Source organism: Chitinophaga sp. 180180018-3 (assembly GCF_037893185.1).
Classification (GTDB): domain Bacteria; phylum Bacteroidota; class Bacteroidia; order Chitinophagales; family Chitinophagaceae; genus Chitinophaga.
The window spans coordinates 5189496-5304838 of record NZ_CP140772.1; the positions used below are offsets into that span (position 1 = coordinate 5189496).

Genomic DNA, 115343 nt, shown 5'->3' on the forward strand with positions numbered 1-115343 from the left:
CTGGGAAGAGTGTTGGATGCTGTAATAGTGCTATTACCACTGGTAGCGCTGCCATTAATTTGCAAGGTTGTCTCTGCTCCATCACTGGTAACAAAACCATCCACCATGTCAACAGTATTGGTAGCCTCGTAGAGAGGCTTGCCATCGTAGTTATCCAGGATCAGGTTTGCCTGTGCAGGAAAGTCATAGCTTACACTCTGGGTACTACCGCCGGTGGCATTGTTAATGGCTGCCTGTAACGACTCCCTGGTGGCGCTCGAATTTTTATACAATGCAGTCATAACCGGCCTGTTCAGCCCATCATAAAAAGTTGCCAGCCAGTTTTTCCCTTTTATATTACCGTCCTGAACAAACGCGAGTCTGTTCCTCGCGTCATATATCATCATTGTAGAATCAGCCCCCGGAACTTTCTTTACAATCATCCGGTTACGGCCATCGTAACGATACATAAAGCATAATTCTGCAGCAATAGATGGGCTGATGATCCAGCCAGCACCAAGAGCGACTTCCACCGCTTTGGGTGACATTACAAAACGAAGATTCCCTAAATCATCATAGGCATAATAAGTACAGAGCCATCCCATATGAGCAGTACCGGGTACTGCTAACAACTGAACTTTCTTCAGAAGAATACGATCTTCTTTATCCTTATATTCTACTACCTGATTACCCATCTCATCAATGCTAATCTTTTTATACAACTGACCCGCTGCATATATCCGCCCCACACCACTGGTAGGTATCGCCTGTTCCCCTGTGAATTCCCATATCCTTACAGAATCATTTACAGTGTTGGTCAAATACTGGACTTCTAACGGCCGATTACCACCTCTTTCTGCTCCCGAAAGATCATTCTTAGCCCAGTTAGCTCCAGGCGCATAAGTTCTTAATACCCTGTTCAATGGAGACGCTTCGTAATCAATTCTGCTATAGTACACATTTTCACCTGGGTTGGATAATTGGTAAAAGGTTTTCTGTTCGTAAAAGGGGTCGGTCTTAAAGGCCCCATCACTGACTGAGGCCGTATAAGGCAGGTATTTAGTTTCTTCCCTTCCAAAAGCATCATATATCACTGGCGTTACCAAATCCTTGCCGCCTGGACTAATTGTCTTCACCACTGTTTGAAGGAGCCGCCCCAACCCATCAAAATATTGTGTTGTTTGTCTGACCTGATCTGCCGTACGGGCAGCAGCGGCCACATAAGCCGTGTCTGTCGTTGCTACTGCTGGCTCCCAAGTGCGAACATAATTGACGGGCATTGTCATTGTATATGTACCTGGAATTGATATCGAATTTGCAGTTGGCCGAATTGTAGCTGATGGGGTCTGGGCTTTTAAGAGAGATCCGGTAACTAAAAAAAGAAAAGTACTAACCACCTGTCGGGATAAAAGCAAACTACTGATATATTTCAAGTTCATAATCATATATTATTGAGTAATAGGGTTCATACATACCTGGGGAAATATGCTACTTTGTATGCTTGTTCTCTCAGGGCTCTAAATCGCTATGAAATAAGCCTGCTCGTTAGTATTCGATAATTCCTGAAAAGAGAAAATACAAATAGCCGTAGATTCACTGATAGGAAAGATGCAATGATTAAAATCGATATAGAGATCATCTATTTGAAATGATTTCACACACTATTACATGATAATTTAAAAACAGAATATAGCATATCATACAGGGCCTTTAGCTAAAACTAAGGTTAACTACAGCGTAAAAGTAACAAAATTATTTAACAACTTGCTGTTATGTATATTCCAAAATAGTTAACTACTACGCATGCTATATACGCACAAAAAAATAAACAATTCAGTGTTTTTCCCAGCTTTCGTATTGCTGCCTACAACACCTATTTAAGTGTTGCTACGGAATGAGGAGTATAAATTCACCTGATAAATAACTATAGTTTTTAAACACTAACTTCTGGTGATACTTATGTTTGATACGCCTGCAGCGCTTGCCGTTGCTGTCACATCCTGCTTCTTTTCAAGCTCCTCTAAAACTACCGCCGGAGTAAACAGGGTATCACGCTGCACTCTTTCTTCCTGCAGATGTGCATACCCCCATAACAGGATCTTTTCTACAACAGGCAACAAAGTTTGTCCTTCCTGCGTGAGCGTGTACTCTACCCTGGGTGGCACAGCAGCATAGACCTGTTTTGTTACTATTCTTTTCTGTTCAAAAAATCTAAGATTATCGGTCAACACCTTTTCGCTAAGACCTGGCAACGCTTCTTTAATCGCATTAAACCGGATGGGGCCTGCCCGGAGATGCCACAGAATGCCAATCTGCCATTTACCGCCGATATATTGAAGTGCATGCTGCACCGGGCAACCGGCTAACATTTCTTTGGGGGCCATGGTAAATCGCTTTAGTTACTCTAAGGTAAGCTAATTACGTGAACATAACTGTATCTTTTGAGAACGGTATTAAACTTATCTTTGCCACATACAAAAGTTCCCTAAAACCAAACCTACCCCAATGAAAAAGATACTATCTGTTATTATTTTCTTCGGCATGACACATTTTTCCCTGTCTGCCCAGTCGAAAACGGAAACAACCATCAGGCAACTGGAACAACGCGAATTAGAAGCTATACACAAAGCTGATACTGCAGCATTATCAAAGATCTGGTCCAAAGATTTCGTTGTAAACAATCCATATGGACAAATTGTAACCGTTCCGGAAATATTTGCCTTCATACGGGAAGGTAAAATTGACTATGCAACAGTAGAAAGAATAGTAGAAAGGGTGACAGTAGTTGAGAATATCGCAATTTCGATGGGAAGAGAAATCGTGACGCCGGAAAAAGCCACTGAAAATGCGGGAAAGAAGGTAACCAGGCAGTATACGAATATCTGGATAAAGGACAAGAGTTCCTGGCGGATGGTGGCGAGGCAGGCGACTATTACCAAAATTGAATAACAGCACCAGGATTTAGTGATTTTTCTGTAGCTGCTTTAATTCCAGCCCGTTTTAACTAAGAAAAGTACTTCAACTTGCCTCTGCCAATTTATGGCAGGGGCAATATTTGCAGGGCTTGACAAGTTACCCGCCTGTATAAATGAAAAAATAACTTTCCGGCCAATGCGTAATGCTTTGCCGTGTATGGCTGAAACAGGTATATCAAAACTTTATCGTCTTTTCAACATCGAAGAACGAGTCTGATAATAAAAAATTATTTCTACATTGAGCATACTGTAGCATACCGATCGTTAAATACCTCGTATCAGCCTATACAAATATGACAAGTTATCTCATTAAATTTCTGCCAATAGTATTGCTAACAACTATTACTATTGAGGCCATTGCGCAAACGAACGACTTTGAGCAGCTCGCAAAAGTCCCCAGGGATACGACCACTAATTTTCCGCTGGACTACAAAATCTCAAGGCCCAGGCTCACCGTCCCGTCCTGGGACGAGGATTTCGACGCTTATTATGCTTTCCTGACGCCGGCGATAAAAAAAACACAGGCGCATATGAGTTATGCCCAAAATGGCGTTACTACTGTGCTGACGCCAAACTCAATTATGCCTCATGCACAACTCGACACTGCTACGATGGTAGATGATCCGGGTAAATTAATCGGCACCTGGAGAATGTTGAAATTCCGCGCCATCAGGTATAATGATTCAGTTTATTTACCTACTAAAAAGTATTACAGGCTTGCAGATACCATTTTAGCCGACAAAAGCCAGGACGAAGCATTTGCAGTTATAACAGACGACAATTTTAAAATATATGCAAGGGAAGTTGGCAAGCGGGACTTTAAGAAAAAGATGTCTGCCAAATATAAGATCGAGAATAAGCGATTTATGATGATGTATAAATTAATTAAATCGAATGGCGGTGTATCACAGTTTGGCATTGATGAAAAGGGGTATTTGATTGTTAATTATCCGAGGGTAGTGGAATATATAAAGAAGGGGGAGTATTTTTCTTATTATGCAGTGGTGGAGCAGTATATATATGAGCGGGTGAAGGAGAAATGATTGCTGGCGATACCAGCTTTAGAGATCTTAATTAAAGTATTGCGCTTTTATTGTTTATATTTAAACAGCAACCAAATACCAGTTTTAAACAATAAGTGCAACAATGAAAAAAAGTCTATTGACTGTCTTCGCTATTTTTATAACGGCAGCAGGATTCTGTCAAACTACACTTACCAATCCCCGAACAGATAAAAAACTATTAAAAAACTTCCAGGACGCCAGGCTGGGTCTATTTGTACATTGGATGGCCTGTTTCACTCCCGCTACCGGCGACTCCTGGGAAATAGGCCGCAAAACCTCCAAAGCTACCGCAGATTCTATCTCCTTCGCCTGGAACCCCGAGAAATTTGATGCAAAGGCCATCGTCGATTTTGCCGTAAAAGCAGGATGTAAATACATCACCGTCATTGCCAAGCATCACGACGGGTTTTGTATCTGGGATAGCAAGTACACAGACTTCGATGTAACAAAAACAGCATTCAAAAAGGATATCCTTGCTGAATTAGGTGCAGAAGCACGCAGACGAGGATTGCTCTACGGCATTTATTACTCCATTGGAGACATTCATGAATGCGAATGGACCAAAATTCCTTATGGCGGCGAAATCATGCCGGAACCTAAAGGTGGTAAGAGCCATTTTGTATCCTTTGTACATTCACAGGTAAAGGAACTGATTAAAAAGTACAATCCGGATATGTTGTGGTTCGATGGTTTTTGGCTGGGGCCTTACTGGACCCAACAGGATGGAAGGGATTTATACGCAGATATCAGGCAAACTAAATCTGCTACGCTCTCCAGAGGGCTATCTTCTACCCGTGATGCGGAAGATAAGCACGACATATTTATCCCTGACGGAGCTTCAGGCGACTATCTTTGTATGGAGGCTAAAACTTCCGAAGGACCTGATTATCCGTGGGAAGCATGTACCAGCGTAAGTTACCCTGTATATGCCTACGATCCCAATGCACAACTATTGTCAAAAAAAGAGCTGATCACTATGTTTAGTAAAGTGATTTGCGGCAACGGTAATCTTCTCCTGAACATAGGCCCTGATCGTGATGGAAGCCTGCCCTCAAAACTAACAAACAGGTTTATGGAGATGTCGGAATGGATATTAAAAAATAAGGAGGCGGTGTATAATACGGCCGGCGGGCCTTTCAAACAAGGTGATTGGGGAGGAAGTACCTATAAAGCCAATAAGATCTTTCTTCATCTTCGGGGAAACCAGCAACAGGTGAGCATAAACAAATTGAAAGGATATAAGGTGCTATCAGCAACCGAGATTACCTCAGGAAAGAAATTGAATATTACTGAATCGGGTAAAGGCTACAACATCGAAATACCTAAAAACTTTGAAGGGGTGGATATACCGGTGATTGCGCTAACGCTGAACAAACAATTTGTATTTACACATTGGTTATCGATTCAATAGGTTCAATGTATAATGATAATAGCCGCAAGCTGATTTCCTGCGGCTATTGTCATCTTCATATTTTCTCAAAAAACAGTCGCCTACCTCGCTCTCTTCTCCAACACCTCCCTCGGCGCAATTAAAAGCTTCCCTACTGCTGCACTCCCCTTAAACGCCTGTGCTCTCAACTGATAAATCCCCTTAGGAATCACGATAGACGTTCCGGTATAGTGCGCAGATGATGTATCAGGATTCGTATCATCCAGGGTATAGTAAATATCCAGTCCATCGATATCAGTACTAAGATTAACCAGTAATTGCTTCTCCGGATCGTGTTTTGCTGTTGCAAGCACATCAAAAGCGGCCCTGGAGTAATTGATCTGTGCAACATCCAGTATTTTAAACTGAGGCGTTAATTTCTGTTGGAAATATCCCCAGTCCTGTTTTGCTGATGGCGACCAAAACACTTCAGATAATGCAAGCGACCGTGGCCATGTCATGTATTCTGCATGCCTGCCTCCTGGCACGGATTCAGTCCATAAGTTGCCCTGTCCTCCCAAAACCAGTGTGCTATCCACTCCTGCCGGAATGGGGTTCCATTGGTAGCTTGTATGTAACCGAAGCATACTGTAAGTATCCGGCTCTAACAAGGGATCACCCTGGTATAAATCCAGGTAGGTATTACTATTGGGTGTAAAAATCACCTGATGCCCTTGTTTGGCTGCGTCCATTCCACCCTGTATGCCACGCCAGCTCATTACGGTAGCATCTGGCGCCAGTCCTCCTTCCAGGATTTCATCCCAGCCAATCATCTTCTTCTTTTTAGTCTTCAGGATCTTCTCCACTCTTTTAATAAAGTAGCTTTGCAGCTCATGCTCGGTTGGTATCCCCTGCTTTTTCATAAAATCCTGTACAACAGCGGAGTGCTGCCAGAAATGTTTCGTGCATTCATCTCCACCGATATGGATATACTCTCCCGGAAACAATGCTGCTATTTCTGTAAAAACCTTATCCAGAAAGGCATATACACGTTCATCTGCCGGGTTTAATGTATTATCCTCCTTATTATAAAATTCACTGCCGGGATTTACCGGGTAAATATATCCTGTTGCAGACAAGTAAGGATAGGCTGCAATAGCAGCCAGTGAATGACCGGGAACATCAATTTCAGGAACGATGGTGATATGTCTTTCGGCGGCATAGGCAATAATTTCTTTAATGTCTTCCTGTGTATAATAGCCCCCATAAGTGGCCTTTTCATTCTTTTGAGGCGGATCGAACGACCACCACTTACCTGTTCTTGGCACCCGCCAGGCACCTATTGCTGTTAAACGGGGAAACGATTTTATTTCTATTCGCCATCCCTGATCATCTGTTAAATGCCAATGGAAGATATTGAATTTGTAACGGGCCATATCATCTATATACTTCTTCACAAATTCTTTAGAAAAAAAGTGCCTGCTTACATCCAACATCAGGCCCCGCCATTTGAAACGGGGATAGTCTGTAATTTCCAATACCGGCAAACGGAAAGGCTGTTTACCCTCGTCGGCTGCAAACTGAAGAAGCTGCCGGAGCGTTTGCAATCCATAAAATATACCTGCTGTTTTACGTGCCTGTATTTTTATGCCCTGTTGTGTAACAGATAACGTGTAGCCTTCATCGTTATCCGGGCTGTTTAATCCGGGATTCAGCAATAGCTGGATAGATCCATCCGGGGAGGTTGTTTTACTGGTCAATGGTAATGTAAAGCCCGTCAGCACGCTGATCCAACCATTCACCTGATTACCCATTGCGGCAAGCTCGGGGTTGTCGGAGGATATGATCAGGGGGGTATGGTCATTAATTACAAATGTTCCTTCTCCCTGCCTCAATGATACCGGTTCAGGGATAATAGCCGGCCTGGTTTGCGCTGTACTTATATGACAGAGAAGCACCCACAACAAGATAAATAGAGCAAAAGAATTGCTAAAAGCTGACAGCTTGCGCATATGCTGATTTGTTTATTGCCATTAATGTAATAACAAATTAACAGAAATACAATTGCAAGCACTTGGGTAAGCTAAAAGGTTTAATTAAAACAGGTTAAAACAAAAAACAGGGTTTTATATTTTAAAATAAACAGCTTGCCTGATAACTATTATTCTACTAATTTAGTAGGGTAATAATCATCAAACAAAAAATGCCGATGCCTGACAAAGCTGTTAAAATAACCTGTTGGTTTGCCATCTTCGCTATCCTGCCCCTGTTAATAGTTTCAGTGGTATGTCATGCACAGGCAAAGCCGAAGAAGAAACCAAATATTATTATTATACTGGCCGACGACATGGGGTTTTCTGATCTGGGCAGTTTTGGTTCGGAGATCCATACACCACACCTGGATAGCCTTGCAAAGAACGGCCTCGTCATGAACCAGTTTTATAATGCAGGCAGATGCTGCCCATCAAGGGCTTCTTTACTGACAGGGCTGTACCCCCACCAGGCGGGTGTTGGCGACATGATACAGGACAGGGGCTATCCCGCCTATCAGGGCTATCTGAACGATAGTTGTGCTACGATTGCAGCACTATTGAAAACAGCAGGTTATACCACCATCATTTCGGGCAAATGGCATGTTGGTGCTGTGCCTTCGGCATGGGCCTGTAACCGGGGTTTCGATATATCCTTTACGCTGCAGAATAACGGAAGTTCCTACTTCAATTCGAAGCCACTGTATAATGACGGTCGTAAAGTGACTTTCCTCCTGGGCAATAAGGAAGTGATCCGGGAAGATACCTCTCTTTATCTGACACAGGCCATTACCAATTTTGCTATAGATGCGCTGGAAGCGCAGAAAAAAAACAACCGTCCCCTTTTTCTGTATCTGGCTTACAACGCACCCCACTGGCCCCTGCAGGCATTGCCGGAAGATATTGCCCGCTACAAGGGAAAATATACCAGCGGCTGGGATACACTACGGCAACGACGGTACGAAAAACTAAGGGCAGCAGGACTGATCAAAAAAACATGGCCATTGTCTTCCCGGTTCGAAAAAGTACCCGCCTGGAATATACTGTCGGCCGCAGAAAAGGAAATCCAGGACACCCGCATGGCAATATATGCGGCTATGATAGACCGTATGGACACCGAAATAGGCAGGCTATTGGCTAAACTGCATTCCTTAAAGCAGGATAAAAACACACTCATCATTTTTCTTTCTGATAATGGAGGCAGTGCCGATGACGTTAAACACTGGGATTATGTTATTCAACGCTCCGGCACTCCCGGATCTGTGGCCTCCATAGACAGTTATGAAAGCCCCTGGGGCAATGTCAGCAATACCCCTTTCCGTCTTTTCAAAAAGAATATGCATGAAGGTGGCATCTCTACGCCTTTCATTGCCTGGTACCCTGGCGTCATTAAAGCCGGGAGCGTTAATTCACAGGTGGCTCACGTGATGGATATTATGCCTACCTGCCTAGACTTCGCAGGCGTTCATTATCCGGCTGTTTTCAACACACATGCACTGAAGCCGCTGGAAGGCATCTCGCTCCGCAATGCCTTCCATAATAAGCCCTTTAAAAATCATCGGGCCATATGTTGGGAACATGAAGGCAACCGCGCTGTCAGAAAAGGTAAATGGAAACTGGTAGCTGAAAAAGGTACTCCCTGGGAATTGTATGATATGGAAAAAGACAGAAGTGAAACCAACAATTTAGCACAGCAATACACCGGCAAAGTGCAGGAACTGCAACGTGAATATGATACATGGGCTGCCCGCGTAGGCGTGAAAGATTCCTTATAATCAACGGGTTATGCTTTGTTGTTTATTTTTTTTCAAAAATCCCGACCGTTTTGCCGGCCTGGATCGTCAAAAAATAAACTTAAACAAAATGCAAAACCTAAAAAACAAAGTAGCCGTTGTGTTTGCCGCATCCGGAAACATTGCCGCAGCAGTAGCCAAAGCGCTTTCTCAACATGGGGCAAAGGTATACGTTACCGCCCGGAACCTGGACGCTGTAAAAGCCTTAGCTCAGGAAATCAAAGCCAATGGCGGGCTCGCGGAAGCCGCTAAAGTAGACGCCATGAACGAACCCGAAATAGACGCTTTCCTGAAAAAGGTTGTTTCCGACAACAGCCAACTCGACATCGTATTTAACGGTATCGGAGTGGATTATAGCGAGATGGGTGGCCGTCTGCCTACGACCACGGTAACTTTCGAACAATTCACGGCGCCGATAACAAAGATCTGCGGTTCGCAATTTCTTACTTCAAGGGTAGCGGCAAAATATATGATCGCCACCCAATCCGGGGGAACCATCTTAACACTCACCGCTGCGCTATCCAGGTCCAAGATTGCTAACTGGGCAGGGATCACTACCGCCAGCGCAGGCATTGAAGGATTAACAAGAGTAATGGCTGCTGAATGGGGAGAACATAACATCAAGGTGATCGGTATTTGCCCCGGTGCATTACTGGAAACAAGAAGAATCTCCGGAATAATTAATGGCACCGCCAAACAACTTGGCATCCCTCCTGAGCAGCTGGCGGCACAATACAAAGCCTTCGACATTCTGAAAACAAGCCCTACATTGAAACAACTCGGTGAAACAGCAGCGTTCCTCGCTTCTGAAACAGGCGTAGCTTTTAACAGCCATATTGTAGATGTGGACTGTGGCAAGCTAAACATATTATAGTACATTTGAGGAGCAGTCTTCAGGCAGGAAGGCTGCTCCCTTATTTTCACCTGCTAATGAATAAATGAATGGAAAAAGCAGCCATCCTTCAATCGGCTATAGCCGGAGATATCAACGCTTTCCAAACACTATTTGCCGAATTTCAGAACCAGCTGAAGTCTTATCTCTACCGGTTGCTTACCGACCGCGACTATGTAGATGACCTGACGCATGATACCTTTATCAAGGCATTTACGAAGATATCCACCTTTAACCAGGAGTCGTCTCTAAAAACCTGGGTATTCAAAATAGCCACCAACCTCGCTTACGACCATTTACGAAAATTAAAAAGATGGAAAGCAGATGCACAGGACCGGGGAGCAGATCTGGCCATAGGCTCGGAGGAAGTCAGGCGTACCTTCTGGATGGTGCATGATACCTCCCCCCACGGCGTTTATGAAATGAAAGAGCATATCGATTTCTGCTTCACCTGTATTTCAAAAACCTTACCCATAGAAAACCAGGTAGCGCTTATTTTAAAGGATATTTATGATTTCCCTGTGAGAGAAATTTCCCTTATCCTCGACAAAACGGAAGGCGTGATAAAGCACTTGTTGAATGATGCGAGAAATATCATGACAGACATTTTTGAGGACAGATGTGCCCTGGTTAACAAGAATGGCGTTTGCCATCAATGCAGCCATATCAATGCCATTTTCAATCCCAAACAGGATCAGCAGGCAGAGTTGATGAAGCTGGAACTGGTAAAGGCTTCAAAGAAATATAACAGAGAACAACTTTTTGCTTTGAGAACGATATTGGTAAAAGCTATTGATCCGCTGCACAGCGCAGGTACTGATTTGCAGGATACCATTATGAAGTGCACGCGAACGGCAATCGGAGACAGTGATTTTTTTGCGGGGGAATTGCGGAAAATAGAGTAATGGGGGGTACCAACCAGCATGCTTTAAAATATTCAGCAGGTCTCAAGATAAGGAGATCTGCCCCACCAGGCTTGATTAGAAAAAAAATATAAATAGCAGGATAGCGGCATTCAGGCATTGCTCTTAAAAAATGATAAAATTATTTTTCGCGTATAACCATTATGAAGTAAATTTTATAAAGACACACCTTAACTCAGTTAAATGATACTTGTGTATGTTAACGGTTTGGGGGATGATAAGATGAGTTAATGTTAAGGAAATTTTCCGCCAGCTAATTTTTAACCCATATAAACTACCCTGTTACATGACACAAGTACAACTCCGAAAGTTTGTTGGCCCGACGGCCATCTTATTCTCATTATGCGCCTGTTCCAGGCATAATAGTCAGCTATCTCCGATGGCCCATGCAGAATCATATGCTATTCAGGCAGATGGCACATCTGCAGGCAGTGGTTTCGACTGTTTCAATCAGTTCTTTAAATCTCTCAAACCAACTCCTGTTAATGCCTGAGAATAACAGCGCCCTATCCAACATCCTAACGATGTACGATACTTAGTAAATACATCACCTTTAATTACCCAAATCAACTCGTCATCTATGAAACAATCCATCCTATTTCGCCTGCCGCTGGCATTGGCTCTTGCTGCAATTTTATCAACCAGTTGTAAAAAAGAAACCACCACTTCCAACCCGCCCCCCCAGCCTCATGCCGGCGATTCGGTAGTGCTCCGGGCCCGACCGGAAGGCGCGATGCCTTTTGATGTGATGCTCGTGTACTGTGGCTATGTTTCTCCCGATGGCGCCGACGACGACAGGTCCGCTCCCGGCACATCGGAGATTATGGCAGGATACTGGACCATTAACGGGCACTGGTATCATTTCAGAAGCCTTTATACGTTTCCGTATATCTCAAACCCTTCTGCCATCAAATCGGCCTACTTAACGCTGTATTCAGATCCACATCCCTGGAATGGCGATAAAGTACATGCAAATGCCGGTAACAACAATGCCTTTTATATAAAACGGGTTATTTCAGACTGGGATGTGTATAGCCCCGTCAATGAAAAATACCCTGGGCCATATACCGCCTCTGTCGATCAGGTATTGGTGCCACATACCAGCCAGCCCTATCTGGATGTAACGGTTGATGTTACGCAAATGCTGCAAAACATGCAAACAGTAACCAACAGCGCCTACTCCATGGGATTGATGGTTCAACTGGCTAATGAAAATCCTGGTATGCTAACGTCAAGAATATTCTGTTCGGCAGAACATCCTGATATGAGCAAGTGGCCAAAGCTTGTTATCAATTATTAGATTTGAAATACCGGCCATGCGAAGATATGTATGGGCGAAAAAAAATGATCCGGGGCCGGCAACCAGGCCGACCCCGAATCATTGCTATTTGATTGTTCTTAGTTAAAAACTATATCTCAGGCCCATCTGCATCTGCCAGCGCGATTGCAGAAAGTCCACTGAATAGGGCTTCCCGGGATCCTGGAAGTTATACAGCGGATACCCCTGTGAAGCACGGCCAGGGATAAACGGTACCAACCCGACACTGGCAGTAGAATTATAAGTATTGGGAGAAAAATAAACCCATCCCCATTGTGAATTCAGGAGGTTGGTCAGGTTCAGGATGTCCCAGGTAAATGTGATCATATGAGCATGTTTACCGCCTTTACGGGCAATCATGAAGTCCTGCATAAAGCGGAAATCCACATTATTATTCCACGGCGTACGGCCGCCATTCCTTTCTGTAAATGATCCACGGCGATGGCTCAGGTACGAATCCTTATCGATGAAGGCATTAAAGGCGTTTGCCTGCTCAGCCGCTGTTACTGTTTTCCTGCCCGCTTCCGTGTACGGAGCAAAGAAATTAACCGCTTCCGCAGCATAAGGTATGTAAGCCAGGCTCACCTGCTGCGGCGTGTTCTGCGCCGTATAATTTACAAATCCATAGGTATATGGACTACCCGACTGGAAACTGCCGAAAAGCGAAAATGTACTTCTCAGGTGTTGCTGCCACGTAACGCTATAAGACACGGTGGCGACTATACGATGACGGATATCAAAATTGGAGAAAGCCAACTTCGGTGCATTGGGATTCAGCGCCTGGTTCAGCTGCCAGTTAGATTCCATGGAATTGCGCACACCATTGGATACATCTTTAGACATGCCATAGGTATAGGCAACAGACGCATTCAGTCCGCCCGGGAATTTCCTGCTCACCTGACCGGTGAGGCTGTAACGATAACCCATGGTAGTATTAGATAACAGGTACGCATTGGCAAACGCAGGATTGATGCCACCAGACGGGAACACCGGCTGCAGCCTGCGGTCGGCCGCCGTATCATAAGTGTTGTAGGCAGGATTGTCTTTCAGATTCACCTGCTGGAACATCACATCTTTTATCACCTGCGTATAAATGCCTTCAATACTGTAGCGGAAGCCACTGCGACTGGTATAGTCTACTCCCACACTACCCCGGAATACCTGTGGCATCATGAAATTATTATCGATCAGGTCTACCTGGGTTTTGCCGGCATTAGGGTTGCTTACCGGCTGTCCGTTCTGCCGGGCAAAGTCTGCAATACCGTTATTACCCGGCCGTAACGGATCGGTGCCGGGAATGAAAACGCCGGAGCCATTGTCTGTACGCTGATCGTATGCACCGTAAGTATCGCCGGTATTATAGTATGCATAACCGATCCAGGCAAAAGGTATACGCCCGGTAAACAGTCCTGCACCGCCGCGCAGCACCAGGCTTTTGTCTTCAAGCAGGTCATAACTGAAACCTAACCTCGGCGACACCTGCACCTTTCCCAGGTAACCATTATCCAGCTGATTCAATGGCCGGTAATCGAAGGTGGTACCTTTGTACTTATCGCTGACAGCGCTGCTTACTTTTTCACTGAGATCCGGCTTGTTGGGGATATGCGCCATATCAAAGCGGATACCGGGTGTAATACGGAACCTGTCGTTGATCTGAATTTCATCCTGTGCATACAGGCTGTAAAAATTGATATTAAATACCGCTCCCGGATGTTGCAGGATATATCCGCGGTCGTTGTTGAAGTAATTGTAACTGCCCCTCACCCTGCTGGGGTTATTATTCAGAAAATCGTTCACACTGGGGTAATCTACCCTCCCATTCCATGCGTTTACAAATCCATAAGTGATCTTATACAGCTCGTTGTGGGTACCGAACAACAGGTGGTGCTTACCGAGGTCCCAACGGAAATTGTCTGTTAGTTCCAGCGTACGTTGTTTCATATTGAAGATGCTGGCTTCGCGGTCTGTTCCCAGGAAGATGGTGCTGCCAGGTGTTCTTCCTACAATCTGCACCTGTGGGAAAGCAGGATTGCTGGTCGGATCCCTGTAGTCATGAATGGTGGAAAATCCGGCTATAACGTTGTTGGATAAACGACTATTGATACGGGTATTCAGTTCAGCTACCGTAGATTGCTGGTTATTGGTTTGTTTGAAAGCGATGCCTGCGAAACGGAAGTTCTGCTGATCACGTTCCAGCTGTACGGCGTCGGAGAAAATGGTGTTGTTGCGCACCGCCAGGTGATTGTTGTCATTGATATTCCAGTCTACCCGGTTGAAGAACTTCAGCGAACGGCCGGTGGCATTATACTGGCCATAAGTACCCGGATCGATGCCATAACGCGCGCGAAGAGCTTCCTGTATCTGTTGGGCATCTGTTTCAGACAATACACCGGAAGAAGTTTTACTGCCGGCTTCCTGTTGTACGGGGTCCTGCCGGCCCGTCACTTCTGTATTGGTAAAAAAGAAAAGTTTGTTTTTGATGATGGGAAAACCGAGCCGCAGCCCTGCCTGATAGTCATAAAACGCAGCCGGCATCTTTCTGCCGTCGCCGGCGCGATCCGCGCCGGTAAGTGTGGCATTCCGCCCGTATACATATACGGAGCCTTCCAGCTGGTTGGTACCGGAACGGGTTACCGCGTTAATGCTGCCACCCGTGAAGTTACCGATCTTCACATCATAAGGTGCGAGGTACACCTGCATATCCTGGATGGCATCCATGGAAACCGGATTGGTACGGGTGCTGGAACCCGGCATACCAGAGGTACCGGTAGCTCCGCCCAGCGAGGGGGAAAAGCCGATGGCATCGTTGTTTACAGCGCCGTCGATGGTCACGTTGTTGTAACGGAAATTGCTTCCCATGAAAGTATTATCTTTCGAGCCCTGCGGCACCAGCCGGGTAACATCCTGTATACTTCTGGAAATGGTGGGCATGTTGCGCAGTTCTTCCCGGTTGATGTTCCTGCCCGCACCATTGGTACGCGGTCCGGTTTTAGTGGCAGTAACCTGCAACTCGTTCAGCTTTCTGGCGCCGGTTTTTAAGGCAATATTCACCTGTTGTACCTGTCCGAGCATGACCTGTATATTATCTTCCCGTTGCGTTTCCATCCCAATAAAACTGGCTTCCAGCCGGTAAGGGCCGCCCACCCGGAGCCCCGACAGGTTATAACGCCCGTCGGGAGTAGTAGCAGTACCGTAGCGGGTGCCTGATGGTGTATGTACTGCCTGTACAGTTACGCCCGGCAATGGTTGCCCGCCTGCATCTGTAATACGGCCGCGCAGCGAGCCGGTAGTCTCCTGGGCGTATACCCGGAATAGGGTCAACAGTATGCCTGTCAGCAGGATCAGCATCCTGCCGGAAAAGTAAAAGTTTTGTTTCATCGCTATGACTTTTGACTATATCAACATCTTTATGAAAAGCTATTTGTAGTACACATAATCTCCCTGTGGTGCGAACAGCTGATCCAGCACATGTATCACACCATTAGTGGCAACAATATCCGGGCGTATAATGTGTGGAGGTGTAATCACTCCGGCACCATAAAAACTAACGCCGTCTTTCCCTATTTCAAAAGTGGCATCCTTCCCGATATCGTAGCTCCGGAAAACAATGGTAACCCCACTGCCGCTCATACCAAAGCCATTCAGTGCCACGGTACCAGGTTTCATCGGCACACCAGCACCGCCTGCCCATCTCCCGCCTATAAAATCGCAGGTGAAGTTGGTGCCATAAATACAGCCATACCTAACCAGTTTGATGAGGGTAAGAGTATCTACACCAGCGAGGTCCGATGGTACATTGTAACCGATCGTTTTAAACGCCGCATCTGTGGGCATTACCAGCGTGGCGGTTGTATAGGTGTTCCCATATAGCATTTTATAAATAGCCACCGGGTTGCTGGCGTACAGCTCCAGCATTTTTACACGGTGAAAAATATAGGACACCATCTTCAGGTCAGGTGCGGCATCCATTGTTTCCATCAATGTTCCCGCAGGAGGCAGTGGTAAGCGCCCTGTTTTGTGCACGACGCCGTCGGCCAGGCTGATATTTCCTTCTGTTACCTTCACCCCATTGAAGAAAGCACCGTAATAATTCTGCGTAACTACAGGCTTATACCGCGGATGCAAACTGGTAAGGGTATCAGACATAAATCCAACCTGGCTGGATTTGCCAATACGCCCGGGAAGGATCAGGTACCCGATCATGCCGCCCAGTGTTTTTTTATCCAGCGAACGCAATTTTTCTGCTGTAAATCCGGCGTTAATAAAGGCACTGTCGGCCGGCACGAATAACGTATACGGCCCTCCGGAGGAAAAGACAGTATCAAGACCCGACAGTTGCAAGGCGGTGCTGAACAACTGTGCATCCTTCTCGCCCTTCAGATAAGTGGCCAGTGTACGTACTTCTATTTTATCTGTATGCTCCGTTTTTTTACAGGCCACAGTGCCAACCATCATCAACAGCAGGCCGCAGAGGAGTGTTTTCATATTTTCTATGCTCATGACATTATGGTTTTAGCAAACCGGCTATTATGTGAAGCACACCATTGGGCGCAGGCCGGTTGATGATATAATTCTGATATCCCATTTCATACATTACGACGGCAGTTTTATTTCCTTTACCCAGTACTAGAGGATTCTGTAAAACCCTCCCCCAGCGGTCTTTAAAAGAAATACGTACCACTTCCCGTTGAAGATTCTGTACCCGCAGGGTATCCAGCGTAGCGGACTGCAGGCTCATGTCCAGCAGAAAATTACGCGTGGGCAAGATGTGGCGGCGCACCAATGCTGCTAATACCGCCGTATCAGCTTTCTCCAACGCCTGCATGGAATTCAGCTTTGGATCTCCCGAATTCAGAAAGGCATCATTAGATGGCGCCCATACGGTGTAAGTACCCTGGTTAGTCAACAGGTTCTGCAGGCCACTACGTTGTACGGCCAACGCAAAAAAGGTAAGCGGCGGCGTATTCACAATCAGGTCTGTCAGCGAGGGATATATTTCAGTCGTCAATATACCGGACAATACCTGTATCTGTCCGTTAGACGTATTGATATCAGTATCTTTCACTCTCACACCATTGACTGTCACCACGGTATCGGCGCCTGTACGGTATTTGCTGACGTATACATTTTTTCCGTCGAGGTTAGGGAGTGGCTGGTTCAATGCAAGCGGAAGTGACCGGAAGCTATAGTTACCACGCAATATGTGGTTGGCAAATAAGCGCCTGGCATCAGTGGGCAACGCAAGCCAGGAGATATCGCCCCCATCTTTCACTGCGCCTATCCTGGCGCTTTGAATGGCTGCGTTATCGGGAATCAGTGTAGTAAATGGGCCTGGCTGAGTCAGTGTATCCTGCAGACTAACTGCTTTCAGGCAGGTATCGAACAGGATAAAGTTGTAATTGGTAGATATAAGGAAGCGCTGCCGGCTGAAGTAGTCCGCGCCCTTGTCGGGAGTAACTTCCTGCTTGTCTTTTTTACAACCTGTACCCGTCAACATCCCCGCCAGCACCACTGGTATCAGCATCCGGCGAATATTGTATATGGAGATTTTCATATTGTATTTTTTGTAGCTCGTGTTTATGTTTATTTATTTAGATGGATGATAAAACAGCTGATCTGTTTCATAAATCACGCCGCTGCGGGTCATCATGTGCCGCTGCGGATCTGCATATAGCGTAGCCATTGGTATCGCCGGATCATTCGTCCACTTCACTTTTACCGTTCCGTCTGCCGGCTGGAATTGCGGGAAGAACGCCCGTTCCATGATCATATTACCCGTGCCGATGTAGTTATTAAACTGCCCGTTGTTGATGTATGGATTATACAACAGGTCATTATAAAAACTGATATTGGTGAAGATGTTCCGGAAATTCAACAACGCATGTTGTTTCAACACACTGTCGATTGGCAGGAACACTGTTGGATACTGTGAAGGAGTTACCTTAGTAGCAAATGCGCGGATATCATTCACTGTTTTAAAACCAGCTGCCTTAAATGCGTCGTTAACAGGCGCCATAATCATAGGTAACGCAAACTGCGTGATACCAAATTCTGCCTTTTTATTGGCGTAATACAAAGAATTATACCGCAGCGAATCCGCTACAATAGCCGGATTACCAGGAAACATCAGCCTGTTGGCAGCGTACATGCTGTCGGCCAGGCGAATGGAAGCCACGAACATGCTCAGCTCCGGCCTCGACAGCAACGTTTCCCAGGCCGTTAGCATAGGGCGTTGCAGCACTTTATCAACAGGCCATACATACCCATTTCCGGCCGTCAGGGCGGTATCGCTTTCCTTATTCACCGGTTCACCATTTACAAACAACAGCTTCGTACGTTTCAGGTAAAGTCGTTGCTGATAGATCAGGTTGGCAGCATTGGATTTGTCTGGTATAATTTCCTGCAACAGCGTGCTGGTTTCAATGCTCGTGATAGCCGAATTCAGCGCCAATGCACCGTAAGAACCGGTCACCACATGAAAGCGAACAATCTTCTGCAACGAGTCTTCCGGCAGCGTATTGATCACATCGGCGGTTAAACCGGCATTTTGCATGGCTGCATCCGTCGGCGCCAGGATAGTGAAATAACCGGCAGGTGCCAATAGCTGGTCCAGTTTAACACGGCGCGCAGCTTGTTTGAACAGCGTAAACCGGCTCGCTGCAAACACAGCACGGATATCATGCGTAGTGTCCGGAACGGCATGTGAAAAGGCTGCGCTATCATCCAACCCAATTTTTTCGCAGGCCGTGAAACCCAATGTCAGACCAGTCAGCAGCACCAGTATTGGCAGTATTTTTTTATTGATCAATTCTCTCTTAATAATCATAATCATACCTGTTAATGTTTTATGGATGGCTGATGTGTATACTGTCAGGATAAACAAGTATGTCTGAAATACCGTGTATCACTCCGTTTCCGGCTATTGCATCTTTAAAAGTGTATTGCAGGCTTTGAGGACCGATACGATAAAAATAGCCCGGGAACATTTCAAACCACGAACAGGCAACCGGTACGGGATTTACAGCGTTGAATAAAACAAAACCTTCTTTGGAATATACTTTTACGTCAACTGGAGAAGGTGCTCCCTGTGGCACAACAGGCGCATCACGGAAATCGGTAATAAAAATTCGGTTCGGGAGTATACCAGCACGGAACAGGTAATCGCTGTAATGTTTGGTATCGAAAGTATCGCTGGCGATGGCAGCGCTGGTAAGGCCACGCCTTTCCATTTTCGCATTTTCCGGCACGAAGAGCGTGAATGGCCCGTCGCCGCTGAGCTGTGCATACAGCCCCATCTTTTTCAGTGCCGCCACATACAGGCTATATTGCGGTCGTTGCTCCAGCCAATCCTTTACGGTAGGCGCAGGCACGGATAATGGCGCTGTCAGCACCTGGATGATACCGTTGGAAGCGCGTACATCGGCGTTGCCTACTGTTCTGCCATTGATGTGCAGTATTTTCGGCGAAGGAGGTACCTGATCGTTGATACCTTTGATGATAAGTGGTTTGGAGAAATAGATCAGCTTCCCGGAAAGGCTTTCATATTCGTTGCCGATCTGCCGGGGGATGTCGGCCGCAGGATAGATGCCACGCAGAATATGATAGCTGATCAGTTCTGTCAGCTGTGCCACACTCATTTTTTGTAACAGTGAATCTTGCGTATATCCTGCTTTATTGAAAGCGTCGTTGTCTGGTACCAGCAACGTCAGGTTAGCATCTTTTTTTGCCACCAGCGAGTCAAGCCCACAACGTTTCAACGATGCATTAAAAAGACTGAACGCGTAGTTACTGGTGAGGATAGTCTGCAGGGGCTGTACATCCGGCTGCCGTTCCGCCGGTACCGTGATCTCCTTGTTGCATGCTGAAGCCATTCCCAGCAGCCATAGCAGCAGCACCATCATGCCATTTCCTCTATTGTAGTGCAATTGTTTCATGTGATATCTTTTTTTGCAGATCAGCCACGGGGCAACTTTTCAAATGCCTGCTGTACCTGCATCATATAAACATGGTTATCGATCAGTTCAAAAATATTGACGGTGGGAAAGACGCGTATCTGTCCGCCGATCTGTGTAAAGAGATTCAGCTGCCCCTGCAGAATGCCTGTTTCAGCCGGCAACCGCGACAGGTTAATATTATTAATAGCAGCCTGACTAACGGAACAGTTCATCCGCGATACGCGGCTCTGGCCATGTGCAGAAGAGGCATCGCTGGTTTCCACAAAATCAAAGGCGAAAAAAGGCATAGTACCCGTTCTGTAGGCAGTAGCTTTATCCTCCCTGAAAAAAGTGCGGAGCATGCCTTTCTCATCAAAGAAATAATCACGGGGCAGGAAAGGCAATGCCAGGAAAGGCGACTGCTCCGGCGCTGTTTGGCGGTATAACGTTGTCAGATATACGTTGTTTGACTGTGGCAGTGGTTTATAGATATTGCCTTTCAGGTCTTCAAAATTATCATTAAAAATATAGTAGGTGTATTTTATAGCGATGGTATCTTTAAAAAAACTATAGTCGGGATACTTGCTGTCAGATGCCAGGAAAGGCCTTTTACCAGAGAGATTATAGAAGGTAACATATAGCTGGCCCGGATCGAACGACCGCTTCACAAACTGCTCCTGCCGCAGAGATACGCCATATTGATTTTTATCCCGGTCGGTGGTGAGTACGTTCAGCGTTTGTATTTCCCCGCTCTTCAGTTCCAGTACTGTATCTACCAGCACCCGCTTTCTTTTGAGCGCCGGCAGCTGCCGGAAAGCGGTATTATCTTCCGGCCGTACCACAAAAACAATCCTGTGTTTACCCGCTGGCACCTGCGCCCAGGCCGACAAATCAAACCCGTTCATAGACGGCGCTGTACGCACCCGCAATTTGCCCGGATATTCCGGATTGCTGTTGGTAACCCGGTTGGTAAGTCCGCCTCGCCCGTCTGTGCCGGCGTAACCGCCGTTACCCGCATCAAGACCTGTACCTGCGTTCATGGAATAAGAAGCGCTGAAAGGATCGCGGGTAGCCAGGAAGTCACCTTCAATAGCTCCACCGGAAGGAATACCCTGCTCATCAAACTCCGGATCTATCAACATACATAAAAAGGGCGGCGCCTGTCCTGCATGCAACACATCCACTGAATACGGGATGGAATTGAATACACGCAAATATGCTGCATCCTGCACATCGGGGAGGCGCTCATACTTATAACACCCTGTCAGCAGCAGGAGTAAAATACCCGTTGACCACCTTAATAATATTCGTTTATTCATTGCCGTTATTTTCATTTAGGAAGATACTTACCTGGTATGTTTTATCTTAATCAACCTCAATCCTGCCGGATCACCTGCGGGCTTGCCGGCCTTGCCAATCAGCGCTATACTATACATGCCCACCTCGGGGCGTACATTACCATCCGTGTAGAGATCCGGGTTAGCCACAAAAGAATTGGATAACAACGGAGGCACATCAGTCAGTAACTGTCCGGGGATCCTGTCGAGAGCCGATGCATATACCCTCACCTGCGCGGGCATACCAACGGGAGCGCCCATGTCTGCACCACTTGGGTTTCCGCGGATACCAGGGTCCCACATATATGCCACAAACGGGTTCTGATCAGGCAATATCCGCGGGCGGAGATTTACCTGCGCACCGGTGTTGATAGCGGGCTCGGTTATGTTGCCCAGTGGCTGCCCGTTGCCATCTGTAAACGTAACGTAAGGCACATTGCTGAGATTGAGGAAGCGGGTCTGCCAGGCATAATAACGTCTTACTAAAAAAAGCGAGCCATCCAGCCCATAATCAATCGGAGCAGGGCTTCCAGAGGGTTGCGTTGGATAATAGGCAGAAGCGGTCATATCGGTGTTGGAGCACACAATCTCCGGTTTTCCTTCATTGTCTGTCAGCCATGCGGTGATATTATCGTTGGCGTATAACTCAAATTTTTTCTCAGCCAGCAGCTGTCCGCCTGCATCGAAAGCCTGTATCTGATGCGTGCCTTTTACTACTGACGTATATTCGCCGGCGTTACCATAATCTATTTCACTGCCCATTGCTACGCCATCAACGCGGAAAGTAATTTTGCGGGCCTGCCAGGCATTTACGCCCTGCATGCGGGCATAAAAGGCGTTCACAGATGGCACCTGTTCGGTGATCACCCGATAGGCGTTGATCTTATAAAAGTTGGTGACATCGGTAGTGATATCCAGTTTATATCCAAATATAGCGGGCGTGATCACCATCGTGTAACTACCACCGGGTTTGAAGCTTCTGACCATCGTGGTAATACCAGCCTGTGGTGCATTCCCGCTGGTATTCATGATGGGGGTCATGGGCAGCTCTGCCAGTTGTTTGTTGAAATCGGGCTGACCATTATTACCGACAAACAAGCGGAAAGCAAAGGTGCCGTAAGGAATTTCCACACTTCCGGAAAGCTGGCCGGTGCCCACGTTGCTCAGTTTAGTATGTACCGGCGTACCATCTGCCCAGGTAAGCGTTACCGGGCCATTCAGTCCGAGGGTATCTTTGCTGACACCCAGATTCAATATCCGGATGTTGAAATAATCGGGCCGGGCAGGTGCGGTGATGTTCCGTATTACGCTGCGGATAGAGCCATCTGCCAACACATAATAATCGTGTGGCTGCAATGGATCATTTTGCAATACCGTATCTATCTGCAGGCGCACACCGGGCAAGCCGGGATACTGGATAATAGTGCGCGGCTGCAGCTGTATATGTATCATTCCATTTTTGTCGGGCAGCGTTACCGGTATATTCACCGGGCTTCCATTGGCCTCATTTTTCCATACGCCTGTTGGGAAAAGGCTCTGGCCCAGTTGGCTGCCACGCGTGGCGTCAGCACCGTAGGTAGTCAGTGGGATATTATTGATGCGCATGTCGAGCGGCATATTACAGAAGTTCAACAGCCGTATACCTGAAGCCGGAGTATTGATTACCTGTGAACCATCGGGCACAATTCCATTGTTCAGTTTATCTTTCTTACAGGCAGTCAACAGCATTCCGCACAATAGCACCTGGTAAAATATATATTTATGCATATCCATTCTTTTAATTATAACAGACGATAAGTGAGTCCCAGTGAGTATTCCGTACCACGATAGAACTCATGCCGTATGTAACGCACACCATGATACAGGCCGTTGGTACGAGGTGTGGAATACACTTCCCGGAAAGCGGGATTGAGAATATTTTTAACGAAGCCTTTCAGCGTGAAGCGTTTCATCAGGCGCTGGCTAAACACAACATCCAGCATTGGTGCAGGCCGGCTGTAGAGGTCGGGCGTACCATCCAGCTGCACCTGTATCAGGCGTTCACCTACCATATTAAAGCTCGTCATGAAACTGGTACCGGTGCGCGGATTATCATAATCGAGGTAGGCGTTGATGGAATAAGGCGCCTGTTCGAACAGCGGACTTTTATCAGAAGCGTTGCGGTCAATGGCGCGGGAAGCATTTACACGTTCCGCATTTTTGGTGATACTGCTGGAAGCAAACATCACGTTGGCGCCAACGAACAGTCTGCGGAGGGCAGGCGTGAACACGCCGAGGTTCTTACGTATTTCCAGTTCCACTCCTACCAGCTGGCCACGATTAGGATCATTCCGGTAAGCCACCACCGGGAACTCCGGGGCCAGGGCTTTGCTGCCCTGCGGATTATAACTGAATACTTTTGTGAGCTGCGATTCGATCTGTTTGCCAAAAACGGAGGCCGCAATCACTTCCCCCGGCTGCAGAAACCATTCCCATCTGAAGTCCACACTACGTGTCAGCTGATTTTTCAGATCGGGATTACCTACTACTACCGCAAACTGAAAAGGATCGAACTCATAGATGTTAGTCAGCTCCCGTAATTCCGGCCGGGCCAGCGTGGTGCTGTAACCCAGGCGGAAGTTCATGTTGCTGCGGTATGCATAGGTCAGGTTAGCAGAATAATATGGTTTGAAAGATGTTTTTAGTCCGGTATTAGGGCGGGCGGTACTAACGCCGGTGTTGACACTGCCACCGGCCAGCGGGCCGTTCACCAGCGGATTAAAGACGTTGCTGGTATCTACCTTTGCACGGATATCGGTGGATTCGAAACGCACACCTCCGGTGAGTCGCAGGCGGTCGTTGATATGAGCATCGATCATGCCATAGAAGGCCTGCGTTTCATAAGTACCAATATAATTATTCGGCGATTTTCTGATCTGGTAAAGGAAGCCCCCCACCCTGGGTTGTCCTTCATCATCATAACCACCCGGATCTTTCAGGCCAATGTTGCCATAAGATATCAGTTCATCCAGGCGGCCCTGCACACGATCCAGCTGCCCGTTATCTCCACCGAGGTTACTGCCCGGGAGGCCCATGACGTTTTCGGTGAAATCGCGTTCCCTGCGGAGGTAGTTATATCCTGCCTTGAAGAGTTGCTGACGGCCGCTGATATTGAAAGGTTGTGTAACGTCGACCTTCGCATTGTAGTTGTGCTCATCCAGTTTGCGGAATTTACGGCCGTTGGGATCGGCAAGGATCATTCCATCCGGACCGAGGCCATGCACGCTGCCGGATACGAAAGAATACAGGTCGCTCACTACACCGGTACCGGCAGGGTCTTGCAGACGGGTGGCGCGAGACATCGCCACATCCGTGAACCGGAAGTCGGGTTCATTCTGCGACGACAAAGAAGCGCTGAGATTATATCCCACACGCGGCGACCAGTTTCTCTTTATCAGTTGATGTTCGCCCTGGAAGTTGAACGTATTAAATTTCCGGTACGACTGCTTCAGCTGGTTCACGTAGTTGTACACGGGGTATTGCAATCCGGTGTTTTCCCAGGCGCCGTTGAGGTTGGCGGCCGATGCTTCTGCTCCGCTGCTGCCAATATACTGTGCCTGTATCTGGTGACGGGCATTAAAACGGTAAGTTAACCCCGTGAGGATACCATAACTCAAACTGGTGATGCCGGAGTTTTCCCGGTAGCCGAGGTATTTACCTAAGCGTGGGTTATCGGGTGTTACGAAAGGGGGTACATTCAGCGGATTATACAACCGTGGCACCGATTCATACCCATTTTCCCGTTTATCCGATCCCGTTAGTATGCCCTGGTAGATGCTGTATTGATTCAACGTAGCATTATAGCGGTCTTCCGTACGACGGTAGTAGTTAGCGCTGACGATTACACCCAGCTTATGCTTTTTGAACACGCGATAGCTGTTACCAAAAGAAACGGTATAGATCTGGTTCAGCACCGCCGGTTGTTGTGAGGTAGTGAGTACCGGATCAAATTTCTGCATAATGCTGTTGATACGATAAGATTCAGCTGCCAATGCCGGATTGTTGCGGCTCTGGCGGAAGAGATTTTGTATCTCCGGTAAACCTCCGGGGTATAAGTCTTTCAGCTGGTTAAATTCCGGAGAAAGATTATGAGATTTCACTTTTTGTCCTAAGAAACCCAGGTCATTGTTACGGAAGCCAGTATAGCTACCACCCAGACCCACACTTGAATTAACGCCGATCTGGGACGTAAATTCAAGCAACATGGAATCCGGAACAGATCGTGTTTTCAGCTCAATGATACCAGCAGCGGCATCGGCTGGTTTATCTGGCGTCATGGTTTTATATACCGTAGCATTGTCGAGCAGCGCTGCCGGAATGAGGTCCAGTGGTACCGTACTGCGATCGGGATCAGCCGACGACAGGCGGGCGCCATTCAGTTGTGCAATCACACTTCTATCACCCAGGCCACGTACGGCTACATATTTATCGTCTGTGATAGTAACGCCGGTCACCCGTTGCAGTGCCTGCGTGGTAGTGATGCTGGCGCTCTTGGCTATCTGTGCAGCAGAAATAGCATCCTGTACAATGGCCGCGTTCTTTCTTTCATTCAGCGTGGCCATTTCGGTGTTGGTCTTCTTACTGGCCGTTACTTCTACTTCACCGAGCTGTGTATGGTCTTCCTTCAATGTTATTTGCAAAACATCAGCGGGATTACCTACTTTAATTTCCTTTGACTGATAACCGATATAGGAAACCTGCAATACGATTTTGTCGCCATTGATGCGTATAAGGAACTCGCCATTGCCATCTGTTACCACGCCGATGCCGCCACCTTTTACTTTGATGGTAACACCAGGAAGCGGTGTGCCGTTGCGGGCATCTGTTACTTTACCTCTGAGTGGAACAGGTTGTACTGCTGGTTCCGGCGGAGCGGGCTGTAGTACCACGTATCGTCCGTTCACATTGTATTGCAAACCGGTAGCTTTTTTTACCGCGTCCAGTGCGGTTTTCAGGGTAACTGTGCGGTTCTGCAACGTTACAGGTTTGCCGAGCAGCGCAGCGGCGGCTTCTCCGTATGTAAACCGGAGTTTATGGCTTTTTTCTATTTCGCCAACCACTTCGCCAGCTTTCAATTGCTGCCGGCTGAATGTAAATATTTCGTCCAGCTCCTGTAAAGTGGCGCCCGTAGCCTGCAATGTGATGCAGCAACATAGGCACCAGCCATACAGGTAAGCCTTCGGCAAGAAAAAAAGTATACTGACAATGCGGTGTAACCATTTCTTCATATTATCTGATTTACAAAATGCGTTTAGTGTTATTGCCATTCCCGGAAAGACATAGCCATCCCCTGCCGCCTCCGCTGATGCGGTAGCAGCTGTTGAAGGTGGATACGTTTTTTAATAAATAGAGATCTGTTGGTTTGTTATACGGTATCTGAATTTCAGCGTCTGCGATAATAACTGCAATACTTTATCCAGCGGCTGATTAGTAAAGTCGGCGGTCACTTTTTCCTGCAGCAGGCCATGTCGGCCGGCAGCTGTTATTTTTACATCATACCATTCTTCCAGCGTCTGGCAGACTTCCTGCAAGGGCGTTTGCCGGAAAATCAAACGGCCTGATATCCAGCTTCCTGTATTTTCCGTGTCCAGCTTTTCCGTTTCATATATGGCTGTGACCGTGTCGTACGTCAGCCTGTTTCCGGCGGATAAATCGGAAAGGACTTTTTCGCCATATTGTACCCTTACCTTTCCGGATTTAACGGTAACGGCAGCACGCTGGCTATGTTTTGCTTCTCTTATTTCGAAAGATGTACCCAATACACGGGTGATCATATTACCGGCCTTTACGCGGAAGATGCGCTGCGGATCATCGGCCACCTCTACAAAAGCGCGTCCCTGTATGGTAAGAAAGCGATCAGTATCTCCATAATTCGGTGGCACCCGTAAAATAGTCTTCGGGAAAAGATAAATCCTGGAACCATCCGTCAGCGTGATTTTCCGCAGTCCCTGAGCGGGCGCTTCAAATACCTGGTCTGCAATAAGCTGTTGCGGCTTTTCTACATAACGGCCACGCTGGCCAAAGAACATCCATGTAACAGCAATAACAGGGATCAATATAGCAGCCCATCGCCACCACAGCAGTCTGCGATGTTGCTTCAGTTGCCTGATATTATTTTCTTCGCGGGAGATATATTGTTCTATCGCCACCAGCATTTCCGCTGCCAGCTGTTGTTTCTTGTCCTTATCCAATACCATAGCGGGCTCCCCTTCGCTGGTAAACCATCGGTCGATCAGGTCCTGTTCTATTTCGCTGGATTCCTTGCGCAGGTAGCGATCTATCATTCTTTGCAAATGATGGATATTCATTTTTCCGGTCTTTTACACAGTAAGAGTAAAAATGAAAACGGGATAACTATCGTGGTATGTTACCAAATTATTAACAAGTGGTTTTCAGGAAATATTCTTTAGAAAAATGGCCAGCAGCATCACTTCCCGGAGCCCCACCCTTATTTTTTTCAGTGCAGTATTCAGCTGATTGCGGACAGTTTGTTCGGAAAGGCCCAGTTGTCCGGCGATTTCCTGTACAGAAAGGTGTTGTTCGCGACTCATGCGATATACCTGTTGCATACGATCGGGCAAAAGTTCGACTTGTTTATCGAGGAGTTGCAGTAATTCTTTTTTATAAAGCGGGTCAATGAGTTGTTCAAATTCGGGCAGGATGTTCCTGGCTATTTCCTCCTGCCGCTGCCGGTCGCGGAGCATGCGGGAGATGCTGCGTAATATTTCATTGCGCAGGCTGCCAAACAGGTAGGCCTCCGGGGAATCCGGCAGGGTCATACCATGACGATACAGCCACAGGTTAGCGAATACATGCTGCACCACGTCTTTGGCTTCTTCCCGGTCCTTCAATTTCCGGAAGGCAATCAGGTATAGCGGTTCCCAGAAGCGATGGTACAGTTCATTAAACGCCTGTTTATCGTCATTTTTAATGAATTGCAGTAGCTCCAGGCTGTTGGCTGCTGAGTATTGCATCTGTTAGTAGAAGATTGAAGCAGGGTGCAAATTAGCCAAATGGCGGGTTATGGAGGTTTATGTTTACGTTAAATTCTCGCGATAGTCCTATTCCAGACTAACATATTCGCCCTCTACATAACCTCCATTAACATAACGTGTTTTGTCGTTTGTGTGCCAGGCATAAACGCCGGCTACCATAATTCCGAGGTCTTCTACATAATTATTAACAGTATGCTGCAGGTCGCCAAATGGAGGAAGGTTCTCCTGTAATAGCCGAAATTCTTTTAAATAACTGTCGTGGAGCGCTAATGCCATCATGTACGCCTCTTTTAACGGTATCTTATATTCATGTTGCATTACCTTAACAACATTCATCGTATCTCCTTCCCTGTGTATTTCCTTTGGAAGAGAAATAAAATCGTTGTGCATGCCTATCATCCATGCGCAGAGACTATGCAGCCGTAATATAAACGGATGTTCGAGTACCGTGTCTGGCAGGTCGCGATAATTTTTCTGCATTGCTACATATTTGCAAAATGGGAGTCCTCCGCTCGTGTCCAGTCTTATGATCAGATAAACAGGAAGCGGAGGAGGTACATTTGCCCTGTAGTATACTCGTTCTTCCGTATAACCTACCAGTAATTGGTATATAGAGGTAATATATTTTTCATACAGGCGATCAGGCATATTGCATGTAATAGCGTCCTGTCGCAAAACCCAGAATTGATGAAATATTCCATTATCGGTGGGTTCCTGCAAATCTTCTCCTATTAACAATGCTGTTATTCGTTTAGTCACTTCATTCATTTCGTTTCGGGTGCAACGATCCCAGTAATCGTCCATCATTGCGCCGTTTGCTGTGAAGTTTGCAAGCGGGCGGAGTTCTTCAATGCCGTTTAAAAACGGGCATCCGCGGGCGGCAATGTCAGTGAGATTATGTAACTTATGTTTCTCACGGGCAGCATCGCTATGAAAAGTGTATTCCTTGTCAATCCAGGCATAGTATTCCTCCCGCTGCTGTTGGAAGTCAGGATGGATAAAGTCGGGAAATGGGTAATGAGGCCTGGGCAAGTGCTGTAATCCGGCATAAAATTGTTCATCTGTGATTTTTCTGGACATGGTAAATAGTATTAATGGCTATTAAAGAGGGTGAATGGTTAGATAAATTTAAGTTTTTTGTTGGAATTATGTAGTGGTATAGTTATATACTCTGTTAGGCAATTTAGCAGAGGTACGCCTGGAAGTATTACTATTTGGATACAGTGGGTTATCTGGTCACTGCCAGAACAATTAAGTGACCAGTATTTCCGAGAACTAAGTTTACAGGTATATAATAATGCAGGCAGGCAGCTTTCACTAAGCTGTCCTGCCTGTTTTTGTATGCTATTTTTTCTTTATCTGCCTTATTGCATCAACCAAACTTACAATACTTTCATCTACCAGGTGCTTTTCTTCCGGAAATTGAAACACACGAATATAGCGGGCTCTTTCCGGATCATATATAAGACCGTGGTTAGATGGCATCAATTTTAATATCCCCTGAATTGGGTCATTCACCGGAGAGAGATATCCCTGTCGCTCGAATAAGCTTACTTCCAATGCATTTGCATTAGGTAAGACAGTTACATCAACAGTAAAATTGAAATTTTCGGCTATCATACAATCCTGCAAAACCGTAGCCAGGGCGTCAGATTTGTTGTAAACCCATATTTGGGGAAATACATCTGTTGCAAACTGATATTCTCCCTCCATTTTATGTGCAAGAAATAATGGGAAATCATCAAGCATCTGCCTCATCGCCTGGGCCGTTTTGAAATGCTGATTATTTTCCGTAATAATATCGTAAAAATTAGAAAGGGTTAAATTGTCCATAGTATGCTTGTTCAGTATCTGTAACAAATGTCCGTATTGTCTTATTGTGCTAAGAAGGTCAATATCCGTTATACCAGCCATTGAGGGCAATATCCAATGATGATAGAGGTCCGGCCAGTTAACACGATACGCCGACAAGTAAATGATCGTCTTAAAAACCTTCTCATACTCATTAAGTGTCCAACCCGGACTTGACAGTGGTTTCTTTCTGCCATCGAGCGTCAGGTACACCGTGCCAAGTACCTCGAAGCCCATATTATCGAAATAGTTGTAGTACTTCAATAGTTGCTTTGGCTGATCTACTGCGCCGTTTATTTTGTTCTCAATGATGATAGCCTGCTTGTTATTCGTATCTACAAGTGAAATATCAACCCATCCCCTTTCTTTATAAATCTCAACTTTCGCATCTTCTTTAAAGGTGCAGTTTACGCGTTGTTGCGCAAGCACTGTCAAAAAGTTTTTAAGCAAAAGCGGATCTTGAAGCAGATGATGCAAAATAGCTGTATGAAGATTTTCCTTGTGGTACTGATCTGAAATAAGTAAAAAAATATTCGGCCGCGAGGCAACTGGTGCATTCTTGCGCAGGATGTAGTTCTCGCCAATCCCGGATAACTTATCCAGGAGATGGAGTGTATTGTTCATATGTTATTACTAATAATAGTAAATATATATTTTTTAACCTGTTAAATTTATAATGAAATAAAAACCTCTATGGATGATAAGTTATAATCGTGAAATTGGAAGTAATTCTCTTCCCATTATCCACTCAGTAAGTCTCCGCCTCTCTCGGTATATAGTACTGAAAAATTGTCCGTTCCCTATAATCAACAAATCCCTCTGTTGCGTGTGTAGTCAGATCTACGCACTCAATAAAGCAATCTTTCTTCCGTAGTATATTCCGTACATTTTTTTCTGCTTTTCGTATTCCCTTGCCAATGCAGGCGAATCCATATACCATAACATAGAAATTGTTATCTGTACTCTTAAATAACTCGGTATTAAAATAACCCAGGTTCTTTAGTGTATCTCTCAGCGCCTTTGCATATTCAGTAATCATTTCCGATTTATATACTTTTATAGCATAGTAATCGGTGCTGTCATTATTGATAATCTTAACTCTTCTGGCTATATTGACTATTACCGGATTATCCGGATACTCCTCCTGTACTTTGAGTTTTCTACTTAGCAGATCATATTCCGACTTTCGTACCCAATCGTCGTCCAGTTTTGAATTCAATGTATAGGCCCCTATTTCCACTAAATCATGATTCTTCAGCAACATTTCATAATGCCAGCCCACTACTATACTGGTTAAGGTAACCGTGGTGATGGCTATACTTATCAAATACGCAAATGGATGCCTCTCAATGCTTTCCTTTATAGTCATAAGTTTTTTCTTTTATTCCATTAGATTTAAAAATGGGTACTTCTCTACGAAAATGATATTAGCAATACCACTTTACGTAAGCAATCAATCTGTTATTGGAAAATGGGTTACCGGGGAAAAGGTCAACACCGAATATTCGGTTTATTATGCCGCGTTCTAACCAAATATCTAATTTGATCGCACGAATATTTGCGATTATCGCTGTGATACTTCTAGCTGTTATTTCTAAAAGTATTTAAAAAGATGTTCGCTCATTTTCAAAAATGTAGATTTACAATCTCATATATTCTTTTAATTTTAAATTGTGAAAAAATTCTATTTTATTCCTTTAATAGTATTCAGATACATCATCCAGTATCTATATAATAGGAACCAAATAATCTAAAAGGTACCTACGCTTATTATGAATATTTTAAAATTGATATGATAACATTATTTCTTCCCTTATAATACACTAGCGCAATCAATTGGTACTATTCTATTTAAAAGGAGCCGATGCAAGAAGATGAATTAAAAAGGCCGACAGATATCCGGAAATAATGCCTTAAATTCCTAATATGCACCATCATCCACGGTCTCTAAAATCTTATTATGATGAAACTGAATGAACGGATCAGCAATGCCCGAAAAGAAAAGGGACTTACCCAGGAAGAACTGGCCGACCTGGCCAACGTGACTACGCGTACCATTCAGCGGATTGAATACGGCGAAAGCATTCCGAGGAGCTATACTTTGAAGGCAATCGCAAGGGCATTAGATCTGACTTATGAAGAGCTGGTTACTGCCAAAGCAACGCAGCAGCCGGAAGATATAGCACAGCAGCCGGAAGAAGCAGCACATTTTATAAAGATGCTGAATTTATCTTGTTTCTCTTACCTGGTGATTCCCTGGATACATTTTCTAATCCCCATCTATTTACTAAAAAAACAGCGGAACATAGGTGGCGATGCACTTACCATCAGCAGGAAAATAATCAGGCAGCAGATGTATTGGGTGGCCGCCTTACAATTGCTCATGCTCCTTACATTTGCTTATAACTACATCCAGGTGACGGGCAACGGTCACTATATCGCACACTATTTATGGCCTTTTTTATTCATGTATTTGCTGAATGCGGGATTGATTCTATACAACAACCAGCTTATTCAAACGCAATTAAAACTCATTGATCCTCAATCATTGTCGTGTAATTGACGTGGAAATGTCGTTTCCGGGGCGCATTTACCGGTTTACTTTTGTGGCAACAAAACAAATCAGATGCACCCATTTATTTCGTTCACGTTAAGGAGAACAGCTATATTGATCATCTCTTTATTTCATGTTGGTTATTTTTGTCAGGCGCAGGATTCCCCCGCTAATCAATTGGTACTTCCGGAAGGGAGAGTTCCGTTTACCTGGATGAATTATAAAGATAACCCATATAGCGCCATGCTCATACCGGTGAGGCTAAAAGGCTGCCCTAAGGTATTTTATATGCAATTCGATACCGGCTCCCCTTATTCCCTGCTGTATCGCAATAAGCTGAAAGCAATTCAAAAACGGTATGCGCAATCGGTACAAGTATCAGATACCACCGGAAAATTACAGCAGTTCAGGTTCAATATTGGAAACATAGCCATACTGGCTAAGGAAATTGCTGTACAACAATTCGATAGCGTTAATGTGAACTGGAGCAAAGATGCGGTAGAGATCATCGGTACGCTGGGGACGGATCTCATTGATAATAAGGTGGCCTTCATTAACTATCCTGAAAAGTATATGCTGATCACCAATCATAAGAAGCAAGAGGACACGGTAGCATGGTCAGGATTTATATATGAACACCGAAGAATACTTCTGCCCTTCTCCATCAGGGGGGAGAAAAAAATTGTTTATTTTGATACCGGTTCAAGTGCCTTTGAATTATTGACAGACAAAGCAACCGCTATGCTACTGGCCTCTCCTGATGCCATACCAGGTAGCCAGGAAGTACAGTCCTGGGGAAGATTGCTTAAAGCTACCAGCGTTCAAACAGCCGATAGTATAGAAATAGCATCCCAAAAGCTTCCTTTACGTACTGTTACTTATATGGAGGGAGTAACTGATGCTCAAATAAACGCTATGAAAAAAATGGGCATTGGTGGCATGACAGGGAACAGGCTTTTTGTGAATAATATACTGGTGATTGATACACGGAATAAAAAATTTTGTGTAATGAGATAGTGTCTTCACTATGACTCAGTTTCTATGACGAAAGCCGTTAATTCGGCCATCTTACCATCGCGAAACCGCCAGACATCACAGTAGGTGTAATGAACCTTTACGCCGTTTTCATTTTTCATACTGATTTTACCAAGTGCTGTAACAAAATCGCCTTCAGCGATTAAGTTTTCGACTATGAATGCCGGAGGTTCCGCGTATGCCGTTGTCATGTATTGCCGAACGGCTTCCTTGCCTTGTAGTATTCTATCACCTACGAATGTCCATACTACATCGTCAGTGCAGAAAGACAGAAATCCTTCGTTATTCCCTTCGGTGATAGCTGCATTAGCTTTTTCGAGTATAGCTTTATTATTCGGATTCATATGTAGCAAGTCAGGAGCAAGCCCGCACGATGACGGGCTTGTATTGATCTATAAAGTAACAACTTTTCCAGTACGCACAGACTCATCGCAGGCAAAGGCGATGCGCAGGCTATCAACCGCATCCTGCATATGATCTGTCAGATTGATGTTTTCGCGGATGGCTTTCAGGAAATAACGCTGTTCACGATTGCACAGTTCCTGGTGGTCTGGCTCATCCTCCATATTGATCCAGATATCTTCTTTCGCAAATTCCGCTTTATCATTTAACGCAGCATGATGTAGCCGGAGCGATTCCGTTTTCGTATGTGCTTCTATGTTATCAGACTTGCCGGCGGCACCGGATTCTTTAGCCACAATGGACACACAGCCTTGCGGACCGATGACATCTTTTACAAAGAAGGCGGTTTCACTGATCATAGGTCCCCATCCTGCTTCGTACCAGCCCACCGAGCCGTCTTCGAAGCGAATCTGCAGCTGGCCATAGTTATAGTTATCCGCAGGAATATCGTTAGATAACCGGGCGCCAATAGCACTTACCTGCACCGGTTTAGATCGGGTCATCTGGCACATCACATCAATGTAATGCACGCCACAATCTACAATAGGGCTCAGGCTTTGCAACAGGTTACGATGTACCCCCCATTTGCTGCCGGAGCTTTGCTGGTTGAGATTCATTCGCATTACCAGCGGTTTTCCCAGCTGATGGGCAATTTCCACGAAACGTTCCCAGGACGGATGATGCCGCAGGATATATCCTACCACGAGTTTTTTGCCGGCTTTATGTGCCGCAGCAGCTACCCGTTCAGCACCCGCTACCGAGTCTGCCAGTGGCTTCTCGATAAATACATGACAACCGCTTTCCAGTGCTTTAATGGCGTAACTTTCATGCGTATCGGGGTAAGTGGAGATACATACGGCATCCGGCTTAGTGGCAGCCAGTGCTTCTTCATAGTTACTGTAGAGCGGGTAGCCGCCGCCCAGCTTATCATTTAATACCTGCTTGCTGGAACCGGTAGATACAATACCACATATGTCAAAGCCATCCAAGGTATGGTAAGCTACCGCATGGGAGGTGCCCATATTGCCACAGCCCACTACCAGTACCCGCAAAGGTTGTACGTTCTCTGCCATGAGTAAATTTGCTGTTTAGTTTTTCATCAATCCTGGTAAGATACAGTGAAAACGTTAAACGATACTCTTTTTATTTCAGCTGCTGCTGTATTTCAATATACTCAAGGCGCAAACCCAATTCTCTATTTCTCCTGTAATAAAGAGGGAGGATAGTTTAATCAGGATTTTGGGTTCTCCTGCAGATACACTTTTAGCCCACATGGCTGCTGGTACTGTAGATCAAAGCATGGTATATGGTCACCAATGCAGCAATTATGAATACAATATAAAAAGCAGCTTATGAAAAATATGTAATATTGCAGGTATGGAATTACCCATAGTACAATATAGACGGCACCGCCTCGCTTATTCTGTAGCGGCGGTCTTAGGTTTCCTTGCCGCGGCCCAGGGCTATTACTGGTTAGCAAGTGGAAGTGTTGCTTCGTTCTTTGGCTGGGTGTTTTCGATTGTTGGCCTGATTGCATTCTGCGGTTGTTGCTGGATTGCTATTCGAAATTCCCTGGTGCTGGAACTGAATCACGAAGGTATCATGTACAAAAAAGATACTTATGACTGGAATACCTTGCGCAGTTATGCCATAAGGAAGGAGATCGGTGAAAGCAGTTTGTTCGTTTATCTCATATTGTACTTTAACAATAACAGAGATCCATTAGAAATCCAATTAGATTGGCTGAACAATAGCGAGTCTGTGCCAGAACAAATGGAAAGTTACGCGAAATTTTTCCACATCAGGTTCGACGGGGTAGTAACGAAGAAAGTATGAATCGACTTATCCCCCGGGGCTTCCTGGCCTCGCTCTATGATCCCATTTCTAAAAAAGATCGATAAACCTGAACGATGGTATTCGTAATCTCCGCTGAAACAGATGATCTAAAAGGTTAAGCTAGCAATTTTATCAGGTCACGGCAGACCTATTCACCGCAAATCCAATTCAAAATAGAAAGCTATGTGGTCGCACCTTTATTGGTATTACGAGATACGAGGGAACGAAATTTATAGCCAAAAACTACCAACTAATGATGTACTTAACGTTCTGGAGAATACAGGGAAGTTACAACGTATAGACAATCAGCAATTCTGTAACACAGAAAATTTTCCATGGAAAATTACTGTAGTCCACCAAAATAAAATTAAGCAGTCTCTAAACGTAATCTTTATAGTATAAAAAGCAAGACCCGCGCTACATGCAGGTTTTGTCAAACTCCAGTGGCCTCGCTGAGAAAACTGTGTTAAGGGCTTTGCTCTTCCGCCTTTTACACAGCCTATTCGTTATTCAGGCTTGTTTAAGAAAGGTTTCAGCAGATCTATTGGCACTGGGAAAATCGTAGTGGAATTTTTCTCTGTCGCGATTTCCCTAAGTGTTTGCAGATAACGTAACGTGAGCGCACTGGGTTGTTCGCTCAATACTTTTGCTGCGTCGGCAAGACGCTGGGAAGCCTGGAATTCACCTTCGGCAGCTATGATCTTGGAACGGCGTTCTCTTTCTGCTTCCGCCTGCTTGGCCATGGCTCGCTGCATCTCCTGCGGGAGATCTATCTGCTTTACTTCTACAGTAGAAACTTTTACCCCCCATGGCTCTGTGTGTTTGTCAATGATCTGCTGCAATTTAATGTTAATCTTTTCTCTTTGTGAAAGCAGATCATCCAGGTCTGATTGCCCCAGAACACTACGCAGCGTAGTTTGCGAAAGCTGAGAGGTGGCTATCAGGTGATTTTCCACCTGTATAACGGCCTTGCCGGGTTCGACTACCCGGAAGTACACCACCGCATTTACCTTGACGGATACGTTATCCTGAGTGATAATATCCTGGGAAGGTACATCCATGACTACCGTACGCAGGCTTATCTTCACCATTTTATCAATGATGGGGATGAGCAGTATTAATCCCGGCCCACGTACACCATCAGGAGCCACCAGTCGTCCCAGGCGGAATACAACGCCACGCTCATATTCCCGCAGGATGCGGATGGCATTTGCAAGCAGGATGACGGCAAAAAAGATAATGACGATCATCCAGGCGGAATAATATGGTATCATAGCATTTACTGTTTTATATCATGTAATTAAGTGTCCAACAATTAATTTGAAGTGCTTCACTGCGATAATCCGTATCTTTTCTCCTTTTCCTATCTGCCCCTCGACAGATTCTGCCTGCCATATTTCTCCATGTACCATGATATTCCCTGATGGATTCAGTATATCCAGCACTTCACCGGTTTCACCTACCATTGTTTCAATACCAGTAGCCGGCTTTGCCCGCTGGGCCCTCAGTCCGGCGCCTATGATAAACAGAAAGAAAAGTGTGGTAACCGTTACCGCAGCAATGATCACACTAAGTGATATCTTTACGGATTCCAATGCAGAATCTGAATGAATCAGCATGAGAGAACCCAGCAGCAGAGAAACAATACCACCAATTGTCAACATACCATGACTAATGATCTTTATCTCCAGCACAAAAAGTACAATGGCGAATATGATCAGCGCCAGCCCGGCGTAGTTGACAGGAAGGGCCTGCATGGAGTAGAAAGCGACCACCAGCGATATTATGCCTACAATGCCGGGTAGTATCGCGCCCGGATTATACAGCTCGAACAGTATGCCGTAGAAGCCCAGCAATAACAATATGTAGATAATATTAGGATCGGTAAGCATCGACAATATTTCTTCTGTCACGCTCATCTGCAGCGTTTCTGTTTGCGCAAATTTTGTATGTAATACCTTAATGCCTGCTGATGTATTTACGCTTTTGCCATCGATACGGTTTAACAATTCCTGCTGATTGGCCGCCACGAGGTCTATCACTTTTTTTTCCAATGCTTCATTTTCTGTAATGGAAAGGCTCTTTCGGACTGATTGCTCCGCCCATTCCAGATTCCGGCTCCGTTGGCTGGCTATGGATCGAATGAAAGCCGCAGCATCATTCGTCACTTTTTCACTCATCACCGTATCCATGCTCTGCAAGCCCACCGGATGCGCCGCCCCGATATTGGTGCCGGGTGCCATCGCTGCTATATGTGCCGCCATGGTCACAAAAACGCCTGCAGAGCCGGCATGTGCGCCTCCAGGGGCAACATATACCACAATGGGTAGTGGGGCTTCCAGCAAATCATGTACAATGTTGCGGGTAGATTGCAGTAATCCACCGGGGGTGTTAAGGTAAATAATCAGACAAATGGCCTTTTCAGCACTGGCCTTGTTAATACTGTGATGAATAAAATCTGCGGATACAGGATTGATGCTTCCATCAATCCTTATAATAAATACCTTTTGTGCTATAAGTATCGATGGGATCAGGAAAAGCAAGGCCAAAAATGTAATAACCCGCTTCATAAAGTAAGGTATAACATCAATGATATTACTTATGTAAGTTACGTAATTTCAGGCTCATTTCCCCGAAATTTCCAATTTATGTCGCTGCAGTTTTTTCGGGAAGAGGTCAATTTTCGTTTTTTTTTCCTAATATCGCAAGGACATAAGAAATCAATCCTATTATTTTGGCTATGATTACCTAAATTGATATTCAAAAAATCAGTCCGCTTAATAAATATAAGCAGGAAACTTCCCTAAAATCCACAGACAAAGTTTTTTTACATTCTTTTGGAATCATTCAGACCCAATTAATATATCCCAAACATCTAAATGAAATAAATATAAATGAATATATTTAAGCTTGGTACTAGATGGGGAAAAGGTAACCCTGACTTTTATGACTTAATTAAGGAATTAAGCATTTCGCTAAGTCATAAAAATGATTGTTCTCCTCAAAAGGGTGATGTTATTCTGATAGCAAAAGGATTTAAAGTATTTGCAATAACTATACTTAAAGAAAATACCCATCCAGTTATCAATCGTTCCGATCTGGAACTTCTTTTCGGTCGATATCAAATAGACTTTGACGAATTAACAACATTTGCAGATTCTCAATGGCTTGAATTAAATGAAACAGATCGATTCGATTATCAAACTCAAGATGGTATTTGTCAAGTTCAAAAACCTGAAATAATCACTCTTACAAAACAACTATTGAAAAAGTATATGGATGCAGAGGCGTTAAATGAAATAATTAAGGTTCTGGAATATAAAAAACAAATCATCCTGCAGGGTCCTCCCGGAACCGGCAAAACAAAACTGGCCAAAGAAATTGCTAAAAAATTAATCAGTATTAATAGTTCGAGAATTTTAACAAGGGAGGATATAGTTAGATTATGTAGTGATCAAACAACAATCACAACAGCAAAAACCAGCCTTAATTTCAAGATCCTGGGCATAAGCGAAAAAGGGGTTCGCGTAGAGAACTCAGAAGGCACAGAACATTCGGCACCTTTTAACGAGATAGTCAAAATGTTTCAAAATAAGGCCTGGGAAAAAGAAGGGGTGATCACTAATGGAACAGATTCATATTCTGCAGCTATTGCAAAGTTTATAGATAGCAGACAACACACATTTTTGTCGAAAAATGATTCCGAATATTGCAAGATTATACAATTTCATCCCAGTTACAGTTATGAGGATTTTGTAAGAGGAATTGTTGCTGAGTCTAAAGGGGAAAAAATAGAATATAACAGTATCAACAAAATATTGGGGCATTTCGCAGAGCAGGCTCTAAGAAATCATAATTTGAGTAACGCTGATAATTCCGGAGCTTCCATAGACAGTTGGGTCGCGCAAAACTTCGAAGAATTTAAAAATGAAATTGAAGTAGGCCTCCAGGAAACAGAATTAAAGCTTTCGGCGAATATTACCATTTTCGAGGTGGCTGATAAGTCTTTCAAATATGGCAAAAATTGGAAGAACCCGTCACATTTAAATTTCAGCCAATTAAAGGGACTGATCAAGGCTATTGTTAGTGGTGAATACCAACTTTCAGACTTACAAATAGACAAAACCAGATTCGCACATGCATTCTACCGGGAAACTTATTATAAACCTTTGTTGGAATTATTTTTCAAGAACCACAACTACACAAATAAACCTATTTCCGTAGTTCCCAGAAACTATGTGCTTCTTATCGACGAAATTAATCGTGCCGACTTATCCTCTGCTTTAGGCGAACTGATTTATGCTTTGGAATATCGCGGGGAAGCCGTAGAAAGCATGTATGAGGTAGATGGAGAAAAACAACTGATACTCCCTCCCAATCTCTACATTATTGGTACCATGAATACCGCCGACCGAAGTGTTGGACATATCAATTATGCTATTAGAAGGAGATTTGCTTTCGTGGATATTCTGCCCGAGCCCCTGAAGGAAGACGATGAAATTTACTTCAATACAGATGGGTTCGAAAAAGTAGCAAGGTTGTTTAATGATAATAATGTGAGTAGCGAATTTGACTCAAAAGATGTGCAGATTGGGCACAGCTATTTCATTATTAAAAAGAGAGGTGCGATATCACAAGTGGAAAGAGACAACATGTTCAAACTGAAAATGAATTATGAAGTTATTCCTATATTAAACGAATATGTCAAGGATGGTATACTTGTGGGTAAAATTGACGGTAAGGACGTCAGGCAGTACATTAATGAACTGAAATCAGCCCTATAATGAAGATACTGCTCACAGAACACGCATATGTCGAAATTTCTCGTTGTATTGACGAGGATCCAACAGATCCATTATTGATCAACGAAAACTTATTCACAGAGATAAAGGAAGAAAACATACGTCTTTTCAAACGAGAAAGAGGAGTAAACGTATATCCCTTTCTGCTAGAGCAAAAAAACGAGAATATTTTTCAACTTAAAGCAGACTACTACGTAGGAATAGACTGGCTGATAAAGGATAAAAAATTCATTCAGGTTGAGCCTAAAATCAACACAAAGATCACAGCGACATTTGAAGCCATTTCTAATGCCCCAGAGTCAGATGAACAACAAACCGAACCGAAACAATGGGCGCCCAACAAACTGCCCGATGTAGAATATGTGGAAGTAGACTATCTCAAAATGCTACTAGATATAATGTCTGCTGGTTTACCCAAGCAGTATACCGACAATCTTGTCTCAATAGACTGGTATTCTTCACAGATCCCTATTACACAAAAAGAAGACCACCTAACCCCCTTTATCGTAGTACAGTTTCTCCAGTTACTGAAAATAATTGTGCAGAAAGGTTTAAAAAAAACATATTATAAAGTGCGGAAAAATGTAACCAACAAAGTAAAAGGGAAAATCCTAGTTGGTGCACATATAAAAAAAAATGTCTTCAAAAATTACCTCACGCAAACCTATTGCGAGTATCAGGCATTTGGTCAAAACAATATCGAAAACAGATTCCTAAAAAAGGTACTTACTTTTGCGGAAAGCTATATCGAAAATAATATTTTATGCTTTGCAGGTAATATGAATGCTGTAAAAAACCTGATCAATTACTGCCGCCCGGCATTTGAGCATATTGACAATGATATCGACGGAGATCACATAAAACAGGTACGTTACAATCCTTTCTTTAAGGAATATAAAGAGGCTATTAATACTGGCAGACATATCTTGAAAAGATTTGCCTATAATATCACACAGACCTCAAGCGAATGTAAAACCACGCCCCCTTTTTGGATTGATATGCCACGATTATTTGAGCTCTACTTTTATATGCATATACTAAATGCAAATAGTGCAGATAAAAATCATATCCATTATCAATTCAGCACTCATGGAAATTCACTTGACCTATTAATTTCCAAACCAGGCTACCAAATGGTAATTGATATAAAATATAAATTACATTATCTACATGGACAAGTACACCAGGATATTCGCCAGGTTGCTGGATATGCAAGGCTAAAGAAAGTGCGGAGACAATTAGATTTGGAGGACGATCAAAATATTGATTGCCTTATTATCTATCCGGATATAAAGGCATCAGCAAGTTTTGATTACTCATTATCTCAGCTTCAAAATAAAATGCGGTTGAATCCCGTTGCTGCATACTACAAAGTGTACAAACTAGGTTTCTCTCTGCCAACTATATAATAAGAGTGCCTTTTGACAGCTGGAAATCTATTACCTTATACTAGCCCTTCTTTGATTTTCAATCCAACGAATCCACGTTGATAGGTTGTAATATTTAGTGCAAGCCTAATGAATTAATAGTTCGCTAAAGATAATAGATAACATCCACGCAATCCCTACAATCCCCCCACAACCAAATCAAATGCCGTAAAAAACTGGTAAATCCTCTTCTCCACCTCCACCCTCGACTGCACCTGATACTCCACATCAAAAAACAATGGTTCAAGATAGTACTTACGAATATCAATAATCGGCTGAAAGTTAATTCCCAGACAGGAAATATCTTTTCTAACCTGCTCCTGTACAGAGAATTCAAGCTGCCTGTTAGGTACAAACACATGATGCACCCGCTCATATTCCAGATAAACCCGCGGGTTATAATCCGGCATATCCGGCTTTAGCAAACCTGAAGGAACATTCGCCCTTTTCAATTTAACATTGATATCTGCATCAATAACAAAGAAATTATCCCAACTCCATCCGTATTGTTCTTTTAAAGTTGCATCGTAGTGGTCCAGCTGACCTGCAAACTGAAATTTCGGGAACACGCCGTTAGTCCAGTTCTCTGGATCAAATCTGGCAGGCTCCTGTAATAGCCGCTCAGAATAGGCACACAGCCCCGCTTGTACCCACATCAAATTTGCTACAATATCATAATAGTATTTCCCTTTAGAGGAATTGTAAATAGTATGCTTTTTATTTTTTGTCTTCAGGGTATCCAGCCACTTTTTATACTTTGTGGCTAGTATCAAACTTTTATCAATTTTTCGCATGTATTGATCATTCAGTTTTCCATGCCAGCTTTTGCGCCAACATCTTATAACGTGTAACTATTTCTTTTGCTTTTGGTGTTTTTAACTGTCCTTTTTCTTTTAATGTATCAATCTGGTTTTTCAACATGGTTAACTCAACAATAGCCTCTGTACGCATATCCGTACTTGTATCATCTAAATCAAATATCTTTTTAAGAATAAGGTCGTAATCCAAATAACGGGGATCCACAAAATAATTATCAACGTGATTCTCACCTTCATAATACAGATCACGATAGATATTCCAATTCTTATCAAATTTCAATTCCACTATCTCCCAGGGTTCAAAAGAAGATGCAATGATAGGTGAGTGTGTAGAAAAGAAAAACTGGCAATCGATAGTAAGACCTAAATAATAATCAATGATTGTCCTTTGAAGATCTGGATATAATGATCTTTCCGGTTCATCATATAGTATCTGGCATTTATTAGGTTGCAATAAATACAATGGCAGCGCTGATAACATCACCTGCTTAGTCCCTGTGCTTAATAAGCCGTTGGGCACCTCATTACCCGCAAAATCTTCTATTTTCAGAAATCCTATATCATCTTTTCCCTGAAAATCCAATTTCGTTTTAACACGCAGGCCAAAATTCTTTAACAGGGGATCAAGGCATTTATCTGCGATATTCTGCACAGGGCTTGGGGTTTCGTTACGCCACTTTTCAAGTTTTTTAACGGCTTTTTGAATTGCCTTAATATCTGTTGCCTTTTCAGCAATGTGAGAAATTTCCTGCCTGATCTTTATCTCTTCTTCCTGATATTTCTGAATTTCATTTAATATAATTGTCCATGTATTAGCCGCGGAATAAGAAGAAAAATCTATGTGCCTCCGGTCTTGTAAGTCTAATAAATCACCATGCTCTACCTCTAGTCTATAGTCTAAATCAGCCGGGAAATATATGGTCGCTGGTTTTACTGACCCGCTATAAATCCCCCATTGGGGTAAAACGTTCTTAAATTCAACTTCTGCACCATTTTGGTAAATCTTGCTCCAATAGTTGGAAACTTTTTCTCCCCCCTGCTCAGTCTCATCTTTGTCGAAATTAATCTTCTTGGAGCTAACAAAATCTTCAAATTCAAAATCGAGAGATACTTGCTTTATTTGGTCCATTAATCCAATCTCACTATACGAATAAGACTTGTAGGAAATCACAGATATCAACTTCAACAAAGTCGTCTTTCCCGTTCCACTCTGCCCTATGAAACAAACCTTATCCAAAGCCCGCCCTGCCTTCGGATGTCCTGCAGGGTAAGTAAGGTCTAAATGGAAATCTTTAAAATGATGCAGATCAGGAATTGTAATGCCTCTTACTTTCATTACATCGGATTTATTCGGGAATTTAAATAAGATTACGTAAGATAAAATTACTTTAGTTATCTGTGGTCAAACAATATAGCGATTTTTGTCCAGCTTTAAATGAAGAAGGCCTGCACTTGTTGTGCAGGCCTTCTTCATTTTCCTGTGATCCCGCTGGGACTCGAACCCAGGGCCCATACATTAAAAGTGTATTGCTCTACCAACTGAGCTACGGAATCAATCACCGTTTTTGTTTAACGGAGTGCAAAGATATGAAAATCCCCTTCCCTACCAAATTTTTCTCAAAACTTTTTTTCTCACTTCCCCGTAAACTCAAGCTTGTACCGTATTACAGGGTCATCCTTCTCCTCCGCACTGAATATATGCAGTATATAATACTTCCCATTCACCCAGTCATTTACACTGTTGTCATAAAACGGACTTCCCGGATTTCCACTCTGCCCACCCGGATATATACCATACGCTTCCGTTTTATCAGACAACTGCACCACCATGCGCCACGACGGCCCATGCGTTGCTTTCGTCGCATTCACAATATGCTGCCCGCCTCCGGTGTACAAATGCTGCGCACTAAACGCCGGTATCCCCCGCGATAAATGATTGATATCCGTTCCACGCGCCTTGCCCAACTCCAGCTTCCCCGCTTTATTCAACTCCGCCATCTCCAGCACGGTAGTAGCAAATGCACCCTGCACCAATCCTGATAAATTCTCCTTCTGAGGCGTGTTAATGTTGTCAATAAAATGAAACGATGTATCACGCAATAACAACTCCAATGTGGTGATCGCCTGCGGATACGCTAACACAGAACTATCGCTCGGATGCAGCTCATCCCGCCAGATTGTATCTTCCAAATGCCCCCATAAAGCATTGAAAATAGTTGCTGCCTTGCTATCCGGCGTAGCCATAAAATCCCACGAGGAGAGCAGCTGCCAGTACGGTTGCTGCTGCGCCGTGAGCGAAGCTGTATCTAAATGTTTCCTGATCATCGGCAACGCCGCCGCTGCAAATAAATTCCTGGTATCCTTCTGCAACAGCTGCATATCAACCGGCGTAATAGCGCTCATCGCGGCGAGGCGCTCGTTGATCCGCGCACCACGGTACAGATCATACTGCCCATACAGCGCATACGGATACGTGCTATCGGTAGCGCGCTGATTCGCGGAGCTCACGAAACCGCGCGCCGGGTTCTTAATATGCGGCACCTCCTCATGCGGGATATACCCCTGCCAGGCGAAGCTGCTGTCACTGCCCGGCATAATCCATTTGCCCTGGTTTTTCCAGCGGAGCGGATACTGTCCGTTATGCCAGATGGCAATATCGCCCTGTTTATCGGCGAATACGAAGTTCTGCGCGGGGCAGGTGAATAAAGTAATCGCACTCACGTAGTCGTCGTAATTACGGGCTTTATTAAGGCGATTAAACGTGGCCAGTTCATTGGAAGGATCATGTGCTTTCCAGCGCATTGCCAGAAACGTTTGTCCCGCGGTTTTATCAGGGAACGTGTTATCAAACATCACAGGGCCGAATACGGTGTAGGCAACGGTGTCGTGCACGGTAACGCCGCCACGCACTTTGATATCTTCCACGCGGAGGTCTGCTTTGCGATAACTGCCGTTGAACAAATATTCAGCGAGGCCGTTACGAAACTGCATCCGGTAATAATCTTTCACATCTTCTTCGCCGTTGGTAACGCCCCAGGCAATGTGATCGTTGAAACCGATGATCACACCGGGTGCGCCGGGCAAAGAAGCGCCGTATACATTCATATCAGGCGTATGAATCTGTACTTCATACCACAGCGAGGGGAGCGACAAACTCAGGTGCGGATCGCTGCACAGAATCGGTGCGCCCGACCGGGTTTTACTGCCTGCTACAGCCCAGTTGTTACTGCCATTGGCCGGATCTGGTTTATCCATTCTGAATTTCATGAAGGCGGCATCAGCTGCTACAATGCTGTCCGCCGGCGCCACCGTTTTTTCAGAGGCTGCCGGATAGGCCGTTCCTCGCGGGATGATAGGATCTGTAGCAGGGTGATAATCCGGGTACATCATATCGAAATCGGTCATGGAAAATAGCCTGCGGGCATTGGTAAATTCCAGGTCGTTGCAGAATCCTGCAAGGTCGTAAGCCATGTATTTGAGCAGCAGAGCCGATTTGATGATATCCCAGTGCTCAGGGGCGTAGTCGAGTATTTTGTATTCCACCGGGTAAGTTGCCGGCGTAAGTGTGGATATATACGCATTCACTCCGGCTGCATAGGAGGTCACAGCGGTTTTGGTAACCGGGTCGGCCAGCATCTCCTTCACAGCATTTTCTGCGGCCGATACCATGCCCATACGGCGTTGGCGCCGGTCGTACTGAATCAGCTTAGGCCCCAGGATCTCCGACAGCCGCCCTCCTGCTGCATAGGTTTGCAACTCCATTTGCCAGAGGCGGTCGCGGGCCGTAATATACCCCTGCACATAGAACGCATCTGCTTCGTTATCGGCGAAGATATGCGGCACCATGCGGTCGTCGTACCATACTTCTGTTTTTCCGGAAAGCCCCGGCAATACGAAATGTTCACGCGGGAATTCCCCGATGGGCTCTGCGTTGCGCCAGAAGCCCGTCTGTGGACTCAATAACTTTCCCAGGGGCGGGATCTGCCCCATCTTGGTGTTAAGCACATAGGTGAGCGATAAGGTAATTGCTGCTGTAATGGCTGCCGGAATGATTCTCATAGTGCAAATTCAGATGTACTATGAAAATACACCAAATTTGTATTACGACCCTAATACTTTTAGAAGACGGTTTACTTCATCGGCTGTATTATAGCTATGTAACACAATGCGAAGGCGTTCTGCCCCTTTCGGTACCGTCGGATGCAGAATGGGCCTTACATCCAGCCCTGCTGCCTGCAGCTGTGCGGCTACTTTCCGGGCATGCTCATTTCCTCTCGTAAGCAGCGCCTGTATGGGTGTATTGCCTGGCAGCAACTCTGCTCCCGGCAGTCCTTCCCGCAGCTGCGAAATGAGGTCAGCTAAATGTTGCCGCGCATTTTGCATGTACGGGAATGCGGCATATCCTGCTTCTATCGCTGCCAGTGAGGCCGGAGGAAGTGCTGTTGTATAGATAAAAGATCGGGAGAAGTTAATAAGATATTCTTTCAGCTCACCGGAACCCAATACCACTGCACCGTGGCAGCCTACTGCTTTCCCGAAGGTATGCACCCGCGCAAAGCACGCTGCCGCTAATCCCAGCTCCTGCACCAGTCCCTCGCCTCTTTCCCCGACAACTCCGGTTGCGTGTGCTTCGTCTACAATCAGGTGCGCGCCATACTGCGCACAAAGTTGCGCAATTGCCGCCAGTGGCGCCAGATCCCCGTCCATCGAGTACACCGATTCCACCGCCACGAAAATATTCCCCGCCGCATTCCGCAGCTTCTTTTCAAGATCTTCCGGATCGTTGTGCAGAAAGGAAAACGACTGCGCCATCGATAACCGCACGCCATCCCTGACAGACGCATGTATCAGCTGATCGTAGATGATCGTATCTCCTCTCCTGCCAATGCAGGAAAACAGCCCCAGGTTAGCGTCGTAGCCGGAGTTATACAACAGCCCTGCAGCTGCGTCGTGAAACAATGCCAGGTCTTTTTCTACCGACATCATCCACTCATAATTCCCTGCCAGCAGCCGCGATCCGGTGCTCCCATGCGCCGGATGCCGCTCCTCCATCAGTGTACGGATGGTGGTACGCACGTCCGCACTCCGGGCCAGTCCCAGGTAATCGTTGGAGCAAAAATCCACCAGCCCGCTGGTAAGCCGCAGCTCGCGGTACAACTGCTGTTCCTTGCGCTCCTCCAGCAGTTTCGTCAGAAAAGAAGTACTCATAGTTCTGCTTTTGCGACGCACAATTTAAACTTTGCCTTTATCTTCGCAAAAAAGCCGCAAGGCCAGCTATTATTTTCATTATGAGCAAAGTATCTATTCTCGGATTAAAACTGCCTACAGATCCGCGCTGGGTGAACCTGGCAGCTATTTCTTTACACGATATTCTTACCGATCACGCCTATTGCGAACAAAAAGCAGCCTCCTCTGCTATTTCGCTGATTCAGCGTTATCCCTCCAGAATAAAGCTCGTGGAAGAACTGGCGCCCATCGTTACGGAGGAATGGGGGCATTTCCGGCAGGTACTGGCTGAAATGAAAAAACGCGGTCTTTCCCTGGGTAAGCAACGAAAAGATGATTACGTGAATGCGCTGATGGAGCGCCGCTCCAAAGGAGGCCATCCCGATGATGCTTTTTTAGATGCACTGCTCATCTTTGCCCTCATAGAAGCCCGCAGCGCCGAGCGTTTCCGCCTGCTGAGTGAAGGACTGGAAGATGAATACCTGCGCGAATTTTATCGCAAATTCATGATATCAGAGGCCGGCCATTACCGGCTCTTTATAGATCTGGCCAACGAATATTTCCCCGAAGAAAAAGTACGTACCCGCTGGCAGGAATGGCTTAAAATGGAAGCCGACATCCTGAAAAATATCGAAGTGCGGGGCGATCGTATGCACTGATCAGAAGCTAAAGCCCATGTTCACATAAAACTTTAGCTGACCGGATTGATCGCTGTACATCATAGTAGCTTCCAATGGCCCCAGCCGGGTGTTATAGCCCGCGCCCAGCCCGTAGCCACTGAGATATTTGTAGCGGTTACCGCCTGAAATTTCTCCATCGTATACAGCGCCGCCTATCCGTGGAATAGCGTAGAAGTTTTTGTAGAATTCATACTGCCAGGCTAACTGCACAGCGCCGATCCGGGGAGTAACTACCTCTCCTTCATACAAACCAATAAATGGCACCTGGTTACGCATGATATTAGTAACACCTCCTACAACAAAACCATTCACCATCGATTCGCTGTAGTTAAGGTTATAGCTGATATTACCATTCAGTTCCAGGGCCGATTTACGACCCACCGGAATATAGTATTTGGCATTCAGCACAAACCGCTCATAGTCGCCGAATTTTACGCCCATACTATCAAGGTCTAATTCTTCCCCATTGTTACGCACCTTAATACCGGGATGCTGGTTATAGATGTACCCCGATTCAAAATTGAGCAGCAAACCTTTGGTAGGATAGTTCTTCTGGTTAAGTGAGTTAACGCCATAGGTGATATAGGTATTCAGCTGGTTGGTACTGCCACGCACTTCCAGGAAAGGCGAAAACTGCGGTTTAAATTTAATATACTCCCAGCGGGTACCTCCTCCTATCGCCATATCCTTGCCGAACATATACTGCACATCCATATTCACGTTGAAGTACTTATTGCGATAGGGCTGCAGCTTGTCAAAATTATCATCGTAGATAGTGAGACTGTTATTTTCGTAGTAAGTACTCAGCCCGAATCCAAATGTTCTGCTACGCCCCAGGTATTTAAAGTATTCCGCTTCCAGCCGCGGATTTTCACTGATAGCCGCTCTCACAAAGGAACGGGAATTGGGCACAATGAAATTACGCTGCGTGAGGTTGATGATGGCATTGGCGCCGGTAAACGTATTATAGTTGAGTGCCACCTTCACATAGGTCAGCGGGTTTTCTTCTACCTGTATTTCCATTCTGCTTCTGCCATACCCTTCCGGAGCAAGGTTATAGGTAATGAGCTTGAAGAAGCGGGTACCGTATACTTTCAGGATAGCCGCTCTTAGCTGTGCCTGTGAATAACATTCATTTGGTTTGAGATGTAAACGCTGCAGGAAAAACTTCTTATCTACATGTACCAGCCCGCTTACTTCAATACTACTCAGCTCCACGTCGGTCGCAAATGGCAGCCGGTCGGCCACAAACGGATGCTCCGGATACAATGCATTTAACGAATCGGCCAGGTGTTTGAATACCGGGTACATTTCCTGTCCCTTTTTCCGGCCGATTTCAATAATGGAATCCACACTCCCGAAACTGGCTGCAGAATAGTTTTCCAGCTCGTTTTTCATCGGCACATAAATATCCGTTTGCTTAATAGCCTTGTTAAAATCTTCTGCATCTTTATAAAATCCCAGCTGGTAAAGGATATCAAAAGGCGTTTGCAAATGCTCCGCTTTGCGCAATCCTCCGGAAACATTGGAACCGATCACGATGTCTGCGCCCATTTCTTTGGCAGTGATCACCGGGAAATTGCGTACCACACCGCCATCCACCAGTTTACGGTTACCTATTTTTACTGCGGTGAAGATAGATGGGATGGCCATACTGGCACGGATACTCGTCACTATTTCGCCGGTATCGAGTGTCACGATCTGCCCCGTAGCTACGTCGGTGGCTATACATTTAAAAGGAATATTGAAGTCCTGGAAATTTTTCACATCCTTCACCGGCCAGCAGAGCTTGGCCAGCTCCATCCACAGCGCTTCGCCGGAAATTACGCCGGATGCGAGTTTAGGCTTACCATATTCAAATGGTATCTCAATAATATACCTGTTATACTCTTTCTTTTCTTCATAGGAAATGGCGGTAAGCACCGGCTGATTGGTAAAGAGGCTGTTCCACCCGAGCTTACGGGCCTCTGCTTCAATCATTTTACCGGAGTACCCCATGGCATACAACGAACCTACGATACTGCCCATGCTGGTACCTGTCAGCAAATCAATCTTCAAACCTGCACTGTCTATTGCTTCCAGTATGCCGATGTGCGCAAGCCCCCTTGCCCCGCCACCACTTAAAGTGAGCGCAACCCTGGGCCTTCCGTTGACGGTACGTTGTGCCGACACGATTTGATTGCCCGCAAAAAAAACTAGCAACAGTACGCTGATTATCCGGTTAAATTGAGCTATTGATCCCTGCTTCATTGTAATTGATTGGCCCCTATTAAAGATAATGCTTTATAAGATTCAGTGGCATAGCATGGCTTTTTTTTACGGCCGGCTTGCACCCATTGTAAATATTTATTATCTTATTCCCTGCTTAAAACCAAAGGCTACTACTCCACAAATATGAAAAACACGCTTACTTCTCCTTCGAAAAACATCTGGCAGGTTATCCTGGCATCGTCTGCCGGAACATTGATAGAATGGTACGATTTCTACATCTTTGGCTCTTTGTCTGCTATCATTGCCGAAAAGTTCTTTCCACCCAGCAACCCGCAGCTGGCCTACATTGCCACGCTGGCTACCTTTGCGGTGGGCTTCATTGTTCGCCCGTTCGGCGCCATCGTATTCGGCCGACTCGGCGATCTGACCGGCCGTAAATATACCTTCCTGCTTACCCTGCTGATCATGGGCGGCTCTACTTTCGCCATCGGCCTGATTCCCAGCTACCACAGCATCGGGGTGCTGGCGCCCATGCTGGTACTGTTACTCCGGCTCCTGCAGGGCCTGGCGCTCGGCGGTGAATATGGCGGTGCAGCTACCTATGTGGCGGAACATTCGCCGGATAACCGCAGAGGTTATTATACCAGCTTTATCCAAACTACGGCTACCCTGGGCCTGTTTGTATCGCTGGGCGTAATCCTGCTCACCCGTAGCCTCATGACCCCAGCCGATTTCAACAACTTCGGCTGGCGTATTCCTTTCCTCTTATCGGTGCTGCTGGTGATCATGTCATATTACATACGTATACGCCTGCAGGAATCGCCCATGTTCGTGCAAATGAAAAAGGAAGGAAAAACCTCCACCAATCCCATCAAAGAAAGCTTTGCCAATAAAGAAAACCTGAAACTGGTACTGATTGCGTTGTTCGGCGCGGCCATGGGCCAGGGCGTGATCTGGTATACCGGGCAGTTTTATGCACTGTCGTTTCTCCAGAAAACCATGAACATCGAGTTCGTACAATCGAACATCATCATCGCAGTGGCACTGCTGCTGGGCACACCGTTCTTTATTTATTTCGGCTCTCTATCCGACCGTATCGGCCGCAAAAAAATCATGCTCACCGGTATGCTACTCGCCGCCCTGGCCTATTATCCTATCTATAAAGCGATGGATACCATCGGCGATATCAAACAAAAAACGGAACAAAAAGAACTGTACAAAATAGAAAGCAACACGTCAAAAAACGATGCCGGCCTGCTGGTTACTGAAACCACCCGCGTATACAGCTACACCGATGGCAGCACCCTGAAAGCTACTGATAATAAGAAAGAACTCACCGTTAGCTCGCTGAACGCCGCATGGCTGGTGTTGCTCATCTTTGTACAGGTTCTCTTCGTAACAATGGTTTATGCACCCATTGCGGCTTTCCTGGTGGAGCTGTTCCCCACGCGCATACGGTACACTTCCATGTCGCTGCCTTATCATATCGGTAATGGTGTTTTCGGGGGCTTGCTGCCCACCATATCCACCATACTGGTTACCAATACGGGCAATCACCTGGCCGGACTTATCTACCCGATCGGTATTGCGCTGATCTGTTTTGTAGTAGGTTTGTTTACGTTGAAAGACAGGAAAACAATTTTGCCTTAGGCAAACACCTTCAGCAGATCCTGCAGATCCACTTCGGGATGTTGGCTAATCAACTGCTGCACTTTTCCCGCATAGGTATGCAGGAACTGCTGATGCTGCTGACTTTCCGGGCTAAACGGGCGATGCCCCGCGGCCCGGTTCAGTTCTGCTATCTGGTGAAGCAACTCCTGGCTGGCCGGACTGATACAGGCTTTCACCACCTGTTCCCATACGTAGTTAATGGCTAACTCGTTCGGATGTACGAGATCTTCCTTATAAAAGCGGTAATCACGCAGATCATCTATCACCAGTTCATAAGCAGGGAAATAATACAGGCGGTTAAATTTATTAACAAGATGATGAACCGCCTGCAGCAGTATTGCTTTGCTGAGATTATTTTCCACTACTCCATCGCGGATGTAACGGACCGGACTAACGGTGAAGAGTATATTAATTTTTTTGTTCCGGAAGAATAACCGGTGAAGCGTGTTATCGAGTGCGGTCACCACCTCATCTACCGTGAGCAGGCGCTTGTAGAAATTACCGCCCGGTACCTTGTGACAGTTGCCCACCATCCGGTTGTTTTCTTTCAGCACATAGGCATGCGCCGATCCGAGGGTGAGTATCAGCCAGTCGGCCTGTTCAATGGCCTGGGTAGCAGCTGTTTGCTGTTGTGTAATATTCTCCAGCGCGGCTTCCGGCGTCAGCGCCGAAAACCGGCTATGATGATCCCAGCTGTTCCAGCTATCGTTGTGCTGGAAAAGATCTTCTTTTGTATAGATTTTTCCGTCAAGGTAACTGTTCAGTGCTTTGGTGATGCTCAGCGGGTTATAGAGGATACCATGAGGATTGATGAGGGTATTGAAGCGATGTTCCCTTAACTTACCACCGATCTCTTCTGCGAAGCAGGAGCCCATCAGCAGCAGCTGCTGGCCATACTTCATATCGGCCTGCAATGGTGTAACCGGGAAACTCAAATGAAACTGCATGTATATTACTTGATCTATATAAAAACGGAATTAGCCAGTTGCTGCGCTCCGCGCAGGGCCGGCATGTTGAGGGAAAGCGGCTCACGGTGCTCTTCACAAAAGGCAATCAGGTTTTCTGTGGCGAGGTTCCCTACCAGCTCATCTTCCGCCATCGGGCAACCGCCGATGCCGCGGATGGAGCTGTCGAAACGCGTGCAGCCATGCTCGTAGGCAGCCAGCACTTTTTCTTTCCAGTTATTCGGCCCAGCGTGCAGATGCGCACCTATTTCCACGCCGGGGTAAGCCGGCACGAGGTGACTAAACAGCTGCTTCACCGTTTCCGGCGCAGCCAGGCCCACCGTGTCAGCCAGGGAAATGATCCCTATCTCCAGCTTCACCATCTCTTCTACCCATCTCAATACAATTTCCGGACTGTAAGGATCTCCATAAGGATTACCAAATCCCATGGAGATGTATACCACCAGCTCTTTCCGGTTTTTGATACACAGCTCCTGGATGGTATTTACCTGCTCCAGCGATTCTGCGATGGTTTTATTGGTATTTCTTAACTGAAAAGTTTCGGAAACAGAAAAAGGATATCCGAGATAGCTGATTTCATCAAATGCCACTGCATCTTCAGCCCCCCGCACATTGGCCACAATGGCCAGCAGCTTGCTCGACGAGCCGGTCAGCTGCAGGCGGGGCAGTACCTCCCGGGTGTCCGCCATTTGGGGAATGAATTTGGGAGATACAAAACTGCCAAAGTCGATGGTATCAAAACCGACCCTGAGTAATGCATTCAGGTACGCTACCTTTTCATCTGTACTAATCATCCGGTGCCATCCCTGCATGGCATCGCGCGGGCATTCGACTAATTTTAGCATAACAGATCCTTTTTCGCCTGGGCCCGGAGGCCCGGTGTATTAAACCGTTCTCTGTTTCAGCGCCTCATACAGGATGATACCCGCTGCCACAGATACATTGAATGATTCGAAATTACCTGCCATAGGAATACGGAACAATATGTCGGAAGCCTTGAGCAGCGATGGATACACGCCTTTATCTTCCGAGCCCATGATCACTGCCACCGGTTCTTTCAGATCACAGTCGTACAGCTTTAACTCCGTTTCCATCTCGCTGGCCATCACCTTAATACCGTTCAGGTGCAGGGTATCAATCGCCTTATTCAGGCTGTTTACCCGGCAGATGGCTATTTTCTCCAACGCTCCGGCGGATGATTTCATGGCCTCTTCGTTCAGCGCTGCAATCCCTTTATCCGGTATAATAATCGCCTGCGCCCCGCAACAAACGGCACTTCTGGCAATAGCGCCTATATTGCGTACATCCGTAATGCCGTCCAGTACCAGGAACAATGGCACCTCTCCTTTTTCGGTCACATGGGAAATCACATCCTGCAAATCCAGGTAGGTCACGTTCCCCGCAATAGCTACCACGCCCTGGTGATTGGCCTGGGTCAGCGCATTCAGCTTTTCCGCCGGCACATAGTTAACGGGGATATTACCCGCCTGCGCCAGCTCCCGGATCTGCGGAATGATATCGCCGGTAGCGGTACGCAGCATATAAATGCGCTCGATGGACTTGCCGGTATTCAGCGCCTCCAGTAACGGCTGGCGGCCAATGATCATACTGGACTGCTTCGGCCGTTGCACCGCATATTTACGGGGGCCTTTCTGCCCCTCTCTTCTTTCTCCTTTGAAAGCGTTGTGTTTTCTTTCCATTACGGCAAAGGTAAGAAACAGCTACTAGCTTCCGGCCGTTAGCTGCCTTATTTTCACTTTCTGAATAGCTGCTACTGATAAAGAATCCCGGATTTCGAAGGTATCCACCATGCGGCAGGCTTCTTCGAAAGGCACCTTTTTTACAATGAGTTCTTCTGTTTCTTCCGGCTCGGCCTCCCGTTGTTCAAGGCCGGTAGCGAGGTAAATGATGCATTCTTCATCTGATACGGAATTGGAAATATCCATTTTCACAATCACTTCCCAGTGCCTGGCAACCAGCCCGGTTTCTTCCAGTAATTCTCTCTGGGCAGCATCCAGCGGGGCTTCGTGAAGCGGGCCACCTCCCTCAGGGATTTCCCAGCTGTAACGGTTCAGCGGGAAACGGTACTGCCCTACGAGATAGATATTGTTATCATCATCGAGTGCCACTATGCCGATGGCGACGTTCTTGAAATGTACAACGCCGTATATACCGGGCGTTCCGGCAGGCGTCAATACATCATGGTGCCAGATGCTGATCCAGTTATTGTCATATTTTATCTCCCTGGACTTGATGGTCCAGGGATTCCTTGTTGTGTCCATAGTAAAAACTCAGAGGGATTTGTAGTAGTAATAAGAGTGATCATCGCGTTCGAATCCCTCTCTTTCATACAGCGCCTGTGCGCCGGTATTACTGGTATATGTTTGCAGCATCATCCAGCTGGAATCTGTTTCCCTGCCAAGCGCGGCGGCTGCATCCAGCAGCAATTTACCGGCGCCTTTACCACGATGCGCTTCCAGCACATACAGGTCATTCAACAACCAACTCCGCTTCATGCCCAGGGACGTAAAGATCGGGTACAACTGTGTGAAACCGATGATCTCTTCACCTTCCATGGCTACAAATATCACACTGTCTTTCTTCTCCATCCGCTCAGCAATGAATAGCCGTGCACCGCTGTAATCCGGCGCCTGCTCATAATAGACGCGGTAAGCATCAAACAGCACCGCTACTTCGTTGGTATGTAGTTCCGTTGCGCGAATAACTTCCATAAGACTTGATTTTAAAACCCCGTCCAATTTAACGCATTTCCCTATACAAAAGAAAAGATGCTCCGTCCGGTAAACACCGGGGTGAGCATCCTGTTATTAACTTCTACCTTAAAAATATAGCTATTACTATTTTGACACGGTGGCCATGCTTTTCTTACTCTTGTTAACAGCATTGTTCACAAGATATACGCCACCTACTGTGATCAGAGAACATATACCGGTAAGCCAGGTGAGCTGCTCATGCAAGATGAGCCATCCGAGCAGCACCGCTACCACCGGGTTGATGTAGGCATAAATGGATACCTGCGCCGGGGGGAGATTATTCAGCGCAAATACGTACGCGGAATAAGAAAATACCGATCCTACCAATACGAGGTACAAAAGGCTTTCCCACAACTCGGCGGTAAAGTTGCTCGCATCTACCCGCTGCCCCATAAATAATACGGCTACTATCAGCATGATGATACCGCTGAAAAACATCTGGAATCCGGCGCCATACAGGTAGTTCACTTCGAGCGCCCACTTGGCGGTAAGCACAGAGCCCAGCGCCCAGAACAAACAGGAAGTAAAACCAATCACGATCCCAAACTGGAAATCCGGATTCATCAAGCTGGATAAATAATTATAAAAGATCCCTGCCACTCCGCCGAAACCCAATATCATACCCAGTATCAGCTGTGTACTAATCCGCGTGCGCTGTACTAAAAAATAACTGGTGATAGTGATCCAGATAGGAATGGTAGCGGCGATAATAGCACCCAGGCCACTGGGTATATATTTCAGCGCCCAGGTGAGCATCCCGTTCCCACCGCAAAGCATCAGCGTTCCAATCACAAACAACTTCGACATTACCGCTTTCTGCGGCAGCTTATATCCCTTCAGTAAAAAGAATCCGGTGATCAGCAATCCCGCTGCCGCCTGCCTGATGCCGGCCAGCAACACCCCATGAATGTGACGTACGCCCACCCTGGATGCCAGGTAAGTTGTACCCCAGAAAATACTTACGATAGCCAGTGCGATGTAAGCATTTGTAGTTGATTTACGCATAACTGTATTTATTCACGATCTCTTCAGAGAGTTTTTTCATTGCTTCGTAAGCCAGCTGCACATCTTTCGCCGTGGTGCGCCAGTTCACCAGCGCCGCGCGCATGGCGCTCCGGCCTTTGTATACGGTTGGTGTTATACAAACGATACCACCATCGTTGAGGCGCTGCACAAACTCGCTCACCGCAGTTGCTTCTTCGGCCTCCGCTACGTTGAGGGTGAAACACACCACGCATAACCGCACCGGCGCCAGCAATACAAAGCCGGCATCTGCTGCCAGTAAATGCCCCAATTCACGCGCCAGCATCACATCATTTTCCACCATCCAGCGGTAGCCGCTTTTACCATACGCCATCAGCGAAAACCAGGCAGGCAAAGCACGCAAACGGCGCGAATTCTCCGGCACATGATTGATGAAATTGAACTGCGCCGCCGGGTCGCCGAGGTAGGCAGCGCCGGCATTCTGAAACACCTCGGATTGTAACTGCGGATGCCTGCAAAAAATCATGGCCGAATCGTACGGCACATTCAACCACTTGTGTGCATCGATGGTGATACTATCTGCCTGCTCCCATCCGCTCAGTAAATGCTTCCACTGATCGCTGCAGGCGGCGAAACCACCGAATGCCGCATCTACATGCAACCAGAAATTATATTTCTTCCGCAATGCCACGAGCGCGGCGATATCATCGAAATCAACGGTATTCACCGTGCCGGCATTGGCTACATAAATAAATGGTTCGTTGGGATGCGCTTCCAGGTAAGTGGTGAGCGCATCGATGTCCACACATTCCCGGTCGGGCTGCACGGACATACGTATCAGCTGATTCCTGCCCAGCCCCAGCATGGCCATTGCTTTGCTAATGCTGGAATGCGGCGTACCGGATATCACTTTCAGCCCGGATAAAGCCGCCATTCCATCGGCGGCTATATCCACGCCAAGCTGAGCTCCCAGCCACTGCCGGCCTGCGGCCAGCCCGGTGAAGTTAGACATCGTAGCGCCGGATACAAAACAACCCAAAAATGCTTCCGGCAACCCGAACATTTCCTTTAATAAAGCAATGGTTTCCGTTTCTATATGAAAAGCTGCAGCGCCTTTATCAGATGAATTAAGATCCAGGGACGACGTGAGCCAGTCGCCCATCAGCGCTGCCGGCGTTACACCTCCGGTCACAAATCCCCAGTACCGTGGGCCTGCAGCTGCCGTGATGCTGTTGCCATATTGCTGCCGGAAAGCTTCCAGCGCTGCTGCTCCTCCTAACCCGTTCTCAGGCATAGCTGTTCTGGCGCTGAGCGACACCTGTTTGTCGGCCGCCAGCGTGTTGATAGCTGATAAAAACCTGCTGCTGAAATCTTTGGTTAACTGTAAAAGCTGATCTGTACGCCTGAGATCATCCTGCAATTTTATCTCCATGGTTTACAATGTAATTCAGGGTCAAAATTGAGAATATTCCCGTTGTTAAAACAGATCCAGTTTTGGAAATTTTGAGGATATCAGATGTATGGTTCCCCTCACATTAATCCTGTAAAGAGATCTGTACGTTCGTGCTCCAACAGCCATCGCTTGCGCCACAACCCGCCACCATAGCCCACCATCGTACCATCGGCTCCGATCACACGATGACAGGGAACGATGATCACCAGTTTGTTTTTTCCATTGGTGGTACCCACGGCGCGAATGCTTTTCGGGTTGTGGATACGGCGCGCCAGCTGCTGATAAGAAATCGTATGCCCGAAAGGGATATACAACAACTGCTGCCACACCAACTGCTGAAACTCGGTGCCCTCCTGCGCAATCGGTAAGTCAAATATTTTACGCTCTCCGCTGAAATATTCAAACAACTGCTGGGCACAATCCAGCAACAACCGCGGCGGCTGCGGAAAATCGACCGGCTGATCTTCGGTAAACAATACAGCATTAATAATTTTATCGGTACCACTGATCTGAATGGGTCCAACGGGGCTGTCTATACGTAAATGATACAATCCTTCTTCCATAAAAATGCTACCGGGGTAATAATGATCTCCATAAATAAAAAATAGCATAAGCTGCATGGTCCTTCCAGGGTTGGGCATATGCCTGTAATGCTGCCATTGAAGGTTTCGCATCCAAATTTAATCTATTTTTTATTGCATTCTGCAATCCTACATCCTCCAGTAACACCGACTGTGGAAAACGACGGTATTTCATCAACGTATAATTGGCCGACCAGTTGCCTATTCCTTTAATGGCTACCAGCGCGGCTCTCGCGTCGTCGTAACTCATGGCATCCAGCTTTTCGCTGGTAAGTGCGCCGCTGGCCATCTGCCGGGCTACTTCCACGAGGTACTGTGCCTTGCTGCGCGAAAACTGGAGCGGCGCCAGCTGCTCAGGGCTGATAGCCGCTATCACCGCCGGGTGCGGATACAAATAAAAATCCGTTCCGTTCACCACGGTATGATACCCGAACTGTTGTATAAGCCGTTGCCGCAGCGTGTAAGCAAACGGCAGGTTGATCTGCTGGCCTATTATCGGCCAGCTGATCGCTTCAAACAGATCGGGCATACCAATGAGCCGAAGCCCGTTATAGTCTTCCGCCAGCCCTTTCAACAAAGGGTCTGTACGGGTGTAATCATAAAATGGCTGCAGATCTGCATCCAGGTGCAGCCAATGTGTGATAAACTGCTTTACCGGCGTTTCGTTTATGTGGTTGCCTGCAGGCGCCAGCACGGTTACTTCCAGATGATCCGGCTCGTTACCCGGACCAATTTCTATGGCCACCGGCTCTCCGTCCGACAGCAACATCCGTTGTACTTTTCCATTCCTGATGTAGTGCAGGCACTCTCTGTCGGACCGCCCCAGGAACTTCAGACATTCATCGAACGAGAAATGCCGGTGATCGTTGATGGGCACTAATATCTTTTGTAAATCCATTTAAACAAGTAATACGCTAAATTACGAAGCCCGTCAGCTTTATTATTACGTTTTCTTGCGGATTTTATCAGATCAGTCAGGTTGTTTGCGTGCGGTCACAGCCAGACGGTTCCAGGCATTAATCACCACGATGGCCATCAGTATCTGCGCTACTTCCTGTTGTGTAAATACTTTCAACGCTTCATTATACACCTCATCAGGCACATGTGTGCTGGATAACAGCGTTACTGATTCTGTCAGTGCCAGTGCTGCCCGTTCCTTGTCCGTATAATACGGTGCTTCGTGACAGGCCGATAAAGCATAAATGCGTTGTTCTGTTTCGCCCAGTTTACGCGCATCGCGGGTATGCATATTCAAACAATACACACAACCGTTGATCTGTGAAGCCCTGATCTTTATCAGTTCTCCCAGATGCTTGTCGAGGCCGCAATTATCGACCACTGCCTGTAAATCCAACATTGCTTTTAATGATCCGGGAACGAGTTTGTAAGGATCCATTCTTGCTTCCATCATGATGTGTTTGATTTTAGATAGATGATTATTTGTAAAAAAATTGTTCTGTAATGATCTTTCCGTCACGCACCTGGTAAACGCACAGCTCATTTCTGGTACGTCTTCCCAAACCTGTAATGGTTACGTCCATCCATAACTGGATGGCAAAAAAATCATCCGCCACAATGGGGTCAGATATTTCCAGCAGATGCCGCTCCTGGATATTATTGAGAAAAGTCTGTTCTTTCGCCATGATGGCTGCAAGCCCGTTGGTAACAAGCCCGTCCGGTTCTGTATTGGTAGCCGATTCATCGAAGAGCAGCGCCTGCGCTTCGGGGAATTTCCAGTCGCGGCACAATGCCACCAGGGTATCCGCCATTTGTTTTGTACTTGTCATTGTCAATAGGTTTGTTGTACAAAATAAGCTGAAAAAACCGCACCAAAACAGATACAGAATACCTGGCCATTAACCATAACAGATTATCTTTAGGGAGATGAAAAAGCGCAACGGATTCTTATATCTGCAACTGGCGGAGCAGTTGCAACAGATGATCAGCAGCGGCGTTTATGCGGTGGGCGATAAACTCCCTTCTGTACGCACGCTGCAACAGGAGCATGGCATCAGCATCAGTACAGCTTTGCAGGTATACAGCCATCTGGAAAGAAAAGGCTGGATTACATCCAAAGAAAAATCGGGCTACTTTGTGCACTACTCCCGCAGCGGGCGGGCGCCGCTGCCGCACCGCTACCGAAACTGCATCCGGCTCACCAATGCCAATCCCTGGAATGAGGACCAGGAATGGGCAATACAGATGTTAGGTACATTGATTCGGAAACAATATTGATTTTCTTCCGCAGAACAGACGTTATTTTCGTAATTTCGATCATATCAGATTCAAAAAGCCATGATTAAAACCGCCGATCACCTGTATTTGCAGGTAGCTGACAATATTGAGCAGCTGATAGAAAAAGAAGTGATGAAAATCGGGGAAAAGCTGCCATCCGTAAGGATGCTGAGCAAGCAGCAGGGTATTAGTCTGAGTACGGCTTTTCAGGCATATTATCACCTGGAGGCGAAAGGATTGATAGAATCGCGCCCTAAATCGGGCTATTATATACGTTTTAATACGAAACGCATGCCTGCCATGCCGGGGATCTGTTTGCCGGTGAAGAAAGCCAGTGAAGTAACGGTAAGCGAGATGGTGATGGAAGTATTCAGTCAGAACTGGAATACGGGGCTATTGAACCTTTCAGTGGCTACCCCTCCGCCGGATCTGTTGCCGGCGGCGAAGATGGCTAAGGCCGTGGTACATGCCATGCGGGAGCTGCCACATAATGGCATCGGCTACGAGCCACCACAGGGCAATGCGCTGCTGCGGAGCCAGATAGCCCGCACTTCGCTTTCCTGGGGCGGCGCGGTAAGTGCCGACGATGTGGTGATCACCAGCGGCTGCATGGATGCGCTCACGCTGTGTTTAACGGCTATCACCCGCCCGGGCGATACCATTGCGTTGGAAAGCCCGGCATATTATGGTTCTATGCAACTGGCTGAAAGCCTGGGGCTGAAAGTGCTGGAAGTGCCCACCCATCCGATAACCGGCGTGGATCTGGATTACCTCGATAAAGCGATTCCGCGGCATAAAATAAAAGCCTGCCTGTTTGTAACCAACTTCAACAACCCGCTGGGCGCCTGTATGCCGGATAAAAATAAAAAGGCATTGGTGGATATGATGGTCAGACATGATATTGCGCTGATAGAAGATGATATTTACGGCGATCTCTACTTTGGCAAACAACGCCCGGTTACCTGTAAAACATTCGATAAGTACGGGCATGTGCTGCTTTGCAACTCGTTTTCCAAGTCGCTCGCACCGGGTTACCGCGTAGGCTGGGCCATTCCGGGCCGTTACAAGGAAAAAGTACTGATGACCAAGCACAACCACTCCATCGCGTCGGCATCATTGCCCCAGGCCGCTATCGGTCATTTCCTGGAAATAGGCCGTTACGAATTTCATTTGCGGAATTTGCGCAAGATGTTGCACACCCAGTGTTTACGCTACTCTCAGGCCATCAGCGAATATTTTCCTGAAAGCGCGCGCATCTCAAGGCCACAGGGCGGTTGTGTATTATGGATAGAACTGGAAGATCATATCAATACGTTTGAATTATTCCAGCAGGCGCTTAAACATAAGGTCAGCTTTTGCCCGGGCCGTATCTTCTCCCTGCAAAACCGCTACAGCAATTGTATGCGCATCAGCTTCGGTCCGCATTGGAGCAAAGCAGTGGATGATGGTCTTAAAACATTGGGGAAATTAATTCGCAAAATGGGTTAATAAATACATTGGCCGGGATAAGAATATCCCGGCCACTATTACATCTACAGCTATTAAATCTTCAATAGAGTTGCTGCCAGACGCCATTATAGCAAGCAGGCATCCGGCAGGCAACCAATGGGATATACAAACTAATCCTAAACAATCGTTAACTGTAAATCAACAAAGAAAAAAAGTTTTGCTGGTCCTGCTGCGTGTGCAGCAGGATGTAAATGCTGCACACTACAACTCCAGGATCATTTATCAACCGATCAACGGATGAACCATGAGGCCACCGTCTACATTGTATTCTGCCCCGGTAATAAAGGAAGCTTCGTCCGATGCGAGGAAAGTAACCAGGTGGGCGATATCTTCCGGCTTACCCAGTCGGCCCAGGGGAGTAATGCTGCCAAGATATGCTTTGGCTGCATCCGGCATTCCTACCTTTTGCAGGAGCGGTGTATCCACGATACCCGGATTAACGGTATTGACCCTGATTTTCCTGGCAGCCAGTTCCCGGGAAAGTACTCTGCCGGTGGAGTTGAGGGCCGCCTTAGCGGCCGACATTACTGAACCTTCCGGCATGCCTGCATAGGCGTTCAATGCCGACAGCAGTATGATAGAACCGCCATCATTGATGAGTGGCAGCAGTTGTTGTATAGTGAAAAAAGCGCCTTTGAAGTTAATGTTCATTAATTCATCGTATAGTTCCTCTGTTACCGTTTCAAACGGCGCTGTTTTCGCCCTGCCTGCGTTAACAAACAGGGTATCAATTTTTCCGAACCGGCCCTGCAGGTAATCGTAGAGCCGGCGGGTATCATTTAAATCAGCCTGATCTGCCTTAAATCCTTCTGCGGGATGACCGAGTGCGTATACTGCCTTTTGCACCGCCTCGGGGTCTCTGCCCGTTATCAAAACCTTTGCCCCTTTTGCCAGAAAAGAAGCTGCTGTAGCGTATCCTATGCCGCTGTTACCGCCCGTGATAACAACGATTTTATCTTTTAGTGATGCTGACATTAATGAAATATTTTTATGCAATGAGAGGATGAACACCAATACCGCCATCAACATTATACTCTGCACCAGTGATAAACGACGCGTCGTCGGAAGCCAGGAACGACACCAGTTTTGCGACTTCTGCCGGTTGTCCTATCCTTCCTGTGGGCACCTTTTCACCGATGAGGTCAAAGTTGATTTCCTCTTTCGCAATGCCTGATTTCTCCAGGATCGGGGTTTCCACCGGACCCGGATTCACAATATTCACGCGGATCTTCTTTGCTGCCAGTTCCCGTGAAAGCGTGCGGCCCAGGGAGTTCAGGCCGGCCTTGCTGGCACTGTATACGGCTGTTCCCGGCATACCTGCGAAGGCGTTTACGGAAGACAGGAGAATGATAGCACCTCCTTCATTTACGTACGGCAACAGGTGTTGCACTGTGAAGAAAGCACCTTTCAGATTAATGTTCATGACATCATCGAATGCCTGTTCCGTGATAAGTCCTACCGGTGCAAAACTGCCAATACCGGCATTCACGAAAAGTATATCCACTTTGCCATAACGGTCGCGTACATACGCCGCCAGCTTGGCGGAGTCTGAAATCTTACCCTGGTCGGCAATGAAGCTGTCGACATTATTTCCGAGCGATTTCACCGCCTGTTCTACCGCTTCCGGTTTACGGCCGGTGATCAGTACTCTGGCACCTTTGGCCAGAAAATCTGCTGCCGTTGCATATCCAATCCCACTGTTTCCTCCCGTGATAACGGCTATTTTACCTTTTAGCAATTCCATATATAGTATCGATTTATTTAAGTTTATCAATATAATACTTTCAAAAAAAAGAGATAAAATCTCTCAACTAATTCATTAATTTAAAAATTTCAATGTTTAAACTTATAAAAAAAAGCTGCTGGTAACCGGCCCGTTGGCACCTCAGCTTAATTGTAAAAAGAACATGGACAATTGCTTCATCATTTCCTTATTGATGGTGAGTTCCACTATTCTGCCGTTTTTAGTGGAATTCAGCACGCCGCTGTCAACGAGGATCTTTACATGGTGCGACACAGTGGGCTGCGACAAACATGTAAATTCACAAACATCACCACAGATCAACTTATCCTTCCTGACCACCTGCATTATAATGGCTAATCGGTGTTTGTCGGCGATGGCGTTGGCTGCTTTTTCTATAACTGCTAAATCCATAGAACAAAAGTAATACTATTTTCCAAATATCGAAATATTTCGATGAATATTTTTTTCAGGTTCGCTTTTCCGGTCTTTTTGCTGTGCTTTCCGGTAGGCCGCCGGCGTCAGCTCATAATACTTCTTAAACAGCCTGCTCAGGTGACTTTCGTCTGTAAAACCCAGTTCGTCTGCTATCTCCCCAACACTTAAATCACTATGGCAAAGCCGTAGCTGTACCAGCTTTAGTTTATGATTGATGATAAACTGCTGCAGACTTTCATTAGTCTGTTTCTTGAAATACTCCCCTATATAATTGACGGAGAGATTGAATTTCGCAGCCAGCTGCTCCAGTTTAAGCGTTTCCGGCGAATAGATATGCTGGCGGATATACGTCATGATACGGTGAATGAGTGGAATACTGTTTTCCCGTTCATCTGCATTGATATCCTCCGTTACATTTCTTGCTACAATATTCAACAACAGGGTAATATAATGTTGCAGGTTCTCCTGGTAATACGGTGGTTTGCAGGTATACTCGGCTGTCATATTGCTGATCAGGGAACCAATCATCTTACAATCGTTCGTTTGCCGGATGAGCAGCTGTTCCTGGCGGTTATGATAAAAGAATAAGTATTCCAGTTTCTGTAACCACTCCTGCAAACGCTGCCTTTCCTGCGCGGTACGCGACTGCCCAACGAACATCTCCGAAAAGCGGATCGATACGAAACGGGTAGGCGTAGTTTCATCAAACCCGCGGCAATCGCGGGGCGTAAACAGGAATATACTGCCTTTGCTATACGGGAAGCGATTTTGGTTTACCGTACGGAACCCGCTTCCTTCCTGGATCTGTATGATCTCAAAAAAGAAATAAACCTGCGGGCGGAAATTCCATTCCGACATATCTGCCTCTATTAATTCGAAAGGCGTATATAAATTCCGTTCTCCCATAACCTGTAAAATTACAACAATCCCCCCGGATTCTACCTGTTCCGGGCACAGCAGCGGGGGTAACTTTGCCTCATCAGGAAAATATACAACGATGAAATTACTGGAATCTATAGCAGCAGCATCGCTGCAGCTGAATAACAGAGTGGTGATGGCTCCGATGAGCCGCAGAAGAGCGATCAATGGCGTACCGGAAGATATGGTAGCTACTTATTATGAACAACGCGCCGGCGCAGGACTGATCATTGCCGAAAACGCCGCGGTAAGTCCTTCCGGACTGGGCTATGCCAATCTGCCGGGTATTTATAATGATGCACAAATTACCGCGTGGAAAAAAGTAACCCGCGCCGTACACAACAAAGGCGGTAAGATATTTATACAGCTGATGCATACCGGCCGGGTAGGTCATCCGCTGAATCTCCCCGGTGGCGGGCCTTTGCCAGCACCATCTGCCATAGGCGCCGGCCTGGAAATAGGCACGCCGGAAGGACATCTGACAACGCCGGAACCTCAGGCGATGACCACGGCGGAAGTAAAAGAAATGGTACAACTATTTATTCAGGCGGCTCGCAACTCGCTCGAAGCCGGCTTTGATGGTATTGAAATACATGCCGCACATGGCCTGCTGATAGAGCAGTTTCTGAATCCGCTCACCAACCTGCGCACCGATGAATACGGCGGCAGTATTGAAAACAGAAGCCGCTTTCTGCTGGAAATCACCAGCGGTATTGCAGCCATAGCCGGGGCCAACAGAACAGGCGTACGCCTTTCTCCCCTGGCTGCTCTCAGTAGCATGCCACTCTACCCCGAAGAACTGGCAACACATCTTTATCTTGTGCCACAGCTGAACCGGCTGAATATAAGATACCTCCACCTGTCGGACCAATCCATCAACGGGAGCCTCCCTATCCCGAAAGCCTTCATCCGGCTGATACGTCAGCTGTTCAGCAACTGGCTGATACTGGCTGGTGGCTTTACGCCCGCCACGGCAGAAGAAATGCTCCGGCAAAATGAGGCGGATCTTATTGCTTTCGGTCGCCCTTTCATCGCCAATCCGGATCTTGTAGAACGGATCAGACACCGGTTTCCGCTCACCATCGCTGATAAGGCCACTTTCTATGAAGGAGGCGAAACCGGGCTCATAGACTACCCATTCATGGATCAGGCGCCAGTTACTGCGTAATACTTGCAGCAGGCATATTTTTACCTTACCTTTAAGGCATGCATACACGACGTGTATGCATGCCTGATATGCCAAACAAATCATTTTCATGAGATACCTATTACTGCCTGTAGTATTGCTGGCTGCCTGCCAGGAAGCAAAGCCTATTGAAGAAAAGAAGCACGAAGCCACTGAAGCAGCACCTGTAGCGGACCATTCAGCAACTACACACATTACTACGCCTTGCGCCATCCTTTACTCGCCCGATAGTATTCAGCTGGAACGACTGAAAAAAGAAGCGGGAGAAGAAGCGTTTTTTACGATTTCTGAGGATTATCAGAATTATATCTCTGATGCTAAAATTTTTCTGGAAGATAAAGGTGTGAAGATTATCGAGGCCACAAGTGGGAAGCTCAGTTTTGAGGGCAAAGGGAAAGAACCGGTGGTTTTAAATTTGAGTGATACGAAGTATAATTGGAATGCGTGGTATTTTAATGGTAAGGAGCTGAAGAAGATTGATTTGACGGATATTGAGGAGGAGTATAGGAGGGTGATGAATTGAGGATGGGGTTAGGATTAGGGGGAAGACCTTAGCAGGAAAAGAAGGGAGTAGATCCAGGTAGATATCCCTCCCTCCTTCCATTAATGTTTTGATATAGGTATTAATTCAGCTTTACCATATTTATAGATGCCTTAACATAAGCACCATCTTCCAGGCTTTGGTTTCCTATATTAAATTCAACACGATAGCCATTGGTACAACTAAGGTTTCCCTTTAGTCATGAGAATTTTGCCGGGTGTAATCAAGCTATGTTGCCGTATGTATTGAATTTTGTGCGGATTATAGTAGAATGAATCCACGTGGGTTTGTCCGTCTTGTGTGGTAAATACTATTGAATCGGCCGAAAGCGCCACTCTATACTCCAGCATCTCTAAACCTCGTTTAATATCTCTCCTACTTTTGGAAGATCGGTTGATGTCCGAGTTTATGATTGCCTGATAATTTGTTGCTATTCTACGAATCTCCTTCTGTTCATAATTCTTTGTAGACTTACAAGAAAATAAAAGAAGTGTAGCCACAAGGGTTAATACAATGTTTTTCACTTACTGAACAATTTAAACGGTAGATTTAATGATTCATTTTTTTGATCAATACCTTGAAACAGTGGTATCCAGCAAAAGATCTCTATATCTATACACCGTTAATTCAGGAATTATCCCTTCCTTCTGTTAATATTTATATATATATTTACATATATAATATTCAAACTTTTTAAAATCAACTATTCACTAGTTTCATAAATATGTTTTGGGGCTGCTAAATTTCATGGCGAAGTGCCAAAAACACCTGTACAACACCCTCCTCTCTTCTCAATAACTCAACTGCTTCAACTCCTCCGTAATCTTCCCCCCATACTTCAACACATGCTCCGGCATCTCCACATCCACCAACGTCTTGCCCTTCAAAATATACGCCCGTCCTTTGAATTCAGGCCGGCCTATCCCTTCTCCCGGCTCTATGACAAGACGATTCGTTCCTGCAGGAATTACATAATCGAAAAACGTTTTGTCGAATAACTGATGTTGTATAAGCAGATGTGCACCCACTGGCTGATCGATCGTCACTACTACACCCTGTTCAGTATCCTTGCCTTTAGGCGTCATTAGCTGCATTGTATCCAACCCGGAAGAGTCTGTAGTAAATCCGTATACTATCGACGGAATGAACCGGTCGTTGAAGGCAAACAACAGCTGTAACTTTCCTGCGGGAACCTCCTTATCAACACTGTTCCTGATCTTGAATTTCGGTCCCATATTATCGGAAGTAATGAAAACGGTATCCTTATGCTGGATCCAGGTGCCTTTCCCCAGCTGGTCTACTGCCCCGTAACTGCGTGCATAAAGAAAGCGGTGCTTTTCAAAAAGGCAAAGGCTCTCCCGCACATCTGTTCCATTGGCGCCATAGCATCCGGCTATGGTGCTGTGTGGTGTCTTGCCCGTTGCCGGCTTTTTCTTTTGTGCCGATAAATGCAGCGCCGGGATTAGCAATAGTAATCCCAGCCCTGCGTATGTCACTAACCCCTTAGTGTTGTTGTTGCCCACCTTCCTTTATCATTTCGTTATACTCACGGGTGAAATCATCCGGACGGAATATTTTGGTTACACGAGCTGAGGCAGAATTGCTTGGTACCTCCACTGATTTAGGGAACGGCGTTACCACATCGTACCACCAGTTGTTGATCATGTAAATGGAGCTATCGATCGTGAAAGGTCCCTGGATCTTCTGGCCGTTCCATTCAATCGTAAAATTAGGCGCAGTGGAAGGCGCTCCTTTTGCAGTGTAGGACTCTGCCCAAACCACATATTTCGCGCCCAGCGGATTGATCATTCCTCCTTTACCAAATTCGTTTTCTCCAATGGTGAACGAGCGCTGCGGGCCTCCGGCCACCGATACCTGGTGCGCCCCGGGCTTGATCTGTACCCTTTTGTATTCCTTGGGAGCCACGTCAATATTGGCGCCATCCAGCACCACTTTCAGCGGCGCATTGGTGGGGTTGTCGATGTAGTATTTCTTTCCGGTATCGCATGCGTAGAGCGATACAACGATAGAAACTGCAAGTAATGCTTTCTTCATAAATTATTGTTGTTGCTGATGTTCACGTTTAAATTTCATGCGCCGGTTAAACTCGCGGAATCCCATTGCAACTACCATGATTGCTACTGCGGCTACCAGGGCTGAAAACAACCAGGGACCAGCCATATCGTAGCAGAGCTTTTCCAGGCTGTTCATGCGCATGTTACCTCCTTTCTGTTCCCAGGCTACCAGTTCCCGGTACCTGATAACAGCAAAAACCATAAAGGCGGCGCCGATAATGATCATGGCTATGAGCGATGGCCAGGGGTTGCCCGACAGCTTGTTGGTGTATTCGTAATCCCCGTCGGTATGCGGGTTGGTCCAGCGGACTTTCTTTCCGGGTTGTTGTTCTTGTTCCATTGTCAATTATTATTAATTATGGCGTAACACCTTAGATACTCTTCCGGGAGATTCTTTAGGATTACGCGGCAGGGTTAAAAAATTATTATACTGAAGAATACTGTGATGAGATACGATGATGGGCACAGTACTGTAACTGCTGGTTTCATCTTCCAGTTTATTCCAAAAACCGGATTCATATTCATTTATATAGTGGTCAGGTGTACTCACACGCCGCGCATTACCCTGCAGCAGAAAAATACTGTCGCCATCCACCTTTTGCACTTTGAATAGGGCGAATACCTGCCCGCTTTGCTGTGCGCTGTTGCCGTCAATGACCAGCGTACCTCCGGTAGATGCGTAAAAGATGTCGCCCGCTTGCGGATGCGCCAGATATTCGGCCGATACCTGTTCATTTTTCTTTCTGAAATGGGTGGCGATCACCCCCCAGATGATCCCTACCGCAATGATGGAAAGCAATACAATCATCCCCCTCCAAAGACGAAGCGGTGTTCTGGTACCGGCTTTCAGCGCTTTGTACTGCTGTCTGATCTCCGGCGTCCATTTCGAACTGGGAATCTTCTCCCCGTCGTCGCAGAAAGCAATGCCGTACTTGGCTGAAGGCATCATGGGGCCTATCCATGCCACATAACGCTGCATGACTACAATCGTTACCCCTCCCTGCTTTCCAAGAGGACAGGCCAGGTCCGGGAAATGCTGCGTTACATGTTCTATACTCCGTATCTGATAAACTATGAACATCTTCTGTTAATTATTATGTTTATTCAAATTCCTGAACTCCTGCGGATTGCGCTTGAAGGCCTTTTGCAGGTCGTATGAAAAGCCTACTACCGCATGAGGAAAGGTTTCTACCAATGCATCCATCATCGGATCATTCTGGCCTTTCACGCGGCGGATGGGCAACCGGTAAATCTTTCCGGTATCATCCCCCAGCGTCATATTTTCCTGTGGTACTCCATTCACTTTCACAATCTGATGGTAAATCCATACGATCTTCTCCGGCTGGGATTGTGCATAGGTCAATATCCTGCCATCGTTCCGGGTTTTCAGCGCGGAAAAGAGTATCCCAATTCCGGAAAAAACCAGGATCATGACCAGCACCATACCCCAATTGGTACCGGAAGAAGCGGGATTATTCTGACTGTTGGCTATCACCCAGGCCCCCAGTGCTGCTCCTGCTATCAGGCAGCCAGGTGCTATATATTTAAGCGAGATGGCATTCATTTTTAGTTTTCCCTCAATGCGGGCAATGACCAGACTTTTACTGTCCATATATATTTTATTTTAAAATACGACGTATGCCTTCAATGATTACAATTAATAACAATATCTGTATCCAGATGCCGTATCGCTGCCAGAGCGACAGCTTCACCTGTTTGCGTTCCTGTTCCGCCAGCATTATAACCTGCTGAGGCCAGTTCTTTTTCCTGATAAACATGCCACAGGATGCGCAGCTTAATTCCGCTTTACAGGAGCTGCTTTTCAGTAAGGGCATCCCCAGGAATTCCGTTCCGTTGGAGGCTACCAGGATGTCTAAATCTCCCTTCATACTCCCGCAATGTGAGCAACCACTGATACCAACTACTATTCTTTTTACAGGTGCTGTTCTGGTGAAGTGCATGATCATTCCCATGAGTCCAAGGCGTTAAATCGGTTGTAAAATTCTGATTTATGCGGCGGAAAATCCAATCCGGGACTACTACATGATGTCTACAAGCAATTAAAAACAGCCATTACAAAGCATCTACAAAAATCACATCAAACTGATTATCAATTAGTTTAGTATCCACTTCGAAGGTATCACTTCAGATATACAGGTTGGGTTACTGCTATTTCACATAGGCGTTCCATACTGCCCGGGCTATTTCAGCGATCGTTCGCTCACGGTCCTCTTCGCTTGCCTTTGCATCCGAAACGAATACGGTGATGGCTACATGCTTTCCGTTGGGCAGGGTAATAATTCCGGCGTCGTTGGTGGCGGCGGTCAATCCGTTTTGGGTCCAGGAGGTACCGGTTTTATGTGCCACTTCCGTTCCTGCCGGCAGAAGCCCTTTCAGCCGCTTTTTCCCTGGTCCGGATGTTATCATCAGGTGGAGCAGGTAACGTTTGCTGGAATCTGATAACACCGGCTCGCGGTAAAATTTTTCTAACAGGCGGGTCATGGCAGCGGGTGTGCACCAGTTTTTATATTGGGTAGCAACATCATCCGGATTTACCTGGGCCTGTTCTTTAGTAGCAATGCTGATGTCCTTTATTCCCAGCTGATGTACATATTGGTTGGCGCCAGCCGGCCCCCCTATCAGATTCAGCAGGATATCGCAGGCACTGCCATCGCTGGCCCGGATGTTATAGTCCAGCAGCTCGTCGATGGTCAGGTTTACACCGCCGTTCGGGTATTTCTCCCTGAGCGGACTGACGCCGGCTGTGGTCAGATCTGCTTTTTCGATCTTTACCGGCTGATTGAGTTTCAGGCGCCCTTTATCCACTTCGTGCAATACTGCCATAGCAATGGGGAATTTATACACGCTTTGCATCGGGAGATGTGTGTCGCGGTGCAGGGAAACAGTGTCGCCGGTTTCCAGTACCTTAACATATACGCCAACTTTAGCGGGGATTTTTCCAGCGATAGCCATAATTTCTTTTCGTAGGGATTGCTGGCCAGCCGCTGTAAATGAAACTTGGGTCAAAGTGGCTACCAGCACTAATATGAATGCGGTTCTTCGTTTTTTCATATGGTTTACCATAAACAATGTGGCGGCTAAGATATAGCATTCTCCGCTATATGCCGAAATTTTGCATTTAGAATTTCAACATCAGAATATTAATTTTAGGCGCCAAATAAGGAAAGAAATTGAGCAAACCGATACTTGTCATCAAATTTGGGACGGCGTCTATCACGCATCCCAACGGCGACCTGGACGAAACCATTATTGCGGGGATCGCCCGTCAGGTTGCAGAACTGCACAGCCACTATCATATTGTGCTGGTATCTTCCGGTGCGGTAGCTGCCGGCAAACAGTTCCTGCGTCAGTACAATGGCACCATCAGCGAGCGGAAGGCCGCTGCCGCCATCGGCAACCCATTGCTGCTGAACAAATACAGCCGCTACTTCGCGCCTTATAATATTGCCGTGGCACAGAGCCTCTGCGAACGCCAGCACTTCTCGGACCGGAACCAGTTCCTCCAACTGAAACGCACCTACGAAGAGCTATGGGCCAGCAACATCATCCCCATTGCCAACGAAAATGACGTGGTGAGCAGCCTGGAGCTGAAGTTTTCGGATAACGACGAACTGGCCACCCTCATTGCTGTAGGCTTCGGTGCATCATTGCTGTTATTCAGCACCTCTGTAGCGGGGGTATTGGACCGGGAAGGAAAAGTGGTACCGCAGATAGATGTGATCGACAAAGCCGCCCTGGGACTGGCCGATAAAGAGAAATCCGCCCTGGGACTGGGTGGCATGGTTTCCAAGCTCACCTTCGCGCGACTAGCCACCAGAATGGGAATCCGGGTAGTGATTTTCGGCATCCGCACGGAAGATGGTATCCTCAATGCCATCGCAGGAAAAACCGGTACCTTATGTTTGCCTCAGCCCTGCAGTATGCCTGCCCGCAGAAAGTGGCTCGCCAGTGGCAGCCTGGTGACCGGCAGGATACAGGTAGATGCCGGCGCCCAGAATGCGCTGGAAAAACGTCATAGCCTGCTCGCCGTAGGCGTTCAGGCCGTACTGGAAAAGTTTGAATGCGGCGAAGTGATAGAAATCGTCAATGAAGAAAATACCGTGATCGCAGTAGGCCGGGCAAAGATTGCCTCCGACGCACTCGACACCAGACATAAAGCACAAAACACCGAGGTAGCACACGCCGACGATATAGTGCTGTTATAATACAACTGATCATGCAAACGATACAACCCTTACTGGAAAAAGCACAGCAGGCCGGCGTATCCATCCGGGCACTGCCCGATGCGCAGAAGCAGTCGCTGTTACGCCGACTAGCCGCCGTTATCCTGATACAGACCGACAATATCATCGCGGAAAACAAAAAGGACCTGGACCGGATGCCGGATGAAGATCCTAAAAAAGACCGCCTGCTCTTAAACGAGGGCCGTATCCGCGACCTGGCCTCCAGCCTGGAAGATATTGCGCTGCTCCCCGATCCGGCGAATGTGCTGCTACTGGAGCGCAAACTGGCTAACGGTTTGCTCGTGCAGAAAAAGACCGTTCCGTTAGGTGTTGTAGGCGTGATCTATGAATCCCGGCCCAACGTAACGGTTGACGTGGCCGCCCTCTGCATCCGTTCCGGTAATGTATGCGTATTGCGAGGCGGTACCGACGCCTTCCATACCAACACCATCCTTGTAACACTGATACAAACCGTATTAAAGGAGTTTCAGGTAGATGAACATACTGTACAGCTGCTTCCTACCGACCGGAGCCTGGTAACGGAGATGCTCTCCGCTGTTAAGTATATCGATATCATCATTCCCAGGGGCTCCGAGCAACTGATCGAATATGTAAGAACCAACTCCCGCGTGCCCGTCATCGAAACCGGCGCCGGCGTATGCCATACCTACGTGGAAAAAACAGCGGACCTCGCACAGGCCGCCGCTGTGGTGACCAATGCCAAGGTATCCCGCCCTTCCGTATGTAATTCGCTCGACACCGTGCTCGTAGACGAAGCGGTAGCTGCCGATTTCCTGGCACTGCTTGCCCCCAGTCTGCTGCCCTACGGCGTTGGCGTATATGCGGATACGTTAGCTTACGACATCCTGAAAAAAAATAATTACCCCCACCTCTTTGTCGCCCAACCCGACGATTTCGGACGGGAGTTCCTCTCTTTAAACTGCTCGGTAAGAGTTGTACCCGACACTGATGCTGCGCTGGCGCATATCCAGCACTACTCCTCCCGGCACTCAGAAGCCATCATGTCTAAAGATGCAGCAGTGAGTGAACGCTTCCTCAACGAAGTAGATGCCGCTGCTGTTTATGTGAACGCCTCTACCCGTTTCACTGATGGAGGAGTATTCGGTCTTGGTGCAGAAATAGGTATCTCCACCCAGAAGCTACACGCCCGTGGACCGTTTGCACTGGAGAAGCTGGTGACGGAGAAATGGCTGGTGCGGGGAGAGGGACAGGTGAGATGAGAAAGCAATAAATAATTGATTCACCCGATTTTGATTTATACTAAGGTTCGTAAGCCTACGAGCCTTAGTATAAATCAGAATTGTTAATCAATCGAGTTTTGCCTTTGAAAAAAGTATTTTTATCAATTTGTCATTTTCACAAGCCTCTTTAAACCTGATAATAAAATCTCTCAAAGCATTCTCATTGGAAGAATAAGCGCAAAACATACTGGATTCAGGATCAAAACGAACATCTTTTTTAAGTGCTGGCATTTGTTCGTTCAAAAAAACAGTTGCCAGCGACGCCCAGTCATATCCGCTACCTTCAAAGCCTTCATCTGCACGGGTTTCAAACAGATCATTTTTATATACACCAGCATTCAAACAAACTGAAACGGAAGTTGCATGTTGAACCCAGAAAAAAGGTTTTATCTGTTCATTGATATTCTCAGTAATCATAATTTCTCTAGTTGAGCAAACAGCTCGTCTGCTGTAGTTCTGGTTACTGCCCGATATTCTTCCGGTATTTTCTTATTTACCCGCTCATACCACTCATCAAAAACGGCTTTCCATTCCGGCACGGTTATTTTTCGTCTTATATATCCTTTCTCAGAGGGAAATTTAGCAGGAAACATCAAAAGTATTTCAATAAATACCAACAAAGGTTGTGCTGCTTCTTTAGAACTTTTCATCCACTCTATAGTTTTATTTATTTCATCAACTGCTCTGTTGATAAAAATGGATGGAGCCAGATCTGCTGCTTCATTTTCGATCGGCAATTTGCCGTAAATTTTCTTACTCATAGCTATTTAATCCGTCGAAATTGCTAGTATCCTTTTACCCGGAACAGCAAGAAATAGGAATGATAATCTGGAAAGTCCGCTGCCCCGGATCAGCACTGATAAAGTGTAGGCGTGTTCATCTCATTTTGTATGAGGCACTCCTCCGGACTGAGTAAGCAGCTTTTGCGACAAACGTTCTATATAATCATTCAGCGTTATCTTCTCCTGATAAAACGGTAAAAAAGCATTGATGAGCGGATGCGATATGAAACTGTTATTAAGCTTCTTTGCAGCTCTGATCTTTACCAGTGCCAGCATTTCTACGGGAAAGTATATCCAGTGGTTAACATGGAATGGATAGGTTAAATCTGCTGTTTTGCTTTTGCTAATATGATATTCCGCTAATTCATCTACCCATTTAATTACTATATCATCATTGGTTGAATAGGCGTTTTCAATTGCCGAAGCATAAACAGGATCTATTTTATCCTGGCAATAACTCAATAAACTTTTTACAATATTCTCATCTCTATTGTATTCCTTTGCCAGCCAATGTGCCAAATACAGAATGCTATCCCGGCCATAACTACCCTTCATCTCCCTGATATTGTTTTCCCGGGCATTTTTGCGATTATCAAGCCCTTTCAAAACAATCTCTTCCACTATGGTCAATTTTTCAGGGAAGAATGTCATTGCTAATATGTATAGCAGGCTGATATCTGATTCTAAAAACAAAACCGGGGCCTGATCATTATCCTGTATCACTGAAGTAAATGCCATCAAATTAGCATATAGCGCATTTACCAACGTGCCGAAGTTACTCCCGGTTGGGTCTTCATCAAATTTTATAATTGACTTTGCAATAGCACTCAGTGAAGTATACTCCAGAACCTGAGGCAAAGATATACTTATGCTTTTTGTGTCTCCAAAAACAACTGCCTCATAAGAAAAAGAAGTAACATTATTAATAATAAAATCATCATAAAATTTTGTCATTCTTTCGCTTTCCTCTGCGTCCTGATACGACAGGAAATCTTTTTCTTCTTTAACAGCCTTAGCTACTACTTTTATTTTACTGTCTTTTTTTGCCATCTTTTTACCATTGTGATGTTAAAACTTTATCGAGTTTTCCATTTTTAATGAAGATATCTACAATTCTCTTATCCCCTCTGTTCGCCGGATTAAGCATATCCAGCGCCTCAGCCCTTGTAACTCCCCAGTTGCCTGTCTGAGCTTTTTGAGGGCCAAGAATATCATTTATGAAATTGTCTGCATTGGCCTGGCGACTTGATATAGGGCTAACATTTCCAGTCGTATTTGTTTTAATTTCAAAGAAATCATACTTACCGTCATGACGTATTCCAACCAGATCAATTCCATGGTTAGAGCCATTTTGGATAGAGATAACTTTTTTATACTTCCCAGATTTTTCTAATTGGTCTTTAGCCCAGTTTTCCCCCCAGTCACCAATTCTCTTCTGTTTACAAGCTAGCCCGAAAGGATCTATTTCACTATTGGGATCATAGACGTATCCGTATACAGTTGGATTTCCGCCCCATAGCCCAATCGGATCCGGGCTTATATACATTCCTTCTTCCGCATTATAATACCGGAATCGGTTATACGCCAGCCCCGTCTCTACATCCACTACCTGCCCCGGATAAAGATAACTACAAAATCCCGCATCTCCATGTAGCATCCTCGCATTCCCATAGCTGTCTATTTCCCGCTGCCAGATTAAATCTCCCGTCTCATCATATCCCTGTATAGGCGTACCTAAATGATCGGCAATAATACTATATTTCTTATCCCCTTTTATTTTAGCAGTTGGCGAGAAATTATTCTCATTGAACACCCATGTGATTAGGTCATCCGCACTACTTTCCTTTGCATCAAACTCCTTCCACTCATGCAACGGCTTATTCCCATCCCACACCCAGCGGGTGATCGTATGCTTATATCGTTTCTCTATCCGCCTCCCCAGGGCATCGTATTTAAAACTCACCCTTTCCCCGTCCGGTCGTAGTACGCTTTCCAGCATCCCGGCAGGGTTCCATTCATATTGCCACACCCGGCCGCCACTTTCTTCCTTACGTATGAGGTTACCCAGTTGATCGTATTTATAACTGGCTTTCCTGCTTCTCAGCAGCCTTCCGCCTTTATCATAAGTCCGGTCTTTTTGCTGCGGGGTTTCAAACAGGTTACCCACGGCATCGGGCATACGATATTCCACGCTGCCGTCGCCATAGATCACTTCAGCGAGGTTGCCATAGGTATCATGCCTGAATTGCTTAGTGCCGGTAGTGCTGTCGTGGATACCCGAGAGCCGGTCGCCATCCCAGGTATAGCGCCGCTGCAGCCGCTTGTTGCCTTTAGTAGTGAATTGCTCTACCAGCCGGCCGGAAATATCGTACTGATTCTGCTGGGTTACACGGCCTGTCATGCTGCGCTCCGTTACCTGGCCCAGGTTGTTGTACTTTAATTGTGCGCTCCAGCCGTTAGCGCTCATCTGCTCCAGCCAGCTCATGGCGTTGTTGTACTGCATGCTAAGGTCGGCACCCAGACTGCTTTTAAGCGCGGTGCGTTGCCCCAGCTGATTGTATTCGCTGCTTAGTATATGTTCATTACTTTTTTCCTGTGTAATCAACCCCAGCAGATCCCGCTGCAATTGCACAGAGGCATGACTGTTCTGTGCGCTGATAAGTTGCCCCATGGCATTATAACCAAAGGTTTCGGAGCTGCCGTCTTTCTCATAGTAGATAGTGGCTACCTGTCCGGCGGCAGTGTATTCATATGCCTGCTGGCTGCCATCGGGCAGGGTAGTGCGCATCACCTGACCACCTGCATTACGTATATACTCGCGCGTTAGTCCGTCGAATCCTTTTTCGGTGATGACATTACCTTCTTCATCCAGTTCGAAGCTGTAAGTTTCCCGGTGTTCATTGATGATATGCCGCAGCTGTCCTTCTTTATCATAAACGAATTGAATACCTGTATTGCCCTGTTTCCGCTCCACCACATCGCCGAAGAAGTTATAACGCAGGGCGACCGACTGATGCCGGTCGCTCACGGCAATGGCATTGCCCATGCTGTCGTATTGCAGCTTCACGGTATTACCGGTACTGTCTTTTATCTGAACGGGGTTGCCCAGCAGATTATACTGCCGCCGTAAAACAGCGCCGGCGGGGTCTGTAATGGTTGTCATCCGCCCTTGCAGGTCGTAGTTATATTTGATGCTGCTGCCATTGGGCAAAATGACCTCACTGAGCAGGTGCTGCGCGTTGTGTTGCAGGCGGGTCACCGCTCCGAGCGGGTTGATGATCCTGCTGAGCCGGCCTTCCGTATACTCAAACTTTGTGGCTGTTCCTAAAGGATTAGTACGCTGTACCAGGTTGCCTGTCTCATCATAGATATACTGCCACACTCCACCATTAGGCTGAGTAACGGCAACCGGCTGTTGCTGCTGGTTATAAGTGATACCCGTTGCTCCCTGCCCGGGTAATTGCAGACTGGTCAGGTTGCTTCTCTCGTCGTATTCATACGTGGTAGCCGTCCCCAATTCATTGGTTTCAGCTACCAGGTTATCTGCTTCATCATAGCTAAATAGCTGCGCGGCGCCGTAGCCGTTCACTATTTTGGTGACGATGCCATCAGTATGATAGTATGTCTTTTTATGCCCCAGGCTATTGGTAGCTACCGTAAAGCCTTCTAAATAATCAAAAGTGTAACTGAATAAACCATCCGGCCCCAAAGCCGCTGTACAACGGCCCTGCCGGTCGTAATGAAAGGTGAACGTAGTGCCGTTGTTAAAACGACGGGCAATGATATACTGGTTCTCCCACTCAAAGCTATTGTGATGCCCTTCGGCATTATACATTTCTTTGAGCGTACCGCCGGCATGGTAGGTATAACGCACCATTTCCACCAGTATGCCCCGGTCGCCCAATTCCGGATGCGGCGCCTGTACGGCGGTAATCAGGCGGTCTTCATTATACCGGATATAAATATCGCGGTGAGCGCTGTCGTTGATCTTTTCCAGCAGTCCGCCATCGCTGTAATAAAAACGGATAGCAAACCCATTGCGGTCGGTAATACTGCGCAGTTTACCATGCCCCTGATCGGCGTACCGCGGGCGATCAAAATGATATTGCAGGCCGCCTCTGTCGCTTACATAATACTCGCCTGCTGTGGTGCGATGCAGTTCATATTTTTCCTTCGGGTTGTAAAAGCTGGCCCCCGGCTCCAGCAGCGGAAATACCACCGGTCTGCCGGCCGTATCGTTCATCACTACCACGCCATCTTCATCGCTTACCAGCAGCGAGATATCGTAACTATGATAGATATTCTTTCCCAGCGGGCCGTCGTAATGGCTATCGCTGTAATAATTAGCTTCCCAGGTAAAAGGAATCGGACCAGGGAGACTGAATCCCTCCAGGTAACTGGCCATATGGCCACTGGCGGCGTCTACCGGCTCTCCCAAAAACTTACAGATAGATGGCTGAACAGCTGCCCTGAACTTGCTGAACTTAGGGGAACGGGCTTCTATTTTTGCTAATACTTTGGTGAGTAACTTACCCAGCATTTTCAGCGCAAACTTCAATCCGTGCATCAGGCCCATAAAAAACAGGGCATTGAGCAGATCAGAGAGTTTTAACTGCTGCTCTTCTTTGACACCTCCGATCAGCACCGGTTTGCCGATGGGGAGTACTACCATCACGGCTGTCAGGAAATTAAGATAGAAGCCGCCGATAGGATTGTTCATCAGGATTTTTCCTATATCCTGGCAGGAATAAGCGCGGCATAACCAGGTGCTCTGGTACATACCCTGACTGATCACCGTTTTGCTGCCATGCGACAGCTGGCCTTCATGCGGGTGAAAGAATTTTGGCAACAGGAACAAAGGATGCGGTATCACGGAATGCAGCAGGTTGAGTTTGCTGACGATCTTACCCAGCCCTTTGAATTTCCCCATGAAAGGAGGCACGGAGGGCATCCCCCAGAGGGCGCCTTGCGCAACGCCTTTATGCATGCCGTTAAAATACACGGTTCCACCCATAGGCACATTCCGGGCAATCTGAAATCCTTTTTTCGGGTCATACACCGGTATGGCTGGCAGGGTGATATGGATGTAATCCATCGGATCAAAGATCAGCGCGGCGAAGGGAGTGATGGGGCAGGGCGTGAATGGCCAGGGTACTTTCAGCATGTGAAAATCGAGCCCAAGAACAATATCAAAATGTTTAGCCACGGGCTTAGGATCAACAGAGGGTCGGGGCTGCAATGGAATGCTTTTAATTTTTATATACGCCATCAGTGGTATGTTTTGAGATGGATGTTATACACACACTGTACTACTGCAAAGAAGCATGAAAACATGGGATAACCATTTATAGTGAACATTTTTTGTCATCACGCCAGGTCATACAAACTTTACAGAGGGGTGAGTTTTTCAATATGTTATAAATCTACATTAAAAACAGGTAGTTTCCATACCTAACCTTATGCTGTGATAAACTTTATGTAAAAATAACATCAGTTTTACTGTCCCGATGCAGCGAAAGCCAAACAAACCGGGTATATATTATTGATTTTCATACACTTACCATTAACCAACCGTTCATGCTCAGATCATCTTCAGAGTATGCTCAGAGTATCCTCCATCTAACTATGTCTCGTCCTCCCTCTAACTAATATAATATTCTCATCTTGGCGCCATTATCGTATTACAAATGAAGAGCGAAGCTCTTAGCGATTAATCATATTATCCGCCAAGTTCTTCGCTCTTCATTCTTATTTCTTAATTCACGCCACTGTAACCTGTTCATTCAAATAAACATCCTGAATAGCATTCAATAACGCAGCTCCTTCCGCCATAGGGCGCTGGAAGGCTTTACGACCGGAAATAAGGCCCATGCCACCGGCCCGTTTGTTGATGACGGCAGTACGCACCGCTTCGGCCAGGTCGGCTGCTCCTTCGGAAGCGCCACCGGAGTTGATCAGGCCCATACGGCCCATGTAGCAGTTGGCTACCTGGTAGCGGCACAGATCGATCGGGTTATCAGAAGTGAGTTCAGTATAGATACGTTCATCGAGTTTACCATATGAGGAGCTGCCGGTGTTCAGTGCTTTGTAGCCACCATTCACAGTAGGAAGCTTCTGCTTGATAATATCGGCCTGAATGGTTACACCCAGATGATTGGCCTGCCCGGTAAGGTCGGCCGCGAGGTGGTAGTCCACATCTTTCTTGAAGGCATCGTTCCTCAGATAACACCAGAGGATGGTAGCCATGCCCAGTTCATGTGCACGTTCAAATGCGTTCGCTACTTCTACCAGTTGCCGGTCGGCCTGGTCGGAGCCGAAATAGATAGTAGCTCCTACTGCTACTGCACCCAGGTTCCAGGCTTCTTCCACGGTGCCATACATTACCTGATCCGCTTTGTTAGGATAGGTCAGCAACTCGTTATGGTTGATCTTTACGATGAAAGGAATGCGATGTGCATACAACCGGGATACGGATGCCAGCACCCCAAAAGTGGAAGCCACTGCATTACAGCCGCCTTCAATAGCCAGTTTCACAATATTCTCAGGATCAAAATAAGCGGGATACTTAGCAAAGGAAGCACCAGCGCTGTGCTCTACGCACTGGTCTACCGGCAGTATAGACATATAGCCTGTACCTGCCAGGCGGCCATGGCTAAACAATTGCCCCAGGCTCCTTAGTACCTGCGGGTTACGGCTGGACGGCTGGTAAATTTTATTGACGGTGTCTGGTCCGGGCAGATGCAGCAGGTCTCTGCTGATGGTCTTACTTTCGTGCTGAAGCAGGGTATCGCTTTCTTTTCCCAGTAATTCGCTGATTTTTTCCAAGGATAACATAAACAGGAATTTTTTAGTACGACTAATTTAAGGAATTAAAAGCATCCGGTTAATACGGTATGGGGCCTTTAGGTCTGGATGGTTCTTCTCTTTCTTCTGAAACCATTTCTGTGCCTTCAAAAGCGCCGCCGGAACCATCATGAATAACAGGTTCTGTCTCCTTAACCTCTTCTTCTCTTTTCCCGGTCTTTTCCTCATCCGGGATAATGTAATTGCTCATAGAAGCAAATTTAGGGAATACGGGCTATTAAGGGCTTTCATCATTTAAAAACACAATTTGAATTAATAGATAAATAATATAATTTTGAAAGAAGCATATGTAATGGTATGCCGGACCATAAAGAATTACCGGAAGAAGATTTAATATGAAGCAATCCCTCCTGGAAAATCCGTTTGAAGTTTTGTATGGAGTTACAACTGTTATTATCTGATGATGATTGAATTCTGACCCTTTTGTTTACATGTAAAACCCTATTATTGTTGGCTATGGTATTGAAGAAAATTAATTTTAAGAAGATGATCCTGGTGATACCCGAAATACATTCACTGTTGAGTGCTATCTTATTACAACTTCCTGAAGAAGGATGGCTGAATCATTCTTCTTCTCCCGGAAAAACTATAACTTTGAAAGACAGCTCCCTCCTTGAGGCCGGGCTGGGAAACAGACAATGTTACACTGGTAAGGGAATTTCACGTACCTGCTTTGAATGACCATTAAGAAGAATAAAGTTTAAAGCCTATAACCATTTTGACCAGAAAATCAGGGGAGTCCTTATGAAAACATTTATTATAGCTCACACCTGAATGCAATTGCGCAAAACCCCTTTTTGCTTACTATGATTAAAACTATTAAAGAGTATACCAAAAAAATTATTTTGACCGGAACTCAGGGAGTCACTGAAGAAGAGCAGAAAAAAAGGATCATGCTCGTTAACAGTTTGAGTCTGGTATTAGGCTTATTGATCGCGGTGGTTGGAATACTCTTCTACCTGATGTCGGAGCAGCTTTCTATTCTTATCCCGGCATCGGCAGAACTGGCATTAACCTGTTCTGCAATCTATCTTAATCACAGAGGTAAGTATCTTGCAGCAGCACTAACTACTTTCCTTGTTCAGTGCGCAGCTTCCGTATATTTCGGATTACTGCTGAGCAATATCATAGAGTTACAGGCAATGATCATCTTCCTAATATCTATTATTTACCTCCTTTTCAAAAATATCTATATCAGAAGAGGAGCACTGGTGCTTGCGGTGCTAATTCTCGGTCTGTTGGAGACTTGCTATCACTACCAAATGACCTCTACCATCCCACTGAATATCCACCAGGCATTTGCGTTCAGAATACTGGCAATGGCCGGAGTACTTATTCTGATCATATTGGTAAGTAAACCATATGTTGATAGCAATGACCTCAACCAGCAATTGAAAAGAAGCAATTATTTTAAAAAGATATTTGTGTACCAGGTCACCCACGAGCTGAGAACCCCGCTGAATGCGATATATGGTGTAGCGCAGCTACTGAAGCGGGAAATAAAACTGGACGAGCGTCTCAAGGGTATCACCCCACTGGTAGATCAATTATTGGCCGCCAGTAACAATACCCGAAATATTGTCAACAATGTGTTGGATATGGCGCAGATTGAAAGCGGTAACTGCGAGTCTTTGTCAAAAGAAGCATTCGACCTGCAAATATTCCTCGAAAAGATTGTTGATGTCAACAGGGTTATTGCGCGTACCCGCAACATCCGGCTACAGCTGACTATTCAGGATATGCCACAGGTAATCTACTGCGATATGCTGAATCTAAGCCAGATTGTTACCAACCTGCTTGGCAACGCCATCAAATATGCTGATAAAAACACGCTCGTAAAACTGGAAGTGAAAGGTATGAATGACCAGTGGACCATGAAAGTGAGCAACTATGGCCCTGTAATCCCCGCGTCGAAACTGGAGAGCATGTTTGATCCTTTCATGACCGACAAAAGTAAATACACCGAAGGCACCGGTCTCGGCTTATATATTGTGAAAAACAAAGTAGGCTCAATGAATGGTGATATCGCTGTGAACAGTATAGCCCCAGGTATCACTACTTTTACGATCACATTACCTCTTCAGGCAGGTAGGCCGGAAGACATCGGACACGAAAATGAAGAAGCAGTAGAACGCGATCTCAGCGACATTCACGTCATTGTTGCAGAGGACAATGAAATGAATGCCACGCTGATCTCACGATTCCTGAAACAAATCGGCTGTTCCGTAGCACTTGTTACCAATGGCCTGGAAGTACTTGACGAAATCAACAACTGTTTTCCGGACATCATTATCATGGACTATCACATGAATATGATGGATGGGAAGGAAACATTGATACATCTTCAGCAGGATGAAACATTGAAAAGCATTCCTGTAATCATCGCTACCGGGGATGCCTTCACAGAATCAAGAGAGGAACTTCTCGCTGAGGGGGCAAAAGCTTTCATTGAAAAACCTATAGATTACAAGTCCCTACAGAAAATAATCCATCAACAACTACATCATGTCAGTGGAGAGTTACAGGAATAGCTTATTGCACATTAAACAATTGCAGCTACTTCCGCCAGTCGGGTTTCCTGCCATATGGAATGCGGGCGTTTGTAGCGTTTAGTGTACACCTGCCACATCCAGCTCGCTTGTACACAACGTTCCAGACCACTTATATGTGCTTCCAGCTTATCTACCATCTCAGAATCCCTGGGCAATTGCTGATACCCCCTTGTTCTAACCTGGTTCACCAGCATGGAAAACTCGTGTAGCAAATTCCGTACGATTTCCGCAGCCCCCTTGATCACATCTGGCAATGATAAAAATGGATTATTCAGAGCCATTATCATCAACAGGTTGGAGTCTGATGAATTATCGATTACTTCCTTTTCAAAAGAGAAAAGGTCATTCATCAAACAACCAATGGCGGCAGTAACATATTGTAATCTTTTCATATCATCCGCGATAGCAGCGCGTTCCATCCAGCGCCAGTCAAGAAACTGTCCTTCACTGTATTCAATCAGCTGGATAGTATGATGCATGCCAGACACATGGCAGCGCATATCCACGTAGGTATTGATGTCAGGAACATATCCCAGGGCTGATGTGTTGCAGTCAAGATGCGTTACCTCGATGTGATAGTTATACATTTTTCTGAATTCATCGAACCAGCCAGCGGGAGATGTATGACAAATATCCCGCATCATTTCGGCGTTAGCCTCTTCTACAAAATGTGCATCTACCGGCAAATGAAGCGGCAGGTCGAGCTTCGCCATCCGCTCTCTTATCGCGTTGGCGGCAAGCTGCTCTCCTTTACTGAGATGGGCAAATACCTCTCTGCCCATCGTATCATTCAGATAGAAATCGACAGCACAATTTTTGAGGATGGCAACCATACGGTAAAGATTGGCAGTCGGAAACAAATAGATAGCACAGGTAATGTAATGCTCGGCATTAGGTAACCAGATGTTGTACTGCTGCCCATACTCTTGCGCCGAGCGTTTCAACTGCCGTGCGTAGGCATGGGGGCGAAAGGACTGGCAAAACTCTTCAAGTTGGAATTGCTCGTTGTTAAAGAGATCCTGCAATGAAAAACAGGTGGTACCCTGAGACATTAAAAAAGCATATTCTTGTTGAATTTTTTGCATTGTGGCAAGAGATGTTGCCATCTGAACACTGTGTTGCATAATCGTAAATTTTATGTGAGAATGACAATTAAAAAGTATTTCCAAGGCCTGTAAAATGGAGAGAATGGTTATTCATCAGAGCTAAACAACACTGGATGAAAAGGGCTTCAAATGACGTTCAAAACAAATGTATTATACTTTTAATGTACGACAAAATGCCAGAAACCCACATACCCGCGGTAAGTTTTCATATTCCGGTATATAGTAACCCGCTTACCTTTATTTATCTTTGCCCCGGAATTTTAAAAAAAGCTATATGACTCGGATCGCGATCATCCGCCATGGAACCACATCCTGGAACAAAGAAGGCAGGGCACAGGGCTATTCAGACATCCCGCTGGACGAAGAAGGCCTCCTGCAGGCAGCCAAACTCGGACAGTGGCTTACCGGCCAGGACTGGGAAGTCATCTATTCCAGTCACCTGATCCGTGCCAGGCAAACGGCGGCTATTATCGCACAGGAGCTCAGCATCGATTCCGTTATACAGGACGAACGTATAGGGGAAGCTGGTGGCGGCCTCACGGAAGGCACCACCGAAGAAGACCGTATCCGTAAATGGGGCGAAAACTGGAAACAACTCGATCTGGGCCAGGAAAGTAATTCCTCCGTTGTAGGCCGGGGCCTCTCTTTTATGGACGACCTGCTCAGCACCAACAACGGCAAAAATATCATGATCGTTACCCACGGCAGCTTTATCCGGCAAATGCTCGATAAACTGTTCCCGACCATGCAGCCAACACCGGCAATGAAGAATACATCTTTTACTCAGTTGAGGGTGTTGAACCAGGATTGGACTTGTGAAGTGTTTAATAGCGTAACGCACCTGGAGTAGGATGCTGCATTCTTCATTCCTAATCCTTAATTTCGTTCAATATGAAGTTACTGCTCATAGAAGACGAACCTGCTGTAGTATCCGTTATCACCCGTGGGCTTTCTGAAGCCGGGTATGAGGTGAGTGTAGCCCCGGATGGCAACAGCGGCCTGCAAATGGCGCTCAATAATCCGTCGTTCCGATTGATCATACTGGATGTAATGTTGCCCGGCATGAACGGCATTGAAGTATGCCGCTCGTTGCGTAAAGCCGGAACTGATACCCCTATCCTGATGCTTACCGCATTGGGGACTACAGAAAATATTGTCATTGGCCTGGATAGCGGAGCCGATGATTACCTGGTAAAGCCTTTCAAATTGCAGGAGCTGGAAGCACGCCTCAGGAGCCTGATGCGGAGGAAAGGTACAGGAAATGATATGCCCGTTACCGTTAGTTCGCCGGCAGTACTCAGTATGGCTGATCTTGAGCTCAATACCGATACCAAAGCCGCCAACAGACAGGGACGAAGCATACAGCTTACCGCCACGGAATACCGGCTGCTGGAATACCTGTTGAGAAATCCCCGCAAAGTGTTATCCCGATTGGAAATACTGGAGCAGGTATGGGGAATCGACTTCAATATGAACACCAAAGTAGTAGACGTTTATATTAACTATCTCCGGAAAAAAATTAACAAACACAACCCCGTTGAACTGATTCATACAGTAGTAGGACTGGGATATATGATCCGGGAAAGCAGGGCGAATGAAGATACGTACTAAGATATTGCTTTTATTTGCGGGCCTGACCGTATCTACCACGCTTGCCATGAGCATTCTGGTATACTATTTCGCGAGCCAGCATTCGTTTGAGGATTTCTATAAACGACTGGAGATCCGAGCTTACCTGTCTGCAAAAGCCACCCTGCCCTATTATGAAGCGGATTCCATCGTGTATAACGAGATCCGGGACGAGCACCTGGAAAAACTGCCTTCCGAAAAGGAATATTTCCTGCAAGTGGCCGCAGATGGCACTGTACACAAAAATGAAGCACTGACCCTTCCTGCCTCATTCTATGAAAAAGTAAAGCAGGAAAGTAAATCCACCTACCGGGAAGGCGATCGCTTTTATGAAGGCATATTATATAAAAGCAAACAGGGACTTTATATAGTGATCGTTTCTGCCATCAATCAATTCAATTTTGAATACCTTACATGGCTGCGGAGAATACTGATCATCTGCGCAGTTGCATCCAGTCTCATCCTCATAGGAACGGGTATTTTTTTCTCCCGTTATATATTACAACCCCTCCGGCAGATGATGACGCAGGTAAAAAGTATCAGCTCCCGAAACCTGCACCTGCGGCTGAATGTAGAGGATAATGGCGATGAGATCAACGACCTGGCCAATACCTTCAATAACATGCTCGACCGGCTGGAAACTGCATTTGAAACGCAGAATAACTTTGTGAGCAACGCGTCGCACGAACTCAGCACACCGCTGACTGCCATTATCGGCGAAGCAGAACTGGCGCTTAATAAGGAACGGGCTGCTGATAAATATATCTACTCACTGGAGAATATCCTGAAAGAAGCAGGGCGACTGGAACATATCACCAAAAGCCTGCTTCACCTTGCGCAGACTGGCTTCGACGGAAAGAAGCAACAATGGGAACAAATCAGAACTGATGAATTACTTTTTACCGTGAAGCATACCGTTGATAAACTACATCCCGGTAACCAGGTGGAAATCGACTATAGCCTGTTCCCTGAAGAAGAAGAAAAGCTACAGATACCCGGCAACTTTCAACTGCTGGAACTGGCCATCACCAACATTATCATGAATGCTGTCAAGTATTCCGATAATGCGTCCGTGTCCGTCGCCCTCGCTGCTACAGAAAAGAAAAATATCATCATCGTTAAAGATCAGGGAATCGGCATTCCACCGGAGGATCTGCCTTACATCTTCTCTCCTTTCTTCCGCGCCTCCAACACTGCCAAATTCAAAGGATACGGCATCGGCCTGCCGCTAGCCATGAATATTATCAGAATGCATAAGGGAAACATCGTTGTGAACAGCGAAGTAAACCACGGAACCGAGATCAGAGTGGAGCTTCCACGGTAGCGGTCGTTTTCTTACCATATTCTTACCACATTCTTACTACCTTCTAACGCCGCTCTTACTGATTACTTATCTGCCACCGATAATTTTGCTGCTATAAAAGTAATCAGATATGAAAAATATACTCATACCCACCGACTTTTCCATCCGTTCTCTCAGCTATGTGCACAACATCGTTGCACAACATCCTGCCGAACGGGTGAACGTCATATTAATGCACGCACTGCAGATGCCGGATTCCCTGTTTGATCTGATCACCTACACCCGCAACAGCCGGCATGTAGAGCTGATCTCCAGCGATTTCCAGGATGGCTGCGAAATTATCCGGAACAAATACTCTTCCGCCATCCATCAACTGAAGATCGAGTTCTTTCACGGCAGCACCCGTGTAGCATTACGCAACTTCCTGCTGGCTCAGAACATCGATTTAATCATACAGCCGGTTGATCATGAATTCATTCCACCATCGAAGCGAAGTTATAATCCTGAAAGACTCATCAGCCGCTGCGGCTACCCGAAAATGAAGATTCAATTACAACGCAAAAGGTACGTGGCCGATCAGTCGACCATCTCCGCCTTGTTGCTGGCTACAGAATAAAACAACAGGTTATGTTACTTAAAAAAAATATCCCCTTAAAATATGTATTTGGTAAAATAAAGATTGAAATATTGCTGGTGGCCATCTATACGCTTTCTATCAATATACTTTATTATCAATACGCCTTTACCAATATAATAATACCCATTGCTGTACCCATGGTATTGGGAACGGTATTATCGCTCCTGCTGGCATTCCGTTCCAATCAGGCGTACGACCGGTGGTGGGAAGCCCGAACCATCTGGGGATCCATTGTAAATGATTCACGCTCGCTGACAAGACAGGTTTTAAGTTTGATGGATGCAAATTACCAATCGGATGAACTGACCAGTTTCCAGGAGCGTTTTGTAAAGCGACAGGCAGCATGGTGCTATAGCCTCGGACAATCGTTAAGGAAAACTGATCCGCTCAAGGGGCTGGACAGGTTATTAACACGAAGGGAAATGAGCTACCTGATGAAATATGATAATGTGCCGGCTGCCTTGTTGCTTTTACATGGGAGAGATCTCAAATATGCCATGGAACAGGGCTGGATCAATCAGTACCAGCAGGTAACCCTGGATGCAACACTTACAAAGCTCTGTGATTCGATGGGAAAATGTGAGCGGATCAAGAACACGGTATTTCCGGCTACCTACAGCCTATATACACACTTCACCGTGATCTTTTTTATACTGTTATTGCCATTTGCATTGATAGACATACTGGGGTTCATGGAAATTCCGCTGGTAGTGGCCATTGCTGCTTCTTTCCTGCTGATCGAGAAAATGGGCGTCAACCTGCAGGATCCGTTTGAGAACAAGCCTACCGATACACCGGTAACGGCGATCGCAAAGAATATTGAAAAGGATCTGCGGCAGATGTTACATGAACAGTACCATGCTCCTGAAGAAGCGGTAGAACAACCGTTGTACTATGTATTGTAGTAATTGAACTTGTGTTTAAGGCGCCCCTCCCAGGGGCAGTAATTTATAGCGTTGAATAAAAGGCTCCGGTGTCGACCAGGGCCTTTTTTCTACAACCACCTCCCTATCCCTTTCACCCCTGCCTCCAGTTGCTTTTCCCCTAATGACGCATATCCCAGCCTCAGCCCATTCACCGGCTCCCCATAACTATACCGCTCCGGATGCGCCACCTGTATACCATGCTGCTGCAGCGTTTCTGCCAGCTTCACCAGATTGGTTCTGCCATTAGGCTCCAGCCAGAAAGCCAGCCCTCCTTCGGGCCTTGAAAAATTCACCTTACCGGAAAGATGCTCCCGGAGCAGGCCGTCGAAAAGATCGCGGCGGGCCTTATATACCGCTGTAGCCCGTTTCAGGTGCCGCTTGATTTCTCCTTCTTTCACCAATTGCAGGATCGCCTGTTCCATGATATTATCTCCCTGTACATCGATGATGCGCCGCAGCTGCCCTACTTTCCCGATAAAACCACGACTGGAGGCCAGGTAACCGATACGCAATGCAGGCGCTACAATCTTGCTCATAGTGCCTACATAGATATAATTCTCCAGGTTCTCATAACTGCAAATCGGCAACACAGGCCGCTGCCCGAAATGAAATTCATTGTCGTAGTCGTCTTCTATGATCGTAAATCCGTATTCATTAGACAGCGCAATCAGCTCCAGCCGCCGCTGCAGGCTCATTGTAACGGTGGTAGGATACTGATGATGCGGCGTGATATATACGGCCCTGATGCTGCGATATCGCCTGAGATACTTTTTCAGTTCTTCCGTTATCAATCCCTCTTTATCTACTCCAACAGGCAGCAGTCGCGCTCCTGCCTGTTCAAATGCCTGCCAGGCGGGCTTATAGCCCGGGTGCTCGATTACTACATCATCGCCCTTGCCAAGCAGGCAGTGGGCCGATAAATACATCGCCATCTGGCTACCGCGGGTAATAAACACATCATCGGCGTTGAGGCGCATACCCCGGCGATAGTTCAGCATCTGTACAATGGCAAGCCGGAAGGCCGGATCATCGGTTTCGTTGCTGTACCCCATCATCTGCCAGCGGCCCTTGCGGTGAAAGATCTGCCGGTAGGCACGCGCCAGTTCATTGATCGGCGCAATACGGCTATCGGGCTGACCGTCGTCGAATATTACAGCAGGCTTCGGTGCGGCCGCCTTGTTTTTCTCCGGTTTATGTTGTTCCGGTTTGACAGCTTTGATGACCGGCAAATCCTCTGCTACAAATGTTCCCAGGCGTTCTCTCGATTCCAGCCATCCTTCTGCCAGCAGCACATCCAGGGCCTCTACAATGGTGTTACGGTTTAACTGCAGCTGTGCCGCCAGCTGCCGGCTGCCGGGCAATGCATCGCCACTACGGAGCTTTCCACTTTTAACAGCAGCGATGATGGCATCGGCAATCTGCATGTATACTGCTTTCCCACTGTGATGATTGATCGTGATATTCAATTCCCAAGGTCGTAGCATCTGGACTACCTGATTTTATGATTTCTGTACTATTTACCTAGTCCAAAGGTAATCTACTTTTGTTATGCAATCATGCAATGGCTTTAAAAAATGAGATCATGGAAGTAAAAGACAAACAATTTTCCTCAAAGGATTTTCACCAGACCTTTGCGCGTCCTAAGTATGTGAAACCTGCCAAACTGCTGCACAGGAACGTTGAGCAGGCAGGTGAGCACAGCCAGTTTTCTTCCGAAAGAAAGCACCCGGTATTTTTTGTGGATCTTCCAACGAAGAATGTAAGTATGACGATAGGCGGATTATTGCCGGGGCAGCTCACCAACCGTCACCGGCATACTTATGAAACGGTTCTTTATGTATTGGAAGGAAAAGGATATACAGAAGTGGAAGATGAAAAAGTAGAATGGCAGGCAGGCGATGCGGTATACATTCCGTCGTGGGCCTGGCACCGTCATCAGAATCTGAGCGATAGTGAGCCGGCAAAATATATCGCCTGCGAAAATGCGCCGCAATTACAGCACCTGGGCGTTGCGCTGCGCGAAGAAGAAGGCAGGGATCTGTAGCAATCTTCCCGATGGCTGGCTGCCGGAAAGCAGCCGGCTTTTTTCCATCTCCCTACAATAACAACAAAAATAACAGACACATGAAACATGCACATACGCTGGAAGGAATCATTGCCTACCCTATCACACCATTTGATGTAAATGAACAGATAGATATTCCTTTGTTTAAACAACTAACAGAACGACTGGTCACTTCCGGCGCCAATGCCATCGCGCCGTTGGGCAGCACAGGTGTTTTACCTTATCTGAATGATAGCGAGAAAGAAGCCATCACAACAGCTGCCCTGCAACAGGTCGATGGCAGGATACCGGTGATGGTAGGCGTTTCCAACCTCACTACGGAGCGAACCATCTATCATGCGCGCTTTGCAGAAAAAGCCGGCGCCAGCGCCGTGATGATCATCCCGATGAGCTACTGGCGCTTATCCGACAATGAAATAGTAGCCCATTACGATGCAGTGGCTTCCAGCATCTCGATTCCTATCATGGCATACAACAACCCGGCAACGGGTGGTGTGGATATGTCACCCGCACTGCTGAAGCGTTTGCTGAAAATCCCCAACGTAACAATGATCAAGGAAAGCACCGGCGATGTACAACGCATGCATTACCTGCGTAAGGAGTTGGGTGAAGAGGTTGCATTCTACAATGGCTCCAATCCTATTGCCCTCGACGCATTTGCCGCCGGCGCCAGGGGATGGTGCACAGCAGCGCCTAACCTGATTCCGGATCTGAACAAGGGCCTCTACGAAGCAGTGCTGGCGAACGATCTCAGCAAAGCCAGAACCTTGTTCTACGAACAACAGCAGCTGTTACAATTTATTTCTGCCAGGGGATTGCCCCGGACCATTAAGGCGGGCCTGGAGCTATTGGATATTGATGCGGGTTATCTGCGCAGCCCGCTCAAACCATTGACGCAGGAAGATGTGGAGGCGCTTAGCAGGATGCTGCCAGCGGTTAACTGTTAGCAGCTTCCGGTTGCGATAGTGTTAAATAAGAATTTATCTTGTACGAGCACTCGCTGGCCGGGCTGTTTTTTGCTCAGAAAGCTGGCAATGAAACCTGCCCGGCAGCGGGTGCGTACAATAGTGGCGAAAAATATGGCACTGTGGTTATCAACCCCGCTCGCGGCCAACCATTTTTCCCAGCTGCTTTCCAGCCTTTGCGTAGGCCTGCCCTATCCTCGGCCCGGTGGCAAACTGGCCTTTCCCCGCCCTGACATCATTTAACATGATTTTGCAAACAGACTTCTTCATATTCGCCTGATCAAATATTTCCACTTCCAGGTTAATGCCTGCTTTATGCGAGGATACGCCAACATTATATCCTACTTCTATGAACTTTGTATTCACCACCATCACATATTTGGAGGAACTGGCGGTATCTTCGGAAAGTTTTATTTCCGCATTTTTGGTAAACTCCTCTGAAAAATTAGGCTCGTAGTGCTTTTTCCTGTCGGCCAGCCAGCTTTCCTCCCAGGCAGCACCACTGCCCGGTTCCTTCGCTTCTTTTTCAGCTTTTCTGCGCTTGATGTAAGCAGCTTCCCTGCCATCTTCGCCAACGATAAGCTTATTGTAAGCAAAAACTACTTTCATTTCAGTAACTCCCTTGAGGAAATCCAGTTTACCTTTTACAAGATCCTGGGCGCTCAGTACACCGGGGCAAACAATTGCTGCCATGAGCAGCAGGACATAAATCCGATTCATAGATATAGGTTTTGAATAAAGATAAAAAAAGGTTTTAGCTTTTTTTACAAATACAGCGAAGATTATATAGATTTAAAAGGTCAATGTAATCTTCGCTGCATTTTACTAAAAACTAAAGACTACTCGTAATTCACATTCCAGTTAAACCCATACTGATCCGTCAGACTTCCATGCCAGGCGCCCCAGAACTGCTTCTCAAACGGAAACCCCACCTTGCCCCCTGCCGCCAGGTCGTTGAATACTTTCTTCGCGCGGTCAAGACTGTCGTGAAACATCAGGGAAAGGGATACATCGCCGCCGGTTTTGTGGGTAGTTTTACCGGGGAAGGTATCGCTGGCATAGAGGATGATTTGCCCACCTGACTCCAGGCGTGCATGGAGTATCTTGTGCTGGTACGATGCAGGCGCATTCATTTCCGGCTGGTCGTAACGACTAACAATCACCAGCTCCACGCCCAGTATTTTTGTATAGAAATTCAATGCGTCTTCGCAATCGCCTTCATACATCAGGTAAGGCGTTACATTAACAGTTTCGTTGTTCATAATTTTTTATGTGAAGGTCCGGCTATTGGGGCATTATAAATTGTACATTTTAGACAACCGCTCTGCCAGAGCTGGTTGTATGACCTGCACAATAGTGAACTGTTCCTTCAGAAACTCGCGGGGAGAAAAGCGGGTCATCTGCCGGAACTCGCGGATAAAATGCGACTGGTCGTAATAGCCGCAATGGTAGCCGATACTGGTCAGTGAATCGAAGCGACCGGAGTACATCGCATGTACGGCGTTGCTGAACCTTTTTATACGAACCAGCTCTGATGGCGACACCCCAAGCACACGGCTGAACTTCCGTTCCAATGCTTTATAACTGAGGTTAAACTGCCGGAGCACATCCGCAATATTGGGTGCTTTTAATACAGCCGGCATACAGGTCAGGGCAAAGAGATAATCCGTATTGCCGGTATCCATCTTCCTTAACAAAAAATCATTGGTAATGCCTACCCTTTCGACATTACCGGGGGCTTCAAACAAACGCTCCTCCAGCTCCTTCAACTGCCGGCCCAGCAGCTCTTCCACCGTATAGAAACTATTGGCAAACAAATTTCCCGGAATACCGAAAAACGGATATGTTCCTCCCAGTTTAAAACGGATACAGAAGAAATGTTGCCGCCCCGGCTGTGAAATGCTGAGCGCTTCTTTGCGTATACCGATGACATGCGCTCCTTTGATTTTTACATATGCACCATCCCGGATATGGAAGTAATCATCACCGAAATTAAACATCAATTCTATTGTACCGTCTGGAATAAGACTTTCCTGTTCGCGGAAAGGAGGTTTCTCCGAGAAGGCCGACCAGTAGCACTCAATATATGCTGCAAGACGGGGATGAGGCGGATACTCGAGGTATTCCATGGTATGAAATTACGAATTCGTAATTAGGATTTACGAAATAATGGGAAGATAATAACGAAAATAAGGCTCGCGTTTACTATCTTCCCGCTATTTCGCAATTCGTAATTTAAATTCATGGACGACCAAAAACTGTTGGCTTATTTAAGTTCGGACAACGAGTTGGCATTTGAAGGGATCTTCCGGAAGTATTTTGTTCCGCTGACAGGTTTTGCAAATGCTTACCTCAATAATCCGGAACAGGCCAAAGACATGGTACAGGCTGTATTGCTGCGTCTGTGGGAGCAAAGGGAATCGCTGGAAATACATACCGCCCTGAAACCCTACCTGTACAATGCGGTCAGGAACAGTTGTCTGAACGAATTACAAAAAAACAAAACACAACAGAAACGATTGTCGGCCTTCCTTCCCGAAACAAGTGAAGTGATCAATTCCCGTATTGAATATGCAGAGCTCCGCCAACAGATACACCACGCTATAGCCGCCCTGCCGGAAGAGTGCCGCAGGATATTCATATTAAGCCGCTTCGAAAAGCGCCGTTATAGTGAAATTGCCACCCAGCTGGGTATTTCTGTTAAAACAGTGGAGGCACAGATCAGCAAAGCTTTGAGGATACTAAGAGTACGACTGGCGGGCCTTTTCCTTGTTTTCTTATTTTTTTTAAGAAATTTTTTCTGATGACGTAAGGGTAGGGATATTTTTTTCTGTCTTGTAGATACTTTATGCATCCAATTGATCAAACAGACTGGGAATTAATCAGCAGGTACCTGGGAGGCACTGCTTCGGAAACAGAGATCGAACAGGTAAAAGCCTGGGCTGCCCTCGCGCCGGCCAATACCCAACTGCTGGAAGAAATGCAACAGCTGTGGGAACAATCGGCCGAAGCTGCCGTATATGAGCAGATAGACCTCGAATCGGAATGGGCAAGGATGCAGGAGCAGATGAACGACGGCCGGAAAATGCAGCCCACGCGTAAACGTTATGGCAACTGGTGGAAATGGGCCGCTGTATTCCTCCTGCTGGCAGGAAGCGGATGGTGGGCTTTCCGGACTACCAGGCCATCGGCCCCGGTGGCGGAATATAACCAAATCACCGTATCCAAGGGACAACGCATGCAGTTGCAGCTGTCTGATGGCACCAGGGTATGGCTGAACGGCAATACGGAATTACGCTACCCTACCGCCTTTAACAACCGTACGCGGGAAGTGGAGATCACCGGCGCCGCTTATTTCGATGTAGCAGCAAATGCGGACAAACCATTTATAGTAAAAACGCCGGATTACAGCGTGAGGGTATTAGGCACCGAATTCAGGGTACTGGCCTATCCCGGTAATCCCTTATCTGTAACAACACTCGTAAAAGGAGCCATACAGATAGAAAATTACGACGCCACCGGCAACAAGCAGGTACTGAAAGCAGGCCATGAAGCTATTTTTAACAGGGACAATAAAAGTATCAGTATTCAACCATCGGATCTGACCAGGAATATGCAGATGAAAGGTGAAGCCCTTTCCTTTAAAGGCATTACCATGAAAGACCTGGCACAGAAACTTGAAGTGATTTATGGCATTAAGATCAAACTGGCAGACGACAGCCTGAAAAATCTGAAGTTCACGGGGAAATTTTACGACGACGAAACAATCTGGAAAGCACTGGACGTCATCCGTCTTACCACACCTGTTATCTACACGTACACTGGAAACGAAATATTTATCAACTGGCAGCAACAGGCTACAACGCCACATTGAACAGGAAGGCCACACCTGTAAATCATGACCATTTTATCGGAAACGTTGTGTGATGCACAAGCATGGAACCTCCATGCAAAAAAAACGGGAAATGTTGAAGCCATCTCCCGTTTGGATCATTGCTAACACAAGGTGACCTGTTATCAGCAATATTCAACCAATGTAAAAGTATGAAAAAAAAATCCTTTTTGCCTGGCCGTTCATGGCGCCGGCACAAAATTCCACTTGCTATGAAATTGTCTGCATTCTTACTGTTCTGCGGTGTCTTGCAAGCCAATGCAACACTTGTTTTCTCGCAGCATAATAAACTCACGCTGCAGGTCAACAACAGCTCCCTGGACTCTGTTTTCAGGGCCATTGAAAATAACAGCGATTATTCCATTTTTTACAAACAAGGTCAACTTGATGTAACAAAAAAAATTAATGTAAATGCAATCGATTGTCGCATTGAGACACTGCTGACCGAGGTGTTGAAAGGCACCAACACCTCTTTCACCATCGCCGACCGGCATATCGTGATTATCCCCAACAGCAAAAGCAGCAGCAGCTTTACCTATAGCAGCGCCGCAGCAGCTGACGACATCACCATCAAAGGGATCGTCACCGACCGTAACGGCCAGCCCCTGCCCGGCGTAAGCATCGTGGTAAAAGGCAGCAAAAATGGTGTGATCACAGATGGTGGCGGGCACTTCTCCATCAAAGTACCCAATACCAAAGCCACGCTGGTATTCTCCTTTATAGGATACTCCCAGCAGGAAGTAGCCGTTGGCAACAAAGTAAACCTGAGTGTGGCACTGGACGACGATCACAAAAAACTGGACGAAGTGGTGGTAATCGGCTACGGCTCCGTCAGGAAAACAGACGTTACCAGCGCTATTTCCAGCATCTCAGAAAAGGATTTCAACCGGGGCGCCGTGGTATCGCCCATGCAGCTGATCCAGGGTAAAGTACCCGGCCTCGTGATCGTCAACAACCAGGGAAATGATCCCAATGGCCAGTCGTCCGTACAGCTGCGCGGTATTTCCTCCGTAAAAGGCAGTGGCGGCCCGCTCATCGTTATCGACGGTATCCCCGGCGGTAACCTGAATAACCTCTCTCCTGAAGATATCGCCTCCATGGACGTTTTACGCGACGGTTCTGCCGCCGCCATATACGGCACCCGCGGTACCAACGGCGTGATCATCATCACCACCAAACGCGCTAAGAACGGCGCGGCTACGGTTAACTACGACGGCTACGCCTATACGGATCAGGTATACAACTTCCCGAGGGTACTTACCGCCGATGAATACAGGGCCTATGCGGAAGAATACAAGAAGATCAATCCTACTTTCGTACTGAATGATGGTGGCGCCAACACCGACTGGTTCAAGGTGCTGACCAAAAAGCCTTTCAGCCAGGTACACAATATCTCCGTGTCCGGAGGCACGGAAAAATCCAATATCCGCGCGGCAGTATCTTACCGCAACCTGGATGGTATCGCCATCGAAACATGGAGGAAAATTGTGAACACCAGGGTCAGCTTCACGCAGAAAGCGATTGACGATAAGCTCACTATCCAGGGTAATTTTGCGACCTCATTTCTGCAATACAACAAAACAGATAACACCATCTTCGGAGATGCGGTAGGCCGCAACCCTACATTCCCCGTATTCAACCCGGATGGCAGCTATTTCGAAGATCCGGCCGACCGTACCGGTAATCCATACGCCCGCCGTATGCAAACGGAAGACGGAGAAAGAATCAAGCACCTCAACGGAAGCATCAAAGCTACCCTGGCCCTGGCCCCCGGCCTCAATGCCAGCGGCTTCTTCGCTATGCAGCGCAGAGACGTGATTTCTTACTACTACCAGTCGCGCGATGCCTGGCAGAGCAAGATCAATGGCCAGAACGGCAACGCCAACAGAAGTACCGCCTTCGACTACGACCGTACTTTCGAATACACCATCGACTACGCCAAAACTATTGGCAGGCATAATATTACCGGTCTTGCCGGCTACAGCTACCAGGACTTCATGAGCGAAGGCTTCAACGTATCCAACCAGAACTTCCTCACAGATGCCATGAGCTACAACAACCTCGGCGCCGGTCAGGCTTTCAAAGCCACACCTGGTACAGGTTCCGACCTGGGTAGCAGCAAAAGCTCCAGCAAACTGATCGCCTTCTTTGGCAGGGCCATCTACAGCTACGACGACCGCCTCCTCCTCTCCGCCTCCGTACGCCGTGAAGGTTCTTCCAAATTCGGCCGCAACAATAAATGGGGCTGGTTCCCCGCTGTGAATGCCGGCTGGCGCGTGAGTAAAGAATCATTCTTTCCGAAAGGCGGACTGCTGGAAGACCTGAAAATACGTGCCGGTTTCGGTATCACCGGTAACCAGGGACTCGGTTCCTATGCGTCTCTGCAAACACTCACCACCGGCGCGCAGTTCCTCTGGAATGGTGCATTTATGCCTACTTATGGTGCGTCTAACAGCTCCAATCCTAACCCGGATCTGCGCTGGGAAAAGAAAGCAGAGTATAACTTCGGTATCGACTTCACCCTGCGCAACAGCCGGTTGAGTGGTAGCATCGACATATACAACCGCCGTACTTCCGACCTGTTGCTGGATGCCACCGCTCCTGTTCCGTCGCAGATTGCGCAAACCAGCGTAGTGAACCTCGGCGTAATCAGGAACACCGGTGTAGAACTGGCCCTGAACGCCAACATCATCGAAAGAAAAAAATTCAGCTGGAACAATAGTTTTACTTTCTCCTATAATAAAAACCTGTTGGTATCCACTTCCTATGGAGCCGCCAGCAGCGCTCCGGTAGATCATTACAGCCTGCCGAATAATATGGGCAACGCGTTCCGCCGTCAGGCCGGCCAGCCTATCGGTAACTTCTATGGCAGGGTGTTTAAAGATTTCGACGAAACACAGGGCCCTGGTAAAAATCAGTGGTTATTCTATACTAAGGCAGACGACTCCACACTGGATGGACAAGGCAAAAAGATCATCGGCAACGGTTTGCCAAAGATGTTTATCAGCATGACCAACAACTTCTCCTACGGCCGCTGGGACCTGTCGGTATTCCTGAGGGGCAGCTTTATGTTCGACATTCTCAACATCACCGACATGGTGTATATGAACAAAGTCCGTTTCTCCGACAATTTCCTGAAAAAAGCGCTGGATCAGCCTATCAACGGTTCTTACGCTTACTCCAACTACTTCCTTGAGAAGGGTGATTTCGTAAAACTGGACAATGTAACACTGGGTTACACCTTCAATACCAGCAAGATCAAATACCTGCGTAAAGCGCGCCTGTATGTTTCCGGTCAGAACCTGCTCACATTTACCAGCTATACCGGCCGCGATCCGGATATCGAAGTGAATGGCCTCGAGCCAGGTATTGGCACCATGAACTTCTATCCACGCACCCGCACCTTTACAGTAGGCGTTAACGTTGGGTTTTAAGCGATCACTAAAAAATATTATCAGCCATGAATCTTTACTCTAAATCAACATACTTTGCAGCTGCCGCCGGGCTGGCCTTCATGGGCCTCTCTGCCTGTACCAATCTCGATGAAACAGTGTACAGCAGCGTTACTAAAGAGTCTTTTTTTAATTCAAAGGAAGAAGTAATTGCGAACTATATCCGCCCGTATTCGCACATTGTAGGAAGCTATCAATACCGCATCTGGCATCTGAATACACTGACTACCGACGAAGCTGCCATGCCCTACCGCGATGGTACTCCACCGGCAGACGGCGGAGATCAGATCATTGGTATGCACTGGCATACCTGGACCGCCGACGATTCGGAGATCAAAAATACCTGGGACGCTATTTATCGTGGTGTGGGCCTGACCAATTCCACCCTCGAAAACATGGAGTCCGTTGATTTCGAGAAACTCCGCGTGGGGCTCGACAAATCCATGGTACTGGCTGAGATGCACTGTTACCGTGCCTGGTACTACTGGCTGCTCATGGATATGTGGGGCAATATTCCCATCTCTGAAAAAGTAGGCGACCCATTGTATCCTGAAACCAAACCAAGAAAAGAAGTGTTTTCGTACATAGAGAAAGAAGTGCTGAACAATGCGGATAAGCTGCTGGATAAAGGCGCACCTAACTCTTACGGACATATGATAAAACCTGCAGCCTGGGCTATGCTGGCCAAGTTATACCTGAATGCCCAGGTATATGGCGGCACACTTACAGCGGCCGGATTGCAGCCGGGGCCTGAACGTTGGGACGACTGTATCAAATATTGCGACAAGGTCATCAATTACAACGCTGGCGGTGGTTATCAGCTGGATGCTAACTGGAACGACCCGTTCAAGATTAAGAATGAGTTGTCGAAAGAAAACATCTTCGTGGTAGTATACGATACCACTTATGCACAGGAGATGCGCTGGAACTATAAAAACCTCCACCAGGAACATCAGAAAACCTATGGATTTTCCTGGGCGCCGCAGAACCGTATCATGACACATAACAATTTCTACAGCCTGTTTGGCGCTACCGACCTGCGCCGTCAGCAATGGCTGGTAGGGCCTCAGTTTGCAGCAGATGGGGTAACTCCGCTGAAATGTCTGAGTGGTGCACAAAAAGGCAAACCATTGGTATTAGATCCGTATTTTGTGAACGCACCGGGAGATACTGCTACCATGCTCACGGCGAAAGAATTCCACGGAGCAAGGAACGTTAAATATGAAATACAAAAAGGCACTAAGATTAGTCAGATGAGCAATGATGCGCCGGTATACCGTCTTGCTGATGTAATGCTGATGAAGGCAGAAGCCATCATGCGGAAAAACGGCGGAACGGCCACACAGGAGGCAGTAGACCTGGTAAATGCAGTGCGCAAAAGAGACTTCGCTCCCGGCGATCCTAAGGGCACCTATACAACGGCAACGCTTACACTGAATGAACTGCTGAACGAGCGTGGCCGCGAATTTGCCTGGGAAGGGTGGCGCAGGAATGACCTGATCCGCTTCGGCAAATTCACTGCACCCGGGTGGGATAAGAAGCAGTCGGAGCCCTGGCGTATCGTGTTTCCGGTTCCGAACAACACACTGAGCGTAAATCCGAATCTCAAACAAAATCCAGGATATTAAATACAGACAAATGAAAAAGTTCATGCTGCTTTTTACTGCTTGCGCCATCGGTGCAATGACAGTGGTTGCACAACAACCCACACTTACTAAAAAAGAAAAGAAAGAAGGCTGGAAGCTGCTGTTCGACGGCAAAACTTCCGGCGGATGGAAAAGTGCCAATGGCAAACCTTTCCCTGAAAAGGGCTGGGTGATCAAAGATGGGATCCTGCAAACAGATCCGACTGCCGGCCATGGTGGCGATATCATCACCGACAGCCAATACACCAACTTCGAGCTGAACCTCGAATTTCGCCTGACCAGCGGCGCCAACAGCGGTATCAAATATTACCTGCTGCCCAACACTTCACTCGGACTGGAATACCAGCTGATCGACGATGTAAACCATCCGGATGCCAAGCTGGGGATGGCCGGGAACCGTACGCTGGCAGCACTGTACGACCTGATCGCCCCTGCCGCCGATAAGCAGGCCAAGCCGGTAGGTGAATGGAACACAGTACGTATTATCTCAAAAGGTACGCACGTAGAACACTGGCTCAACGGCCGGAAAGTGGTGGAATATGAACGTGGCAGCGATGCTTTCAAGGCGCTGGTAGCTGCGAGCAAATACAAAAACATCAAAGGATTTTCCGAAGTAACGGAAACGCCTATACTGCTACAGGAACATGGAGATGCAGTTGCATTCCGGAACATTAAAATAAAAGCGTTGTAATATGGAAAATACAAGAAGGGACTTTATTAAAAAGATGGCTACCGGCTCCGCTGCTGTTGCCATTGGCGGTCTTGGCCTGGGTTTCTCGGCCAAAAGCTATGCGCGCATCATCGGTTCAAATGATATGGTGAGAGTGGCATTAATGGGATGTAACGGAAGAGGTTCGTTCCTGGCGCGTGCTTTCACACAACAAAAAAACACAGAAGTATCTTACATCTGCGATGTAGATCCCAGGGCCCTGGAAAAAGGGATGGCTGCGGTGAAACGCGCAGGAGGCACTAACACACCTAAAGCAGAAGGTGATTTCCGGAAAGCGCTGGCCGATAAAAACGTAGATGCGTTAGCGGTAGCTGCACCGGATCACTGGCATGCACCTGCTACCATCCTCGGTTGCCAGGCAGGCAAACACGTTTATTGCGAAAAGCCGTTGAGCCACAATCCTAACGAAGGAGAAATGGCGGTAGCTGCAGCCCGCAAATACAAACGCGTTGTACAAATGGGCAGCCAGCGCCGCTCCTGGCCTGTGCTCACAGCCGGTATACAGGAACTGCACAGCGGCGTGATCGGGAAAGTACATATGGCCAAAGCATGGTATACCAACAACCGCGGCTCTATCGGCAAAGGCGAACTTACCGCTGTACCTGCCGGCCTGAACTACGATCTCTGGCAGGGGCCCGCACCACGCATGCCTTTCCGTAGTAACCTGATTCACTATAACTGGCACTGGTTCTGGCATTGGGGTACCGGCGAAGCATTGAACAACGGCACCCACGAAATAGATGTGATCCGATGGGGCCTCGGAGCCGACTATCCCCTGAGCGTCAACTCTACAGGCGGCCGTTTCCACTACCAGGACGACTGGGAAACACCCGATACACAGCTGATCACCTTCAACTGCCCGAACAACGTAACCGTGTTATGGGAAGGCCGCAGCTGCAACGGACGTCTCGTAGAAGGCGCCGACCGTGGCGTGATCTTCTACGGTGAAAACGGCAGCATGACTACCGGCGGCAACAGCTTCACTATCTACGATCAGAAAAATAAGATCGTGAAAGAAGTAAAATCAGATGCCGTGATCGATGGCCGCAACACCGCCAGTCCAAGCGAAGGCCTGGATGCCATACACGTTACCAATTTCATTGACAGCATCCGCGAACACAAAATGCCGAATGCAGATGTGGAAACCGGCCACAAGAGCACGCTCTGGGTACAGCTGGGCAATATTGCACAACGCGTAGGCCATACCCTGAAAATCGATCAGCGCAATGGCCATATACTCGACGATAAAGAAGCACTTAAATACTGGAGCCGCCAATATGAACCAGGCTGGGCTCCCAAAATCTGACGATGAGTGGAATTATACTGTTACAATGGCACCGCGGGGACTTCTGCCCCCGCGTTTTTTTTATTCTGTTTTCAAACTCTTCACAGGATTCATCCACGCAGCTTTCAACGTCTGAACACTTACAGTGAGTAACGTGATCAGGAGCACACTCAAAGCAGTAAGACCGAAGATCCACCATGACATTTCCGTATGATAATGATAGCGCGCCAGCCACTGTGCCATGAAGTAGTGCGTCACCGGTATGGCAATCAGCAAAGCTACACTTACCAACACTACAAAATCCTTCGACAGCAGCTGCCACAGGCTAAATACAGAGGCGCCCAGCACCTTCCTGATACCCAGTTCCCGGGTGCGCTGCTCAGCCATAAAAGAGGCAATACCAAACAAACCCAGGCAGCTGATAAAGATAGCCAGTATGGTGAAAAAACCGCCCAGCTTACCAATATGCTCCTCCTCACTGAATTTGCGGGCAAATTCTTCGTTGATAAACCTATAGCTAAATGGCTGTGCAGGGTTATATTTTTTGAACACGGCGGCAATACCAGCCATGGATTTTTCCGGAGGCGCTGCCGGATTAAGCCGGATATGCACAATAGGTTGTGGATTACCATCCATTACAAATACAGTAGGCTCAACAGACTGATAAGGCGACTGCATGACCATATTATTTACCACCCCAATCAGGTTATAAGCCCTGCCATCCCAATGTATGACCTTCCCCACCGGTTCCTTTAATCCCATATATTTAACAGCAGTTTCATTCAACACCAAAGCATTCGTATCTGCACCGGGGTTACCCGAAAAATCACTTCCTTCTTTAATGTGCCAGCCTACTGTTTTTCCAAATCCGGAAGAAACGAACACGGCCCCCAGGTTGGCGTTCTGTGACGGACTACGGCCGGGCCAGTCGAACCCGCTGTCGAATTCATCTATATAAGTAGTTGCTCCGGACGCTTCTGCCATATCTGCAATAGCCCCCGATGCCTTCAGCTCATTGCTGACTGCATCAAAGTGTTTGTGTATCTCTTCCGTTACTACCGGAACAATTAACAAAGCATCACGATTGTATCCCACGGGCCGTTGCTTGCTATACTCGATCTGCCGTAATACAACAACAGTTGAAATAATCAATGCAGCAGAAACGGAAAACTGCAGTACCACCAGCACCTTGCGGGGCAAACTACCCCACACGCCCGTACGAAAAGTGCCTTTCAATACCTTCACTGGCCGGAAAGCCGAAAGATATAAAGCCGGATAGCTACTGGCCAGCAAGCCGGTTAATACACAAAGAATAATCCCCGACAGCCAGAAAACCGGGTTAGTCCACAAAATTTGCATGTTCTTGCCAGTCACACTATTGCTAACAGGTAACAGCAATCCGGCCAGAAAAACACCACCGGCAAATGATAAAAACGTTGCCAGCAGCGACTCTATTACAAACTGCTGTATCAGCTGTGCTCTCCTGGAGCCCAGCGCCTTCCGTACGCCTACTTCTCTTGCCCGTTTTTCTGACCTGGCTGTACTCAGGTTCATAAAGTTGATACAGGCAAGCAGCAACACAAAAAAGCCAATAATCCCGAACAACCATACAGACTCAATCCTGCCTCCCGCATTGATACCATTCTTAAACCGGCTATACAAATGCCATTTGCGCATCGGCAGCAGAAATATCTGCGGCTTATATTGTACTTCACTTTTCGAAACCTTATAAAGCTTTACATCTCTTATTTTAGCGGAAACCGCTTCCATATCAACATTATCCGCTATCTGCACAAATGTCTGGAATGAATTATTGCACCAGGGATCGCTGTATTTCTCCTTCCAGTTATTGTTGTCGATGTATAATTTCCAGGGAGCCACAAATTTCATGTCGTTAAATTCCGAATTAGCCGGCAGATCTTCATAAACACCTGTTACTTTCACATCATGCCGGTTATCGATCCTGACCAGTTTATCCAATGGCTCTGCATCCCCGAATAATGCCTTAGCAGCAGATGCAGACAAGATCAGTGAATGTGGATCTGTCAGTGCGCTACGGGTACCTTTTAGCATTTTCAACGACAGCATCTCCGTTGCCTGCGGCTCCATAAAACTGCCGGAACTGGTCACTTTTAATTCACCAGCCGATAGTATATGTGACATGTTCCATGACGACATGGTCACATACCTGAAATTGTCGCCATAGCTATTGCGTAACTCCTCTCCCATCACATATGGAACAGCCACCTGGCTGTATATTTCTCCGTCTGTGGTCTGATTTTGCCACACCTGCGCAATATGGTTGTAATGTTCAAAATTCTTATTGTACGACACTTCATCCCACACCCACAAACCTATGACCAGGGCCACTGCCATACCTACCGATAACCCGGCGATATTGATAAATGAATGTACTCTGTTCTTGAAAAGATTGCGTAAAGCTGATTTGAGATAATTGCTAATCATACATTATAAAGATATACATCCGCCTGACCAGAAAAGTGCCATACTAATAAGGCACTACAAACAATAATATTAAGTATTCAATAATACATAATATGTCCGCTTTTGAAACAATAGATGTCCGCTTTCAGGAGCCTCTGTGTCTACTGAGATGAATATAAGATTAAAACTTGCCCGATTGGGATTAGAATCCTCTAATGTAGCCTTTCGTATTGGGAGGCTGTAGTAAATTTATCCCGTTATGAACATCTTATTAATTGAAGACGAACCGAGAGTTGTAGCATTTATCAGAAAAGGATTGGAAATAAACCAGCATACTGTTACTGTAGCATATAATGGAGAAGACGGATCCCGTGTGGCTTTGCAATATGATTATGATCTGGTGATATTGGATCTGTTATTGCCCGATTTACACGGCCTTGAAGTTTGCAAGCGTATCAAATCTTTTAAGAAAGGATTACCGGTATTAATGCTCACTGCACTCGGCACGGTAAGCGACAAAGTAGAAGGTTTCAGAAGCGGTGCTGATGATTATCTGCCCAAACCTTTTCATTTCGATGAGCTGCTGGCACGCATAGAAGCACTGCACCGCAGGGTACATGCACCGGCCCCGGCAACTGTTTATAGAGTAGCTGATCTCGAAATGAATTGTTATAACCGCTCTGTTTACAGGAATGGTAAGGAAATTTCATTAACCGTTAAAGAATTTGCACTACTCGAAGTGCTGATGGCTAATAAGGACCGGGTACTATCGAGGGCGCATATGTCGGAAACGGTTTGGGGTATAGATTTTAACCGTGGCACTAACCTCGTGGATGTATATATCAATTATCTGCGGGCAAAGGTCGACAAGGGATTTTCACATCCCCTGATTCACACGGTAGTGGGTGTTGGTTATGTATTGAAGGAACAATAAAAATTGATGAATGACGCTGAGAAACAGGTTATCCCTGCAATTCACATTGCTGTTCGCCGTGCTGTTACTGATATTGCTGGCAGGTATATACGCGCTGATAGAGCGCAACAGGAAGTTCAGTTTTTACGATAAGCTCGACGACCGGGCACTGACCATCGGACAACTCTACCTTGCGGAAGACAACCTTTCTGCGGAGGGCTTTATGGCCGTATTGAAAAAATATCCACGTTCCCTTAACCAGGAAGTGATCAGAATTTATAATACACGGTTTGAACCGGTATTCATCAAAGAAGATCACATCCATTGGGATAAAGCCTTGCTGGAACAGGTAGTCACACAAAAACGTATACACTTTACGAAAGGACAGCAGCAGGTGGCCGGTATTTATTATGTAGATAATTCGGGCGACTATATCATCATTGCTGCGGCCACTGACAGCGGCGGATTCGAGAACATGCGGGTACTTGCCTGGATCATGGGACTGGCCTTCATTGTATCGCTCATGATTACGTATATACTTGGACGTTTGTTCTCGCGCCTCGCCCTCACCCCTATCAGCAATGTAATCTCCAACCTGCGAAGCGTACGCGCTACCAGTCTTGATAAACGCCTGCCTATCAGCGAGCGTCACCACGACGAAATCGACGAACTTTCCGGTACCATCAACAACCTCCTCGAACACCTCGAACAATCGTTCGAAGCACAGCGGGTTTTCATCGCCAATGCTTCGCATGAGTTAAGAACTCCCATCACCGCCATACTGGGAGAAGCAGAAATTGCACTGCTGAAAAACAGGAGCGTTGAAGAATACAAAACCACCTTGCGCAATCTTGTCGAAGATTCTACCAGGCTCACCAATCTCATTGGCAGCCTGCTGGAGCTGGCCCAGGCCAACATGGATAATAACCACCTGCAACCGGTACATATGAATGAACTGTTGTGGGAAGTAGTGGATGAATGGAGCGACAGTGGAAAATATCCGGTAAAGATTATATTCCGGTTCGGCACCGATATCTCAAAAGTAACCCTGCAAGGGCACCGGCACCTGTTGTTTGTAGCACTTGGCAACGTTGTAAAAAACGCCATTAAATTCTCCAATGGAGAAGAAGTGCATTGTGAACTTAGCTGCAACGACCAACAGATAGTGGTCATGATCACCGATAAGGGCATAGGTATTCCTGCCAGTGAAACAGAAAAAATATTCAGACCGTTTTACAGGAGCCTCAATGCACGCCGCTTTGAAGGCTTCGGTATCGGGCTGTCACTAACGGAGAAGGTTGTACGATTACATAATGGTACCATACAGGTATTTTCCGGAACAGGTCAGGGAGCAACTTTCCGCCTGGCGTTTCCAAGATGATTGTTATACTGACATTAAATTTTCTAACAACGTTCTAACAATAGCTGATGCCGTATTAATGCCCCTCTAATACACCGCTTCTAACTTTGCCGTGGTAATTAAAAAGCCTATATCAATCCACTTATTAATTAATCACTCAAAGTTATTATGCAAATCAAATCTATCCTCTTACTCATGTGCATGTGGCTGTTTGCGGTTGCAGCACTGGCGCAGGAACGGGTCATCACCGGCACCGTTACCGACTCCCTTACCCGGGAGCCGCTCATTGGAGTTACGGTTTCTGTACCGGGCACTACCAGCGGTGGTGTTACCAATGCAGCAGGACATTACTCGCTTCGCGTCCCCGGAAAGAAAACCGTACTGCGTTTTTCTTACATGGGGTATAATGATATTTCCGTATCGCTTCATGCCGATCAGCCTGTCGTGGATGTGCAAATGACGTCTGTGTCTAAAGCGCTCTCCGGTGTTGTAGTGACAGGTTATACGCAGCAAAGCAAATCCCGTACAACCGGCGCCGTTACCAGTATTCCCTCCAGTGTTACCACACAGGCGCCTGTTGGTTCGTTCGATGTAATGCTGCAGGGTCGTGCTCCCGGCCTGTACGTTGGTACGCCAACCGGGCAACCCGGCGAACCGGGAAGGGTATCCATCCGTGGCCTCGGTTCCATCAACGGTGATGTAAATCCTCTCTATGTTGTAGACGGAGTGCCGATAGCCAACAACTCTTTCGCTGCCCTGAATCCGGAAGATTTTGAAACCATACATGTATTGAAAGATGCTGCCGCTACCGCCCAATACGGCTCCCGTGCTGCCAACGGCGTGATCGTGATCACTACTAAGAAAGGAAAGGTATGGGACGATGGGAAAGTACGTGTCAATTATCGCGGGCAGTTCGGGATATCGGCGCTGAACAGCCCCAAGTGGGATATGATGAATACTGATCAACGCCTTCAGTTCGAAGAAATCCTCAAAGATCCGAACATGCCGGGATGGGCGTATTCAAAGAACAATCCCAACAAACTGGTAAACGGTGTGCTGGTGCCTAAGACCACTGATGACTATGCGTTTGGCGGCCGATACCTCGACAGCCTCCGGAAAATTAACACCGACTGGCGCAAGCACCTGTTACGTCAGGGACGCACACAATCGCACGCGTTGAATGTTTCCGGCGGTAACGAAAACACCACCTTCTATTTGTCCGGCAGCTACTTCAACCAGGAAGGTATTGCGTTGAATTCCGGTTTGGAGCGTTATAGCCTGCGTGCGAATATCCAGAATCGCAGTGGCAGGTTCAAATCTACCCTCAATATGGGTATTTCAACTGCTACTATCAAGTACATCCAGGATGAAGGCGTGGCGCCCGATGGCGGCGCTACTGTAGGCGGTGGCGGTATCTCTGAAAAAAATCCCATCGCAGCATTGTACTATGCACTTCCCTATGAATCGCCCTTTGCAGGCCCGGGTGTTGGCCGCTATGGCTCCAATGCACTCGATGCTTACGCCAATACATTGAAGAAAGATAACCAGATCAAAGGGATAATGTCGTTCAATGAAACCGTGCAACTGACTAATGAATTCCAGCTGACTGGTACCGTGGGCATGGATTTCCAGCAAACAAACAGTACCAACTTTATCAATCCGGATTCCTGGTACGGCAAGCGCGTGAGCAATGGCAACCAGGGCTCCTACCAACGGGCGCTGGGCAATCGTCTTGGCCTGGTGGCTACCGGTGGTCTGCGTTACAACAAGCAATGGGGCAAAGATCATGAGATAGAAGCCAACCTGCTGGCTGAAGTCAACAAAATCAAAGGCAACAGTTTCGGCTTCACCGGCTATGGCCTGGTAGGCGAATTACCTAATACTCCCGGTGGCATTACACCCGGTACGCCTGATAACAATTTCATCCCGGACATCAGCGGGAACACAGTGCCTAACCGCACGCTTGTTTCGCAGATTGCGTTGTTCCGTTATTCTTACGGTGACAGATATACGATTTCCGCCAGCCTGCGCCGCGATGGTTCTTCACAGGTGCCTGCTGCCAACCGCTACAAATACTTCTATGCCATCGGCGGTAACTGGAATATCCTCGCGGAAAACTTCATGCAGGGCAGCCATGCATTCAGCACCTTGCGTATGCGTGCCAGCTACGGCCTAACTGGCAATGCAGGCGGCTTTACCAGCGACTATGGTTTCAGAACACTCTATGGCCCGGCCAGTTATAACGGTAACAAAGCGCTGGTGCCGGTTACACCTGGCAACCCCGGGTACGACTGGGAAATGAACCGCATTGCAGATGTTGGTATCGAATTTGGCTTCTTCCGTAACAGACTGCGTGGTGAAATTGATCTGTACAATCGTGTTACAGAAGGACTGTTCGTAAACCGCAATCTCTCCAGCACTACCGGCTTCCCCACTATGGCGGCCAATGCAGGGAAAGTGCGCAACCGCGGCGTGGAACTGATGCTGGAAGGAGATGTAATTAAAAACAGGGACTTCACCCTTACCTTAGGAGCCAACCTCGCCTACAATAAAAACAAGATTCTGAGCCTGGGTGGTGAACAGCAAATCTTTGCCGACGAAGCCACTATGAACATGGTAGGCCTGCCTCTCGGAAGCTTCCGTGCGGTACGCTGGAAAGGTGTAGATCCTCAGACCGGCGCACCCATCTACCTCGATAAAGACGGCCATGAAACCAATACCTACAGCGTAGATAACGCTGTACCATTAAAGGCGGCCTACGACCCGCCACTGATCGGCGGTGTTACTACCACTATCAGGTATAAACGCTTTGATCTGTCGATGCTGGTAAGCTTCATCCATGGCATGTCGCGCCTGAACTATCCTAACCTTTACGCACACTCCGGCAGCCCCAACTACCGCCAGTACAGCCAGTCGGTTGATATGCTGAAGATATGGCAGAAACCCGGCGATATCAGCCAGTATCCCGGAGCGCAGTATGCTACCTACTTTACTTCCCGTGATGTCATGAGTGCCGATTACGTGAAGTTGCGGAACATCACCCTGGGTTACAACATCCCCGTTAGCGCACGCATGGCAGGATATGTACGGAATCTGAAAGTATTTGCATCCGGTCAGAACCTCTTCTCTATCATGAAATGGCGCGGCTTTGATCCGGAAGATGCCAACGACATTGCCCAATACGAATATCCTATGCCACGCATCATCACCGGTGGTATCAATGTAACATTCTAACATAATAAACTGCTTTATATGATACATACTTTCATCAAAAGGATCTTACTGTTCCTGGTTATCATCGGCGTTGCCTCCTGCAATAAGATGCTGGATGTAAAACCTACCGACCAGGTAGACGGTGACGCAATATTCCAATCCCTCAATACTGTGAACAAAGCAGTACTCGGCGTGTATGCCGACTGGCGCCCGGAAGCCTCGCTTCGTATGGGATCGGTGATGGCAGATGAATGCAGGATTGGACTGAAGAACGCCGGTGTGGGCAGTTCGGCCCAAAATCTTTTCCGCTGGCAGTTTTCCGGTGGTGATACAGAAATCAGCGATGTGTGGAACAACGCCTACCAGGTCATCAACCGGGCCAACCGTATCCTGAAAGGGATCGACAAGGTACCTGCCAGTACTGACGCGGATAAGGCGGCAAAACAACAATTGCAGGGGGAACTGCTTGCCATCAGGGCATTCGCGCACTTTGAACTGTATCGTAACTTTGGTTATTCCGGCATTTACAAAGCCGATGCCCTCGCTGTTCCCTATGTGACAGATATAGATATCAACAGCAAGCCCTCGCGCCCTGCTACTGACGCATTTTTCAGTGCATTAACGAAAGACCTCACTGCTGCTATTGGATTACTCTCCGGAAGCGACGACGTAACCCGCATGGGCCTGCAGGCTGCCTATGCACTGCAGGCAAGAGTGGCGCTGTATACCGGCAACTGGGTACTGGCTGCCGAAAGCGCCAGCAAGGCAATAGGGAAACAGCAACTGGCAACACCGGACGTGTTTCCGTCTATCTGGACCGATCAGAGTAATGCAGAGGTGATCTTCAAACTGAAACGCACCAATCAAAGCAGCACCCGCCCCGGCGATATCTGGTTCAATGCTTCTTCCAGCGTGGTGCTGTTTGCCCCTTCCGGTAAGCTGATGCAGGCGTATGATACAGCAAACGATGTACGCTATAACAGCTATATCGGCAAGAACCCTGCGCTGGCAGCAGACGGACAGCTGACAGATATCATCACCAAATACCAGGGCAACTCCGGTGCTGTGAACCTTAACGACATCAAAGTATTCCGTGTGGGAGAAATGTACCTGATCCGCGCCGAAGCCTATCAGCACCTCGGTCGCTATAACGACGCTGCCGCTGATCTGAACACGCTTTGTGCAGCACGTATCAGTCGTTATGAAGCCGGCACCTGGACGAACGGCGACCAACTGCTCAAAGCAATACTGGCAGAGCGTTTCAGGGAACTACCTTTCGAAGGGCATCGTTACTACGATCTGAAACGGCTCGGGCTAACCATCGAACGCAATACAGGCGACCTGCAGCATGGAGATACCCAAACCACACTGGCGCCTGCTGATCAATATTATTACCTGCCGATTCCTCAGAGCGAAATACTGAGCAATCCGAATATAAAACCGAATAATAAAGGTTGGTAAATATCACGACACAATAAGGCTCTTAATGTTACCCGGGGACGATTTCCATC

At 46.8% G+C, this 115343-nt stretch carries 98 protein-coding genes and 1 tRNA gene (1 of these 99 only partly in view); 39 read left to right on the plus strand and 60 right to left on the minus strand.

The genetic code is table 11. The annotated features are described in order from the left end of the window. Positions 1–1259, minus strand: the 5' portion of a protein-coding gene (locus tag UNH61_RS20125) for a DUF6443 domain-containing protein (RefSeq protein WP_326993791.1). 3127 nt of this gene lie to the left of the window's left edge; 1259 of the gene's 4386 nt are visible here — the first part of the coding sequence; it begins with the start codon at positions 1257–1259; its stop codon lies beyond the left edge, outside the window. Positions 1260–1919: 660 nt separating this feature from the next. Further along, on the minus strand, positions 1920–2363 hold the full coding sequence (locus UNH61_RS20130; RefSeq protein WP_326993792.1) for a helix-turn-helix domain-containing protein: 444 nt from the start codon (positions 2361–2363) through the stop codon (positions 1920–1922). 121 nt (positions 2364–2484) lie between these two features. Here UNH61_RS20130 and UNH61_RS20135 point away from each other — a divergent pair, with 121 nt between their 5' ends. The 3 genes from UNH61_RS20135 to UNH61_RS20145 all read left to right on the plus strand — a co-directional run bounded on the left by UNH61_RS20135 (position 2485) and on the right by UNH61_RS20145 (position 5429). Beyond that, positions 2485–2928, plus strand: coding sequence for a nuclear transport factor 2 family protein (locus UNH61_RS20135; RefSeq protein ID WP_326993793.1), 444 nt, complete (start codon positions 2485–2487; stop codon positions 2926–2928). Between the two features lie 319 nt (positions 2929–3247). Then, positions 3248–3997, plus strand: coding sequence for a hypothetical protein (locus UNH61_RS20140; protein WP_326993794.1), 750 nt, complete (start codon positions 3248–3250; stop codon positions 3995–3997). A gap of 103 nt (positions 3998–4100) precedes the next feature. After that, complete coding sequence (locus UNH61_RS20145) at positions 4101–5429, plus strand: alpha-L-fucosidase (protein ID WP_326993795.1); 1329 nt, start codon at positions 4101–4103, stop codon at positions 5427–5429. A gap of 80 nt (positions 5430–5509) precedes the next feature. On the opposite strand, the gene UNH61_RS20150 is transcribed toward UNH61_RS20145, so the two are convergent. Further along, positions 5510–7399: a family 20 glycosylhydrolase gene (locus UNH61_RS20150; protein ID WP_326993796.1), complete on the minus strand. Its 1890-nt coding sequence runs from the start codon at positions 7397–7399 to the stop codon at positions 5510–5512. 197 nt (positions 7400–7596) lie between these two features. Here UNH61_RS20150 and UNH61_RS20155 point away from each other — a divergent pair, with 197 nt between their 5' ends. From UNH61_RS20155 to UNH61_RS20175, 5 genes are all read left to right on the plus strand, one after another. Then, a complete protein-coding gene (locus UNH61_RS20155) occupies positions 7597–9192 on the plus strand; it encodes an arylsulfatase (protein WP_326993797.1) in 1596 nt (531 codons plus the stop codon). An 88-nt stretch (positions 9193–9280) separates the two neighbouring features. Continuing rightward, positions 9281–10084 (plus strand): SDR family oxidoreductase, encoded by an 804-nt coding sequence (locus UNH61_RS20160; RefSeq protein ID WP_326993798.1) that lies wholly within the window; start codon positions 9281–9283, stop codon positions 10082–10084. Positions 10085–10152: 68 nt separating this feature from the next. Next, on the plus strand, positions 10153–11007 hold the full coding sequence (locus tag UNH61_RS20165; protein ID WP_326993799.1) for an RNA polymerase sigma factor: 855 nt from the start codon (positions 10153–10155) through the stop codon (positions 11005–11007). 304 nt (positions 11008–11311) lie between these two features. Further along, positions 11312–11518, plus strand: coding sequence for a hypothetical protein (locus UNH61_RS20170; protein WP_326993800.1), 207 nt, complete (start codon positions 11312–11314; stop codon positions 11516–11518). A gap of 87 nt (positions 11519–11605) precedes the next feature. Further along, complete coding sequence (locus tag UNH61_RS20175) at positions 11606–12325, plus strand: hypothetical protein (RefSeq protein ID WP_326993801.1); 720 nt, start codon at positions 11606–11608, stop codon at positions 12323–12325. Between the two features lie 102 nt (positions 12326–12427). Here the strand turns inward: UNH61_RS20175 and UNH61_RS20180 are convergent, their stop codons facing one another. From UNH61_RS20180 to UNH61_RS20240, 13 genes are all read right to left on the minus strand, one after another. Further along, positions 12428–15721, minus strand: a complete 3294-nt coding sequence (locus UNH61_RS20180) for a TonB-dependent receptor (RefSeq protein ID WP_326993802.1) — start codon at positions 15719–15721, stop codon at positions 12428–12430. A gap of 39 nt (positions 15722–15760) precedes the next feature. Next, positions 15761–16843, minus strand: coding sequence for a fasciclin domain-containing protein (locus UNH61_RS20185; RefSeq protein WP_326993803.1), 1083 nt, complete (start codon positions 16841–16843; stop codon positions 15761–15763). Between the two features lie 4 nt (positions 16844–16847). Further along, entirely contained in the window at positions 16848–17897 is a 1050-nt protein-coding gene (locus UNH61_RS20190; RefSeq protein ID WP_326993804.1) for a fasciclin domain-containing protein, read from the minus strand. A 33-nt stretch (positions 17898–17930) separates the two neighbouring features. Then, entirely contained in the window at positions 17931–19175 is a 1245-nt protein-coding gene (locus tag UNH61_RS20195; protein WP_326993805.1) for a fasciclin domain-containing protein, read from the minus strand. A gap of 13 nt (positions 19176–19188) precedes the next feature. Next, a complete protein-coding gene (locus tag UNH61_RS20200; protein ID WP_326993806.1) occupies positions 19189–20277 on the minus strand; it encodes a fasciclin domain-containing protein in 1089 nt (362 codons plus the stop codon). A gap of 20 nt (positions 20278–20297) precedes the next feature. Continuing rightward, positions 20298–21596: a hypothetical protein gene (locus UNH61_RS20205; RefSeq protein ID WP_326993807.1), complete on the minus strand. Its 1299-nt coding sequence runs from the start codon at positions 21594–21596 to the stop codon at positions 20298–20300. Positions 21597–21623: 27 nt separating this feature from the next. Then, the gene (locus UNH61_RS20210) at positions 21624–23381 is read right to left on the minus strand and encodes a hypothetical protein (protein WP_326993808.1); all 1758 of its coding nucleotides are present in this window, start codon (positions 23379–23381) and stop codon (positions 21624–21626) included. Positions 23382–23395: 14 nt separating this feature from the next. Beyond that, positions 23396–26881, minus strand: coding sequence for a TonB-dependent receptor (locus UNH61_RS20215; protein ID WP_326993809.1), 3486 nt, complete (start codon positions 26879–26881; stop codon positions 23396–23398). 111 nt (positions 26882–26992) lie between these two features. After that, on the minus strand, positions 26993–27961 hold the full coding sequence (locus tag UNH61_RS20220) for a FecR domain-containing protein (RefSeq protein WP_326993810.1): 969 nt from the start codon (positions 27959–27961) through the stop codon (positions 26993–26995). 84 nt (positions 27962–28045) lie between these two features. After that, complete coding sequence (locus UNH61_RS20225; RefSeq protein ID WP_326993811.1) at positions 28046–28627, minus strand: RNA polymerase sigma-70 factor; 582 nt, start codon at positions 28625–28627, stop codon at positions 28046–28048. A gap of 87 nt (positions 28628–28714) precedes the next feature. Next, positions 28715–29728: a hypothetical protein gene (locus UNH61_RS20230; RefSeq protein ID WP_326993812.1), complete on the minus strand. Its 1014-nt coding sequence runs from the start codon at positions 29726–29728 to the stop codon at positions 28715–28717. A 264-nt stretch (positions 29729–29992) separates the two neighbouring features. Further along, complete coding sequence (locus UNH61_RS20235) at positions 29993–31123, minus strand: PD-(D/E)XK nuclease family protein (protein WP_326993813.1); 1131 nt, start codon at positions 31121–31123, stop codon at positions 29993–29995. 124 nt (positions 31124–31247) lie between these two features. Continuing rightward, positions 31248–31868, minus strand: coding sequence for a hypothetical protein (locus UNH61_RS20240; protein ID WP_326993814.1), 621 nt, complete (start codon positions 31866–31868; stop codon positions 31248–31250). A 591-nt stretch (positions 31869–32459) separates the two neighbouring features. On the opposite strand from UNH61_RS20240, the gene UNH61_RS20245 reads away from it, so the two are divergent. Continuing rightward, positions 32460–33062, plus strand: coding sequence for a helix-turn-helix transcriptional regulator (locus tag UNH61_RS20245; RefSeq protein ID WP_326993815.1), 603 nt, complete (start codon positions 32460–32462; stop codon positions 33060–33062). Positions 33063–33125: 63 nt separating this feature from the next. Beyond that, positions 33126–34070 carry a hypothetical protein gene (locus UNH61_RS20250; protein ID WP_326993816.1) on the plus strand — a complete coding sequence of 315 codons (945 nt, stop codon included), beginning with the start codon at positions 33126–33128 and terminating at the stop codon, positions 34068–34070. An 8-nt stretch (positions 34071–34078) separates the two neighbouring features. On the opposite strand, the gene UNH61_RS20255 is transcribed toward UNH61_RS20250, so the two are convergent. Then, the gene (locus UNH61_RS20255) at positions 34079–34432 is read right to left on the minus strand and encodes a nuclear transport factor 2 family protein (RefSeq protein WP_326993817.1); all 354 of its coding nucleotides are present in this window, start codon (positions 34430–34432) and stop codon (positions 34079–34081) included. Positions 34433–34480: 48 nt separating this feature from the next. Further along, a complete protein-coding gene (locus UNH61_RS20260) occupies positions 34481–35563 on the minus strand; it encodes a Gfo/Idh/MocA family oxidoreductase (protein WP_326993818.1) in 1083 nt (360 codons plus the stop codon). Between the two features lie 304 nt (positions 35564–35867). Here UNH61_RS20260 and UNH61_RS20265 point away from each other — a divergent pair, with 304 nt between their 5' ends. Then, on the plus strand, positions 35868–36326 hold the full coding sequence (locus tag UNH61_RS20265) for a hypothetical protein (RefSeq protein ID WP_326993819.1): 459 nt from the start codon (positions 35868–35870) through the stop codon (positions 36324–36326). Positions 36327–36832: 506 nt separating this feature from the next. Here the strand turns inward: UNH61_RS20265 and UNH61_RS20270 are convergent. Both UNH61_RS20270 and UNH61_RS20275 read right to left on the minus strand, forming a co-directional pair. Beyond that, positions 36833–37600, minus strand: coding sequence for a slipin family protein (locus UNH61_RS20270; RefSeq protein WP_326993820.1), 768 nt, complete (start codon positions 37598–37600; stop codon positions 36833–36835). Positions 37601–37618: 18 nt separating this feature from the next. Next, positions 37619–38896, minus strand: a complete 1278-nt coding sequence (locus UNH61_RS20275; protein WP_326993821.1) for a nodulation protein NfeD — start codon at positions 38894–38896, stop codon at positions 37619–37621. Between the two features lie 324 nt (positions 38897–39220). Here UNH61_RS20275 and UNH61_RS20280 point away from each other — a divergent pair, with 324 nt between their 5' ends. Both UNH61_RS20280 and UNH61_RS20285 read left to right on the plus strand, forming a co-directional pair. After that, positions 39221–41110, plus strand: coding sequence for an AAA family ATPase (locus tag UNH61_RS20280; protein WP_326993822.1), 1890 nt, complete (start codon positions 39221–39223; stop codon positions 41108–41110). Next, positions 41110–42537 (plus strand): hypothetical protein, encoded by a 1428-nt coding sequence (locus tag UNH61_RS20285; RefSeq protein WP_326993823.1) that lies wholly within the window; start codon positions 41110–41112, stop codon positions 42535–42537. The genes UNH61_RS20280 and UNH61_RS20285 overlap by 1 nt, the downstream gene beginning before the upstream one ends. A 155-nt stretch (positions 42538–42692) precedes the next feature. Here the strand turns inward: UNH61_RS20285 and UNH61_RS20290 are convergent, their stop codons facing one another. From UNH61_RS20290 to UNH61_RS20310, 5 genes are all read right to left on the minus strand, one after another. Continuing rightward, the gene (locus UNH61_RS20290; RefSeq protein ID WP_326993824.1) at positions 42693–43328 is read right to left on the minus strand and encodes a hypothetical protein; all 636 of its coding nucleotides are present in this window, start codon (positions 43326–43328) and stop codon (positions 42693–42695) included. Between the two features lie 28 nt (positions 43329–43356). Then, positions 43357–44709 (minus strand): AAA family ATPase, encoded by a 1353-nt coding sequence (locus UNH61_RS20295; RefSeq protein WP_326993825.1) that lies wholly within the window; start codon positions 44707–44709, stop codon positions 43357–43359. A 145-nt stretch (positions 44710–44854) separates the two neighbouring features. Next, positions 44855–44927, minus strand: a tRNA-Lys gene (locus UNH61_RS20300). A 78-nt stretch (positions 44928–45005) separates the two neighbouring features. Continuing rightward, positions 45006–47432 (minus strand): penicillin acylase family protein, encoded by a 2427-nt coding sequence (locus tag UNH61_RS20305; RefSeq protein ID WP_326993826.1) that lies wholly within the window; start codon positions 47430–47432, stop codon positions 45006–45008. 42 nt (positions 47433–47474) lie between these two features. Beyond that, on the minus strand, positions 47475–48581 hold the full coding sequence (locus tag UNH61_RS20310) for an 8-amino-7-oxononanoate synthase (protein WP_326993827.1): 1107 nt from the start codon (positions 48579–48581) through the stop codon (positions 47475–47477). 80 nt (positions 48582–48661) lie between these two features. Between UNH61_RS20310 and UNH61_RS20315 the strand changes: the two genes are divergently transcribed. Beyond that, the gene (locus UNH61_RS20315) at positions 48662–49258 is read left to right on the plus strand and encodes a tRNA-(ms[2]io[6]A)-hydroxylase (RefSeq protein WP_326993828.1); all 597 of its coding nucleotides are present in this window, start codon (positions 48662–48664) and stop codon (positions 49256–49258) included. Here the strand turns inward: UNH61_RS20315 and UNH61_RS20320 are convergent, their stop codons facing one another. Further along, on the minus strand, positions 49259–51451 hold the full coding sequence (locus tag UNH61_RS20320) for a patatin-like phospholipase family protein (RefSeq protein WP_339070278.1): 2193 nt from the start codon (positions 51449–51451) through the stop codon (positions 49259–49261). Positions 51452–51673: 222 nt separating this feature from the next. On the opposite strand from UNH61_RS20320, the gene UNH61_RS20325 reads away from it, so the two are divergent. Continuing rightward, positions 51674–53140: an MFS transporter gene (locus UNH61_RS20325; RefSeq protein WP_326993830.1), complete on the plus strand. Its 1467-nt coding sequence runs from the start codon at positions 51674–51676 to the stop codon at positions 53138–53140. Here UNH61_RS20325 and UNH61_RS20330 read toward each other — a convergent pair. The 11 genes from UNH61_RS20330 to UNH61_RS20380 all read right to left on the minus strand — a co-directional run bounded on the left by UNH61_RS20330 (position 53137) and on the right by UNH61_RS20380 (position 61705). Further along, positions 53137–54108 carry a GSCFA domain-containing protein gene (locus tag UNH61_RS20330; protein ID WP_326993831.1) on the minus strand — a complete coding sequence of 324 codons (972 nt, stop codon included), beginning with the start codon at positions 54106–54108 and terminating at the stop codon, positions 53137–53139. The genes UNH61_RS20325 and UNH61_RS20330 overlap by 4 nt on opposite strands. Positions 54109–54122: 14 nt before the next feature. Continuing rightward, positions 54123–54971 carry a hydroxymethylglutaryl-CoA lyase gene (locus UNH61_RS20335; protein ID WP_326993832.1) on the minus strand — a complete coding sequence of 283 codons (849 nt, stop codon included), beginning with the start codon at positions 54969–54971 and terminating at the stop codon, positions 54123–54125. A gap of 39 nt (positions 54972–55010) precedes the next feature. Beyond that, entirely contained in the window at positions 55011–55826 is an 816-nt protein-coding gene (gene rlmB, locus UNH61_RS20340) for a 23S rRNA (guanosine(2251)-2'-O)-methyltransferase RlmB (RefSeq protein WP_326993833.1), read from the minus strand. A gap of 24 nt (positions 55827–55850) precedes the next feature. Further along, complete coding sequence (locus tag UNH61_RS20345; protein ID WP_326993834.1) at positions 55851–56408, minus strand: NUDIX hydrolase; 558 nt, start codon at positions 56406–56408, stop codon at positions 55851–55853. A gap of 9 nt (positions 56409–56417) precedes the next feature. Beyond that, on the minus strand, positions 56418–56858 hold the full coding sequence (locus UNH61_RS20350; RefSeq protein ID WP_326993835.1) for a GNAT family N-acetyltransferase: 441 nt from the start codon (positions 56856–56858) through the stop codon (positions 56418–56420). Between the two features lie 126 nt (positions 56859–56984). Continuing rightward, positions 56985–57905: an EamA family transporter gene (locus tag UNH61_RS20355; RefSeq protein ID WP_326993836.1), complete on the minus strand. Its 921-nt coding sequence runs from the start codon at positions 57903–57905 to the stop codon at positions 56985–56987. Further along, on the minus strand, positions 57898–59316 hold the full coding sequence (locus tag UNH61_RS20360; RefSeq protein ID WP_326993837.1) for a pyridoxal-dependent decarboxylase: 1419 nt from the start codon (positions 59314–59316) through the stop codon (positions 57898–57900). Before UNH61_RS20360 ends, UNH61_RS20355 begins: the two co-directional genes overlap by 8 nt. Positions 59317–59414: 98 nt before the next feature. After that, a complete protein-coding gene (locus UNH61_RS20365) occupies positions 59415–59900 on the minus strand; it encodes a methylated-DNA--[protein]-cysteine S-methyltransferase (RefSeq protein ID WP_326993838.1) in 486 nt (161 codons plus the stop codon). Positions 59901–59907: 7 nt separating this feature from the next. Beyond that, positions 59908–60816 carry a DNA-3-methyladenine glycosylase gene (locus tag UNH61_RS20370; RefSeq protein ID WP_326993839.1) on the minus strand — a complete coding sequence of 303 codons (909 nt, stop codon included), beginning with the start codon at positions 60814–60816 and terminating at the stop codon, positions 59908–59910. Between the two features lie 72 nt (positions 60817–60888). After that, positions 60889–61329 (minus strand): carboxymuconolactone decarboxylase family protein, encoded by a 441-nt coding sequence (locus UNH61_RS20375; protein ID WP_326993840.1) that lies wholly within the window; start codon positions 61327–61329, stop codon positions 60889–60891. A 25-nt stretch (positions 61330–61354) separates the two neighbouring features. After that, positions 61355–61705: a nuclear transport factor 2 family protein gene (locus UNH61_RS20380; protein WP_326993841.1), complete on the minus strand. Its 351-nt coding sequence runs from the start codon at positions 61703–61705 to the stop codon at positions 61355–61357. 97 nt (positions 61706–61802) lie between these two features. On the opposite strand from UNH61_RS20380, the gene UNH61_RS20385 reads away from it, so the two are divergent. Beyond that, positions 61803–62153, plus strand: a complete 351-nt coding sequence (locus UNH61_RS20385; RefSeq protein ID WP_326993842.1) for a winged helix-turn-helix domain-containing protein — start codon at positions 61803–61805, stop codon at positions 62151–62153. Positions 62154–62213: 60 nt separating this feature from the next. Beyond that, a complete protein-coding gene (locus tag UNH61_RS20390; protein WP_326993843.1) occupies positions 62214–63641 on the plus strand; it encodes a PLP-dependent aminotransferase family protein in 1428 nt (475 codons plus the stop codon). Between the two features lie 243 nt (positions 63642–63884). On the opposite strand, the gene UNH61_RS20395 is transcribed toward UNH61_RS20390, so the two are convergent. From UNH61_RS20395 to UNH61_RS20410, 4 genes are all read right to left on the minus strand, one after another. Continuing rightward, a complete protein-coding gene (locus UNH61_RS20395; protein ID WP_326993844.1) occupies positions 63885–64637 on the minus strand; it encodes an SDR family oxidoreductase in 753 nt (250 codons plus the stop codon). Positions 64638–64650: 13 nt separating this feature from the next. Then, positions 64651–65406, minus strand: coding sequence for a glucose 1-dehydrogenase (locus UNH61_RS20400; protein WP_326993845.1), 756 nt, complete (start codon positions 65404–65406; stop codon positions 64651–64653). Positions 65407–65547: 141 nt separating this feature from the next. Then, positions 65548–65817: an ArsR family transcriptional regulator gene (locus UNH61_RS20405; protein ID WP_326993846.1), complete on the minus strand. Its 270-nt coding sequence runs from the start codon at positions 65815–65817 to the stop codon at positions 65548–65550. 15 nt (positions 65818–65832) lie between these two features. Beyond that, positions 65833–66747 carry an AraC family transcriptional regulator gene (locus UNH61_RS20410; RefSeq protein ID WP_326993847.1) on the minus strand — a complete coding sequence of 305 codons (915 nt, stop codon included), beginning with the start codon at positions 66745–66747 and terminating at the stop codon, positions 65833–65835. 91 nt (positions 66748–66838) lie between these two features. Between UNH61_RS20410 and UNH61_RS20415 the strand changes: the two genes are divergently transcribed. Then, positions 66839–67927 carry an alkene reductase gene (locus UNH61_RS20415; RefSeq protein WP_326993848.1) on the plus strand — a complete coding sequence of 363 codons (1089 nt, stop codon included), beginning with the start codon at positions 66839–66841 and terminating at the stop codon, positions 67925–67927. An 88-nt stretch (positions 67928–68015) separates the two neighbouring features. Further along, the gene (locus UNH61_RS20420) at positions 68016–68468 is read left to right on the plus strand and encodes a hypothetical protein (RefSeq protein WP_326993849.1); all 453 of its coding nucleotides are present in this window, start codon (positions 68016–68018) and stop codon (positions 68466–68468) included. An 809-nt stretch (positions 68469–69277) separates the two neighbouring features. Here UNH61_RS20420 and UNH61_RS20425 read toward each other — a convergent pair. From UNH61_RS20425 to bla, 7 genes are all read right to left on the minus strand, one after another. Next, on the minus strand, positions 69278–69982 hold the full coding sequence (locus tag UNH61_RS20425; protein ID WP_326993850.1) for a hypothetical protein: 705 nt from the start codon (positions 69980–69982) through the stop codon (positions 69278–69280). A gap of 7 nt (positions 69983–69989) precedes the next feature. After that, a complete protein-coding gene (locus UNH61_RS20430) occupies positions 69990–70541 on the minus strand; it encodes a hypothetical protein (RefSeq protein WP_326993851.1) in 552 nt (183 codons plus the stop codon). 3 nt (positions 70542–70544) lie between these two features. Continuing rightward, positions 70545–70901: a hypothetical protein gene (locus UNH61_RS20435; RefSeq protein WP_326993852.1), complete on the minus strand. Its 357-nt coding sequence runs from the start codon at positions 70899–70901 to the stop codon at positions 70545–70547. A 12-nt stretch (positions 70902–70913) separates the two neighbouring features. Further along, positions 70914–71642, minus strand: a complete 729-nt coding sequence (locus tag UNH61_RS20440) for a hypothetical protein (RefSeq protein ID WP_326993853.1) — start codon at positions 71640–71642, stop codon at positions 70914–70916. Positions 71643–71648: 6 nt separating this feature from the next. After that, the gene (locus UNH61_RS20445) at positions 71649–72173 is read right to left on the minus strand and encodes a hypothetical protein (protein ID WP_326993854.1); all 525 of its coding nucleotides are present in this window, start codon (positions 72171–72173) and stop codon (positions 71649–71651) included. Between the two features lie 7 nt (positions 72174–72180). Further along, positions 72181–72534, minus strand: coding sequence for a hypothetical protein (locus tag UNH61_RS20450; RefSeq protein ID WP_326993855.1), 354 nt, complete (start codon positions 72532–72534; stop codon positions 72181–72183). A 196-nt stretch (positions 72535–72730) separates the two neighbouring features. Further along, positions 72731–73633: a class A beta-lactamase gene (gene bla, locus UNH61_RS20455; protein WP_326993856.1), complete on the minus strand. Its 903-nt coding sequence runs from the start codon at positions 73631–73633 to the stop codon at positions 72731–72733. A gap of 119 nt (positions 73634–73752) precedes the next feature. On the opposite strand from bla, the gene proB reads away from it, so the two are divergent. Next, positions 73753–74787, plus strand: coding sequence for a glutamate 5-kinase (proB, locus tag UNH61_RS20460; RefSeq protein ID WP_326993857.1), 1035 nt, complete (start codon positions 73753–73755; stop codon positions 74785–74787). Positions 74788–74798: 11 nt separating this feature from the next. Continuing rightward, positions 74799–76046 carry a glutamate-5-semialdehyde dehydrogenase gene (locus UNH61_RS20465; protein ID WP_326993858.1) on the plus strand — a complete coding sequence of 416 codons (1248 nt, stop codon included), beginning with the start codon at positions 74799–74801 and terminating at the stop codon, positions 76044–76046. A gap of 87 nt (positions 76047–76133) precedes the next feature. On the opposite strand, the gene UNH61_RS20470 is transcribed toward UNH61_RS20465, so the two are convergent. The 6 genes from UNH61_RS20470 to UNH61_RS20495 form a co-directional block, all read right to left on the minus strand. Continuing rightward, the gene (locus UNH61_RS20470; RefSeq protein ID WP_326993859.1) at positions 76134–76484 is read right to left on the minus strand and encodes an Imm51 family immunity protein; all 351 of its coding nucleotides are present in this window, start codon (positions 76482–76484) and stop codon (positions 76134–76136) included. Next, positions 76481–76828 carry a hypothetical protein gene (locus UNH61_RS20475; RefSeq protein WP_326993860.1) on the minus strand — a complete coding sequence of 116 codons (348 nt, stop codon included), beginning with the start codon at positions 76826–76828 and terminating at the stop codon, positions 76481–76483. The genes UNH61_RS20470 and UNH61_RS20475 overlap by 4 nt, the downstream gene beginning before the upstream one ends. Positions 76829–76948: 120 nt before the next feature. After that, positions 76949–77899 carry a hypothetical protein gene (locus UNH61_RS20480; protein ID WP_326993861.1) on the minus strand — a complete coding sequence of 317 codons (951 nt, stop codon included), beginning with the start codon at positions 77897–77899 and terminating at the stop codon, positions 76949–76951. A gap of 4 nt (positions 77900–77903) precedes the next feature. Continuing rightward, positions 77904–82118 (minus strand): DUF6531 domain-containing protein, encoded by a 4215-nt coding sequence (locus UNH61_RS20485; RefSeq protein ID WP_326993862.1) that lies wholly within the window; start codon positions 82116–82118, stop codon positions 77904–77906. Positions 82119–82609: 491 nt separating this feature from the next. Beyond that, positions 82610–83683 (minus strand): class I fructose-bisphosphate aldolase, encoded by a 1074-nt coding sequence (locus tag UNH61_RS20490; RefSeq protein WP_326993863.1) that lies wholly within the window; start codon positions 83681–83683, stop codon positions 82610–82612. 49 nt (positions 83684–83732) lie between these two features. Then, on the minus strand, positions 83733–83903 hold the full coding sequence (locus UNH61_RS20495; RefSeq protein ID WP_326993864.1) for a hypothetical protein: 171 nt from the start codon (positions 83901–83903) through the stop codon (positions 83733–83735). 616 nt (positions 83904–84519) lie between these two features. Between UNH61_RS20495 and UNH61_RS20500 the strand changes: the two genes are divergently transcribed. Beyond that, positions 84520–86244, plus strand: a complete 1725-nt coding sequence (locus UNH61_RS20500; RefSeq protein WP_326993865.1) for a hybrid sensor histidine kinase/response regulator — start codon at positions 84520–84522, stop codon at positions 86242–86244. A gap of 11 nt (positions 86245–86255) precedes the next feature. Here UNH61_RS20500 and UNH61_RS20505 read toward each other — a convergent pair whose 3' ends face one another. After that, entirely contained in the window at positions 86256–87389 is a 1134-nt protein-coding gene (locus UNH61_RS20505) for a terpene synthase family protein (protein ID WP_326993866.1), read from the minus strand. A gap of 256 nt (positions 87390–87645) precedes the next feature. Between UNH61_RS20505 and UNH61_RS20510 the strand changes: the two genes are divergently transcribed. The 5 genes from UNH61_RS20510 (at position 87646) to UNH61_RS20530 (ending at position 91845) form a co-directional block, all read left to right on the plus strand. Next, positions 87646–88221, plus strand: a complete 576-nt coding sequence (locus UNH61_RS20510) for a histidine phosphatase family protein (RefSeq protein WP_326993867.1) — start codon at positions 87646–87648, stop codon at positions 88219–88221. A 41-nt stretch (positions 88222–88262) separates the two neighbouring features. Continuing rightward, positions 88263–88982 (plus strand): response regulator transcription factor, encoded by a 720-nt coding sequence (locus UNH61_RS20515; protein WP_326993868.1) that lies wholly within the window; start codon positions 88263–88265, stop codon positions 88980–88982. Beyond that, positions 88966–90324 (plus strand): HAMP domain-containing sensor histidine kinase, encoded by a 1359-nt coding sequence (locus tag UNH61_RS20520; RefSeq protein WP_326993869.1) that lies wholly within the window; start codon positions 88966–88968, stop codon positions 90322–90324. Before UNH61_RS20515 ends, UNH61_RS20520 begins: the two co-directional genes overlap by 17 nt. A gap of 109 nt (positions 90325–90433) precedes the next feature. Further along, complete coding sequence (locus tag UNH61_RS20525; protein ID WP_326993870.1) at positions 90434–90919, plus strand: hypothetical protein; 486 nt, start codon at positions 90434–90436, stop codon at positions 90917–90919. 11 nt (positions 90920–90930) lie between these two features. Continuing rightward, positions 90931–91845: a bestrophin family ion channel gene (locus UNH61_RS20530; RefSeq protein ID WP_326993871.1), complete on the plus strand. Its 915-nt coding sequence runs from the start codon at positions 90931–90933 to the stop codon at positions 91843–91845. Between the two features lie 89 nt (positions 91846–91934). On the opposite strand, the gene UNH61_RS20535 is transcribed toward UNH61_RS20530, so the two are convergent. Continuing rightward, entirely contained in the window at positions 91935–93350 is a 1416-nt protein-coding gene (locus UNH61_RS20535) for a PLP-dependent aminotransferase family protein (RefSeq protein ID WP_326993872.1), read from the minus strand. Between the two features lie 98 nt (positions 93351–93448). On the opposite strand from UNH61_RS20535, the gene UNH61_RS20540 reads away from it, so the two are divergent. Both UNH61_RS20540 and UNH61_RS20545 read left to right on the plus strand, forming a co-directional pair. Further along, positions 93449–93910 (plus strand): cupin domain-containing protein, encoded by a 462-nt coding sequence (locus UNH61_RS20540; RefSeq protein ID WP_326993873.1) that lies wholly within the window; start codon positions 93449–93451, stop codon positions 93908–93910. Positions 93911–93990: 80 nt separating this feature from the next. After that, positions 93991–94878 carry a dihydrodipicolinate synthase family protein gene (locus UNH61_RS20545; RefSeq protein ID WP_326993874.1) on the plus strand — a complete coding sequence of 296 codons (888 nt, stop codon included), beginning with the start codon at positions 93991–93993 and terminating at the stop codon, positions 94876–94878. 147 nt (positions 94879–95025) lie between these two features. On the opposite strand, the gene UNH61_RS20550 is transcribed toward UNH61_RS20545, so the two are convergent. From UNH61_RS20550 to UNH61_RS20560, 3 genes are all read right to left on the minus strand, one after another. Further along, positions 95026–95616, minus strand: coding sequence for a hypothetical protein (locus UNH61_RS20550; protein ID WP_326993875.1), 591 nt, complete (start codon positions 95614–95616; stop codon positions 95026–95028). 119 nt (positions 95617–95735) lie between these two features. Continuing rightward, positions 95736–96158 (minus strand): VOC family protein, encoded by a 423-nt coding sequence (locus tag UNH61_RS20555; protein ID WP_326993876.1) that lies wholly within the window; start codon positions 96156–96158, stop codon positions 95736–95738. 33 nt (positions 96159–96191) lie between these two features. Further along, positions 96192–97025, minus strand: coding sequence for an AraC family transcriptional regulator (locus tag UNH61_RS20560; RefSeq protein ID WP_326993877.1), 834 nt, complete (start codon positions 97023–97025; stop codon positions 96192–96194). 114 nt (positions 97026–97139) lie between these two features. On the opposite strand from UNH61_RS20560, the gene UNH61_RS20565 reads away from it, so the two are divergent. From UNH61_RS20565 to UNH61_RS20590, 6 genes are all read left to right on the plus strand, one after another. Further along, complete coding sequence (locus UNH61_RS20565; protein WP_326993878.1) at positions 97140–97700, plus strand: RNA polymerase sigma-70 factor; 561 nt, start codon at positions 97140–97142, stop codon at positions 97698–97700. Positions 97701–97744: 44 nt separating this feature from the next. Then, positions 97745–98770: a FecR domain-containing protein gene (locus UNH61_RS20570; RefSeq protein WP_326993879.1), complete on the plus strand. Its 1026-nt coding sequence runs from the start codon at positions 97745–97747 to the stop codon at positions 98768–98770. Positions 98771–99000: 230 nt separating this feature from the next. Then, a complete protein-coding gene (locus tag UNH61_RS20575) occupies positions 99001–102222 on the plus strand; it encodes a TonB-dependent receptor (protein ID WP_326993880.1) in 3222 nt (1073 codons plus the stop codon). A gap of 26 nt (positions 102223–102248) precedes the next feature. Then, positions 102249–103868, plus strand: a complete 1620-nt coding sequence (locus UNH61_RS20580) for a RagB/SusD family nutrient uptake outer membrane protein (RefSeq protein WP_326993881.1) — start codon at positions 102249–102251, stop codon at positions 103866–103868. A gap of 10 nt (positions 103869–103878) precedes the next feature. Beyond that, positions 103879–104577: a DUF1080 domain-containing protein gene (locus UNH61_RS20585; RefSeq protein ID WP_326993882.1), complete on the plus strand. Its 699-nt coding sequence runs from the start codon at positions 103879–103881 to the stop codon at positions 104575–104577. 1 nt (position 104578) lies between these two features. Continuing rightward, the gene (locus UNH61_RS20590) at positions 104579–105922 is read left to right on the plus strand and encodes a Gfo/Idh/MocA family oxidoreductase (RefSeq protein ID WP_326993883.1); all 1344 of its coding nucleotides are present in this window, start codon (positions 104579–104581) and stop codon (positions 105920–105922) included. A 60-nt stretch (positions 105923–105982) separates the two neighbouring features. On the opposite strand, the gene UNH61_RS20595 is transcribed toward UNH61_RS20590, so the two are convergent. After that, entirely contained in the window at positions 105983–108367 is a 2385-nt protein-coding gene (locus tag UNH61_RS20595; protein WP_326993884.1) for an ABC transporter permease, read from the minus strand. A gap of 238 nt (positions 108368–108605) precedes the next feature. On the opposite strand from UNH61_RS20595, the gene UNH61_RS20600 reads away from it, so the two are divergent. The 4 genes from UNH61_RS20600 (at position 108606) to UNH61_RS20615 (ending at position 115293) form a co-directional block, all read left to right on the plus strand. After that, on the plus strand, positions 108606–109280 hold the full coding sequence (locus UNH61_RS20600) for a response regulator transcription factor (protein ID WP_326993885.1): 675 nt from the start codon (positions 108606–108608) through the stop codon (positions 109278–109280). Between the two features lie 10 nt (positions 109281–109290). After that, positions 109291–110640, plus strand: coding sequence for a HAMP domain-containing sensor histidine kinase (locus tag UNH61_RS20605; RefSeq protein ID WP_339071564.1), 1350 nt, complete (start codon positions 109291–109293; stop codon positions 110638–110640). Between the two features lie 147 nt (positions 110641–110787). Beyond that, a complete protein-coding gene (locus tag UNH61_RS20610; protein WP_326993888.1) occupies positions 110788–113853 on the plus strand; it encodes a SusC/RagA family TonB-linked outer membrane protein in 3066 nt (1021 codons plus the stop codon). A gap of 18 nt (positions 113854–113871) precedes the next feature. Next, on the plus strand, positions 113872–115293 hold the full coding sequence (locus UNH61_RS20615) for a RagB/SusD family nutrient uptake outer membrane protein (RefSeq protein ID WP_326993889.1): 1422 nt from the start codon (positions 113872–113874) through the stop codon (positions 115291–115293). The last annotated feature ends 50 nt before the right edge of the window (positions 115294–115343 follow it).

Coding starts and splice junctions, on each gene's coding strand:
- UNH61_RS20130 (WP_326993792.1), bottom strand. CDS start 2,363: ATGGCCCCCAAAGAAATGTTAGCCGGTTGCCCGGTGCAGCATGCACTT.
- UNH61_RS20135 (WP_326993793.1), top strand. CDS start 2,485: ATGAAAAAGATACTATCTGTTATTATTTTCTTCGGCATGACACATTTT.
- UNH61_RS20140 (WP_326993794.1), top strand. CDS start 3,248: ATGACAAGTTATCTCATTAAATTTCTGCCAATAGTATTGCTAACAACT.
- UNH61_RS20145 (WP_326993795.1), top strand. CDS start 4,101: ATGAAAAAAAGTCTATTGACTGTCTTCGCTATTTTTATAACGGCAGCA.
- UNH61_RS20150 (WP_326993796.1), bottom strand. CDS start 7,399: ATGCGCAAGCTGTCAGCTTTTAGCAATTCTTTTGCTCTATTTATCTTG.
- UNH61_RS20155 (WP_326993797.1), top strand. CDS start 7,597: ATGCCTGACAAAGCTGTTAAAATAACCTGTTGGTTTGCCATCTTCGCT.
- UNH61_RS20160 (WP_326993798.1), top strand. CDS start 9,281: ATGCAAAACCTAAAAAACAAAGTAGCCGTTGTGTTTGCCGCATCCGGA.
- UNH61_RS20165 (WP_326993799.1), top strand. CDS start 10,153: ATGGAAAAAGCAGCCATCCTTCAATCGGCTATAGCCGGAGATATCAAC.
- UNH61_RS20170 (WP_326993800.1), top strand. CDS start 11,312: ATGACACAAGTACAACTCCGAAAGTTTGTTGGCCCGACGGCCATCTTA.
- UNH61_RS20175 (WP_326993801.1), top strand. CDS start 11,606: ATGAAACAATCCATCCTATTTCGCCTGCCGCTGGCATTGGCTCTTGCT.
- UNH61_RS20180 (WP_326993802.1), bottom strand. CDS start 15,721: ATGAAACAAAACTTTTACTTTTCCGGCAGGATGCTGATCCTGCTGACA.
- UNH61_RS20185 (WP_326993803.1), bottom strand. CDS start 16,843: ATGAGCATAGAAAATATGAAAACACTCCTCTGCGGCCTGCTGTTGATG.
- UNH61_RS20190 (WP_326993804.1), bottom strand. CDS start 17,897: ATGAAAATCTCCATATACAATATTCGCCGGATGCTGATACCAGTGGTG.
- UNH61_RS20195 (WP_326993805.1), bottom strand. CDS start 19,175: ATGATTATGATTATTAAGAGAGAATTGATCAATAAAAAAATACTGCCA.
- UNH61_RS20200 (WP_326993806.1), bottom strand. CDS start 20,277: ATGAAACAATTGCACTACAATAGAGGAAATGGCATGATGGTGCTGCTG.
- UNH61_RS20205 (WP_326993807.1), bottom strand. CDS start 21,596: ATGAATAAACGAATATTATTAAGGTGGTCAACGGGTATTTTACTCCTG.
- UNH61_RS20210 (WP_326993808.1), bottom strand. CDS start 23,381: ATGCATAAATATATATTTTACCAGGTGCTATTGTGCGGAATGCTGTTG.
- UNH61_RS20215 (WP_326993809.1), bottom strand. CDS start 26,881: ATGAAGAAATGGTTACACCGCATTGTCAGTATACTTTTTTTCTTGCCG.
- UNH61_RS20220 (WP_326993810.1), bottom strand. CDS start 27,961: ATGAATATCCATCATTTGCAAAGAATGATAGATCGCTACCTGCGCAAG.
- UNH61_RS20225 (WP_326993811.1), bottom strand. CDS start 28,627: ATGCAATACTCAGCAGCCAACAGCCTGGAGCTACTGCAATTCATTAAA.
- UNH61_RS20230 (WP_326993812.1), bottom strand. CDS start 29,728: ATGTCCAGAAAAATCACAGATGAACAATTTTATGCCGGATTACAGCAC.
- UNH61_RS20235 (WP_326993813.1), bottom strand. CDS start 31,123: ATGAACAATACACTCCATCTCCTGGATAAGTTATCCGGGATTGGCGAG.
- UNH61_RS20240 (WP_326993814.1), bottom strand. CDS start 31,868: ATGACTATAAAGGAAAGCATTGAGAGGCATCCATTTGCGTATTTGATA.
- UNH61_RS20245 (WP_326993815.1), top strand. CDS start 32,460: ATGATGAAACTGAATGAACGGATCAGCAATGCCCGAAAAGAAAAGGGA.
- UNH61_RS20250 (WP_326993816.1), top strand. CDS start 33,126: ATGCACCCATTTATTTCGTTCACGTTAAGGAGAACAGCTATATTGATC.
- UNH61_RS20255 (WP_326993817.1), bottom strand. CDS start 34,432: ATGAATCCGAATAATAAAGCTATACTCGAAAAAGCTAATGCAGCTATC.
- UNH61_RS20260 (WP_326993818.1), bottom strand. CDS start 35,563: ATGGCAGAGAACGTACAACCTTTGCGGGTACTGGTAGTGGGCTGTGGC.
- UNH61_RS20265 (WP_326993819.1), top strand. CDS start 35,868: ATGGAATTACCCATAGTACAATATAGACGGCACCGCCTCGCTTATTCT.
- UNH61_RS20270 (WP_326993820.1), bottom strand. CDS start 37,600: ATGATACCATATTATTCCGCCTGGATGATCGTCATTATCTTTTTTGCC.
- UNH61_RS20275 (WP_326993821.1), bottom strand. CDS start 38,896: ATGAAGCGGGTTATTACATTTTTGGCCTTGCTTTTCCTGATCCCATCG.
- UNH61_RS20280 (WP_326993822.1), top strand. CDS start 39,221: ATGAATATATTTAAGCTTGGTACTAGATGGGGAAAAGGTAACCCTGAC.
- UNH61_RS20285 (WP_326993823.1), top strand. CDS start 41,110: ATGAAGATACTGCTCACAGAACACGCATATGTCGAAATTTCTCGTTGT.
- UNH61_RS20295 (WP_326993825.1), bottom strand. CDS start 44,709: ATGAAAGTAAGAGGCATTACAATTCCTGATCTGCATCATTTTAAAGAT.
- UNH61_RS20305 (WP_326993826.1), bottom strand. CDS start 47,432: ATGAGAATCATTCCGGCAGCCATTACAGCAGCAATTACCTTATCGCTC.
- UNH61_RS20310 (WP_326993827.1), bottom strand. CDS start 48,581: ATGAGTACTTCTTTTCTGACGAAACTGCTGGAGGAGCGCAAGGAACAG.
- UNH61_RS20315 (WP_326993828.1), top strand. CDS start 48,662: ATGAGCAAAGTATCTATTCTCGGATTAAAACTGCCTACAGATCCGCGC.
- UNH61_RS20325 (WP_326993830.1), top strand. CDS start 51,674: ATGAAAAACACGCTTACTTCTCCTTCGAAAAACATCTGGCAGGTTATC.
- UNH61_RS20330 (WP_326993831.1), bottom strand. CDS start 54,108: ATGCAGTTTCATTTGAGTTTCCCGGTTACACCATTGCAGGCCGATATG.
- UNH61_RS20335 (WP_326993832.1), bottom strand. CDS start 54,971: ATGCTAAAATTAGTCGAATGCCCGCGCGATGCCATGCAGGGATGGCAC.
- rlmB (WP_326993833.1), bottom strand. CDS start 55,826: ATGGAAAGAAAACACAACGCTTTCAAAGGAGAAAGAAGAGAGGGGCAG.
- UNH61_RS20345 (WP_326993834.1), bottom strand. CDS start 56,408: ATGGACACAACAAGGAATCCCTGGACCATCAAGTCCAGGGAGATAAAA.
- UNH61_RS20350 (WP_326993835.1), bottom strand. CDS start 56,858: ATGGAAGTTATTCGCGCAACGGAACTACATACCAACGAAGTAGCGGTG.
- UNH61_RS20355 (WP_326993836.1), bottom strand. CDS start 57,905: ATGCGTAAATCAACTACAAATGCTTACATCGCACTGGCTATCGTAAGT.
- UNH61_RS20360 (WP_326993837.1), bottom strand. CDS start 59,316: ATGGAGATAAAATTGCAGGATGATCTCAGGCGTACAGATCAGCTTTTA.
- UNH61_RS20365 (WP_326993838.1), bottom strand. CDS start 59,900: ATGGAAGAAGGATTGTATCATTTACGTATAGACAGCCCCGTTGGACCC.
- UNH61_RS20370 (WP_326993839.1), bottom strand. CDS start 60,816: ATGGATTTACAAAAGATATTAGTGCCCATCAACGATCACCGGCATTTC.
- UNH61_RS20375 (WP_326993840.1), bottom strand. CDS start 61,329: ATGATGGAAGCAAGAATGGATCCTTACAAACTCGTTCCCGGATCATTA.
- UNH61_RS20380 (WP_326993841.1), bottom strand. CDS start 61,705: ATGACAAGTACAAAACAAATGGCGGATACCCTGGTGGCATTGTGCCGC.
- UNH61_RS20385 (WP_326993842.1), top strand. CDS start 61,803: ATGAAAAAGCGCAACGGATTCTTATATCTGCAACTGGCGGAGCAGTTG.
- UNH61_RS20390 (WP_326993843.1), top strand. CDS start 62,214: ATGATTAAAACCGCCGATCACCTGTATTTGCAGGTAGCTGACAATATT.
- UNH61_RS20395 (WP_326993844.1), bottom strand. CDS start 64,637: ATGTCAGCATCACTAAAAGATAAAATCGTTGTTATCACGGGCGGTAAC.
- UNH61_RS20400 (WP_326993845.1), bottom strand. CDS start 65,406: ATGGAATTGCTAAAAGGTAAAATAGCCGTTATCACGGGAGGAAACAGT.
- UNH61_RS20405 (WP_326993846.1), bottom strand. CDS start 65,817: ATGGATTTAGCAGTTATAGAAAAAGCAGCCAACGCCATCGCCGACAAA.
- UNH61_RS20410 (WP_326993847.1), bottom strand. CDS start 66,747: ATGGGAGAACGGAATTTATATACGCCTTTCGAATTAATAGAGGCAGAT.
- UNH61_RS20415 (WP_326993848.1), top strand. CDS start 66,839: ATGAAATTACTGGAATCTATAGCAGCAGCATCGCTGCAGCTGAATAAC.
- UNH61_RS20420 (WP_326993849.1), top strand. CDS start 68,016: ATGAGATACCTATTACTGCCTGTAGTATTGCTGGCTGCCTGCCAGGAA.
- UNH61_RS20430 (WP_326993851.1), bottom strand. CDS start 70,541: ATGAAGAAAGCATTACTTGCAGTTTCTATCGTTGTATCGCTCTACGCA.
- UNH61_RS20435 (WP_326993852.1), bottom strand. CDS start 70,901: ATGGAACAAGAACAACAACCCGGAAAGAAAGTCCGCTGGACCAACCCG.
- UNH61_RS20440 (WP_326993853.1), bottom strand. CDS start 71,642: ATGTTCATAGTTTATCAGATACGGAGTATAGAACATGTAACGCAGCAT.
- UNH61_RS20445 (WP_326993854.1), bottom strand. CDS start 72,173: ATGGACAGTAAAAGTCTGGTCATTGCCCGCATTGAGGGAAAACTAAAA.
- UNH61_RS20450 (WP_326993855.1), bottom strand. CDS start 72,534: ATGGGAATGATCATGCACTTCACCAGAACAGCACCTGTAAAAAGAATA.
- bla (WP_326993856.1), bottom strand. CDS start 73,633: ATGAAAAAACGAAGAACCGCATTCATATTAGTGCTGGTAGCCACTTTG.
- UNH61_RS20465 (WP_326993858.1), top strand. CDS start 74,799: ATGCAAACGATACAACCCTTACTGGAAAAAGCACAGCAGGCCGGCGTA.
- UNH61_RS20470 (WP_326993859.1), bottom strand. CDS start 76,484: ATGATTACTGAGAATATCAATGAACAGATAAAACCTTTTTTCTGGGTT.
- UNH61_RS20475 (WP_326993860.1), bottom strand. CDS start 76,828: ATGAGTAAGAAAATTTACGGCAAATTGCCGATCGAAAATGAAGCAGCA.
- UNH61_RS20480 (WP_326993861.1), bottom strand. CDS start 77,899: ATGGCAAAAAAAGACAGTAAAATAAAAGTAGTAGCTAAGGCTGTTAAA.
- UNH61_RS20485 (WP_326993862.1), bottom strand. CDS start 82,118: ATGGCGTATATAAAAATTAAAAGCATTCCATTGCAGCCCCGACCCTCT.
- UNH61_RS20490 (WP_326993863.1), bottom strand. CDS start 83,683: ATGTTATCCTTGGAAAAAATCAGCGAATTACTGGGAAAAGAAAGCGAT.
- UNH61_RS20495 (WP_326993864.1), bottom strand. CDS start 83,903: ATGAGCAATTACATTATCCCGGATGAGGAAAAGACCGGGAAAAGAGAA.
- UNH61_RS20500 (WP_326993865.1), top strand. CDS start 84,520: ATGATTAAAACTATTAAAGAGTATACCAAAAAAATTATTTTGACCGGA.
- UNH61_RS20505 (WP_326993866.1), bottom strand. CDS start 87,389: ATGCAACACAGTGTTCAGATGGCAACATCTCTTGCCACAATGCAAAAA.
- UNH61_RS20510 (WP_326993867.1), top strand. CDS start 87,646: ATGACTCGGATCGCGATCATCCGCCATGGAACCACATCCTGGAACAAA.
- UNH61_RS20515 (WP_326993868.1), top strand. CDS start 88,263: ATGAAGTTACTGCTCATAGAAGACGAACCTGCTGTAGTATCCGTTATC.
- UNH61_RS20520 (WP_326993869.1), top strand. CDS start 88,966: ATGAAGATACGTACTAAGATATTGCTTTTATTTGCGGGCCTGACCGTA.
- UNH61_RS20525 (WP_326993870.1), top strand. CDS start 90,434: ATGAAAAATATACTCATACCCACCGACTTTTCCATCCGTTCTCTCAGC.
- UNH61_RS20530 (WP_326993871.1), top strand. CDS start 90,931: ATGTTACTTAAAAAAAATATCCCCTTAAAATATGTATTTGGTAAAATA.
- UNH61_RS20535 (WP_326993872.1), bottom strand. CDS start 93,350: ATGCTACGACCTTGGGAATTGAATATCACGATCAATCATCACAGTGGG.
- UNH61_RS20540 (WP_326993873.1), top strand. CDS start 93,449: ATGGAAGTAAAAGACAAACAATTTTCCTCAAAGGATTTTCACCAGACC.
- UNH61_RS20545 (WP_326993874.1), top strand. CDS start 93,991: ATGAAACATGCACATACGCTGGAAGGAATCATTGCCTACCCTATCACA.
- UNH61_RS20550 (WP_326993875.1), bottom strand. CDS start 95,616: ATGAATCGGATTTATGTCCTGCTGCTCATGGCAGCAATTGTTTGCCCC.
- UNH61_RS20555 (WP_326993876.1), bottom strand. CDS start 96,158: ATGAACAACGAAACTGTTAATGTAACGCCTTACCTGATGTATGAAGGC.
- UNH61_RS20560 (WP_326993877.1), bottom strand. CDS start 97,025: ATGGAATACCTCGAGTATCCGCCTCATCCCCGTCTTGCAGCATATATT.
- UNH61_RS20565 (WP_326993878.1), top strand. CDS start 97,140: ATGGACGACCAAAAACTGTTGGCTTATTTAAGTTCGGACAACGAGTTG.
- UNH61_RS20570 (WP_326993879.1), top strand. CDS start 97,745: ATGCATCCAATTGATCAAACAGACTGGGAATTAATCAGCAGGTACCTG.
- UNH61_RS20575 (WP_326993880.1), top strand. CDS start 99,001: ATGAAATTGTCTGCATTCTTACTGTTCTGCGGTGTCTTGCAAGCCAAT.
- UNH61_RS20580 (WP_326993881.1), top strand. CDS start 102,249: ATGAATCTTTACTCTAAATCAACATACTTTGCAGCTGCCGCCGGGCTG.
- UNH61_RS20585 (WP_326993882.1), top strand. CDS start 103,879: ATGAAAAAGTTCATGCTGCTTTTTACTGCTTGCGCCATCGGTGCAATG.
- UNH61_RS20590 (WP_326993883.1), top strand. CDS start 104,579: ATGGAAAATACAAGAAGGGACTTTATTAAAAAGATGGCTACCGGCTCC.
- UNH61_RS20595 (WP_326993884.1), bottom strand. CDS start 108,367: ATGATTAGCAATTATCTCAAATCAGCTTTACGCAATCTTTTCAAGAAC.
- UNH61_RS20600 (WP_326993885.1), top strand. CDS start 108,606: ATGAACATCTTATTAATTGAAGACGAACCGAGAGTTGTAGCATTTATC.
- UNH61_RS20605 (WP_339071564.1), top strand. CDS start 109,291: ATGACGCTGAGAAACAGGTTATCCCTGCAATTCACATTGCTGTTCGCC.
- UNH61_RS20610 (WP_326993888.1), top strand. CDS start 110,788: ATGCAAATCAAATCTATCCTCTTACTCATGTGCATGTGGCTGTTTGCG.
- UNH61_RS20615 (WP_326993889.1), top strand. CDS start 113,872: ATGATACATACTTTCATCAAAAGGATCTTACTGTTCCTGGTTATCATC.